Source organism: Actinoplanes flavus, from assembly GCF_017592555.1.
GTDB classification, from domain to species: domain Bacteria; phylum Actinomycetota; class Actinomycetes; order Mycobacteriales; family Micromonosporaceae; genus Actinoplanes; species Actinoplanes flavus.
On record NZ_JAGFNS010000002.1, the window covers coordinates 314,916 to 408,953 of the forward strand.

Here is a 94,038-nt window from a genome sequence, read left to right on the forward strand (position 1 = left end):
GGGGTGGGCCTGTTGGGGGGGCCCCGCCCCCCCCCCCCCCGGGGGGGGGGGGGGCCGGGGCCCCCCGCGGCCCCCCCCTGCCCGCCCACCGCCGCGCCACCCGTGGCGTCGGCGTCGTCTTCCAGGCCGCCCGCACCTTCCACGGCATGACCGCCCTCGAGAACGTCATGGTCGGCGCGCACGCCACCACCCGGTCCGGCTTCCTGTCCGCCGCGCTGCGCCTGCCCGGCCACCACCGGGAGGAACGCCAGATCCGGGACCGCGCGCTCGCCTGTCTCGACCGCACCGGCCTCACCGCCTGGGCGCACCGCCCCGCCGAGGACCTGCCACTCGGCCAGCAGCGCGCCCTCCAGCTCGCCCGCGCCCTCTGCGGCGAACCCCGCCTGCTGCTGCTCGACGAACCCGCCTCCGGACTGCGCGCCGCCGAACGCGAACACCTCGCCGGCCTCGTCACCGACCTGCGCGCCGAAGGCCTCACCATCCTCCTGGTCGAACACGACGTCGCCTTCGTGATGCGCCTCGCCGACCGGATCACCGTCCTCGACCTGGGCCGCGTCATCGCCGAAGGCACCCCCGCCGAGGTCCGCGCCGACCCCCGGGTGATCGCCGCCTACCTGGGCCCGGCAGCCGAAGACCCCGAGATCAAGACCGACCCCGCGACGGTACGGCGACCCGCGCCCCGATCCGGCGAAAGAGGTGTCCGCCCGTGACCGCCGTCGTCGAGACCCGTGACCTGACCGTCCGGTACGCCGGTGCCACCGCCCTCGACGGCGTCGACCTGACCGTCCACGACCACGAGATGGTCGCCCTCATCGGCGCCAACGGCGCCGGGAAGTCCACCCTGGTCAAGGCCCTCTCCGGGCTGCTGCGGCCGGATTCCGGCACGATCACCGTCGACGGCCGCCTCGCCCAGGTCCCCGAGGGCCGGGAGATGTTCGGCGACCTCACCGTCGACGACAACCTGCGCCTCGGCGGCTGGCGCAACGGCCGCGGCGGGCGCGACACCACCGCGATCTACGACCTGCTGCCCGACCTGGCCGGGATCCGCACCCGTAGGGCCGGCGCGCTCTCCGGCGGACAGCAGCAGATGGTCGCCATCGGCCGCGCCCTGATGGCCCGCCCCGACGTCCTGGTCGTCGACGAACTCAGCCTCGGCCTCGCCCCACTGATCGTCACCACCCTCGTCGGCCATCTGCGCGCCCTCAACACCGGCCGCGGACTGGCCGTGCTGCTCATCGAACAGAACGCCCGCCTCGCGCTCGACCTGTGCGACCGTGCGTACGTCCTGGAAGCCGGCCGGATCGCCCTGCACGGCCGGGCCGCCGACCTGGCCCGCGACCCCCGCGTCGCCGCCGCCTACCTGGGCGGCCACATCGAGGTGACCCGATGAGCGACCTGATCGGATACCTGGTCACCGGGCTCGGCATCGGCGCCGGGTTCGCGCTGGTCGCCAGCGGGCTGGTGGCGATCTACCGGGTCACCCGGGTGGTCAACTTCGCCCAGGGCGCGTTCGCCGTGCTCGCCGCCATGCTGACCGCCTCGCTGCTCGGCGCCGGGGTCCCGCACGGCCTCGCCGAACTCGGCGGCGTCACGCTCGGCGCCCTCACCGGCCTGCTCGTCGGCGCCGTCGCCGTCGGGCGCCCCGGCACCAGCCCCGGGACCTCGCTCATCGTCACCCTCGGACTGGGCGTGCTCGCGTACGCCGTCGAGATTGTGATCTGGGGAGACCAGCCACGCTCCTACCCGGGCGTGCCCGGCGTGGCCGAGCTGGCCGGCGCCCGGCTCCAGGCCCACTACCTGCTGATCATCGCGGTGACCGTGCCGGTCTTCGCTCTGATGGCGTGGTTCTTCACCCGCACCGACCCGGGCCGGGCGCTGTCCGCCTGCGCCTCCAACCGCTACGCCGCCCAGGTCGTCGGCATCGACGTGCGCCGGATGGGCCTGCTCGCCTTCACCCTCGGCGGCGCGCTCGGCGGCCTCGCCGGCGTCCTCACCACACCGGTGCAGCAGGTCACGTTCGACAGTGACGTCGCCCTGATCGTCAACGGTTTCGCCGCCGCCGTCCTCGGCGGCCTCACCCGGCCGGTCGTCGCCCTCGCCGGCGGGCTGCTGCTCGGCGTGGCACAGACCCTGGCCGCCGGCTACGGCGGCGGCGCCTACCAGGTGGAGGTGGCCCTCGTGCTGATGCTCACCGTCATGATCGTCCAGGCGGCCCGCACCGGGCCGGTCGCGGAGACCGCGCGATGAGGCGGTGGATCCCGGCCGGGCTGCTGATCGCGGTGCTCGCCCTGCTGCCGCCGCTCCTTCCGGAACGGCATCTCGCGACGTTCGTGCTGCTCGCGCTCGCCGCGACGGTCACCGTCGGCGTCTCCCTCCTGATGGGGTACGCGGGACAGGTCTCGCTGGGACAGGCCTCCTTCTACGCGATCGGGGCGTACGCGGCCGGCCTGCTCGCCGTCCACGGCGTCCCGCCGCTGCTCGGCCTGCTGGCGGCCCCGGTGATCGCGGCGGTCGCGGCCACCCTGCTCGGGGCGCCGCTGCTCCGGCTGCGCGGCCACCACCTGGCCTTCGCCACCCTGGCGGTGCAGCTCATCCTGCTGTCCCTGCTCGCCCAGGCCGACTGGGCGGGCGGCGCGATCGGCCTCCAGGGCATCCCACGGTTGTCGATCGGCGGCTTCGAACTGCGTGCGGACCTCGGTTACGCGTACGCCGCGGGGTCGGTCCTGCTGATCGCCGTGCTGATCGCGCGCAACGTGATCGAGTCCCGCGCGGGCCGCGGCATGCGCGCCGCCGCGACGAGCGAGACCGCCGCCGCGGCCAGCGGCGTGGCGATCGGCGGCTACCGGCTGGCCGTGTTCGCGCTGTCCGCCGCCTTCGCCGGCCTGGCCGGTGGGGTCTACGCCTTCTACCTGGGATATCTGGCGCCCGGCTCGTTCCCGGTGCTGCTGTCCATCGAGTTCGTGGTGATGGCGGTGGTCGGCGGCCTGGGCACCATCGCCGGCCCGCTGGTCGGCGCGGGAGTGATCGTCCTGCTGGTGCAGCTGCTCAACACCCTGGGCACCCAGCCGGGCATGCCCGGCTACGCCCCGGCCGTCCTCTCCTACGCCGTCTACGCCGTCATCCTGGTCGTCTGCGTCCTCTACCTCCCGAAGGGCCTGGTCCCGGCGGCTCGCAGCGCCGCCGGGAAGCTGCGGAGAGGATCCGCCTGATCAGGCCTTGTCGAGGGTGTCGCGGAGGGTGGCGGCGAACGGGCCCGGGTCGCCGTGCTGGCCGAACTCGCCGCCGAGGAAGCCGGCGTGGTTGCCCGGGAAGACGGTGGGTTCGAGGCCGAGACGGCTGGCGACCGCGAGGCCACCCCGGTGGGCCAGTTCCTCGGTGGACTCGGCGCCCACCCCGATCACGACGCGGGTCGAAGTGGCGCGCAGGGCGTCGAAGTCCGGCTCGTAGAGGCAGCAGGTCACCAGGTTCTGGCCGAGCAGCACGTCGTCGCGGGAGCCGTCGTCGTCGGCGGGCAGGCCGAAGGTGGCCGGGGCCGGACCGGGACGGGAGACGAAGTCGGCCGGGACCGGGCCCTTCAGCGAGACGATCTCGATGAACTTGACCATCGCCGGGCCCAGGCCGGACTTCTGGTACAGCTCGCGGATGCCGTCGACCGCGGCCACCGCGGTCTCGTGGTCGTCCAGCAGCCGCGCGGTCGGCGGCTCGTGGGCGACCAGCACCCGGACCAGGCCGGGATGCGCGGCCACCAGAGCCAGCGCGTTGACCGCGCCGCCGCTGCTGGCGAACAGGTCGACCGGGCCACCGCCGGCCGCCTCGATCACCCGGCGGACGTCGTCGGCGTGCTGTTCCGGCGTCGACTCCGGCGCCGGATCGGTGCGGACGCTGCGGCCGGTGCCACGCGGGTCGTAGGTGATGACGGTCCGGTCGGTGAAGTGGCCGGCCAGGGTGACGAAGCCGGAGGCGTCCATCGGCGAGCCGATCAGCAACAGCGGGACGGCGGTGGCCGGGCCGGCCGGCTCACGGACGTCGTAGCGCAGAACCGCGCCGGAAACCTCAAGAGTGTGCGTCACGGGTTCGGTCATGGACCGACACTATCCGTTGTCACCGGTGACCACGGTGCCATCGCGATCCACCCGGCGTGCCCTCGGCCGCCGTGACATCGAGGACCGTTTCCGCATCGATCCCAGTCACATCGTCCGGTGTCTGATCGAACCATGTAAGGACGGCGATGTAGGTTACGGTCGCCGAGCCGATCAGAGGGGGAGCGATCGTGACGACATCCGTGGAACGGGAAGCGCCGGTGGAAACGCCCACCGTGACATTCAGCGCACGTGAGCGGTGGATCCTGCTGGTCGCCAGCGCCTGGCTGGTCATCGGGCTGCAACTGGACGCGTACGCCCACGCCACCACCCCGGAGCTGGAGACCTTCTGGACGCCGTGGCACGGCGTGCTCTACTCCGGCATCGCCGCCTCCGGCTTCACCCTGCTGTGGATCATGCGCTCCCGGCTGCCCGGCATCCCCACGTACCAGAGTGTTCTGGCCCTGCCCAACGCGTTGCGCATCCCGCTCGCCGGCATGGCGTTCCTCCTGGTCGGCGGCGGTGTCGACACGCTGTGGCACAACATCTGGGGCATCGAGCAGGGCATGGAGATCTTCGTGAGCCCCAGCCACGAGTTCATCATCCTCGGCATGGTGCTGGTCGCCATGGGCCCGGCCCTGATGCTCGCCGCGAACCCGGGCGACCGGCTCGGCCTCTCCGGCGGCTTCCTCGTCGGCATCTCCACCCTGTTCGCGGCCCTGCCGGTGCACATCTACTCGCTGCACGCCACCGCCCTCGGCTTCCGTCACCTGGGCGCCGACCTCGACCCGGTGCCGGTCTACTCGCCGGACTCGCAGCTCGTGCACGGCTACCTGTTCAGCACGGTCCTGCTGCTCGTGCCGTTCCTCGCCATCGGCCGCCGCTGGCCGCTGCCGCTCGGCCTGCCGGCCGCTCTGGTCAGCCTGATCGCCGTCTTCATGCACCTGATGTTCGACTCGCAGCGCGCCTGGTGGCCGGCGTTGACCGTGGCCGCCGCCGCGATCGTCCTGGAGATCGTGCTGCGCGCCGTGAACCCGCTGATCCGGCTCGGCGCCAACGCCCGCTGGATCCTCTTCGGACTGGTCACGCCGCCGGCCGTGTGGGGCGCCGTGCTGCTGGTCGGCAAGATCCAGACCGGGACCACCGGGTTCAACATCCACATGGTGAGCGGACTGATGGTGCTGACCGCCTTCACCGGGGTGGGCACCGTGCTCGTCGCCCGCAGCATCCACCGTCTCGCCGAGTGAGGCGGATCGTCGTCGCCCTGGTCACCATCGCCTGCACGCTGGTGGTGACCGGCGGGCCGGCGGCCGCGCACGCCGGTGGCCTCACCGCCACCGACTCCCGCGGCCGCGTCGTCTCCCTCACGCCCGCCCTGCCGGGGCTGGAGGTGGTCGCCATCGAGGCCGGCGCCCGGCTCCGCCTGCGCAACGGCACCGGCGGACCGGTGACGATCCCGGGCGGGCCCACGGTCGCGCCCGGTGCCGAGCACACCTGGGCCGACGAACGCGCCACCCCCGACGGCCGCACCGTCGCGGCCGGCGAGACCGTCCCCTGGACGATCACCGTGGACGCCGCCGGCACCCCGGTCACGGTCGCCGGCGTGCTCGTCGGGGAGGAGCGCCCACCGGCGGCCCCGTGGTGGGCCGCCGCCGCGCTCACCGGCGCCGCGCTCGTGCTCCTCGCCCGCCGGCTGCGCCGCGCCGACCTGCTGCTGGCCGCCGCGGGCGGTGTCGCCGCACTGTCCTCCATCGTGCACGTGGCCGGATCCACCCTGGCCGTCGAATCCGCGCCACTCGCCGGAACCTTCCTGAGCGCCGCCGGGATCAACCTCCTCGCCTGGCCGCTGATCATCGGCGGTGCAGTGGCCGCCCTGCGCGGCCGGGCCGCCGGCATCCTCGCGGTCTGTGGGGGAGCGGCCCTGACCGCGGTGTTCGTCCTTCCCGACGTGACCTCGTTCCACCGTGCGGTCCTGCCGTTCGCCGGTCCCGCCGACCTCGAACGCGTCCTGGTCGTCCTGGCTCTCGGCCTCGGCGCGGGCGTCGCGGTGGCCGGCGCCGGCGTGCTGCGCGACCTGGCCCGCAAAGCCGAGGAGACGGTGTGACCTCCCTCGCGCACGGCGTGGGGGAGTCCGCGGACCTGCCGCTCGCGCACGGTGTGGGGGAGTCCGTGGACCTGACGCTCGCGCACGGTGTGGGGGAGTCCGCGGACCTGCCGCTTCCGCTCGACCTGGTGTTGCAGGCCGGAGCCGCGACCCTCGTGCTGTCCTTCCTGATCGCCGGCCTCTGGTGGCGCGAACCACGCCTCGAACCGTCCACGCCACGCTCCCTCGGCGTCGGCCACCACCTGCGCTATCCGGTCCTCCTGCTGGCCCTCTACGTCACCGGCTACGCCGTCGTCGGCCCGCGCGGCCCGGAGAACCCCGCCCCGCACGCCCTGTTCGTCCTGCTGTGGGTGGGCCTGGTGCCGGTCAGCATGATCGTCGGCCCGGTCTGGCGGACGGTCAACCCGCTGCGCACCCTCTTCACCCTGCTCGGCCTCCCGCGGCGCGGGCTGCGCCCGCTCCCGCCCGGCGCCCCCGCCTCCGCCTGGCCGGCGGCCGCCTTCCTGCTGGCGTTCGTCTGGTTCGAGCTGGTGGTGCCCCATCACGGCGATCCGGTCGCGGTCGGTCTCTTCCTTCTGGCGTACGCCGTGAGCCAACTCCTCCTGGCCACCCTCCGCGGTGAGGAGTGGTTCGCGCGCGGCGACAGCTTCGAGGTCTACTCCGACCTGGCCGGCCGCCTGAGCCCCGTCCGCTGGCGCCCGCTTCTCTCCGGCCTGGCCGGCCCCGCAGCCGGCGAGCCGACGCCGGCCGCGCCCGCGAGCCCGGTCCCGATGCCGGCCGCGCCCGCGAATCCGGTCCCGACGCCGGGCACGGCGGCCGGGGTCGCCGTCCCGGCGCGGGCCCGCCCATCACTGGCCACCGCCGGTCCGGCCGCCTTCATCGCCGTCTGGTGGGGCTCGACCGTCTTCGACAGCGCCTGGACCACAGTGGCCCTGCCGTTCCCTCTGCTGTCGGGGACCGCCGGCCTCGTACTCTTCTGCGCGGCGGTCTTCCTGGTGGTCCGCTGGACCGCGGGCCGCCTGGACGTGACCATGTCGCTGGTCCCGATCGCGGCCGGCTACACCCTCGCCCACTACCTGTCCCTGCTGGTCACCGAGGGCCCGCGCGGTGTGCTCCTGCTGGTCGGCATGGACCCGTCCGGGACGGTCGTCCTGAATTCTCAGGTGCTCGCCGCCGTACAGATCGCTCTGATCCTGATCGGACACGCCGTAGGTGTGATCGTGGCCCACGACCGTGCCCTGGCCGAGCACCCCGGCCGTCCGCTGCTCGCCGTCCTCGCCGACGAGTTCCCGATGGTCCTCTTCATGATCGGCTGCACCTGGGCCGGGCTCTTCCTGCTCTTCGTCCGCTGAGGAAGTCCCCTGCGGGCGAATTCTGACTTCGCACTGACAGTCCCTTGAGAAGAAACCTTTGCATAGATAGCTTCTCATTCGTGCGACGCGAACTCACTGACATCGATTCCCTCAAGGCCCTGGCCCACCCACTCCGGCAACGGATGTTCACCCACCTCAACCGTTTCGGGCCCGCCACCTCCGCCGACCTGGCCACCGCGTTCGACGCCGACCGCGGCGCCACCAGCTACCACCTGCGCCAACTGGAGCGCTACGGCTTCGTCGAGGAGGACACCGGGCGCTCCGCCGGTCGCCGCCGCTACTGGCGGGCCGTCCCGCTCGACCTGCGGCTCCCACGCGCCAGCGAGGACCCCGAGGTCACCGCCGCCGCCGAGGCGATCGGCCGCCAATGGTTCGAGCAGGCACAACGCGACCTGCTCGGCTACCTGGCCGACCGGGAGTCGCACGGCGCCTTCGCGGAGGCCGCCATGAACTCGTTCAGCAACACCCGGCTCACCGCCGACGAACTGGCCCGGTTCGGCGAGGAGTACATCGCCTTCGCCTCCCGCTGGATCCGCGACCCGGCCACCGCCCCGGCGGACGCCCGGCCCATCACCGTGCTCTTCAACGCGTTCCCCACGCCGTCATGACCCCGCTGCGCCGCAACCGCGACTTCACCATCCTCTGGACCGGCCAGGTCATCTCCACCCTCGGCGCCCGGATCAGCGCCACCGCCACCCCGCTGCTGGTGCTGGCCACCACCGGCTCCCCACTGGACGCCGGCCTGGTCGGCGCCGCCGGAACACTCCCGCACCTGCTCGCCAGCCTGCCCGCCGGCCCGCTGGTCGACCGCTGGAACCGCCACCGCATCCTCCTGGCCAGCGAACTCGTCGCCGCCGTGGCGCTGCTGACCGTACCCGTCGCCATCTGGTCCGGCGTGCTCACCGTCGCCCAGATGTGCGCGGTCGTCTTCGTACAGGGACTCTGTCTCGTCTTCTTCGAACTCGCCGAACACGCCGCCCTGCCGATGGTGGTGCCACCGAGCCGACTCGCCACCGCGTTCGCCGCCAACGAGGCCCGCAGCCGCGGCGTCACCCTGGCCGGCCCAGCGCTCGGCGGCTTCCTCTTCACACTCGACCGGGCACTGCCGTTCCTGTTCGACGGCATCTCCTACCTGCTGGCCGCCGTCAGCATCCTGTTCCTGCGCCGCGACCTGCGCCCCCAGACCCACGGCCCCGCCGAACCCCTGTGGACCTCCGCCCTCACCGGCCTCCGTTACGTCTGGCGCAACCCCCTCATCCGCGCGTCACTGCTGCTCATCGCGGTGAGCAACCTGGTCTTCCAGGCCCTGGTCCTGGTCCTGGTCGTACACGCCGGCGATCACGGCGCCACCCCCGCGCGGATCGGCCTGATGCTCGGCCTCTACAGCGCCGGCGGCCTGCTCGGCGCCCTGGTCGCCGCGCGTGTCCACAGTCGCCTGTCGTTCCGCGCCGTGCTCATCGGCACGCACTGGATCTGGGCCGCCCTCCTGCCCCTCTTCGCCCTGACGACCGACCCCTGGCAGATCGGCGCGATCGGCGCCCTGACCGCCTTCGTCGGCCCGATCTGGAACGTCATGATCCTCACCTACACCGGCGTCACGGTCCCCAACGAGCTGCTCGGCCGCGTGATGAGCGCCGCCACCACGGTGACCTGGGGCGTCATGCCGATCGCCTCCCTCGGCGCGGGCGTCCTGCTCACCACCGTCGGCCCGGCCGGCGCGATCGGCACACTCTCCGCGATCATGCTGACCACGGCGATCGCCGCGACGATCAGCCCGGCGATCCGCAGATCAAACCCCCTCTCCGGTACGCGCGACGCCGCCCCCGACCACACGCCGCCCGCCCCGCCGGCACCACGCGACCAGCCGCAACTCGATCCCGTGCCGCGCCCGCCGGGCTGAGCTGCCCACTCACCCTCACCCCTTCAGCCGCCCCCGGGCCCGTCTCGACCCTCCCGAAGCCGCTGGTCGTGGCTGCTGGCTCAGCGCCGTTGAGACGCCCTGAGAGCCGGCCGCTCCGTCCCGGCTGGTCGTGGCGCTGTCTCAAGGGCTCCGAGGCAGCCCGCAGAGCCGGTCAGTCAAGATCAACCACAACGCACAGCCCTCAAAAGCGGACAAATGCCCCTGCGGCCTCTGGCTGGCCATGGAGGCTGTTTCGTGGCGCTGGGACAGCATGACTTCGCTCGGTTGGTTGCGAGGGCGGTTTCGTGGCACGTGCGGCAGCGCTGGGAGGCAGCTGATCTTGCTCGGTTGGTTGCGGGGGCGGTTTCGTGGCACGTGCGGCAGCGCTGGGAGGCAGCTGATCTTGCGGTTGGTTGCGGGGGCGGTTTCGTGGAGCGTGGGGCAGCGCTGGGAGGCGGCTGATCTTGTTTGGCTGTTTCGGGAGGCTTGAGACAGCGCCGGTTGGGTGGGGTGGTGTTCGGGAGAGTGCGGTCAGACGATGGCGGGGCCGAAGGTGTCGGACATGGCGGCCACGCCGAGGCAGAGCAGGGGGAAAGTGCCGAGGCCGGGCGCGTCGTCGATGTCGGCCAGGTCGTGCCAGAGGCGTACCACCGGATCGGGGGAGTAGCGGTGCAGCGCCCGTGGACCCGGCTCGGGCACGTGGTGGCCGGTCGAGCGGAGCATGCCGGCGATGCTGTCGAGCTGCCGCCGAACCGCGGTGGCTGTTGCTCCCGGGCCGGCGTCCGGACCGGGCAGGACGTGGTCGGCGACCCAGGTGGCGAGTTCGAAACCGGTCACGACGTGGTTGGGAGTGCCGGCTGTCCGGGTGCGGCCGTAGACCACCAGCGCCGTCGTCTGCACGAGGACCTGGTGCACCGGCATGCGGTACGGCAGCGAGATCACCGGATGCGTCGGCGCGAGCAGGATGGCGGTCCGCCGGGTCGCGGCCTGCCAGGGGCCGGTGTCGCCCGCCGCGACCTGGTCCGCGTACTCCCAGATGGTCGGCATCGGAAAATCTTCACGGACGGTGACATGATCGGCATCGGTCATCGGGTCGGGGCGAGCGTCCCCCGAACGGGCGGAAACCGGTCACGTTTCGTACATCTGATCTAATCATGGGGTAAGGTGCGGCCATGAGCATCGAAAGCGGTGCAGATCAGCCCCCGATCAATCCCGGGCAGCCGCCACTGACCACCCGGCAGCTGCGCATCCTCGCGGTGATCCGCGATTCGGTTCGCGAGCGTGGCTATCCACCCACCGTCCGCGAGATCGGCGCGGCCGTCGGCCTGGTCTCACCGTCCTCGGTGTCCTACCAGCTCAGGGTTCTGGAGAAGCACGGCCTGATCCGTCGCCAGCCCAACAACTCCCGGGCGGTCGAGCTGCGCCCCGCCGCCGACGCCCCGCCCGCCGACCCGGTGGTGACCGTCCCGGTGCTGGGCGCCATCGCCGCCGGCGCCCCGATCCTCGCCGAGGAACACGTCGAGGACTATCTGACCGTCTCGTCCGGCATGGTCGGCAGCGGCACCCTGTTCGCTCTGAACGTCAAGGGCGACTCCATGGTCGACGCCGCGATCTGCGACGGCGACGTGGTCGTGGTCCGGAAGCAGCCGGTCGCCGAGAACGGGGAGATCGTCGCGGCCATGCTCGACGGCGAGGCCACCGTCAAAGTCTTCCACCACACCGGCGAGCACGCCGAACTCCTGCCCCGGAACCCGGCCTACGCCCCCATCCCCGCCGACGGCGTGGTGATCCTCGGCAAGGTCGTCTGCGTCCTCCGCCGTCTGTAGGCTGCGGCTCCGCCGACGCCCGGCACCGCCCTGGCTCCGCGGTCGGCCCGACCGATCGGCGAGGAGCGGCGTCGGGCCGGACGAACGATGCCCGATATCGTCCACCCCGCACCGCGGCCCGTCCGCCGATCGGCGATGACCGGGCGGGCGACGACGGCAGGGGGGCGCGGCGGCGGCACCCGGGTGGCGCGGTGATGGGTTAGGGTGGCGGCGTGCATCCGGTCGAGGCCATCGCTACCGCCTTTGCGCGGTGGATCACGCCTGACCTGCCGCTCTACGGCAACGATCACGACCGTTCCGACTTCGCTCCCTGATCGGCACCGTGCCGTTCCGGCGGTCCCTTCAGCGCCCATCACCCCTCGGATTTCGGGAGCGATCCGTCATGTCCTCTGCCGTTTCCGCGCCGTCCGGTCTGCGGACCGTGTTGCGTGCCCCGTTCGTACGCCGGCTTCTCGTCTTCAGTCAGACCGGCCGCCTGCCGATGGCCGCCGCGCCGCTGGCCCTGCTGCTTTTCGCCCGTGAGGAACACGGGCTCGCCCTCGCCGGGCTGGTCGTGGCCGCCTACACGGCCGGGATGGCGGTGAGCGCGCCGCTGCTGGCCCGGATCGTCGACCGCTGGCGGCAGCCGCCGGTGCTGTGGGGGTCGGCGGTGCTGTCCGGCGCCGGTTTCGTGGCGGTCGCCGTCAGTGGGCACAGCGTGCCGGTCATGCTGGCGGGCGCGGCGGCCGGCGGGTTCGGGACGCCACCGCTGGAAGCCTGCCTGCGGGCACTCTGGCCGAACCTGGTTCCGGCGGAGAACGTGGCGGCCGCCTACTCGCTGGATCTCGCGGTTCAGGAGGTCATCTACGTGACCGGGCCGCTGGTGACGCTCGCCGCGGTCGGGATCGCCGGGCCGCCCGCGGGGCTGCTGGCCGCCGCGGTGCTGCAAATCGCCGGGGTGGCCGGGTTCGCGTTGACCCCGGTGGTACGGACCTGGCGGGGTGAGGCGGGTGCGCGGCATTGGGCGGGGCCTCTGCGCGTACCCCGTTTCGTCGTGATCGTGGCCGGGGTGATCTGTGCGGGAGCGGCGGTCGGAAGCCTGCCCGTCGTCGTCACCGGCTATGCCGAGGCGGCCGGAAGCCGTGCGCTGAGCGGCTGGTTGCTGGCGGCGCAGGCGGCCGGCGCGCTGACCGGCGGCCTGCTCTACACGCGGGCCACGCCGGGCGGGCCGGGCCGGTTGCCGCTGACCGCGGCGGCGCTCGCCGCCGGTTTCGTACCGTTGCTGCTGGTTCCCGGCCCGGTGCCGATGGCGGTGCTGCTCGCGGTGTCCGGATTGTCGCTGCCGCCGCTGCTGACCGCGGTCTTCCTCGCGGCCGACCGGCTGACTCCGCCCGGGACCGCGGTCGAGGCCTTCGCGTGGATCATCACCGCGTTCACGGTGGGCAGCGCGGCGGGTGCCGCGATCACCGGCCCGTTGGTCTCCGACGGCATCCGGTACGGCTTCGCGTTCGCCCCGATCGCCGGCCTCCTGTCCGTGGCCGCCATGTCCGCGGCAACCTTGGGTGCCCGCAACCGCTGACGAGACGCCGTGTGTGCGGGCGCCCGGGGCCGCCGATGTGGCGGGGTGACTGCCCCGTGTGCGGCGACCTTGGGCGTCTGCGGCCGCTGACACGACATCGTGGCGGCCTCGGTGCTCGTGGTCGGCAGCGCGCCGGGCCGGCTTCTTTCGCTGGATGAGGGTTTGACCTGGAGCGCGCTCCAGGTCATAGCGTCGTCCCCATGAGCGCAACGAGAATCGCAACTGTCGAACTGGGACGGACCGGAGAGCAGGTCAGCAGCGTCGCCCTCGGGGCCATGCAGATGGGCAACGCCACCGACGAGGCGTCGTCGGTGCGGATTCTCGACCGGTACCGGGAACTGGGTGGATCGTTCGTCGACACCGCGGACTGCTACGAGTGGTGGTCGCGGCGGGGCAGCCGGGGCGGGGAGAGCGAGGAGTTGCTCGGGCGCTGGATGCGTGACCGCGGCAACCGGGACGAGATCTTCCTGGCGACGAAGGGCAGCGCGCTGCCGGCCTATTCGCCGGATCTCTGGCTGGCGGATGGCACGGCGAACTGGGACCTGGCTCGGCGGACCTTCGCGGGCGCCGGAGCGGACACGCTGCGGCACGCGGTGGACGGCAGTTTGCGGCGGCTGGGCACCGACCACATCGACCTCTACTACGTGCACGTCGACGACCGGGCCACCCCGCTGGAGGAGACCCTGGAGGCGCTGGCCGGGCTGGTCGCGGCCGGCAAGGTGCGCTATCTCGGCTGGTCGAACGTCCGGACGTGGCGGCTGGAGCGGATCCGGCAGCTGTGCGACCGGTACGGCTGGCCCGCCCCGGTGGCCGTGCAGCAGCAGCACACCTACCTGCGGCGGCGGGCCGGCCTGGAGCACGCGTCGATCGTCGACGACGAGCAGTGGGACTACCTGACCGAGCATCGCGATCTGGCCCTGGTCGCCTACTCGCCGATCCTCAAGGGTGTCTACGACGACGCCGCCCGCCGGGCCGCGCACTGGATGATGGAGTCCTACACCGGCCCGGACAGTGAGGCCCGGCTGGCGGCGCTGGCCGAGGTGTCCGCCGAGGTCGGGGCGACTCCGAACCAGACGGTGCTGGCGTGGCATCTGCATCAGACGGCGCCGGCGGTGGTGCCGTTGATCGGGCCGCGCACGCCGGAGCAGTTCGAGAACCTGGTGCCCGCGCTCGACATCAAGCTGGACGCCGGGCAGCTGACCCGTCTGGATGCGGCCGGCGCCTGATCTTCCGGAACCGCATCGCGGGCCGGCCGGTGAATCCGGCCGGCCCGCAGTGCTGACCACCGATCTCCGCCCGGCGGGCGCGGCACCGGCGGGACCCGGCTGGCAGATCGCGTGGTGCCACGGGACGGTGCCGGTGCGGTTGACGGAGGTGGAGCCCGTACCGGAAAGGGGTTTTCAGGTCAATGACTGCCAGGCCGTGATGAGCGACTGGCGGAAGTCGGCGGCCTGGGTGGGGGTGAGTTTCGCCTGCATGCGCGTTTCGAGCGCGCGCACGTCGGCGGCGACCGTGGCGAGCAGGGCGCGGCCTTCGCCGGTGAGGCGGATGAGCAGCTCGCGGCGGTTGCCGGTGTTGCGTTCGCGGCGGATCAGGCCGCGGGTCTCCAGGGTGCGGACCATGTCGGCCATCGACTGGGCGGTGACGAACGAGTCGCGGGCGAGCTGGGCGGCGGAGAGGCCGTCGTGGCGTTCCAGGACGGTGAGGGCGGTGTATTGCAGGGCGGTGACGCCGACCGGGCGGACCAGCTCGTCGAGGCTCGCGCGGACCGCGAGTTCGAGTTGTTTGACCAGGTAGAGCAGGGATGGGCCGGTCGTCATGGCGGGGTTCCTCTCGCGGGTGCCGCCAGATTACCCCATTGACAGGAAACCTGATCGTCATCAAGACTCGAGATCAACAGGAATCCTGTTGATTGTGCTCGCCCGGACGTTCGTGAGAGGTTGAAGAGCATGGATCTCAGCGGCAAGGTCGCCGTCGTGACCGGGAGCGGGCGAGGGCTCGGTCTCGCCTACGCCGGAGCGCTCGCCGCGGCCGGTGCCTCGGTCGTGGTCAACGACGTGGACCAGGCGGTGGTGGACGCGGCGGTCGCCGGGATCGGTGGCGACACGGTCGGCGTGGCGGCCGCGGTCGGTGACACCGCGAGCGCCGAGAAGCTGGTCGCCACCGCGGTCGAGACGTTCGGCCGGCTCGACGTGCTGGTCACCAACGCCGGCATCCTGCGCGACCGGGTCCTCTGGAAGATGACCGACGAGGACTTCGACGCGGTCGTCGACGTCCATCTGCGCGGCACCTTCACCTGCGCCCGCGCCGCCGCGATCCGGATGCGCGAGCAGACAGGAGGCGGCCGCCTCATCCTGATCGGCTCCCCGGCCGGGCAGCGCGGGAACTTCGGCCAGACCAACTACGCGGCCGCCAAGGCCGGGATCGCGGCGATGGCCCGCACCTGGGCCCTCGAACTGGCCCGCAGCGAGATCACCGTCAACGCCGTCATCCCGATCGCCGCCACCGCGATGACCAGGACGATCCCGGCGTTCGGCCCGGCCATCGAGGAGGCCGAGCGGAGCGGGCAGCCGTTTCCGGCCTGGATGCGCCACGACGAGGGCCTCGGCACCGTCGAGGACGTCACCGGCCTGATCACCTTCCTCGCCTCGGACGCCGCCAACGGCATCACCGGCCAGGCGATCGGCATCGGCGGCGACAAACTCGCCCTCTGGGCGCACCCCAGCGAGAAGATCATCCGGTACGCCGAAGGCGGCTGGACGGCCGACGCCATCGCCGCCGGGTGGGACTTCCCGCTGGAGACCTACGGCATCCCGGCGCCGACGAGATGAACGTCGACGAGCTGACCGCCATCGACGTGCACACGCACGCCGAGGTGGGCCGCGACGGGCGCACCTCGCTGAGCCCCGCCCTGCTCGGGGCGTCCGCCGACTACTTCAAGGCGCACGGCCACCGGCAGCCCACCATCGACGAGACGGCCGCCTACTACCGCGAGCGGCGGATGGCCGCGGTCGTCTTCACGGTCGACGCCGAACACGCCACCGGGCATCCGGCCATCCCGAACGAGGAGATCGCCGAGGACTGCGCGGCCCACCCGGACGTGCTCATCCCGTTCGCCGGCATCGACCCGCACAAGGGGAAGGCCGGTGCCCGCCAGGCCCGCCGCCTGGTCGAGCACTTCGGTGTCCGGGGTTTCAAGTTCCACCCCAGCATCCAGGGCTTCGCGCCGGACGACCCGATCGCCTACCCGCTCTACGAGACGATCCAGGAGCTCGGGGCGGTGGCCCTGTTCCACACCGGGCAGACCGGCATCGGCGCCCGGGTCCGCGGCGGCGGCGGGATCCGCCTCAAGTACTCCAACCCGATGCTGGTCGACGACGTGGCCGTGGACTTCCCGGACCTGCGGATCATCCTGGCCCACCCGTCGTTCCCGTGGCAGGACGAGGCCCTCGCCGTCGCCACCCACAAGGAGCACGTCCACATCGACCTGTCCGGCTGGTCTCCCAAGTACTTCCCGCCGCAACTGGTCCGGTACGCGAACAGCCTGCTCCAGGACAAGGTGCTGTTCGGCTCCGACTACCCGGTGATCACCCCGGACCGGTGGCTCGCCGACTTCGCGAAGCTCGACCTCAAGGACACGGTCCGCCCCAAGATCCTCAAGACCAACGCAGCCCGCCTACTCTTCCGGGAGAACCCATGACCACCACCGTGAACGGCCTCGACGGCCTCAAGTCCCTGGCCGGCAAGGACCTCGGCCGCAGCGCCTGGCTGGAGATCACCCAGGAGCGGGTGAACACGTTCGCCGACGCCACCGGCGACCACCAGTGGATCCACGTCGACGTGGAGAAGGCGAAGAAGGGCCCGTTCGGCGCGCCGATCGCCCACGGCTACCTCACCCTGTCGCTGGTCATCCCGCTCTTCGGCGACCTGCTCGTGGTCGACGGCATCACGATGGGCGTCAACTACGGGCTGGAGAAGGTGCGCTTCCCCAGCCCGGTCCAGGTCGGCTCCCGGATCCGGCTGGCCGCGACCGTGGTCAGCGTCGACGACGTGGCCGGCAACGGCGTGCAGAGCGTCTTCGACTTCACCGTCGAGGTCGAGGGCCAGGACAAGCCCGCCTGCGTCGCCCGGCCCGTCTACCGCCACTACGCCTAGAGGACCGGCCATGCGCAACGCGGGGCTGGGGTCCTGGCCGGTACGCCGGGCGGCCATGTCGCCCGGCCGCACCGCCCTGATCTTCGAGGAGCGGCGTACGACGTACGCCCAACTGGAGGAACGCACCTCCCGCCTGGCCGCGGCCCTGCGTGCCGCCGGGGTCCGGCCCGGGGACCGGGTCGCCTACCTCGGCCCGAACCATCCGTCCCTGGTCGAGACGATGTTCGCGACCTGGGCGCTCGGCGGGATCTTCGTGCCGATGAACGTCCGGCTGACCGAGCCGGAGATCGAGTACCAGCTCCGGCACAGCGGGGCGGTCGCGTTGATCCACGCCCTGCCGGTGTCCTTGGAAGTCCCGATCAAGGTCGGACTCCCCGGATACGAGGACTTCCTCTCGGATCTCGCGCGCTTCGACGAGCCGGTCACGCTCGACGACGTGGCCTGCATCCTCTACACGTCCGGCACCACCGGCCATCCCAAGGGCGCCGTGCTCACCCACGGCAACCTGGTGTGGAACTGCTACAACCTGCTCGTCTGCGTCGACGTCGCCGGCGACGAGGTCACCCTGGTCAGCGCCCCGCTCTTCCACGTGGCGGCGCTCAACCAGTGCCTGCTGCCCACGTTCCTCAAGGGCGGCACGTCGGTGATCATGCCGAGCTGGGACGTCGACGGCTGCTTCGACGCCATCGCCCGGTACGGCGTGACCTGGATGTTCGGCGTCTCCACCATGTTCGCCGGCCTCGCCGGCTCACCCCGCTGGCCGGCCGCCGACCTGTCCTCGGTGCGCTGCCTGATGACCGGCGGCGCCGCCGTGCCGGAGGCGCTGATCCGCACCTACCAGGATCGGGGGCTCGCGTTCTGCCAGGGCTACGGGATGACCGAGACCGCGCCCGGCGCCACCTTCCTGGAGGCGCGGGAGAGCCGCGACCACGTCGGATCGGCCGGCCTGCCGGTGTTCTTCACCGACGTCCGGTGCGTGCGGCCCGACCTCACCCCGGCCCCGCCCGGCGAACCCGGCGAGGTCCTGGTCCGCGGCCCGAACGTGACCCCCGGCTACTGGAACGACCCGGCCGCCACCGCCGCCGCCTTCACCGACGGCTGGTTCCGCTCCGGCGACCTGGCCGTCGTCGGGGAGGACGGCCACTTCCGCATCGTCGACCGCACCAAGGACATGTACATCTCCGGCGGCGAGAACGTCTACCCGGCCGAGGTGGAGGCCGCCGTCTTCGAACACCCCGCGGTCGCCGAGGTGGCCGTCGTCGGCGTCCCCGACGAGAAGTGGGGCGAGGTCGGCCGGGCCTTCGTGGTCCCGGTCCCCGGCGCCGTCCTCCACCCCGGCGACATCCCGGCCTTCCTGGCCGGGCGCCTGGCCAGATACAAGATCCCGGTGTACGTAGACATCGTCACCGACCTCCCGAGAACCGGCTCCAACAAGGTCCGCAAGGGCCCCCTCCGCGACCTCCCGCTGCCTCAGCCCACGCGGTAGAGGGTGGCCAGATCGATCAGGACGATGCCGGTGTCCGCGGAGGCGGCCGCCCGCAGCTCATCGGTGAACCCGGCGCCGCTGAAACACGCGAGCCGTGCGGTGCCGGCGCCGGGACGTCCCTGAGCCGTCAGCAGAGACCTGACGCGGCGCAGCCGGTCGAGGTGGCCCATGCCCATGACGTCGCCCCACTTCGCCTCACCGATCGCCAGCAGCGGCTGGCGGTTGTCGTCGTCGAGGCCGTACACGGCGACGTCGACCTCGTGGGAGGTCCGGTTCGCCGGGTCGTTGACCGTGCCGCCGCTCACCCGGTTCGGGTAGTCGCCGAACACCTCGGGCTCGGCCAGGTGCCGGGTCCAGTAGCGGCAGACGTGCTCGAAATGCGGCCCAGAACGTTGCTGACGAAGCGGCGCCGGCTGCGCTGCCACAGCCGTGCGGTGTCCCGCGTGTGCTCCAGGTCCGACCAGATCGGGCGCATCACCGCGTGGTAGAACGCGACCAGCGGCTCGGCGATCCGGAACGTGGTCCGGTTGTCCCGGAAGGCGTCGGCTTCCCGGGTGACCAGTCCACAGTCCTCCAGCACCGTCAACGGATGGGCCAAATCGCCGGCTTTGCGGCCGAGGTAGGAGGCGATACCGCCGCGATGAGCGTTTCCGGAGGCGATCGCCGCGAGGACCGAGTGATAGAGGCCCGCGTCGCGTAGGTCGGGTTCGTCGGCGAGCAGATACCGGGCCTCCCGGAAGAGAGGGCTGGTCGGGGAGAGAACGGCCCGGACCACCCAGGCGTCGAAGTCCTCCGGGCCGGCGGGAGTGTCGTCGCGAGCGAACTCTCGGCGGTAGGCGGGCGTGCCCCCGACGACGGCGTTGGCCATCAGCGCGGTCGCGTGGTCCTCGATGTCCCAGAACTGAGCGGCGAGCTGGTGATCGAGAGTGGGGACCACCAGTTCCAGACCGGCCCGGCCACGCAGCGGCGCGTTGCCACTGAGGAGCCGGCCCATGAACGACATCGCGGATCCGCAGAGCAGGATGCTGGATCGGCTCTGGTCGCGTTCGGCCCGAAGTGGCGCCAGAGCGTTCTGGATGATCGACGGAATCTGGGGATTCGCCCGCACCAGGTAGGGGAACTCGTCGATCACCACCGGGATCCGGCGCTCCCGCCCGAGGCTGAGGAGCGCGTCGACGGCCTGATGCCAACTGTCGAAAGCGAGGGGCGCCGGCGCATCCACATGCTCCGCCAGGCGTGCCCCGAGTTGATTGAGGGACTCCCGGTCGGCGGCTTCATCGGCCGGGAAATAGAAGCCGCCGGTCGCCTGGCACAACGAGCGAAGCAGGTAGGTCTTGCCCTGCCTGTGCCGGCCATAGACTATGCCGAGGAGAGCCCCAGGCCGATTGTCGGTGGCGAACTCGGCCAGAGCGGCCCATTCGCGTTCGCGTTTGAACATCTCCGCGGGCCGTTCCAGCATGTGCCCATCCTTATCCGAGCTTTTCCGGCCAAGCGGCGGTGACCAGGGCCGGGAGGACGGTGGCGGCGGGGCCGTGCAGGTTGATGCCGGCGACCGCGTCCAGGGGGGTGGGCTGCGGGTTCACCTGGATCACGGTGGCACCGAACATGGCCGCCACCTTCGGGATCTCGGCCGCCGGGTAGACCAGGCCGGACGTGCCGATCGTCAGGAGCACGTCGCAGTCGGTCGCCTCCTGGACGGCCGTCTCCAGGATCTGTTCCGGCAGGGCCTCGCCGAACCACACCACGCCCGGGCGCACCGGGCCGGAACAGTGCTCGCAGCGGGGCGGGGCCAGCCGGCGGCCCTCCGCGGGCTCCTCGCCGTCGGTCACCGGGGCGGACCGGGCGCACGACGCGCAGCGCGGCTCGAACAGGCTGCCGTGCAGGTGCAGCGGGTCCGTCGATCCGGCGCGTTCGTGCAGGTCGTCCACATTCTGGGTGATCACGACACTGCGCGGGGCGCGCGCCTCGATGGCGGCGACGGCCTCGTGCCCGGGGTTGGGGTGGACCCGGCGGATCACGGTGCGGCGCCATTCGTACCAGCCCCACACCAGGTCCGGGTCGTTCTGGAAGGCCTGCGGGGTGGCCAGCGCCTGAGCGTCGAACCGCTCCCAGAGGCCGGTCAGCGCGTCCCGGAAGGTGGGCACGCCGCTCTCCGCCGAGATGCCCGCGCCGGTGAACACCACCACCCGCCGCGCCCGAGAGAGGACCTTCGCGGCCTCGCGCACCTCAACCATTCGATCCCCCACCGCTGTCCGAACGTTTCACCAGCACGGACGAGTGTCGCATCACCGGGGGAGCGGATGGGTCGTTGACTCTCGGAGAGCGCGCGGAGGTGGTCGTCGAATGTCCGAAGTGGGATGCCGTTGAGTGACGAGCCCACCGAACCGCCGAACGGCCCCGACCGCACCCGCCGTCTGCGCGCGGCCGGCGACCGGCTGCTCACCGTCGTCGGCGAGTGGACCGCGCCGGGCCCGGAGCGTACGGAGTGGTCGGAGTCGAACATGAGCGTCCTGGTCGGCGCGGTGACCGCGGCCGCCGGGTTCCTCTTCCTGGCCGCCATGATGGTCATCTGGGTCGCCCGCTCCTGAAAGCGAGCGCCGCCACCGCGGCCATGGCCAGCAGACCTCCGCTGACCAGGGCGAACGTTGTCGACGTGACGGACGCGAGCAGGCCGCCGCGGAGGTTGCCGAGTTCTGGGCCGGAGTGGCCGACGATCAGCTCGGCGGCCGACACCCGGCCCAGCATCGCGTCCGGGGTGTGCGTCTGAACGACCGTGCCGCGCGTGACCACCGCGACGGTGTCGGCGGCCCCGGCCACGGTGAGCAGCAGCAACGCGACCCACACGAGCGGCGCGACGCCGAGCAGGGCGATCGCCGCGCCCCAGACGGCCGCCGCCGCGAACATGATCGGCGCGGGCCGGGAGCGCCGGGTGAAGACCCCGGAGAGCAGCGAGGCGGCGACGCCGCCCACGGCGAGGGCCGAGAAGAACAATCCGAGGGTACGGGGATCGCCGCCGAACCGTTCCGCGTTCAGCACCGGGAACAGGCTCACCGGCATGGTCAGCACGGTCATCGCGAGGTCGGTGAGCAGCGCGCCCCGGACCGCCCGGTGCCCGGCCAGGAACCGTAGCCCGGCCATCGCCGCCCGCACCCCGGGCCGGGACGCCTCCCCGGTCGGCGGCATCGGCGGCAGCATGGCGGCGGCGCCCAGTATCACCACGAAGGACAGCGCGTCGGCGAGGAAGCAGCCGCCCACCCCGGCCGAGGCGATGAGGAGCCCACCGAGCGCCGGGCCGAGCAGCATCGACGTCTGGAAGGCGATCCGGTTCAGGGCCAGCCCGGCCGCCAGTTCCCGCGCGGGCAGTAGCCGGGGCAGGATCGCCCGGGACGCCGGCCCGGCCCCGGCCGCGAAGGACCTCTGCACCGCGACCAGCCCGAGCAGCGCACCGACCGGCAACCCACCGGCGAACGCCTGCACCGCCAGCAGCCCCGCGCACACGGCCTGCCCAGAGACGCAGATCAGATAGAAGCGGCGCCGGTCCCCATGGTCGGCCAGTGTGCCCGCGAACAGCCCGAACACCAGCAACGGCAGACCCGACGCGAGCCCGGCCGCCCCGGTCCACGCCGGGCTCCGGGTGGTCTCCCACACCTGGTAGAGGACCGCGACCAGCGCCATCTGGCCACCCAGCCCGGAACACACGCGCCCGGTCCACCAGCGCCGGAAGTGACGCGAGGACCGCAGCGGGGACACGTCGATCAGGGCGGTGCGCAACGGCATGGCGGCTTCCACCGTACGAAAGGAATCGCCCGCCTGCCGGGAGTGGCAGGCGGGCGAGTCAGCCGATCAGAGTGAGACGGCCTTGCCGCCGAGGGTGATGGCCAGGCGGCCGTCCGAGGCGAACGACCAGGCCAGCGCGCCGGTGAAGTTCGCGCAGCGGCTGCCGTTCGTGCCGGACCAGAACTGGTTGGTGCTGTCCGCGGTGCCGATGATGCGGTCGTTCGTGCCGCTGGAGCTGCGGCACGAGGTGTTGGTGGTGAAGACCGACGTGCCGGCGTCGAAGTTGAAGTTGCGCTCGGCGTTGTCGATGCTCAGGTTGTTGGCGATCGTCATCGAGCCCGGGTTGCTGTTGTAGGTGAACCCGTGCTTGCCGTTCCTGTACGCCACGGTCCGCTTCACGATGTGGTTGACCTTGATGTCCTCGCCGCCGAGCTTGAAGCCGTTGCGGTCACCGTTGCCGGCCTGCGAGCCGTCGCTGAGTGTGCCGTTGTTGTAGGCCAGCGAGTCCTCGATGGTCACCACGCCGATCGGCCCGGTGTCGGTCTTGGTGTAGAGGTCCCAGCCGTCGTCGATGTTGTTGTGCGAGACCGCGTACCGGAAGACGTTGCCCGATCCGACGGTCAGTTTGGCGGCGAAGCCGTCCGCGTCCTCCCCGTCGGAGTCGGCGTTGTCGTGCGACTCGGCGCTGAGGATCAGGTTGTTCGCCGGCCACTGGGCGGCCGGGGTGTCCGACGCGATCCGGGACAGCTGGAGGCCGGTGTCCCGGTTGTACCGGGTGATCGTGCGCTCCAGGACGTTGTTGCTGCCGCCCACGAAGATGCCGTTGTCGCCGGCGCGCTCCACCACGATGCCGTAGATCCGCCAGTAGTTGCCGTTGACGGCGAGACCACGGGCCGCGGTGTCCTCGGCCTGCGCCGAGAAGTTCAAGACCGGAACTTCACCGGGGTACGCGGAAATCGTCTTCAGCGCACCGGACGAGCCGTTGTTGCCCGGCGCGATGGTGACCGTCGACGGGTGCGCGTAGGTGCCGCCACGCAGGTAGATCGTGCCGCCCGCGGCGATCCGGGTGATCGCCGAGGTGAGCGTGGTCGGCGCCGCCACCGTCCCGGCCGCGCTGTCGGTGCCGTTGGGCGCCACGTAGAGGGCGCTGCTCGACGGCGGCGGAGAGGAGGAACTGGCCGACGGCGACACCGACGGCGAGGAGGAGGAGGAGGTGGGGGAGGAGGTCGGCGTGGACACCCCGTCGTCGACCAGGACGTCGTCGAAACGGCCCGCCGCGTACTCGGTGAGCAGCCCGATCCGGCCCGCCGTGATGGTGCTGTCGGTGGCCGACCCGACGCTGGCGCCGTTGACCGAGCCGCTGATCGTGGTCCCGTCGACGGTCAGTTTCAGCGTGTAGAAGGTGCTCGCCGAGATGGTCTGGCTCAGGCTGCCCAGGACGGTGACGCTGCTGCCGTTCATGGTCTCCAGCTGCACCCGGTTGGCGCCGGTCAGCGACAGCCGGTACATCTTCGTCGCCCCGGCGGCGCGGGCGGTCAGCGCCACCACGCCGGAGGTCGAGCTGAACGCGGTCGCCTTCACTCTCGCCTGGACCGAGTAATTGGTCCAGGAGGTGGTTCCGGCGAATTGCCGGGCCCTGGTGTTGGTGCTGTCCGACTGCTGGAACACCTGGGTGCCGTCGCTCACCACCGACCAGGTGCCGCCCGATTTCGACCACCCGCTGGTGCTGCCGGACTCGAAGTCGGCGGTGAACAGGGTGGCCGCCTCGGCGGTGCCGATCGTGACGAAGACACCGGCCGCGACCAGGCCGGCGAGTCCGGCGGCGCCGAGCGAACGGCGCAGTCTACGGTCCCGTGGATGGGATGACATGGGGGGATTCTCCTTGTCGCAAAGGGATCCCGCCGGGCGCGATGCAGCCGTCCGCGATCGCCGGGAATGGCGGCGGACGTGCAGCGTGGGGGATGTTCCGGCGGGGCACCGTTGGGGACGGATTCCGAGTTGGAATCTGCCACCGGGCATTACCGCCCGTCAACGGAATCCCTTTGCAGGTTTGTTGCAGGAAAGCGTTCAGGCGTGTGCGGCGAGGAATTCGTCCAGGCAGCGTTCGGCGTTCGCGGTGACCGTCAGGGCCGGGTTGGCGAGGCACGCGGAGCCGGGCAGCAGGGCGCTGTCCACGCAGTACAGGTTCTGATATCCGGCCACCTTCCCGGTGAAGTCGGTGGCCCTGCCCATCACCAGACCGCCGAGCGGGTGGTAGGTGTTGCGCGACCCCAGGCCCATGCCGGTGTTGCGGTCGTAGGACGGCAGCCCGGTCAGCAGCGAACCCTTCGAGCCCTCGGTACGCCACCACAGCCGGGTGGCCAGATCCCGCCCGGCCTTGTCGCCGGCGGTCTCCATCTCGGCGTACGGCCAGTGGACCTTCCCGGCGCCGGTGGCCGCGTCGTACCGGATCTCGCCACGTTCCGGGATCAGGGTGGTGATCAGGTGCGCGGTGGTGGCCGGCAGCCAGGACGGGATCGGCGCCGCCTCCCAGGCCATGGCGGTCCGCGCGTACGGGTTCGCGTCGTCGAAGAACCGCACGTTGCCCGGCCCGCCCTGCGCGTGCCCGACCGCCTTGCGCAGGTTGAGCCGGGCGATCAGGAAGTCCCCGTTGTTGCCCCAGCCCTTGCCCACCTCGGTGCTGGTCAGCCGGGGGAGACGGCCGCGTGCCCGGGAGGTGAGCAGCAGTGACGTGCTGTTCAGCGAGCCGGCCGCCAGGAACACGAACTCGGCCGTGAACGTCTTGTTCGCGAGCACTCCACCGCGCTCGTCGATCTGCCGGGCGGCGACCTCGAACCGCTCCTGCCCGGACACCTCCCTGATCTCGGACACCTCGTGCAGCGGCAGGATGCTGACATGCCCGGTCTGGGTGGCCCAGGCGAGATAGTTGTGGTCGACGCTGTTCTTCGCGCCCGAGTTGCTGCCGAACGGCCCCTCACCGATCGTGTGACAGGCCCGCACCCGGCCGGCCAGCTCGTCCCGGATCACGTTCCAGTCGACCCCGAACGGCACCGGTACGGGTGTGCGCCCGAACTCGGCGATGTATTCCAGCCACGCGCGCGCCCCCGCGTACCCCGCATGGTTTTGAATGTCGGCGGGAATCGGTGCGGCGCCCAGATTCTGCCGGGCGCGCGGCCAGTAGACGTCCTCGAACGTGGTGTACGACAGTTCGGCCGGATAGACCCGCTCCCAGTCGGCGCGGCGCGGTTGTGGCAGGTACATGCCGATGACCAGCGACCCACCGCCCACCCCGGCCCCGCACATCACCTGGATGCCGTCGCCGACGTGTTTCTGGATGAGCCCGGCGCCCCGCTCGATGGTCTTGCTGACGTCCAGGCCGAGTGGCGGTTTGTCGGCGAACCACGCGCACCGCCAGTCCGGGTCGCTGATCGTGCAGAACGTGTCGCCGGAGCCGTCCAGATCCCAGCGCCGGCCCCGTTCCAGGACGGTCACCTCCACCCCGGCCTGGGCCAGCCGGTACGCGGCCACCGCACCGGCGAACCCGCTGCCGATCACCAGGGCGGTCCGGCCCTGGAGGTTGCGCCGGGCCAGGCCGGGCAGGAACAGCCCGGCGGCGCTCGCTTGCAGAAGAGTCCGGCGTTTCACGGCTGCCTCCCGACCACCCACATGGAGAAGAACTGCGACCCGCCCCCGTACGCGTGCCCGAGCGCCGTCGCCGCGCCCGGCACCTGGTGCTCCCCGGCCCGGCCCATCACCTGCATCGCGGCTTCGGCGAACCGCAGCAGGCCGGACGCGCCGATCGGGTTGGAGCAGAGGACCCCGCCGGACGGGTTGACCGGCAGCGCTCCGCCGATCCGGGTCTCACCCGATTCGACGAGTTTCCAGCCCTGTCCCTGGCCGACAAATCCGACGTTCTCCAGCCACATGGGCTCGAACCATGAAAAGGGCACGTAAAGTTCGGCTACGTCGATCTCCTCCAGCGGCCGTTTTATCCCCGCCGCCTCCCAGAGGGCGGACGCGGCCACCGAACCCGCCCGCGGATCGACGTGATCCTTACCGGAGTAGAAGGTCGGCTCGGTCCGCATGGCGGTCGCCCGGATCCAGGCCACCTGGTTCGACGATGCCTCGGCGGCCGCCTGATCCCCGATCACCAGCGCGCAGGCGCCGTCCGAGGAGGGGCACGTCTCGTCGTACCGGATCGGATCCCACAGCATGGGGGACCGCTGCACCGAGTCGAGGGTGATGTCCGGCTGCCGCAGATGCGCGTGGGGATTCAGGGCGCCGTTGCGCCGGTCCTTCACCGCCACCAGGGCGCCGATGTGCGCCGGAGCATCGAATCTCCGAATATACGAGCGGATATGGGGAGCGAAGTACCCGCCCGCCCCCGCCGTGATCGGCGCGCTGAACGGCGGCTGGATCGACAGCGCCCACATCGCGTTCGACTCCGACTGCTTCTCGAACGCCACCGCCAGCACCCGCCGGTGCACCCCGGCCCGGATCAGGCTGGTCGCCACGATCCCGGTCGCCCCGCCCACCGAGCCGGCCGTGTGCACCCGCAGCAGCGGCTTCCCGGCCGCCCCGATCGCGTCCGCCAGGAACAGCTCGGGCATCATCACGCCCTCGAACAGGTCCGGCGCCTTACCCAGCACCACCGCGTCGATCTGATCCCATCCGGTCGCCGCGTCGGCCAGCGCCCGGTCGATCGCCTCCCGGCACAGCCCGGCCATCGACACGTCGGTGCGCCGGGTACGGTGCTCCGTCTGCCCGGTTCCCAATACCGCGGCCCTGCGCATCACGCCTCCAGCACACAGACGAGGTTCTGCTGCAACGCGGGCCCGCTCGTGGCGTGCCCCACCGCGGTCCGCGCCCGCCCGGACATCACCTCGCCGGCCGCCGCCCCGATCCGCGACAGCCCGGCCGAGAACATCGCGTTCGCGCCGAACGGCAGGTAGGAGCCGGCCCGGACCACCGCACGCAGCAGCAGCTCCTGATGGGTGAACGGGGCGTGCAGCGCGGCCACGTCCACCGGGCCGTCCAGGCCGGCGTCCCGGGCCGCCGCGACCGCCGACGGCACCGTGGTCAGGTCCCGCTCGCCGAGGCCCTGCGGATCCACCCGATGCGCGAACCCGGCGATCCGGGCCGGCCGTTCCCGCAGATCGCGGGCACGATCAGTCGCGGCCAGCACGACCGCCGCGGCACCGTCGGCGACGCGCGCCACGTCGTGCTCCCGCAACGGACAGCAGAGGTACGCGCCCTCGGCGCGCCGCCCCACCACCCGCGCCATGTCGTCCTCGGTGAACAGTCCCGCGTCCAGGGCGAGCCGGGCCTGCAACGCCGCGACGCTCGTCGCGCCCGGCCACAGCGGCGCCACCGTGTACGGGTCCAGCTGCAACGACAGCACCCGGTCCAGATCGCCGGCCGTGCCCTTGCCGAACCCGTACACCAGGGCGGTCTCCGCCTCCCCGGCCAGAATCTTGAGGTACGCCTCGTACAGCGCCCACGCCGCGTCCATCTCCACGTGCGATTCGCTGATCGGCGGCACCGCCCCGATCGCGTCCACCGCGCTGACGAACGAGAACGCCCGCCCGGCCAGGTAGTCCGACGACCCGGAGCACCAGAAGTCGACCTCGCGGCGGCCCAGCCCGGCGTCCGCCAGCGCGGCCGTGATGACCGGTACCAGCGTCTCCACCCCACTCGTGGTGAGCGAGCGGTCCGCGCTCGCGTATCCCACCACCGCCACGGCGTTCACAGGTGTTCCGCGTACGACTCGTAGGGGGCGTCCGGCTCCCCGGACGGCTCGAAGTGGTCGATGTTCTCCGGCGTGGTGGACCATCGCGACCGGTCCCGCCAGACCGCGGCCACCCGCATCCCCATCCGCACGTCCGCGGCCTCGACGCCGAGGATCAGGTGCGAGATCGGGATGTCGGCGCCGTCCAGCAGCACCTGCGCCACCACGTACGGCGGGGTCAGCCGCTGCCCCGCGAACGGCACGTTGACCACGCAGAACGTGGTGACCATGCCGCGGTCGGCGACCTCCACCACCTCGTCCGGGGCCACCCCGTCGGCGGGGCAGACGCGCGGGGGGACGTACACCTTCCGGCAGGCCGGGCAGCGCTGGCCGATGATCCGCCCCTGTTCCAGGGCCCGCAGATAGCGGTCCTCCTCGGTGGACGTGGTGTGTGTGTAGTGCAACCGGATCGGCGTGGTCATGATCTCCACCGGCTCGCCGCCGGTTGAACCGGACATGTCGGATTCGCCAGGCTCGAAGCATTCGATGTCCCGGATGTGTCCCTGTCTCGCGGGCGTCCAGCGAATCCGCACCCGCATCCCGGTGTGCAACTCGGAGGCGTCCACCGCGTGCAGCATCGGCGTGTCCGCGCCGTCCAGCCGGATCAGCGCCCACCCGAACGGCCGGTCCAGTGGCTGTCCCTCGACCGGCCGCGCGTTCCACGTCCAGCTCACCACGGTCCCGGTGGGCGACACCTCGACCAGGTCGGTGACCGGCTCGTGGGTGACCGGGTCGTACTCCAGCGGCGGCACGTGCACCCGCCCGTCCGAGGTCCGCGCACCCAGCACCCGCCGCTCCCGCAACCCCGCCATGAACCGGCCCAGCACCGGCCCGAGTGAGCGGGTGTAGTCGAAGGCGATGGTCAGCGGTGCCGCGAGGGTATCCACGTCAATGAGTGAAACACGTTCCAATATTGGCGAGCAAGGACCGTGTGTAGACGCTTTCTCATCGATGGAACCAGTTATAGAGTCGGGCCATGACGGGCATCGGGATGTGGACCATCGCGGCCGAGCGGCCGCAGCTCGCGGCCATCGTGGACCCGGACGGCCGCACCCTCACCTACGGCGAACTCGCCACCGAGGCCGACCGGATCGGGCGCGGCCTGCGCGACGCCGGGCTGGAGGCGGGCGACACCATCGCCCTGCTGCTGCCCAACGGCGCCGACATCCTCACCGCCTACTTCGCGGCCGCCCAGATCGGGCTCCACGTCGTACCGCTGAACTGGCATCTCACCGCCGCCGAGATCGGCTACATCCTGCGCGACTGCGGCGCCCGCGCCTTCATCGCGCACGAACGCTTCGCCGACGCGGCCCGCGAGGCCGGGCCGTCCGTGCCATCCCGCTTCGCGGTCGGCGACATCCCGGGCTTCGCGCCCCTGTCCACCCTGGGCGCGGGCGGATCCGGCAGACCCTTCCCTCGTACGCTCGGCGCGCTCATGGTCTACACGTCCGGCACGTCGGGCCGGCCCAAAGGGGTACGCCGTCCGCTGCTCGGCCTCGACCCCGACCAGGTGCCACCGGTGTCGTTGTGGTTCTTCGGACTGTTCGGTCTGCGCCCGTTCGACGATCACGTCCATCTGTGCTGCTCACCGCTTTACCACACGGCCGTGATGAACTTCGCGGTGATCTCGCTCCAGTTCGGCCACACGGTCGTGGTGATGGACCACTGGGACGCCGAGGAGTTCCTCCGTCTGGTGAGCACACACCGGGCCACCCACAGCCACATGGTGCCCACCCAGTTCCGGCGGCTGCTCGCCCTGCCCGCACACGCCCGGCGGCGGTACGACGTGTCCTCGATGCGCGCCATGATCCACGGGGCCGCGCCCTGCCCGCAGCCGGTGAAACGGAACATGCTCGACTGGTTCGGGCCGGTCGTGATCGAGTACTACGCCGCCTCCGAGGGCGGCGGCACCCTGATCACCGCCGCCGAATGGCTCCAGCGGCCCGGCTCGGTCGGCCGTGCCTGGCCCGGCTCCCGGGTCCGGGTCCTCGACGACGACGGCAAGGACCGGCCGCCCGGCGAACCCGGCACCGTCTACCTCCAGATGGGCGACGCCACCTTCGAATACCACGGAGACGCCGAGAAGACCCGCGCCTCCTGGCGGGACCGGATGTTCACCGTCGGCGACATCGGCTACCTCGACGACGACGGCTACCTGTTCCTCTGCGACCGGGCCAGCGACGTGATCATCACCGGCGGCGTCAACGTCTACCCCGCCGAGATCGAGAACGAGCTGGCCGTCCACCCGGCGGTCGCCGACGCCGCGGTCTTCGGCATCCCGCACGACGAGTGGGGCGAGGAGATCAAAGCCGTGGTCCAGCCCCGGCCCGGCATCAACCCCGGCCCCGCCCTCACCACCGAACTGCTCGCCTTCCTGGCCGGCCGGGTGGCCCGCTTCAAACTGCCCCGCACCGTCGACTACGTCGCCGAACTGCCCCGCGACCCGAACGGCAAGCTCTACAAGCGCCACCTCCGCGACCCCTACTGGTCCGGCCGAGACCGCGCCATCTAGACAACCTTTGCGGTCGAGGTCCGCGTTTCGCTTCCGGCCCCTTTCCTGGTACGCCTGTCGTCGTCCCGTTTCTATTCGTCCCGTTCCGCCCGCCCGCCCGTCTCGCTGCCCACTCCCGCCTGTGCCGCCCCCGCCGGGCGGAGATCGGTCGGCCACTCACGCATGTGCTGCCGCCCCCGCCGGGCGGGTGGTTGCGGTTGGTGCTTGCCAGGCACCCGGGTGCGGCTCCCGGCGGTCACGCCGCTCGCGCCACGCGGAGGTGAACGCACACGAAAGCCGTCACGTGGGCTGCCGTCGCGGCGATAGGCCACGTAGGCGACCACGACACCGCCACCGTGCGCGCCCACCCTCGTGCAAGCACGACCAACCGTCCCGGGCGGCCGGCGCAACGGCCGCGTCGCCGGCCGGACCCGGCAATTGCTCGCGAGGCGCCGCGGGACGGGGTGGTTTGGCGGGAACGGGCACGTCCGTACGATCAAACGCCTTTGAAGTGGGGTTTTCGTTTTTCGATGAAGGCGCGCGGGCCCTCCTTGGCGTCCTCGGACATGAAGACGCGGATGCCGATGCGGGATTCGAGGGCGAACGCCTCGTTCTCCGGCAGGCCCTCGGTCTCGCGGATGGTGCGCAGGATGGCCTGCACGGCGAGGGGGCCGTTCGCGGCGATCGTCTCGGCGATTCTCAAGGCATGCGCCAGGGCTTCGCCATCGGGGACGACGTGGCCGATCAGTCCGGCGTCGCGGGCCTCGAAGGCGGTCAGGTGCCGGCCGGTGAGCAGGAGATCGGCGGCCACCGTGTAGGGCAGCTGGCGTGGCAGCCGGACCGCCGAGCCGCCGAGCGGGAACAGCCCCCACCGGGCCTCGGAGACGCCGAAGCGGGCGCTCTCGCCGGCCACCCGCACGTCGGTGGCCTGCAGGATCTCGGTGCCGCCGGCGACGGCCGGACCTTCCACGGCGGCGATCAGCGGCTTGGTCAGACGGCGGCCCTTGAGCAGCGCGTCGATGCGGGACAGGTCGGTGCCGTTGGACCGGAACCCGTCGCCGGGGTGCTCGGCGGTCATGGCGCGAAGGTCGGCGCCCGCACAGAACGCGCCACCCGCGCCGGTCAGGATCGCCACCCGGATCGACGGGTCGGTGTCGACCCGGTCCCAGGCGTCGCGCATCACCGCCATCATCGCGGGGGAGAGCGCGTTGCGGACCTCCGGCCGGTTCATCGTGACGATCAGGATCGGTCCGCGCTGTTCGACGAGAGCGTCCACCCGGTTTCCCTCCCAGTGCCAAACTCTTGCTCCGGAACGATAACAGGTTCTACTTTGCGTTGATGGCGGCCAATATTGCGGACCTGTTCGAGCACGCGGTCGACGCCTTCTCCGATCGCGTCGCGGTGGCCTGCGGCGAGCGTGAGACCACCTACGCGGAGCTGGAGGAGAGCGCCAACCGTTTGGCCCATTTCCTGCGAAGTCGAGGAGTGGGCAAGGGCGCCCACGTCGGGCTGTACGCGGGCAACTCGATCGAGGCCGTGGTGGCCATGATCGCCGTGTACAAGCTGCGCGCCGTGGTCGTCAACGTCAACTACCGGTATGTGGAGAACGAGTTACAGTACCTGTTCGAGGACGCCTCCCTGACCGCGCTGATCCACGACCGCGGATTCTCGGCGAAGGTCCGGGCCGTGGGCGGCGGCCTGGACACCACGATCGCCCTGCCGGACGGGACCGATGCCGACATCCCGGGCGTCTCCTACGCGGACGCCGTCGCCGCCGGCAAACCCGACCGGGACTTCGAGCCCCGTGAGGGCGACGACATCTACCTGCTCTACACCGGCGGCACCACCGGCTACCCGAAGGGCGTCATCTGGCGGCACGAGGACGTGTGGCGAGTTCTCGGTGGTGGCATCGATTTCATGTCCGGCATCCCCGTCGAGGACGAGTGGGCCCAGTCCCGGCGCGGCGCCGAGATGCCGCCGATGGTCCGGTTCTGCCTCGCCCCGCTCATCCACGGCAACGCCCAGTGGGCCGCCCTCGCGGCGCTGTTCGGCGGCGACACCGTGGTGTTCCTGCCCCACTTCGACCCGGACGACGTGTGGCGGGTGATCGAACGCCGCCAGGTCAACGTGGTGGTCCTGATCGGCGACGCGATGGCCCGGCCGATCATCGAGGCGTACCTGGCCGGCAACTACGACGGATCCTCGCTGGTGGCGATCTCGTCCAGTGCCGCCCTGTTCTCGCCATCGGTGAAGCGGCAGTACCTGGAGGCGCTGCCCAACGTCATGGTCACCGACGCGATCGGCTCCTCGGAGACCGGATTCGCCGGCATCGGCATCGTCGCCGACGTCCAGGGCGGCGCCGTCGACGGGCCGCGGGTCATGCCCGGCCCGGACACCATCGTCATCGACGAGTACGGCAACAAGGCCGCACCCGGCGTCGTCGGCCGGCTGGCCCGCGGCGGGCACGTGCCGCTCGGCTACCACAAGGATCCGGAGAAGACCGCCGCGCTGCTCACCGAGGTGGACGGGGTCCGCTACGCGATACCCGGCGACCTGGCCCGGATCGAGGAGGACGGCACCCTCACCCTGCTCGGCCGTGGCAACACGTGCGTCAACACCGGCGGCGAGAAGGTCTTCCCCGAAGAGGTCGAGGGCGCCCTGAAAGCCCATCCGGACGTGTTCGACGCCCTGGTCATCGGTGCGCCCGACGACCTGCTCGGCCAGAAGGTCGTCGCCCTCGTCCAGACCCGCCCCGGCGCGACCCTCGACCTGGACGACCTCGACACCCACGTGCGGCAGCGCATCGCCGGCTACAAGGTGCCGCGCCGGATCTGGGTGGTCGACGGGATCCAGCGCACCATCAGCGGCAAGGCCGACTACCGGTGGGCGCACACCTACGCGAGGGAGCACCATGCGGACTGACCTCTGCGACCTGCTCGGCGTCGACCATCCGATCGTCGGGTTCAGCCCGTCCGAGCACGTCGTCGCGGCCATCAGCCGGGCCGGCGGGTTCGGGGTGCTCGGCTGCGTCCGGTTCAACGACGCCGCCGAACTCGACACCGTCCTCACCTGGCTGGACCGGGAGACCGAGGGCCGCCCCTACGGCGTTGACGTGGTGATGCCCGGCAAAGTCCCCACCGAGGGACTGCCCGCCGACCTCGGTGAACTGATCCCTCCCGGACACCGCGACTTCGTCGAACGGACCCTGCAACGCCTCGGCGTCCCCCCGCTCGGGGCCGCCTCGGACCGGCCCGGCGTCCTCGGCTGGCTGCACTCGGTCGCTCGCAGTCACGTCGAAGTGGCTCTCCAGCACCCGGTCCGGCTGATCGCCAACGCGCTCGGCCCGCCGCCACCGGACGTCATCGCCCAGGCCCACGACCGTGGTCTGCTGGTCGCCGCGCTCGCCGGCCGGGCCGACCACGCCCGCGGTCATGTGGCGGCCGGAGTCGACATCGTGGTCGCTCAGGGCTATGAAGCCGGCGGGCACACCGGGGAGATCGCCAGCATGGTGCTGGTCCCGGAGATCGTCGACGCGGTCGGCGTACCGGTCCTGGCGGCCGGCGGCATCGGCAGCGGACGCCAGATCGCCGCCGCCCTCGCCCTCGGCGCGCGCGGCGTGTGGATGGGCTCGGTCTGGCTCGGCTCCAGCGAATACCGCAGCGCCCCGGCACTGCGCGACGCTCTCCTCCAAGCCGGCTCCGGCGACACCGTGCGTAGCCGCATCTACTCCGGCAAACCGGCCCGCCTGTTGCGCAACCGCTGGACCGAGGCATGGTCCGAATCAGACGCGCCCGCACCACTTCCGATGCCGTTGCAGAACCTGCTCGTCTCCGGGGCCCACGACCGCCTGATGGCCTCCGGGGACCCGACCGTCGTACCGATGCCGGTCGGCCAGATCGTTGGCCGGATGAACGAGGTCCGCCCCGTTTCCGCCATCCTCACCGACCTGGTCACCGAAGCCGACGAAACCCTCTCCCAAATCCACAAACTCCTCTGACCGTACGAGGAGGGCCGCCTCGCCGCATCGAGCCAGCCCCGAGACGCCCTGCGAGCCAGGCGTTCCCTCAGGGCCGTCCCGCCCCCACCGGGCGTGAGCCTGACCGGGCGGCTGGCGGCGCGCGGTCCGACCCTGGGTGGCAGGCGGCGCGCGGTCCGGCCCGGGGTGGCTGGCGGTGCGCGGTCCGGCCTGGGTGGCTGGTGGTGCATGGTCCGACCCGGGGTGGCTGGCGGTGCACGGGTCACGGGGTCTGGCTGGTTGTCAGGGCTGTTTCACGGGAGAGCGGCAGCACTGGTGGCCGGCCGGGTTCGCCGGTCAGGCCGGGTCGCGGCCGATGAAGCCGATCAGGCGGGTCACCGGGTCGGCGTCGGTGGGGACGGTGACCTTCGGGCCGTACTGGCCGGAGGCCCGCAGCATCTCGTCCATCGGTTCCATGCCGGACAGCAGGAGGGTGGCGTAGGCCGGGTCCAGGAACTCGTCCTGGCCGGTGGCCCGGGCCAGATCCCAGGTGTGCATGAAGACGTCAGTCGTGTAGAAGCGGTCGATCGCCTGATCCAGGGGGAGTTCGCCGAGGTGCGGGTTGGTCAGGGTGCGGTCGGCGGTCTTCGGGTCGTCCAGGACGGCCTGGACGGCGGTGTGGTGCGCCTGCCAGGCGGCGACCGGGTCGGCATCCACTGACGGAACCGGCGGCAGGGTGACCTCCGAGCCGGAGGCCAGGAAGCCGGGGAGCCACTCGACCAGGTGGCGGACCACGTCGCGGGCGGTCCAACCGGCGACCGGGGCCGGCGCGTCCCAGTCCTGGGCGCCGGTCACACGGGCGGTGAAGCCTGCGGCGATCTCGCGGTGCCGTTCGGCGGGTGACAGTTCGGCGAGTGTCATCCTTGGCGTCCTCTCTCGATCTGGCTGCGTGGGAGTTTCGATCCGGCCGGGTGGTGGCGATCGGGCTCGAGGTTCGCGATCTGGCCGTAGTTTCAACCTATCAGTTGAAACGGTCCCATGGGGGTGAGGCCGGCTCGGCAGTTCAGCTGGGTGGTCGTGGTGCCACGTGGTGTTCCGCTGGGCGTGTGGTGGTGAGGCTGGCCGGGCCGGTCAGCTGGGTGGTCGTGGTGTTTCGCTGGGCGTGTGGCGGTGAGACTGGCCGGGCAGGGGAGCTGGACGGTTGTGGCGCAACGTGGTGTGCCGCTGAGTTCGTGGGGGTGAGGTCGGCTCGGCAAGTCAGTTGGGTGGTTGTGGTGCCGCGTGGCGGTCCGTTGGGCTTGTGGGGGTGGGGTCGCCCCGGCGGTCGCGGCACGACCGCGCGTTTCGCTCGGCTCGCGGGGTGAGGTCGGCCCGGCGGTCGCGGCACGGCCGCGCGGTGTTCCGTTGGGCTTGTGGGGGTGGGGTCGGCTCGGCGGTCGCGGCACGACCGCGCGTTTCGCTCGGCTCGCGGGGGTGGGGTCGGCTCGGCGGTCGCGGCACGATCGCGCGTTTCGTTCGGCTCGCGGGGGTGGGGTCGGCTCGGCGGTCGCGGCACGATCGCGCGTTTCGTTCGGCTCGCGGGGGTGGGGTCGGCCCGGCGGTCGCGGCACGACTGCGCGTTTCGCTCGGCTCGCGGGGTGCTTCGGGACGGTCGGTGTTCGGCGGGGCGGGGAACGCCGTACCGGAAATGGTGTTGATCGGCCGGACTCCGCCGGTGGGGTGAGTTTTCGGCCGGGGCGGGCGGAAAGGCGGCTGACGCCGAAGGGCCGGCGGATGATGAGAAGCGGTAACCGTCGTCGCTCGTTGGAGCTGACATGCAGACCATTCGGAGATCGCTTGCCCTGTTCGTGGCCGTTCTGTGTGTGACCACTGTGCCGGCTGTGCCGGCCTCGGCCCGGCCCGCCGGATTCGGGGAAGGCGTTCCGGTCGAAGCCCCACCGGGCCTGGTCGCCGTGCAGCGGCCGGAGGGTGATGGGCCCGCCGACATTCCCGACTGGATGACCCGCGAGGCGCGATGGCGGCAGGCCGCTCGGATCCGCGCCCAGTCCGGCTCGGCGGCCGGGCACGGCGGCGCGACCGGCCCCGTGTCCGGCGGTGCCAACACCCACGGATCTGTGCCCGGCGGCGGTCACGGATCTGTGCCTCGCGGCGGTCACGGATCTTTGCCTGGGGGCGGGATCGGATCTGTGCCCGGCGGTGGCCACGGGTCTGTGCCCGGTCCCGATGGTGGGCACGGGTCTGTGCCTGATCCTGACGGGGGTCGCGGGTCTGTGGGCGGGCCCGCCACTTCACCAGCGGGCCCGATTCCGGACGGGGCCATGCTCGGGCCCGACGACCTGGGCGGTGTCGCCCCGCTCGCGGTGGACCGTGACAGCTGGGTGCGGCTGCGCCCACCTCAGCCGTGCGAGGGTGACTACCCGGAGGCCAAAGCCGAGCGTGCCGTCACCGCGGTGATCGACGTCGACCGGGCGCCGATCGCGGTGATGGAGTACGTCGGCGTCTACCGCCGCGGTGAGGCGCGCCGCTACCTGCGCGAACTCCGTGACGTCCTGAAGGTCTGCGAGGGTACCGCCTGGCGGATCGAGGCCACCGGTGTCGCCGGCCCGGACTCGCTGCTGCTGCGGTACAGCGACACCTTCGAGCACGTCGACAAGTGGATCACCCATCACACCTACCTCGTGGTCGCTCGTAAGGGCCGGGCCGTGGTGCTGGTCGCCGATGCCGGCTGGGAGACCGACAGCGGCGACCCGGCAGTGGCCCGCAGGCTGATCACCCCCGCGCTACGGCGGGCGGCTGGCCTTCACTGAACTGCGTCCGGTACAGCTGCTCGTAACGCCCACCGGCGGCGAGCAGCTCCGGATGGGTGCCCCGCTCGACGACCCGCCCCTCCTCGACGACCAGGATCTGGTCGGCCGCCCGGACCGTGGACAACCGGTGGGCGATCACCACCGCGGTACGCCCGGACAGCGCCTCGCCGAGCGCCGCCTGCACCGCCGCCTCGGACGTCGAGTCCAGGTGGGCGGTCGCCTCGTCGAGCACCACCACCCGGGGCCGGGCCAGCAGCAGCCGGGCGATGGTGAGCCGCTGCCGCTCCCCGCCGGAGAGCCGGTAGCCGCGCTCGCCGATGACCGTGTCCAGCCCGTCCGGCAGCGACTCGATCAGGTCGGCGATGTGGGCGCGGCGTAACACGTCCCACAGGTCCTCCTCGGTGGCCGACGGACGGGCCAGCATCAGGTTGGCGCGCACCGACTCGTGGAACAGGTGACCGTCCTGCGTGACCATGCCGAGCGCCTGCCGCAGCGAGGTGGCGCTCAGGTCCCGCACGTCGACCCCGCCGAGCCGGACCGCGCCGGAACCGGCGTCGTACAGCCGTGGCAGCAGGCTCGCCATCGTGGACTTGCCGGCCCCGGACGACCCGACCAGCGCCACCATCTGCCCCGGCTCGGCCCGGAACGAGATGCCGTGCAGCACCTCCTCGCCGCCGCGGGTGTCCAGCGTCGCCACCTCCTCCAGGGAGGCCAGCGACACCTTGTCGGCCGACGGGTACGCGAATCGCACGTCGTCGAACTCGACCGCGACCGGCCCGTCCGGCACCGGGCGGGCGTCCGGCTTCTCCTCGATCAGCGGTTTCAGGTCGAGCACCTCGAAGACCCGCTCGAAGCTGACCAGGGCGCTCATCACCTCGACCCGGGCGCTGGCCAGCGAGGTGAGAGGTGAATACAGCCGCGTGAGCAGGATGGCCAGCGCCACCACGGCGCCCGGGTCGAGGGAGCCGCGCAGCGCGTAGAAGCCGCCCAGTCCGTAGACCAGCGCGATCGCCACCGCCGACACCGACGTGAGCGCGGTCAGGAACGTCCATTGGGCCATCGCCGTGCGCACGCCGATGTCCCGCACCCGGCGGGCCCGTGCCGCGAACTCGGCCGACTCGGCCGACGGGTTGCCGTAGAGCTTGACCAGTGTCGCCCCGGGCGCCGAGAACCGCTCGGTCATCTGCGTGTTCATCGCCGCGTTGTGCTCGGCGGCCTCCCGCTCCAGTCCGGCCAGCCGCCCGCCGACCCGCCGGGCCGGCAGCACGAACACCGGCAGCAGCAGCAACGACAGCAGGGTGATCTGCCAGGACAGCCCGACCATGACGACCAGCGTGAGCGCCAGCCCCACCAGGTTGCCGACCACACCGGACAGCGTCTCGCTGAACGCGTGCTGTGCCCCGATCACGTCGTTGTTGAGCCGGCTGACCAGCGCCCCCGTCCGGGTGCGGGTGAAGAACGCCACCGGCATCCGCTGCACGTGGTCGAACACCATGGTCCGCAGATCCAGGATCAGGCCCTCGCCGATCCGCGCCGAGAACCACCGCTGCACCAGGCCGAGACCCGCCTCCAGCAGCGCGATCACCGCGATCGCCACGGCCAGGGAGAGGACCAGGCGATACTCCCGGCCCTCCACGATGGCGTCGACCACCTGACCGGCGATCACCGGGACGGCCACCGCGAGGATCGCCGTGACCACGCTGAGCAGCAGGAAGCCGGCGAGTTTGCGCCGGTGTGGCCGGGCCAGGGCCAGGATGCGCCGTAACGTGGCGCGGGAGAACGGGCGCTTGTCCTCGCGCTGGTTCATCTGGTGATACATCGCGTTCCAGGCCGCGAATTCCATGCTCATGACTCGAACCTCCCACCTGACCTGAGGTTGAGGTCAACCCGGTTTCCGTCGATGATGCGCCGGGGGTACGACAAGATTTCGGAGTGATCTTCATGCGACGGGCCGACCCGGTGGCGCGGCAGAGCGAACTGCGGCTGCGGGTCGGCGAGCATCTGGACGCGGGCGAGACGCTCCGCGCCGCGCTGTGGGTGGCCCGGGAGTCCGGTCTGTCGACGATCGCCCGGATCACCCGGTGGGAGGGCGCGCCGGAGGGGCTGCTCGGCTTCGGCGGCGCCGGCCCGACGGCGAGCCCACCCCGCGCGCTGACGGGAACCGCCGCCGAGATGGACCGGCGCCTGCCGGAACCCGCCGCCGCGGCGGCGCTCGCCCTGACCGGGGGCCGCCTGCTGCTGTTCGGTGCGGTCGACGAGCCGCCGGACGCCGGTCCTCCGGAGCGGGGCGCCCGCCTGCGGCTGGCCGGCCGCCGATTGCTGGGCCGGGCCGAGCCCGCGCCGCTGCCCCGGCTGGAGCTGCACTGGCAGTGCCCGCGCGCCCTCCTGGCCGCGGTCGATGCCGGCGACCCGGAGGGCACGCTCACGCTGGGCTTCGGGGACGGGTCGACCCTCTCCCTGGTCGCGCCCGCGATGGTGGCGGTGCCGTTCGCGGAGGCGGCCCGTCGCTCACCCGACAGCGGAGAGGGCCGTCAGTAGTTCCAGGGCCAGGCGCCGCGGACGCCGGCCTCCACCAGCGGCACCATGCGGAACGCCGCGTCGGTGAGGCCACCGAAGACGTGCCGGTTCGGCCCGGACCTCCCGTGACCGGCCCGGTAGCCGACCAGGTTCCAGGTGTAGAGCGGCACGTCGTGCGGGACTGCCGAGCCCGGATTCGTCTGGTACGGATGCGCCTGCTCGTCGGTGACGATCAGGACCCGGTCGTGGCCGCTGTACCACCGCCGCACCGCCTGGAGCGTGTTGGTGCCGCCCAGATTCCCGAACCGGTCGACGACCCGCAGGAGCGACTCGCCCTTGCGTACCGTGACCGGCTTGGAGTCGCTGCCGAACTCGACGAGGTCGACCCGGCCGGGGTTGCGCATGGCCACCGCGGTGCCGAAGACCGCCGCCGCGTCCGCGTGGGTGAGCCGGGTCCGCTTCGACGTCCCGTGGAACATCGACCCGGACCGGTCCACCAGCACCAGCGTACGGCCGGGCAGCGCCGGGACGTTGGCCAGCGACGCGGTCAGCGCCCGGTCGAGCGCGTGGCCCCACCGCAGCGACGGCGCGGCACGGTACGCCGCGAGGAACCGGAACGGGAACTGCCGGCTTCGCGCCACCTGCCCCTGGTCGGCCAGCCGTGCCGCCACTCGCGCCGCGACCTCGTCGTCCACCCCCGCGTCGTCGAAATTCCGCAGGTTCCGCAGCAGCGCCATATAACCCATGGTCGGGATGAGGGCAGTCCACAGCTCGGCCTTGCTAACCCGCGAGCCGGCCAGCGACAGCGCGTCCTCCCAGGTCATCCCGGCGTCCCGTAGGGCCGCGGTGTCGAGCAGCACGGACGGGTCGGCGGCGGCCCGGGCGCGCAGCGCCGCGTTCCGGACGATCATCTCGAGGCTCGCCGCGGGGGCGAACGGGCGGTCGTGACGGCGGTCGAGGGCGTGCCGGTACAGCTCGCCCTGCGCGGGCGAGGACGCGGACGGGTGCGCCAGGTCGATGACGTCGGCGAACCGGAATCCCTTGCTCGCCGTGTCGTACTTCAGCAGCGAGAATTCGGTGTAGAGACGCTCGGCGGCGTCGGCGATGCCACGCTTCACCGGCTTCGGGACGGCCCGGCCGTACCGCGAGGTCCAGTACGCGAGCAGCTCGCCGGGCTCATCGGCCCGCTGGAGCACCGCGTCGATCATCCGGCGCCCGCCGGGGAGGCCCGCGTCGAGCAGGGCGCGGGATGCCTCGGCCGCGCCGGCGAGGGAGGCGGATCGCATGTTGGCGGCGCCGCGCAGCCAGCCCAGGAACGCGAGGGTCCACACCGGATCCTGGACGGCGAGCGTACGGACCAGCGCGGCGAACCGGAGGTCCCGATCGCCGGCGGCCTCGTAGAACGTGTTCTCGCCGGCCATGTTCGCCACCGCCAGCAGGAACAGCTCGTTCTTCGGGCTCCGCGTGACGCCTGGAGCGCCCTCGTGGGTGAGCACCCGCCGGCGGGCTTCGACGGCGTTGAACGTGGCCACGGAGAACTCCCCTCGAAATACAGGTCCGGAAACGGGCGCCCGAGATCAGAATCGGCGGCGGAAACGTTAGTGCTCTACCGCTGAGCTATCCCCCGAGGAGAGTCGGGGGAGCGGGATTCGAACCCGCGACCACTCGATTAAGATTCGAAGTACCCGACACCTTCGCACCGGGCGCCCGCATCCGGACCTGCCATTCCTCCCTGGCCGGACCGGCACCGGGAGGCGCGTGCGAAGAAATTAGCAAAGATCCCCGGCGGCGTTCATCCGAATTATTCGAGGACGATGACGGCACGGCCGGTGAGGTCTCCGGCGGCCAATTTCGTGTAGGCCTCGTCGATGTCGGTGAAGCCGAATTCCTCCACCTGGTTGCGGATCAGGCCGGCCCCGGCGAGGGCGATCACCTCCTGGGCGTCGGCGATGGTCGAGCCCTGGAAGGTGAACACCTCGCCGTCGCGGGGCAGCGACGAGAACCACGGGCCGGTGAGCCGGCCGCCGGCCGAGCCGATCAGGCCGAAGGCGCCGCCGGTCCGCACCGCGGCGATGCCGGCGGTGATCGTCTCGTCGGTGCCGACGAAATCCAGCACGACGTCTATATCTGATAAATCGGACAAGCTGGCGAGGGTGGCGTGGGCACCGATCTCCTGGGCGAACGACAGGCGGGCCGGGGACGAGTCCACCGCCACCACCGAAGCCGCCGTGAGCACCCGCAGGAACTGCACCGCGAAAGCCCCCAGCCCACCCGCGCCCACCACCACCGCCGTGCCGCCCGGCCCGATCCGGGGCAGCGCCCGCCGCACCGCGTGATAGGCGGTGGCCCCGGCGTCGGTGAGCGGCCCGGCGTGCCGCGGGTCCAGCGACCCCAGCGGCAGCAGCGCCCGTGGATCGTCGACCAGCACGTGATCGGCCAGCCCGCCGTCCCGGCCGTAGCCGCGCCCGGCCAGCCCGTACGGGCACCCGCTCTCCTGCCCGCGCACGCAGTAGCGGCACGTCCCGCACGACGACGGCGACACGAGCGCCACCGGCTCCCCGGTGTCCACCCGCCATCCGGCGGTCTCGTGCCCGAGCGTGAACGGCATCCGCCAGCCGAGCGCGTCCCCGGCGGCCGCGGGGATCCGCCGCATGGTCAGGTCGGACCGGCACAGCCCGCACCCGGCGACCTTGACCAGCACCTCGCCGGGCCCGGGTGAGGGGTCCGGCACGGTGGTGGCCCGTGGCGGAGCGCCCCACTCGGTCATCCGATACGCGCGCATGCCGTCCAGGGTGGAACCGGTTGCCGCGCCGAGTCAACGTGCATTGACCAAAAACTAGAACGAGTTCTATCGTCGAAGGCGTGCTGACTACACCGTTCGCGGAAGCGATCCAGGAGGCCGAGAGGGTCATCACCACGGCCCCGCACGTCCGTGACGAGCAGGATCTCGTCGAGGGCTACGACTACCTGGCCGGCAGCATCCGCGCCTCGGTGCAGATGGCCTGGGCCTATGAGCGCGACTTCCCCTACTTCGTCCGCTCCACCGGGCCGTACACGAAGATGGGCCTGGACAACCCGGACACCCTCTACTTCCACGCCTGGCTGCGCGACGACGCCGAGTACGTGGTCACCGGGCAGCGCGGCAGCACCGTCGACCTGAGCTTCCAGATCCTCGACGGCGACTACTCACCGATCACCGTGCCGGGCAGCACCGCCGCCTTCGACGACCGGGAGATCCGCACCGAGCCGGACGGCTCCTTCCGGCTGTTCCTCGGCCCCGGCCTGCCCGGCGCCGGGATGCTGGTGGTCCGCGAGGTCTTCAGCGACTGGGCGAGCGAGCGGCCCGGGATGCTGCGCATCCAGCGCGCCGACCGGATCGGTGCGGCCCCACCACCGCCCACCCTGGACGGCCTCACCAAGCGGTACGGCGTGGCCGGCAAGATCCTGATCAGCCGCCTGCGCACCTTCCTCGCGTTCGCCGAGCGGTTCTACCTGAACCTGCCGGTCAACACGCTCACCCCGCCCCGCTCCACGCCCGGCGGCCTGACCACCCAGTTCTCCTCGGCCGGCCACTACGAGCTGGACGACGACCAGGCCATGGTGATCACCGTCCCGGCCAGCGACGCCCCCTACCAGGGCATCCAGCTCGGCAGCATGTGGTACGTCTCGCTGGACTACATCAACCACCAGACCAGCCTCACCCGCGACCAGGCGAGAATCGACCCGGACGGCATGATCCGGTACGTGGTGAGCGAACGGAACCCGGGCGTCGCCAACTGGCTGGAACGTCTCGGCCACCGCCGCGGCTACGTGCAACTGCGCTGGCAGCGGCTGTCCCGCGAGCTCACCGGCGAGGACGGGCCCCGGGTCGACATCATGGCCGTCGACGACCTGCCCAAACAGCTGCCGCATCACCGGCCGGTCGGCCCGCAGGCGTGGCGGGAACGGATCGCCGCCCGGCAGGCCGCGGTCGCGGCCCGGATGCTGGGCTGAGCCGATGCTCCTCGACGGCCGGGTGGTGCTGGTCGCCGGCGTCGGCCCCGGCCTCGGCCAGGCGATCGCCCTCCGCGCCGCGCACCAGGGCGCCGACGTCGTGCTCGCCGCCCGCACCGCGTCGACGCTGAACGAGGTGGCCGCCAAGATCGGCGGCCGTGCGCTGGCGGTGCCCACCGACCTCACCGACGACGCGGCCGTCCAGAGGCTGATCGAGCGGTCCCTGGCAGAGTTCGGCCGGATCGACACCCTGGTGCACAACGCGTTCGTGATGCCGCCGATGCGCAGCCTCCGCAAGGTCGGCCTGGACGAGACGGGGGAGTGCTTCGAGATCAACGTCCTGGCCGCGATCCGTACGATCCGCCTGGTCGCGCCGGCGTTGATCGAGACGCGGGGTTCCATCGTGGTCGTCAACTCGGCGGTGCTGCGGCATTCGCGGCGCCCGTTCGGGCCCTACCGGCTCACCAAGGCGGCCCTGCTCGCGGCGGCGCAGAATCTGGCCAGCGAACTCGGCCCCCACGGCGTCCGGGTCAACTCGGTCGCCCCCGGCTGGATCTGGGCGGACACGCTGCGCGCCTGGTTCGAGTTCCAGGCCGCCCAGCGCGGCGTCCCGGCCCGGCAGATCTACGAGGAGGTCGCGGCCGGCACCGACCTGCGCCGCCTTCCGGAACCCGACGAGGTCGCTGACGCGATCCTGTTCCTCGCCTCCGATCTGGCCCGCGGCGTCACCGGAGCGTGCCTCGACGTCAACTGCGGGGAGTTCCACTGGTGAACACCAGCGCACGCACCGACGTCGGCACGGTCGACGACCTGCACGCCTCGGCGGCCAGACTGACCGGGCTCGACGACTTCGGCGCCGGCGACGATCATCGGTCCGCGCTGTCGGTGCTGCTCACCGCGTACGCCGAAGAGGCAGGCCTGACCCCGGACGGCAGCAAGCGGACCCGCGGCCTGTTGCGCGCCTCGCTGATCTCCCGCCTCCTGGCGGAAGCCGCGTGGCGGCGATTTCCCGAGCATGCCGGCGTGAAACTGCCGAACCCGGTGTTCGTCACCGGCCTGCCGCGCACCGGCACCACCGCGCTGCACCGGATGCTCGCCGCCGACCCCGCCCACCAGGGCCCCGAGCTGTGGCTCACCGAGGTCCCGCAGCCGCGCCCGCCCCGCGAGACGTGGCCGGACGACCCGATCTTCGTCGCTCTGCGTGAGGCCTACCGGAGCGCCGGGCTGGACGGCGTGCACCACATGAGACCCGATCAGGTGGAGGAGTGCTGGCGGCTGCTCTGCCAGTCGATGACCTCGGTGTCGTTCGAATGCACCGCCTACATTCCGTCCTACTCCCGCTGGCTGTCCGACCATGATTGGACGCCCGCCTACCGCAGACACCGCCGCAACCTCCAGCTGATCGGCCTCAACGACCCCGATCGGCGCTGGGTGCTGAAGAACCCCAGCCACCTGTTCGCGCTGGACGCCCTGCTCAGCGTCTATCCGGACGCCACAATCATCCAGACACACCGGGATCCGCGGACCGCGATCGCCTCGGTGTGCAGCCTCAACACCCGCGCCTCGGCCGGCTGGTCCACGGTCTTCGACGGCGCGGTGGCCGGAAAAGCACAGCTGGAACTCTGGTCGCGCGGGCTACGGCGATTCCGCGCCGACCGGGCCCGGCACGATCCCGGGCGCTTCATCGACGTGCGCTACGAGGACTTCGTCGCGTCCCCGCAGCGCACCGTCGAGACGATCTACGATCGCCTGGGGGTCCGGCTCACCGGTCCGGCGCGCGCCGCGATGGCCTCCTTCCAGGAGCAGACCATGCGGGGTACGGGCAAGCCCGCGCACACCTACCAGTTGTCCGATTTCGGCCTGACCCCCGGCGACGTCGACCGTGCGTTCGCCTAGGCTTTCGTCAGGCGGGTTCCACCGGCATCCAGAGTTCGCAGGTGGCGGTGCTGAAATCGTCCGCCCGCTCCAAGATGGAGACGATCGACGGGCCCGGCCGCAGCCGCCACGGGTTCGACGGGAACCACTCGGTCGCGGTCGCCGCCCACGCCGTCTGCAACGCCTCCGGGTAGGGCCCCGACGTGCGGAACACCGCCCAGCGGCCGGCCGGCACCGCGATGGCGTCCAGGTCGTCCGGCGGCGTGGTGCCCGCGGCGATCGCGGCGCCGTGCAGGTAGGTCAACTCGGTGCCCTCCGCGGCGTCCGGGCTCACGTCGTCGGTGACCTGCAACAACCCGGCCGGCTCGGTGTCGCTGAGATCCTTGAGCCGCTGGTGCTCGGTCAGTGGCAGCCCGGCGATGTGCTGCTGGATGTGCGGGTTGACACCGGAGTGGATCAGCGGGACGCGGGCGGCGTGGCCGACCAGACGGAACGCGGGGCGGTCGACGATACGGGTTTCCATGGGGGTGCTCCCTTCGACGGTCAGGCGGAACCTGAGCTGCGGTTGTGTGCGGAGAGGACCACCGTCACGGCGTACGTCACCGGGGCCGGCGCCGTGCACCGCCCGGAACGCCCGGCCGAACGCCTCGGTCGAGCCGTAGCCGTACCGGACCGCGATGCCCAGCAGATCCTTCTCGCCACGGATCACCTCGGCGGCCGCCACGGTCATCCGGCGCCGGCGCACGTACTCCGACAGCGGCATCCCGGCCAGCGACGAGAACATCCGGCGTAGGTGGTACTCGGTGGTGCCGAGCGTCTTCGCCACGGTGGCGACGTCCAGGTCACCGGGCTCCTCCACCAGTTCGGTGAGACGGTTCAGCGCTGCGATCACGAGGTCCTCCTTCCGCCCTCAAGACTGGCCGCTCCCGGGCCCCGCGCGCCCGATCGTTCGCGCCCGATCCGATCATCCGCCGGGAGGGCTAGGGTCGGGACCGTGGATCGAAAGTCGCCGCTGCTTCTGCTCGACCTCGACGGGGTGCTGAACCCGTTCGCCGCGCCGGTCTGCCCGGACGGCCACCGGGAGCGGGTGCTGTTCGAGGGCGAGGAGCCGGTGCGCTACTGCCCGGAGCACGGCGACTGGATCCGCGAACTGGCCGCCGCCGGGGAGCTGTGGTGGGCCACCGGCTGGGGAGACTACGCCAACGAGCTCTACCTGCCGTGCCTCGGCCTCGGCCCGCTGCCCTACGTCGAGTTCCCGCCGGTCCCGTTCGAGCCGGAGCTCAAGGTCCCGGCGGTCGACCTGGTCGCCGGGGACCGGCCGGTCGCCTGGATCGACGACAACCACACGGCGGCCGGGCTGCGCTGGGCCGCCGCCCGCCCGGCGCCCACCCTGCTCGTCTCCATCGACCCGGCGATCGGCTGGACCCGTACCGACGTCGACCGCGTCCTCACCTGGGCCCACGACCCCTACGGCGACGCCTGACCGATCCACCCGCGACCGAAAAGCACCAGCCAGCCGGGGGCTTCTGGGGGTCGGCTGGATCCGACGGTCACGCCCGGTGGGCGTGGCATGGTCCGGGCCACCCACCCGCCTCGCGGGTCTGGTACGGCGGGTTCGGGCAGCCCGTACCGGAAATGGGGTCATTCGGCGCGGAGCGCTGTGGACGCGCGAGAGCGAGCCGCCCAACCAGCCGGGAGCAGCGCGCCGATCGCGGCCAGCAGGATGCCCGCGGCCCCCAGGGCGACCAGCTCGGCCGGGCGATAGACGGCCAGGACCGCAGGCGGCAGGGTGAGCCCGGCCGCCTCGCCCATGATCGGCAGACTCCAGGCGTGCAGGAGGCGCCCGAGCGGTACGGCCAGCGCGCCCCCGACCGCACCGATCAGCAGCATCGAGCTGATCACCATGAGCCGCACCTGGCCCGGCGTCATGCCGAGGGTCTTGAGGACGCCGATCTCGTGGACGCGTTCCCGGGTCTCCAGGACGACCGTGTTCAGGACGCCGAGCCCGGCGACCGCGGTGAGCAGCAGGGTGAGGGTGGCGATCAGCGCGAGCATCGCGGTGACGACCTCGTTCTCCTGGCTGTCCGCGCTGACCTGGGCGTGTCCGGCCTCGCCCAGGGCCGTGTTCAGCGTTTCGGCGTAGGCGTGCGGATCCGTGCCGGGCGTGACGCTCACCTCGAAGCCGTGCCATACGAGCGAGCCGCCGAGACCGGCCGCATCCATGATCATGACGGCGGTGGATCCGTTGCTGAACGCCTCGCCGACGATGCGTACCGTCGTGCGGCCACCCGGGGTGTCGACCGTGAGTTCGTCACCGACCCGTACGCCGAAGCTGCTCAGCAGGCGCGCGCCGGCTACCGCCTCGCCGGGTTCCGCATACCAGCGCCCGCTGAGCAGCGGATACCCGGTCCATGACGCGTCGCCGTCGTAGGCGCGGATGCGCAGCGGCAGGCCGGAACCCGGCACCCGCGCCTCGGTCTCGCGGGCCGCGGTGACCGCGGCGGTTTTCGGCTGAGCCTCGATCAGGGCCCGGACCGCCTCCTCCCGCGGAGGCCGCCCGACGACGGCGACCAGCACCGGCGCCTGTTCGACCCGGTTGCCGGCCGCGGCCAGTTCGGTCAGCGACGTCGATAGCCCGGCCGCGAACACCACGGTGGTGACGCCGAGCAGGATCGCCACCATCGTCACGGCGGTTCGGGCAGGGCGGGTGAACGGGCTCGCCAGTCCGAAAGTGATCGGCCGAGGGAGGGGCAGGGCGGCCAGTGCCCGGCGGATCCGGAAGCCGTGGCCGCCGCGCGGTGCCCGGCCCACCGTGATCGCCCGGGTCGCGGAGAGCCGTCCGGCGCGCAGCGCGGGCCCGGCCGCGGCCAGCCCGGTCAGCAGCGTCAGCCCGGCCAGCACGAGCACGTCGGCCCACCACGGCACGGTCGGTGCGGCGATCACCGTGTACGCCGTGTTCGCCCCGGCCAGCAGCGGAATCGACAACAGCCGGCCCCCGGCGACGCCGAGCACGCAGGCGGGGACCGCGATCAGCAGGATCTGCCCGGCGTACGCGGCGACCACCTGCCCCGGCGTGAAACCGAGCGCCTTGCGGACGCCGATCACCCGGTACCCGGCGACCACCGCGCCGGCCACCACGTTGACCACGATCAGCGTGGACATCACCAGCCCGAGCACGGCGAACGCCACCACGAACGGCACCATCGGCTTGAGCCGGCCCTCGACCTGCAACTTGACCAGCTGGTAGCGGGTCGAGCCGGTCAGGCCGGGCAGATCCGGGGTCACCGACGGGTCGGCGAGCCGGTACAACAGCTGCTGCTCGGCGCCACCGAGCACGTCGGTCTGCCCGGGCCACACCCAGGCGGCCGCGGTCGCGGTGACCGAGGAGGCGATGCCGACCACCTCGACGTCGACGTCGCGGACCGTCACCCGGTCGCCGACCTTCCAGGTGGTGCCGGCGGTGATCGGGGAGAGGACGATCTGGCCGGGCCCGGTGAGCCACCGCCCGGCGGTCAGTTCCAGCCGGTCCACGGCCGGGCTCTGCTCGGAGCGGCCGGCGACCACACCGGGCGGCCGCTGCTGACGGCCCTTCGACAGGGTGGCCTCGACGACCGGGTACGGCCCGGCCTTCGCGGTCACGGCGGGATCGTCGAACACGGTCGCCGACGGTGCGAAGACGGCGTTGAGATGGGCGCCGTTCTGCCGGGTGAACGCCCGGTCGAACGGCGCGTCCGAGGCGATCAGCAGGGCGGCGGCCAGCAGCGTGGTCGCCGCGGACAGCAGGACGACGACAAACACCACGAGACTCTGCGAACGGCGCCGGCGGGCGCCGGCCAGCGCCGCCTGCCACACCGCGGTCATGCTCCGCTCACCCGGCCGTCGCGGACCTCGATCGTACGGGTGGCGCAGCGTTTCGCCAGGTCGGCGTCATGGGTCACCAGCAGCACCGTCTGACCGTTCCGGTTCAGTTCCCGCAGCAGTTCGGCCACCTGCTCGCCGGTGGCCGCGTCGACCGCCCCGGTGGGCTCGTCGGCCAGCAGCAGCGGCGGCCGGTTGATCAGCGCCCGGGCGATCGCCACCCGCTGCCGCTCCCCACCGGACAGCTGCGCCGGGTAGGCGCCGGCTCGCCCGGCCAACCCGAGTGACTCCAGCAGTTCGGTGGCCCGGGCCCGCGCCGCCCGCCGTCCGGTGCCGGCCAGATCGGCGGGCACCAGCACGTTGTCCCGGGCGGTCAGATCGTCGATCAGGTGGAAGAACTGGAACACGATCCCGATTCCGGACCGGCGGAACCGGGCCAGCGCCTTCTCGGACAGCCGGGTCAGGGCCGTACCGGCCACCTCGACGTCGCCGGAGGTCGGCCGGTCCAGCCCGGCGACCAGGTTGAGCAGCGTGGACTTACCGCTGCCGGACGGTCCCATCACGGCCACCGCCTCACCCGCGGCGACGGTCAGATCGACGCCGTCGAGCGCCGGCGGGCCGGTCTGCTCGTACCGTTTGGACACCGCGCTCAGGCGGATCAGATCGGTCATGGGTGTCGACGCTAGGAGCCGCGGCGACCCGGTACATCGGGCACGCGATCGACGGGTCATCCGAGCGATGTAGGCGGCGTGATCGATGTGGCCCGGTGACCGGCGGCGGCAGAATGGCTCCGTGCGGGAGAAATGGCTCGACGGCATCCTGGTCGCGGTGCTCACCGTCGCCGCGATCATGCTCACCGGCGACGTGCCGGACGGGCCCGCGCCGCTGCGGTTCGACGTCCCCGGCGGCGGGACCTTCCCGACCCCCGAGCCGGAGACGCCGGCCATCCTCAACCTGCTGGTCACGGCTCCGCTGCTGGTCCGGCGGCGCTGGCCGGTCGCCTGCTTCGCGATCCAGTTCGCGGCCATGCTCGCCATCGACATCGAGGGCAACCTGGCCAACCTGTCGGCCTTGCTGATCGGGGCGTACGCGGTGGCCCTGCACGGCCGCTCGGTCGCGCTGTCGATGGGCGTGCTGCTGATCGCCGGTGTGGCTACCGCCGCCACCCGGGACGAGACCTGGCCCCGGGTGCCCGGCTGGGCCGGCGTCTTCGTCATCCTGGTGCCGATCGGCCTGCTCGGCCTGGCCATCCGCGCCGCCCGCAGCCGCGCCCTGGCCTCCGAACAGCGCGCCGAGGCCCTGGAACGCGAACAGCGCACCGCCACCCGGCTGGCCGTCGCCGAGGAACGCGCCCGCATCGCCCGCGAACTGCACGACGTGGTGAGCCATCACGTCAGCGTCATGACCATCCAGGCCGGCGCGGCCGGGAAGGTCCTCGACCAGGATCCGGAACTGGCCCGGGGCGCGCTCACCGCCATCGAGAACGGCGGCCGGGAGACCATGGCCGAGTTGCGGCACCTGCTTGGCGTACTCAACCCGGACGATGGCCTCCTGGAACCACAGCCGGGCCTGGAGTCGCTGGCGGGCCTGGTCGACGGGGTGCGCAACGCCGGGCAGCCGGTCACCCTGACCTGTACGGTCGGCGCCCTTCCGCACGGACTCGGCCTGACCGTCTACCGGGTCGTGCAGGAGGCGCTGACCAACGCGATGCGCCACGCCCCCGGCGCGGACACCACCGTCACCGTGTCCGGCGCGGACGGCACCCTGCTCGTCGAAATCGTCAACGAGCCGGCCGCACACCCCGGTGAGCCCGGCGCCGGCACCGGGCTGCTCGGCCTGGCCGAACGGCTCCGCGTCTACGACGGCGTCCTGGAGACCGGACGGCGCCCGGACGGCGGCTTCCGGGTGGCGGCCCGGGTCCCGTTCGTGCAGGGTGCGACCTCATGACCCGGGTGGTGATCGCCGACGATCAGGCGCTGGTGCGGACCGGTTTCACGATGATCCTGGCGTCGGCCGGAATCGAGGTCGCCGGGCACGCCGCCAACGGTGTGGAGGCGATCGCCGCCACCCGCAGCCACCGGCCCGACGTGGTGCTGATGGACATCCGCATGCCGGAGATGGACGGCCTGGAGGCGACCCGCCGGATCCTGGCCGGCGCGCCGGTCACCACCGAGGGCGAGCCGATCCGGGTCGTCATCCTCACCACCTTCGACCTCGACCGGTACGTCTATGCGGCGCTCACCGCCGGCGCCAGCGGATTCCTGCTCAAGGACGTCACGCCGGACCACCTCATCCATGCGGTCCGGCTGGTCCGCTCCGGTGACGCCCTGCTCGCGCCGGCGATCACCCGGCGCCTGGTCGAGCGGTTCGCGCGGGTCGAGCCCGGCCACTCCGCCCTGCACCGCGACATGGCCACCCTCACCCCACGCGAGCGGGAGGTCCTGGTGTTGCTGGCCGGTGGCCTGAGCAACCCGGAACTGGCCACCGCGCTGCACCTGAGCGAGGCCACGGTGAAGACCCACATCACCCGGATCCTGACCAAACTCCAGCTGCGGGACCGGGTGCAGGCGGTGGTCGCGGCCTACGAGACCGGGCTGGTCACCCCGGGCGGCGGCTCCTCGGGCCGCGGCTCCTCGGGCCGGGTGTAGAGGATGTCGCGGACCTGCTCGGCGGCCCGCAGCATGCTCTCGCTGATGAATTCGCTGAACCGGGCGATGTTCTCCAACCGGACGGCGGCCGGGGTGCCCGCGCCGAGGACGGCGACGCCCTGCCGCGCGGTCTCCGCCACCCGGGCCACACCGTGGGCGCTGGCGACGGTCGACTGGTACCACACCCCACCGTCGACGAAGTAGCGCTCCCGGCGGCGCTCGTCGCGGGTGCGGCGGATCAGGCCCTGCTCCTCCAGGAACCCGACGGCCTTGGACACCGAGGCCGGGCTCACCTGGAGCTGCTGGACCAGCTCGGACGCCGTGAGACTGCCCTCGTCGGTGATGAACAGGCAGGTCAGCACCCGGGCCACCATCGTGGGCAGGCCCTGGTGCATGAACAGGGTGGTCATGGTCTCACCGAACTCCCGGACCGCCTCGGCGTCACGCCCGTGCGGGGCCGCGGGTGTGCCCTGCGCGCGCGGCGCCGCCGGGCCGCGGCGGTGGGCGCGGCGCTCGGTGGCCCGGTGCGCCAGGTCGGCGCGGTAGCCGGTGGGCCCGCCGTTGCGCATCACCTCACGCGTGATCGTCGAGGTGGGCCGGTCGAGACGCCGGGCGATCTCCGCATACGCCAGGCTGTCGGCCAGCCCGAGCGCGATCTGCTGACGTTCCTGCTGGGTGAGTCTGCCGCCCGGCACCGCGATCTCCCTCCGAAGCTCTACTGACGTCCGCCAGCGTAGCGTTCAGCCCACCCTATTGCAACGCATGGCAAGATATTCATTGCATTAACTGCACGCCCGTTGCAACGAAATAGGGGCAGTGACCAGCTTCTTCGCGACTCCAGTGCAACAAGCTTGTTGCCAGATCCATGAACGCAACGTAGCGTTTCCTGCATCGGAAACAACGAGCTCACCAGGAGAACACGATGCAGAAGTACGCCACCACCACCGCCGTCACCGCCGTGGTGAACATCCCCGCCGGCCGCATCCAGGTCATCGCCGCCGACCGCACCGACGCCACCGTCGAGGTCCGGCCGATCGACCCGGGCAAGACCCGCGACGTCGAAGCCGCCCAGAACACCACCGTCGCGTTCACCGACGGCGTCCTACGCGTCACCGGCCCGGCCGACAAGAACCAGCTGTTCGGCCCGTCCGGCACCGTCGAGGTCACCCTCCAGGTGCCGGCCGGCTCGCGGGTCGAGGCGACCACGGGCGCCGCCGAGTTCCGCGGGGTCGGCCGGCTCGGCGACGTCGCCGCCACCGGCCTGCACGGCACCGTCAAGATCGACGAGGCGGGCAGCCTGACCGTCGACGCCCTCGGCGCCGACGTCACCATCGGCCGGCTCACCGGCTCGGCCGAGATCAACACCCAGAAGGGCGACATCACCGTCGTCGAGGCCACCGGCGGCACGGTCGTGCTGCGCGCCCAGATGGGTGACGTGACCATCGGCGCCGCCCCCGGTGTCTCCGCCACCCTCGACGCCGGCACCGGCTACGGCCGCGTCCACAACACCCTGCTCAACAGCGAGGGCGCCGCGGCCGCCCTCACCATCCACGCCACCACCTCCCACGGCGACATCACCGCCCGCAGCCTCTGACCACGAAAGCGAGAACCAGATGACCACCGGAATGATCGACATCGACGACACCGCACTCGCCTTCACCGACACCGGCGGCCCCGGGATCCCGGTGGTCTACCTCAACGGACAGTTCGCCACCCAGGGATACTGGCGCCGGGTCATCGCCGACCTGGGCCCCGGCTTCCGGCACATCACCTACGACGAGCGCGGACGCGGCCGAAAATCGGGCACCTCCGCGGACTACTCCTTCGAGACCGTGGTCCGCGACATCGACGTCGTCCTCACCGACCGGGGCGTGGACCGGGCACTGCTGGTCGGCTGGTCCTACGGCGCGTACGCCGCCGCCTACTGGGCCAGCCGCAACCCGGAGCGCACCATCGGCGCGGTCCTGGTCGACGGCGCCATGCCCTACGACTGGCTGGACGAGGTCACCGAGGAGCGGATCCGCACCCTGTTCCGCCGGCTCCGCTGGATCAGCCCGGTGCTGCGCCCGTTCGGGCTGATGCCCCGCCTGACCGCCGCCCAGCAGGCCGAGAGCAACATCGAACTCGGCCGGATCGGTGAGGAGAAGACGCTGGGCCCGGTGCTCGACGCCATCACGGTCCCGACCCGCTACGTGATCGCCTCCGGTGCCTCGTTCGGCAGCCGCGGCGACGAGCAGGAACGGATCCGCGCCAACCTCGACACCGTCACCACCCGCAACCCGAACATCACCATCCACGCCAAGGTCACCAGCAACCACGGCGCCATCCTGCGCAAGGACCACGCCGCGATCGCCGCCGCGGTCCGCGAGATCGCCCGATGAACCTCTGGGAGCCGGCCGTGCAGAATCGGCCGGCTCCCGGAGCTGTTTCGGGCCACCGATCTCAGCCCGGCGGGCGCGGCACAGGCCGGAGTGGGCAGTCGGCTCGCGCGGCAGGGCGGAACGGTCCGGAAGGAACGGGACCGCGTAACGCGTACCGGAAAGGGGTTTTCAGACGCGCCAGACGTGGAAGGTCTGCTGCAAGCGCCAGCCATCGGGGGTCCGGGCCTCGTTGCGCCAGCGGAACGTGGCCGGCTCCAGGCCGGAGAAGGTCCAGCGGAGGTCGCCGCCGTCGAGGACGATGCCGTCGGGGGTGGGTGTGGCGATGAAGCTGTGCACGCGGCGGCGGCCCGGGCCGATCCAGGTGGAGCGCCAGGCGCCCGGGCCGGCCGACGGGTCGGGGAAGCGGACGCTGACGCCGTGTTCGACGCCGGGCAGGATCCACACGTCGGTGGTGGCGTGGCCGCCGAGGGCGTAGCCGAAATGCCACTCGCCGCGGCGGACCGTGGTGGAGCCGTCCGGCTCCCACTCCGTGCAGTCGAGCGCCCACGAGCCGGTGAAGCGGCCGAACAGGCTCAGGTCGGCGCCGGGCGCGGGCCCGTCGGCGAGGAACGGCACATCGGTCACCCGGCCGACGCTAGCGGGCCGGATCAGCCGGCGACAGTGGATTTCAGCGGCTCGATGAACTTCTCGGCGAAGCGGCGCAGGGCGTCGCGTTTCTCCTGGACGGGCGCGTCGAGGCGGCGCCACGGCATGACGATCGCGTCGGTCACGCCGATCTCCGCCTGCTGCCGGAAGCCGTCCAGACCGTGCCGGTCGATGCAGACGGCCTGGATCTCGAACGGGGTGCCCGCCCGGCCGAACGACTCCCGCAGCCGGTGCAGGCGGCCGATCGTGTCGCGCAGGTCGTCGAAACGCATCATCGCCGACGACCAGCCGTCGCCGGTCCGGGCGGCGCGGCGCAGCGCCGGCTCGGAGTGCCCGCCGATGTAGATCGGGACCGGCTCGCGGGGCGCCGGGCTCATCTGGAGCTTGCCGAACGAGAAGTGCTTCCCCTCGTACGCGACCATGCCGCCGCCCAGGATCAGCCGCAGCACCTCGATCGCCTCGTCGGCGCGGGCGCCCCGGTCCCGGAACGGCGCCCCGCACCACAGCGACTCCTCCGGCGACCAGCCGAGCCCCACCCCGAGGCCGAAACGGTCGCCGGTGAGCGCCGCGACCGTACCGATCTGCCGGGCCAGCAGCAGCGGATTGCGCGGGTCGAGTTTGAGCACCTGCGTGTAGAAGCGGATGCGGCTGGTCACCGCGCCCATCGCCCCGGCCGCGACCATCGGATCCGGCCACGGGGTGTGCGAATCCCAGAAGCGGCTGCCGTCCGGGGTGTACGGGTACGCCGCCGACACCTGCTCGGAGAAGAACAGCGAGTCCGGCAGCGCGATCGAGTCGAACCCGCATTCCTCGGCGGCCCGGGCCAGCTCGGTCAGCTGGTCCAGCGGGCTCAGTGCGATTCCCAGCGTGAACTTCACGGCAGCATCTCCTCGGCGAGCGTCACGAGCTGTGCGGTGGCGCCGCCGAGCGAGAACTCGTTCGCCTCGGCGGCCAGGAAGTACCGGTGCAGCGGATAGTCCATGTCGAGGCCGACGCCGCCGTGCACGTGGACCGCGGTGTGCAGCACCCGGTGCCCGGCCTCGGCGGCCCAGAATCCGGCGGTCGCCACCTCGGCGGGTTCCGGCCGGCACACCGCCTGCCACAGCGCCAGCCGTAGCGCCTCCACGTCGATCCACGCGTCGGCGAGCCGCTGCGACACCGCCTGGAACGCGCCGATCGGGCGGCCGAACTGGACGCGGGTGCGGGCGTACTCGGCGGTCATCTCCAGGGCCCGTTCGACGACGCCGAGCTGGTGGGCGGCGGTCCCGATGATCCGGGCGGCCCCCACGATCTCCTCCAGGTGGGGAACGTCGGCCGCGTGCCGCCCCAGCTCGATGAGGACGGCGCACTGCTCGGGCAGCCCGTAACCCTCACCGCCGGCCTCTTTCGGCAGTACCGCCGCCAGCACCCCGGCCTCCTCCAGGGCCGGCCACAGTGGACGGCCGGACTCGCACAGGGCCCGGGTCAGCCCGGCCAGCTCCCGCGCCTCGTCGCTCAACTCGAAGTCCACGACCCGTCCTCTCAACGCCGGACCGGCAGGCCCAGCGCGCCCGCCGCGATGATGTCGCGCTGCACCTCGTTGGTCCCGCCGCCGAAGGTGAGGATCAGCGACGCCCGGTACATGGCCTCGATCCGCCCGGCCAGCACCGCGCCGGGTTCACCGGCGCGGATCACGGCTTCCGGCCCGATCACCTCCATGAGCAGCCGGTACGCCTCGATCGCCAGTTCCGTGCCGTACACCTTCCCGGCCGACGCCCGGGTCGCCGCCGGGGTGCCCTCGGAGACGCAGACCCGCCAGTTCAAGAGCTTCAAGGCTTCGGTACGCGCATGCACGCGCGCCAGATGCAGCCGCACCCACTCCCGTTCGATCGCCCCGGTCTGCCGCGCCCATTCGCCGACCTCCCGTAGCGCGCGTTGCAGGGGAGCGGCCGAGGTGAGCGCCACCCGTTCCCGGTTGAGCTGGTCGGTGATCAGCCGCCAGCCCTGGTTCTCCCGGCCGACCAGGGCGGAGGCCGGTACGCGTACGTCGTCGTAGTAGGTGGCGCTGGTGGAGGGCCCGGCCACGGTCCGCACCGGCGTCCAGGAGAAGCCGGGCGAGTCGGTCGGCACGATGAGGATCGACAGTCCCTGGTGGCGGGGCGCCTCCGGGTCGGTCCGGCAGGCCAGCCACACGTAGTCGGCGTCCTCGATGAGGCTGGTCCACATCTTCTGCCCGTTGATCACGTAGTGGTCGCCGTCGCGGACGGCCCGGGTTCGCAGGGCGGCGAGGTCGGTGCCGGCCTCGGGTTCCGAATACCCGATCGAGAAGTGGATCTCGCCCGCCTCGATCCCGGGCAGCAACTCGGCTTTCTGCCGGTCGGTGCCGTGCCGGGCGATGGTCGGCCCGACCGTGTAGAGCGTCAGGAACGGCACCTGCACCCCGGCCAGCGCCGCCTCGTCGGCGAAGATCAGCTGGTCGATCCGGGAGCGGCCCTCGACGGCGAGCCAGCCGTCGCGTCCCAGCCGCCGGACCACCTCCCGGTAGGAGGCCTCCTTCGGGAACGCCGCGAAGTACTCCCGTAACGAGGCGCGCAGCTTCTCCTGCTCCGGCGTGTATCCGACGTGCATGGCGACCTCGGCTCTACTAGTAGAACAGGTTCTACTAGTAGAGCGTCATCGGTCGAGTCCGGCAAGCACCTTCTCCGCGAGGGCGCAGAACGTCGCGAGCTCCTCCGCGGTCAGCGTCGCGAACCAGCCGGCCACCGCGGCCTCGTCGCCCGCGTCGCGGCCCCGCCAATACCGCTCGCTCGCCTCGGTGGCGGTCAGCCGGCGTCGCCGCCGGTCGGCCGGATCCGGCTCGGCCCGCAGCATGCCCTTGCGCTCCAGGGCGGCGACGAGCTGAGCCACGTTCTGATGGGTGGTGCCGAGGGCGGCGGCCGCCTCGGTCAGCCCCGGCCGGTCCAGCGCCCGGACCGCGGTGAGCAGCGCGGCCTGCTGGGTGGTCAGGCCGTCGGCGCGCAGCCGGTCGTCCATCAGGTAGCGCAGGCGCTGGGCGAGCACGAGGCTGACCCGGAACGCGCGCACCGGCGGGGTGAGGCTCGACCGTGGCCCCAGATCGAAGAGGGTCTGTTCCGGCTCCGTCATACGCAATATATTACCTAACATGATCTGCCTGGTGCCACACTGCGCGTACCTGTCCCAGACATCGCGCATGATCGAGATCTACCGGGCGCTGCGCGAGCGCGGCGTCACCCCGAGAGTCGCCACCCACGGCGGCACCTACGAGTCCGCGCTGCGCGCCGCCGGCATCGACTACGACATCGTCGGCCCGCGGATGGACGACGAACGCTGCGCCCGCTTCCTGCGCGAACAGCCCAGCAGCGGGCCGGTCGGGCAGAGCGCCTACAGCGACGAGGAGCTGCGGGCGTACGTGACGGCCGAGGCGGAGTACTTCACCCGGCACGGGATCCGGACCGCGGTCACCGGCTTCACCCTGACCACCACCCTGTCCACCCGGCTCGCCGGGGTCCGCCTGGTCACCGAGCACTCGGCCAGCTGGGCGCCGCCGATGTTCGAGCGCGGCCTGCTGCCCGCGCCCAGCGGCCGCACCCTGCCGCTGCCCCGCCCGGCCCGGCGGTGGATCGCGAACGCGCTGCCCAGCCGGACCCGGTTCTACTGCGGCGGGTTCAACCGGATCGCCGCCGAACTCGGCGTGCCCGGCCTGCCCAGCGTCGCGGCCCTGCTGCTCGGCGACCTCACCCTGGTCACCGAGGCGCCCGAGGTGCTCGGCGTCCCGGCCGCCGCGATCGCGGCGTGGCGGCCCGGTCGCGGCTACCGGCCGGAGACCCGGCTGCGCTGCACCGGGCCGCTCTACGCGAAACTGCCGGTGCCGTTGCCCGCGGCGACCGGACGGTTCCTCGGCGAGCCTGGCCCGCTCGTCTACGTGGCGATCACCTCCAGCGAGCCCGCGCTGGTCCGGGACGTGGTCGCGGCCCTGCGCCCGCTCGGCGCCCGGATCCTGGTCGCCGCCACCGTGCACGAGCTGGGCGACCTGAACGACGACCAGACGCACGTCGGCGGGGTCCTGCCGAGCCACCTCGTCATGCCCCGCGCCGATCTGGCCGTCACCGCCGGCGGCCAGGGCAGCGTGCAGACCGCGATGGCCGCCGGGACCCCGCTGCTCGGCATCCCGCTCCAGATGGAGCAGGACCTCAACCTGGCGCTGGTGGAACGCCGTGGCGCCGGCCGCTGGATCGCCCGGCGGGACGCCCACGGGGCCCGGCTCACCGCGCTCGCCGGGGCGATGCTGGGCGACGGCCGCTACCGGCGCGCGGCCGGGGAGATCCGCGAGATCTACGACGGCATCGACGGCCCCGGCAACGCGGCCGACGCCATTCTCTGTAACACGTTCTAGTATCGCGGTATGGAAGCGTATCTGGTCGGAGCCGTGCGCACCCCGGTCGGCCGCCGGGGCGGGATGCACGCCGCCACCCACCCGGCCGACCTGGCCGGTGGTGTCATCGCCACCCTGCTGGACCGCGCCGGGGCCGACCCGGCCGCCGTCGACGACGTGATCCTCGGCTGTGTCGACACGGTCGGGCCGCAGTCCGGGGACATCGCGCGGACCGCGTGGCTGGCCGCCGGGCTGCCCGAGCACGTGCCCGGCGTGACCGTGGACCGGCAGTGCGGGTCGTCGCAGCAGGCCGTCCACTTCGCGGCACAGGCGGTGATGAGCGGGACCGCCGATCTCGTGGTGGCCGGGGGAGTGCAGAACATGAGCCGGGTGCCGATCTCCAGCGCCATGGCGCCGGACGGCCCGTATCGCCACAGTCCCGGGTGGACCGCGCGCTACGGCAACGCTGACATGTCCCAGTTCGCCAGCGCCGACCAGATCGCCGCGAAGTGGTCTCTCACCCGCGCTGAGCTGGAGGAATATGCGCTGGCCAGCCACCGTCGAGCGCTGGGGGCTCGCTTCGGGAGCGAGATGTCGACCGATGAAAGGGACGAATGCCCCCGGCGGGACACCGATGCCGCCAGGATGGCCGCCCTGAAACCCCTGCGCGACGGCGGCGTCACCACCGCCGCCACCTCCAGCCAGATCGCCGACGGCGCCGCCGCGCTCCTGATCGCCGGTGACCGTGCGATCCGCGACCACGGCCTGCGCCCCCGCGCCCGCATCCACCACCTCTCGGCCCGCGGCGACGACCCGGTCCTCATGCTCACCGCGCCCATCCCGGCCACCGCGCACGCGTTGCGGCGTACCGGCCTCACCGTCGGCGACATCGACCGCTTCGAGATCAACGAGGCGTTCGCCAGCGTCGTCCTGGCCTGGCTGCGCGAGACCGGCGCCGACCCGGACCGCGTCAACGTCAACGGCGGCGCCATCGCGCTCGGCCACCCGCTCGGCGCGACCGGCGCCCGGCTCATGGTCAGCCTGCTGCACGAGCTGGAACGATGCGGCGGACGCTACGGCCTCCAGACCATGTGCGAGGGCGGCGGCCAGGCCAACGTCACCATCATCGAACGGCTCTGAGCCGGTCCAGGCCCTCCTCCGCCTCCTTCATGATCCGCTCGATCAGCTCGGCGCACGACGGCAGATCGTCGATCACACCGGCCACCTGACCGGCCGACATCACCCCGAACTCCGGCCGCCCCTCGACCATCGCCTCCCGCAACAGCACCGGCGTGCCCGCCGCCATCAGCGTCTGCGCCCACGTCAGCGCACGGCCGTGCCGTGCCGCGCGCCCGGCCCGCACCAGCTCCGGCCAGGAGAGCCCGGCCAGGCGGCGGAACGCGATCGCGTGCCGGGTCGCCCTCAGCAGCGCGGTCACCCTTCCCGAGCGTTCCAGACCATCGATGTACGGGGTACGCAGCACCCGATGCGGCACCCCGTCCACCCGGGTCGTCACCACCGTCCCGGTCAGGGGCGCGTCCAGGTAGAGCCGCTTCACGCGCTCGCCCACCGGACTGTCCGACGTGAGCAGGAACCGGGTCCCCATGGCGATCCCGGCCGCCCCGAAGGCGAGAGCGGCCAGCAGCCCCCGCCCGTCGAAGAACCCGCCGGCCGCCACCACCGGAACACCGACCGCGTCCACCACCCGGGGCAGCAGCAGCGACGTCGGCACCGGGCCGGTGTGCCCGCCGCCCTCGCCGCCCTGCACCAGAACCGCGTCCACACCCCAGCCGGCCACCTTCTCGGCGTGCCGGACCGCGCCGACCGACGGCATGGTCAGCACCCCGCCGTCCGCGCACCGCCGGATCAGATCCCGGTCGGGGGCCAGCGCGAACGACGCCAGCCGCACGTTCTCCCGGATCAGCAGCTCGACCCTGGCGTGCGCGTCCGGCGCGTCCGCGCGTACGTTGACCCCGAAGTTCTGATCGGTCTTGTCCTTGATCGTGTGGATCGTGTCGCGCAGCTGCTCCAGGCTCATGGTCGCGGACGCCACGATCCCGAAACCGCCCGCCGCGGCGACCGCCGAGACCAGCCGCGCACCGGCCACGTACCCCATCCCGGTCTGCACGATCGGATGCCGGCAGCCGAGCAGCTCGGTGAGCGCGGTCCGCATCACGTCTCCCGCAGGCCGTGCGGATCCAGGTGCTCGCGGATCAGCTTCAGCTCCTCGTCGGACGGCTCCCGGGTCGGCGGCACCTCGTCCGGGATCGTCAGTGCGAAACCGGTCGCCGCGATCACCTCGCCGACGGTCACGCCGGGATGCACCGACCGCAGCCGCATCGACCGGTCCGGCGTCTCGAAGTCCAGCACGGCGAGATTGGTGATCACCCGGCGGATCTCGTGCGCGCCCCGGTCATGACCGATTCCGGACACCATGTCGACGCGCTCCACGAACACCCGCGGCGAGTGCCGGGGCACCCAGTAGCTGGTGGTGTGGTTGATCGTGTTGCCGGGCGCGCCGCGTACCCCGAGCAGTTGCGACGTCGGCCGCTCCCACGGGCCCACGCAGGAGATGTTCTGATTGCCGAAGCGGTCCAGCTGGCTGGCGCCCATCATCACGTGCCGGGTCCCGGCCGCCACCATCGCGAACACCGCCCGGTACGGCAGCCAGCCCTCCACCTCACCGTCCCGCAGCAGCGTCGCCTCCCCGTCGGTGACCAGCAGCTCCGGCGCGAACGTGAGCTGCGCCAACCGGGCCCCCAGCTGCGGGATCAGTCCCGCCGTGCCGGCCAGCACCGCGCCGTCGCCGCGCCACGCCTCAGCGCACGCCACCACGCAGGTCTCCGCCCGGGTCATCCGGCGACCGCCTTCTGGTAGTCGTCCATGGTCCCGCGCCATCGGGCGACCGCCTTCTGGTAATCGTCCTCGTCGCCGTCCAGGTAGCGGGCGCGGAATGTGTTCCAGTCGGCCGTCGCGTACTCCCGCTGGAACTCCTCGTCCCGGCCGTAGTCGGGGACGCAGCTGGTGAAATGCGCGCCGTGCGGGGTCTCCACGACGCCGTCGACCATCGAGCGGTTGGTCAGCAGCGTCTGCGGTGGACCGCTTCCGATCAGCTCCTCGGTGCTCAGTAGCCGCTCGCAGGAGACGAACCGCCGCTTCGCGGCAAGACAGAAAAGATCATCGAAGTACGGGTCCGGGCCCAGGTAACGGCCGTTTCCCCCGGCGTCGACACGATTCAGATGTACGAGTGACACGTCAATGTTGACGGCCGGCATCGCGACGAGTTCCGTGCCGTCGAGATATGGCGAGTGGACGGTCCGCAGATCCGGGTTGACCCGCATCACGTCCGAGCCGAGACCGGCCCGGATCGGCAGGAACGGCAGCCGGTTCGCGGCCGCCAGCAGTCCCCAGTAGAGCATCCCCTCGTCGTACTCGGTCAACAGGAGCGTCCCCGCGCTGCGGGCCCGCCGGAAGTGCGGCTCCAGGGGAATGCTGTCCAGTGAGACGAACCCGGTCACCACCCGTTCGACGCATCCTTCGGCGACCAGCAGCCCGACATCCGGCCCGCCGTAGGTGACCAGCGTCAGATTCCGTCTCCGGGCGCGGGCGATCGCCCTCACCAAGGCCATCGGCTTGCGGCGCGATCCCCACCCACCGATCCCGACCGTCATCCCGTCCCGGATCTCGTCGACCACCTCCGCGATGGTCATCCGCTTGTCCACGGCCATCCCCCTCGCCCCGTCCTCGCGTGCCTGTGCCCTCGCCCCGTCGTCGTGTGGCTTTCGTCGCGCCGTGCTCGCGTGCCCGTCTCCGCGGGTCGCCTAGTCATGGGCGTCGTCTCCCTTGACGAAGGCGTCGCGGGCGCGGTCGCCGGCGCCGTCGAGGTTGAGCTCGAAGGTGAAACCCTGCTCGAAGCGGTAGGAGCGCTTCACGTCGATCGGGTCGATGCCGTTCAGTGACTCCTTGGCCCGGCGGATGACCAGCGGATCCTTGGCCGCGATCTCCTCCGCCACCCGCCGCGCGGCCCGCCGCAGCCCGGCCGGCGGCACCACCTCCAGCACCGTCCCGAACCGGTGCAGCTCCCACGCGCCGACCCGGCGGCAGGTGTAGACCATCGTGCGCATCAGCTGCTGCGGCACGAGCCGGGCCAGGTGGGTGGCCGCGCCCAGCGCTCCACGGTCCACCTCCGGCAGGCCGAACGTGGCGTCGTCGGCGGCCACCACCAGATCGGCGTTGCCGGCCAAGCCGACCCCGCCGCCGAGACAGAACCCGTGCACGGCCGCGATCACCGGAACCGGGCAGTCGTAGACCGCGGCGAACGCGGCCGCGCACCCCCGGTTCGCGGCGAGCAGCGCCTCGTGCCCGGCGGTCCGCTGCATCTCCTTGATGTCGACGCCCGCGCAGAACCCGCGCCCCTCCGCCGCCAGGATCACCACCCGGGTCCCCGGGTCCGCGCCCACCTCGGCGACCGCCGCGGCGAGATCGTGCCACCCGGCCGCCGGCACCGCGTTGACCGGCGGAAAGTCCAGGACGACCTCGGCGACCGTGCCGCGGTGCAGTGCGATGCCCACGGCGTCGAGGCTAACCTAGCGCTTGCTTGGGTGGATAGCATCGACCCTCATGGACCCCCTCGACTTCACCGGCCGGGCCGTGGTCGTCACCGGCGGCACCCGCGGCATCGGCGCGGCCATCGCCCGCGCCTTCCAGGCGGCCGGCGCCGACGTCCTGGTCTGCGCCCGCACCGCCCCCTCCTCCGCGTCACCCCCGCCTTCCGCGCCGCCGTCCGCCGCGTCACCCCCGCCTTCCGCGCCGCCGTCCGCCGCGTCGCCGTCCGCCGCGTCGCCGTCCGCCGCGTCGCCGTCCGCCGCGTCGCCGTCCGCCGCGCCGCCGGTGGCTTCGCGCTCCGCGTCGGAGTCGCCGCCTGCGGCGGGGGTGGCGCCTGTGGATGGGGCGGTGCTTGCGGCGGGGGTGGCGCCTGTGGATGGGGCGGTGCTTGCGGCGGGGGTGGCGCCTGTGGATGCGGCGGTGCCTGCGGACGGGATGGCGCCGGGGGGAGGGGCGAGGCTTGCGGAAGGGGCGGCCTCGGCGTTCTTTCAGGCCGATGTGCGGGATCCGGCGCAGGCGGCGGAGCTTATCGCGGAGGCCGTGCGACGGTTCGGCCGGCTCGATGTGGTGATCAACAACGCTGGTGGAGCGCCGACCGCGAGCGCCGACACGGCGTCGCCGCGCCTGCACGCGAAGATCATCGAGCTGAATCTGATCGCGCCGTTGCACGTTGCGCAGGCCGCCAACGCGGTCATGCGTGAGCAGCCCACCGGCGGCGTGATCCTCATGATCGGCAGCGTCAGCGGGACCCGGCCGTCGCCCGGAACGGCAGCCTACGGCGCCGCCAAGGCGGGCCTCCATCATCTCGCCACCAGCCTGGCCGCGGAGTGGGCGCCAAGAGTGCGAGTGAACAGCCTCGTCGTCGGTCCTGTCGACAACGTGTCTCGAGACGCCACACGGCAAGACGTCCCACGAGAGGGTGGCGACGGGACGGGCGTCCCGCAGCCGGGCGGCGACCGGGTGGGTGCTGATCGGGACAGGCGGGAAGGCGCTGGGAGGCCTGTTTCGGGGCGGATGGGGCCGGACCGGGAGGCGGTGGAGCCGGGGGCGGTGTCGTCGGTGGCGCGGACCGTGCCGATGGGGCGGGCGGCCACCCCCGGGGAGGTGGCGAGCGCCTGCCTGCTGTTGGCGTCGCCGCTGGCCGGATACATCACCGGGGCGTCGCTGGCGATTCACGGGGGCGGGGAGTGGCCGGCGTATCTGGCGGACGTGCGGGACTCGGCGTACCGTGCCGAGAAGTAGAACGCGTTTCAGTTCCGCCGATGGAGGTGCGGCATGGTGCTCTCGATCAAGGCCAAACGCGACGAGGTCGGCCTGGCCGGCGGTGAGCTGTTGATCGACGGGCGCTGGCGCCCGGCCGCCGACGGGCGGACCTGGACCCACCTGCATCCGGCCACCGCCGAGGAGGTGGGCGGGTTCGCCGTGGCCACCCCGGTCGACGTGGACGCCGCCGTCCGGGCCGCCCGTAAGGCGTTCGACGAGGGGCCCTGGCCGCGGACCCGGGCGAAGGAGCGGATCCGGGTGCTGCGCCGGATCGCCGACGCGGTCCGTGAGCACGCCGTCGAGTTGCAGGCCCTGGTGGCGCTGGACAACGGGGTTCCGGTCACGTTCGGCGAGACCTACGCCATGTCGGTCGAGTGCGTGGCCGACGTCTTCGAGCACCACGCCGGCTGGGTGGACAAGCTGGCCGGCGAGACGCTGCCCGGCTACCAGGGCGGCGAGCACCTGGTGCTCACCCTGCGCGAGCCGGTCGGCGTGGTCGCCGCGATCATCCCGTGGAACGGCCCGCTGCTGCTGGCCGCGCAGAAGCTCGCCCCGGCGCTGGCGGCCGGCTGCACCGTGGTGCTGAAGCCGTCCGAGTACGCCACCTTCTCCGCGCTGCGCCTCGCCCGGATCGTCGAGGAGGCGGGCCTGCCGCCGGGCGTGTTCAACGTGGTCACCGGGCCGGGCGAGAGCACCGGCGACGCGCTGATCAACCACCCGCTGATCGACAAGATCACCTTCACCGGCAGCCGGGGTGTCGGCCGCCGGGTGCTGGCCGCCGCGGCGAACGGCATGAAGCGGGTCAGCCTGGAGCTCGGTGGCAAGAGCCCGTCGCTGGTCTTCGCGGACGCCGACGTCTACGCGGCCGCCGCCACCACGATGGGCACGGTGACTCTGGGGCTCTCCGGTCAGGCCTGTGTGGCGCACACCCGGGCGCTGGTGCACCGGGACGTCTACGACGACTTCCTGGCCGTCACCGAGGGGATGGCCGCCCTGGTCAACTACGGTGACCCGTTCCATCCGGAGACCACCGCCTCGCCGCTGATCAACGAACGCCAGCTGGCCCGGGTGCTCGGCTACATCGAGAGCGGCCGGGCCGAGGGCGCCCGGCTGGTCTGCGGCGGCGGCCGGCCGGACGGCGAGCTGGCGGCCGGCAACTTCGTGCAGCCGACGGTCTTCGCCGACGTCACCAACGACGCCACCATCGCCCGGGAGGAGATCTTCGGCCCGGTGCTGGCGGTGGTGCCGTTCACCGACGAGGAGGAGGCGGTGCGGATGGCCAACGACACCACGTACGGCCTGGCCGCCACGGTCTGGACCGGTGACGTGAAGCGGGCGATGCGGCTGACCCGGGCGGTCCGGGCCGGCACCGTGGGCGTCAACGGCTACCAACTGGAACCGCACGTGGCGTTCGGCGGGTTCGGCCAGTCCGGCCTGGGGCGCGAGGGCGGCCGTACCTCGATCGAGGCGTACACCGAGCTCAAGACCGTGCTCATCCCGACGACAGAGGAGATGATGTAGGGTCCCTTTCCTAGACGGGATCCGTCTAGGAAAGGGGCTCGGGGATGAACGCACAACAGGCCGCCTGGCGCGCGCGGACGCTGCCGCCGGTGGAGCGGCTCCCCGGCGGCCTGGTGTCCGTTCCGGTGCCGATCCCGAACAACCCGCTGCGCTACACGCTGTCCTACCTGATCCCGGGCGACGACGGCCTGGTCGTGGTCGACCCGGGCTGGGACAGCGAGACCGGCTGGCAGGCGCTCACCGACGGGCTGGCCACGGCCGGGGCGACCGCCGCCGACGTCACCGGCGTGGTGCTCACCCACGTGCACCCGGACCACCACGGGCTCACCGCCCGGCTGCGCGACGCCTCCGGCGCCTGGGTGGCCATGCACCCGGCCGAGCGCGCGCAGCTGCGCCGGGACCGGGACACCGAGCCGAGCCGGGCGCTCGGCGACTGGATGCGCACCCTGCACGTGCCGGACGCCGAGATCGACCGGCTGCTCGGCGCCTTCGGCAAGGCCGTGGACCTGCACTTCGCCCCGCTCGCCGACGCCGACGTGATGCTCGGCGACGGCGACCTGGTGCCGTTGGCCGGCCGCCGTCTGCGGGCCGTCTGGACGCCCGGCCACACCCCGGGCCACCTGTGCCTGCTGGAGCCGGACGCCCAGGTGCTGCTCACCGGCGACCACGTGCTGCCCCGGATCAGCCCGAACATCGGCCTCCAGCTCAGCGGCGAGGACCCGCTCGGCCGCTACCTGGAGTCGCTGGAGAAGGTCTCCGCGTACGACGGATGCGAGGCGCTGCCCGGCCACGAGTACCGCTTCCACGGCATCGCGGCCCGCGCCGCCGAACTGGACCGGCACCACCGGGAGCGCTGCCGGGAGATCGTGTCCGTGGTCGACCGCCTGGGCGCCGCCACCATCTGGGAGGTGGCCTCCGAGCTGACCTGGTCCCGGCCGTGGGCGGAGATCGGCCCGATGCTGGTCGGCGCGGTCGCCGAGACCGCCGCCCACATCGAGCTGCTGGTCCGCGCCGGCGAGCTGGAGTGGAAGGGCGGTGGCCCGCAGCTGGCCCTCGGCGTCCTTTGCCGGAGTTGAGCCGCGGGGAGCGTCCGTCAGCGCATGGTGGCCCGGGTCGACGGTCGGTCGACGGCCGCCTCGTCGACGGGCGCGGTCGACGGGGACGGGGCGAAGACGATCGTGTCGCGGCCGGCTGCCTTCGCCGCGTACAGTGCCGCGTCGGCCCGGCCGGCCAGCTCCGAAACGGTCTCCGTGCCGTCCCAGATGGCCACCCCGACCGAGACCGTCTGGCCGAGCGGGGTGACCTGCCGCAGATACTCCACCAGCAGCGCCGCGTCGTCGCGTTCGAGGCCGTCCAGAACCAGGCCGAACTCCTCGCCGCCGTACCGGGCCAGCAGGTCGCCCGGGCGCAGCGCGGCCTGCCAGGCCGACGCCGCCGCGTGCAGCAGCGCGTCGCCCGCCGGATGCCCATGGGTGTCGTTGTACCGCTTGAAGTGGTCGAGGTCGAGCAGGGCGACCGTCACCGGGCGGCCGGTGCGCTGTGCTTCCCTCAGACGCTCGGGCAGGCTGTCGTCCCAGCATCGCCGGTTCGCGATCCCGGTCAGGGCGTCGCGGTTGGCCAGCACCGCCAACTGGTCGGCCTGCGTCAGGGTCTGCCGGATCAGCAGACCCATCCTCGTGATCACCAGAAGGAACAGCACGATCGCGCCGAGCGTGATGGGTGCCCAGTCGATGCTGGTGGACTCGTTGACGCCCTGCTCCGCCAGCACGGCCGGGGCCAGTAGCGAGGCGGCGCCGAGCACGGCCAGGCGGCGCCAGGTCAGCGTGACGGCGCGCGCCGGCTGCCGATCCGCGAGGCGAGCCATGCCCGGATGCAGGGCGGCCGCCGACCAGAGCAGGTAGGTCAGCATCCAGAAGACGTCCGCGACCACGCTGGATTCCTGCCCGCCGACGCTGATCAGGGTGGTGAAGACGGTGTCGGCGACCAGGACGCTGACGAGCGCGCCGGTGATCAGCCAATAGCTGCCGGTACGTGCGCCGGGCAGGGTCAGCAGCCGGATCGCGATACAGAGCAGCAGCAGGTCGCAGGCCGGATAGGTGACCGAGATCGCCAACTCGGCCAGACTCAGCGTGGGGTCGTCGGCGAGCGGCCCGATGACGTAGACCCAGCCGAGCAGCGTGACACCGGTGGACACGATGCTCGCGTCGATCAGGCTGCTCCGGTCGCTGCCGCGGGCCCGGCCACGGACCAGAAGCAGGGACGCCGTGATCAACAGCGGAACGCCCGCACAGTAGGCGATGTCGGCGGGCGAAGGATAGAGCTCCTGCCCGGCGTAGAAGTAGAAGGTGAACATCAGCTCACCGACGTTCCACAGGCCCAGCCCGGCGGCGAACAACAACCAGGGCAATCGATGGGCCGGCCGATGACGGCGTATCCCGAGGAGGATCACCACCACGCTGGCGACGCAGAAGAGGTCGTAGATCACCCAGCTGAGCCAGTGGTCCACCGGGACGAACAGGTATCCGACGGTGACCAGGGTTCCGGCGAGCAGCCATGCCACCCACGCCCGAAGTCCGCTTAGCCGATGCACGGCCGGTCCCATCGGTCGCGCGAGCGCCGGATTGAGCCCTTCCGGTCCGCGTCCCGGGGCGGCACCCGCTCGCGGCGGGTTTCGTGAGGGACTCGGCTCTGCCCGGTCAGGCGGGCGTCACCGAGGAGAGCACGAAGTCGACCAGCTCCTCGGCGTACCGGTCGGCTCCCGCCGCCACCTGCGCGCGCAGATCGGCCGGGGTGGCCACCGCGTGGTTGAGCGCCCCGCCGCTGATGCAGTCGAGCAGCAGCGTGACGCTGGTGTCGCGGGACAGCTGACCGCGGTCGATGCCGCGCAGCACGATGGCGCGGGCGGCCGCCACCTGCGAGCGCAGGAACCGGTCCAGGTGCTCGCGCCCGGCCGGGATGCCGCCCGCCTCCACGGTGAGCCGCAGCACCGCCCCGCCGTCCTCGCCCAGGAAGGTGGCCAGCACCTGCCGGGCCAGCGCCACCAGGTCGTCGCGAACCGAGCCGGTGTCGATGTCCTTCACCCCGCCGAGCCGGCTGGCCAGGGTCGCCACGAACAGCGCCTCCTTGTTGGGCCAGCGCAGGTAGATCGAGGCCTTGCCGACGCCGGCCTTCCGGGCGACCGCGTCCACCGAGAACCCGGCCCAGCCGTCGGCGCCGTACACCAGCGCGGCGGCACGGGTGATCCGCTGGTCCACCCCGGGATCGCGGGGACGGCCCGCCGGCACCCCAGCCGTCATCGGCCCTCCCGCCACGTTCGAGATCGGCGGCCAGTCTACGGTCAGGACAGCAGTTTGCGGTGGTCCCAGCTGGCGGTTCGGGCCGGCTGGACCAGGTAGGCGACACGCTTGCGGGCCGCGTGCGTCACGTAGGCGTCCAGCGCGTCGCGGGGCACGTCCGGCATTCGCGCCGCGATCAGCCGGCCCACCGCGGTCACCCCGGGCAGGTCCCCGATCCGGGTCACCCGCCCGGTGATCTGCACGCCGCGCAGCTCGAAGTAGTCCTCGCCGTCCTCGACCAGGCAGGTCAGCCGGGGATCGCGGGCCAGATTCAGCGCCTTCTGCGAGGCCCGGTAGGTCCAGAACGCGATCCGGCCTTCGGCCAGACCGAAGAACATGGTGACCAGGTGCGGGGTTCCGTCCGGGTTGATCGTCGCTATCTGGACCTTCCGGGCGTACGCGAGAAGCGCACCCACCTCGTCATCGGTCATCGTGACCGCGACCCGCTGTTTCACGACGGCTCGCCGAAGGTGGTCGCGGCCAGCGGCAGCGTCTCCTCGCAGACGAACCCGGGCCTGGGCTGCTCGGCGGTGAACACCGTGCCGAGCGCGGCGTCCAGTTCGGTGGCCGTCCAGGTGCCGGTCGCCGCCCGGAAGACGGCCCGCACGGTGGGCGGTCCGAGCAGCGCCACGACGTCGCCGTGCACCACGAACACCTCGCCGGTGATCCGCGCGCCGGACGGCCCGGCCAGATGCACCACGAGCGGCGCCACCCGGTCCGGCGCCATCGGGTCCGGTCCGCCGGGCGGCGGTCCCATCAGGTCGCCGGTCATCGCGGTACGGGCCCGTGGGCAGATCGCGTTCACCCGTACCCCGTGCCTGGCACAACCGCGAGCGGTCGCGAGGGTGAGAGAGACGATCCCGCCCTTGGCCGCCGCGTAGTTGGCCTGGCCCGCCGAACCGAGCAGGAACGCCTCGGAGGCGGTGTTGACGATCCGGGCGTAGACCGGGCCGCCCTCGTCCTTGCTCCGGTCCCGCCACCAGGCGGTCGCGAACCGCGTGGTCACGAAGTGGCCGCGCAGGTGCACCCGGACGACCGTGTCCCACTCCTGCTCGGACATCGAGAAGATCATCCGGTCGCGCAGCACGCCCGCGTTGTTGACCAGCACGTCGAGACCGCCGAACCCGTCCACCGCGGCCTTGACCAGCGCCTCCCCGGTGGCCATGTCGGCCACGTCGCCGGGGACCGCGACCGCCGTGCCGCCGGCCGTCCGGATCCGTTCGACCACCGCGTCGAGCGCGGGCCCGGGCAGATCGTTGAGCACCATCCGGGCGCCCGCGGCGGCCAGCGCCTCCGCCTCGGCGGCGCCCAGCCCCTGCCCGGCCCCGGTCACGATCGCGACCCGCCCGTCCAGCGTGGCCATCTCAGTACCCCGGGCCGCTGAGCAGGCCGCCGTCGGCGAGGAACTCGGCGCCGGTGGTGTAGGACGCCTCGTCGGAGGCGAGGAACGCGACCAGCCGGGAGATCTCCACCGGCTCGGCGAACCGGGCGATCGGCAGCGATTTGAGGAAGCCGCCCCCGTCGACGCCGGTCATGGTCTGCGCGGCGGCCAGCGCCATCGACGTCATCACGCCGCCCGGATGCACCGAGTTGACCCGGATGCCGGCCGGTCCCAGCTCCTGCGCCGCCGACCGGGTGAGGCCGCGGACGCCGAACTTGCTGGCGCTGTACGCGGACAGCCCGGCCGCCCCGGCGAAGCCCTCGATCGACGAGATGTTCACGATCGAGCCGCCGCCGCCCGCGGTCATCGGCGCCACCACCTGGCGGATGCCCAGCCACGTGCCGACCAGGTTGACCTCGACGACCTGCCGGAACTCGGCCGGGTCCATCGCGGCGACCGGCGCGTGCCGCAGGATGCCGGCGTTGTTGACCAGGACGTCGATCCGCCCGTACGCGTCGATCGTCTCGTCGACCGCCACCGCCCAGTCGTCCTCGCTGGTGACGTCGTGGTGCACGAACCGGCACCGGTCCGCCCCGATCCCGTCGGCGACGGCCCGGCCCTTGTCGTCGAGCACGTCGCCGATCACCACCCGGGCGCCCTCGGCCGCGAAGTGCCGGGCGTGTGCCTTGCCCATGCCGCGCGCCCCGCCGGTGATCAGAGCCACCTTGCCGTCCAGTCGCCCCATCGCGCCTCCCGGTGTCGAAGAAGCGCTTACCAAGCGCTTGCTTGGGAGGCTACGCCGACTTGATGCCGTCGAAAAGGAGCCGCAGCAGGCCGTCGACGATCTGGTCGGTGGTCCAGCTCTTCGACGACGCCCACGACGTCGGCAGCCAGAGGATGTCGCGGAGCAGCCGGTACGTCAGCCGCGCGTCCAGGTCGGCCCGGAACACCCCGGTCTCCCGGCCGCGTTCCAGCAGGTCGATCCAGGTCTGCTCGATCTCCTTCATGGCGGTCCGCAGGTACGCGAACCGGGGCTGCCCGGAGAAGTAGTTCCAGTCGCGCTGGAGCATGGTGAGCGCGGCCCGGTGCCGGTCCAGCGTGGCCGTGCTGGACCGGACGATCCGCTCGATCGCCGCCCGCGGGTCGTCGCTCTCGGCCACCGCGGCCCGGTACCCGGCCAGCACGTCCTCCAGGAACGCGCTGAGGATCTCGTCGCCGATCGACTCCTTGGAGTCGAAGTGGTGGTAGAGGCTGCCGGACAGGATGCCCGCGGCGTCCGCGATCTGCCGCACGGTGGTGGCCCGGAACCCCTGCTCGGCGAAGAGGTCGCCGGCCAGCCGGACCAGGTGCGTGCGCCGTTCGGACGGCGTCTTCGAGGTGGTCACCGGGCCATTATGGGCGCCGACCGAACGCTTGCTTGGTACACCCCTCCCGGTTAGCGTAGAACGCGTTCTAATTTTCGAGGAGGTGCCGGGATGCGCGCGGCCGTGCTGCACACGATCGGGGACGAGAAACTCGACATCCGCGACGACGTGGCCGTCCTCGGCCCCGGACCGGGCGAGGTGCGCCTGCGGGTGCGCGCGTCCGGCGTCTGCCACTCCGACCTGTCCGCCCTGCGCGGCGGCCTGCCCCAGCCGGTGCCCGCCGTGCTCGGCCACGAGGCGGCCGGTGACGTGCTCGAGGTCGGCGACAACGTGGACGACCTGGCGCCGGGCGACCGGGTCGCGGTCAACTGGCTGCCCGCCTGCGGTGTCTGCACGCACTGCCGGCGCGCCGAGCCGTACCTCTGCATGACACACGTGATGGCCGGCTACGTGATGCCCCGGTTCACCGCCGGGGACCTGCCGGTCTTCGGGATGGCCGGATGCGGGGCGTTCGCCGAGGAGATGGTGGTCCCGCGGGCCGGGGCGGTGAAGATCGACGACGACGTTCCGTACGAGGTGGCCGCCCTGGTCGGCTGCGGCGTCACCACCGGCGTGGGCGCGGTGATCAACACGGCGCGGGTGCGGCCCGGCGACAGCGTCGTGGTGATCGGCTGCGGCGGCGTCGGCATCGCGGCCGTCCAGGGCGCCCGGATCGCCGGCGCGGCCCTGATCATGGCGGTGGACACGGTGCCGGCCCGGCACGAGGCGGCCCGCCGGTTCGGCGCCACCCACACCGCCACCCCGGACGAGCTGAGCGACCTCCAGATGACGGTGGCGCCGGAGGGCTTCGACCACGCCTTCGACGTCGTCGCCGTACCCGAGACGCTCCGGACCGCGTGGACCGCGTGCCGGCGCGGCGGCAGCGTGATCGTGGTGGGCGCCGGCCGCGCCGAGCACCAGGTCGAGTTCAGCCCGTTCGAGCTGCTCTTCGAGGGCAAACGCATCCTGCCCTCGCTGTACGGCTCCGCCGAACCGCACCGCGACTTCCCCCGCCTGCTGGCCCTCTGGCGGGCCGGCCGCCTGGACATCGAGGGCATGATCAGCCGGCGGCTGCGGCTGGACCAGGTCGGCGACGCGCTGGCCGCACTGGGCAGCGGCGACGTGATCCGCCAAGTGATCGTCCACGACTGATGACCATGCGCCTCGGGATCCAGCTCGGCTACAGCGGCGAGGGCTTCGCGGCGGACGTCGACGAGGTCGTGGAGTACGAGGAGGCCGGCGCCGAACTGGTCGTGGTGCCGGAGGCGTACAGCTTCGACGCGGTGAGCCGGCTCGGCTTCCTGGCCGCCCGCACCCGCCGCATGGGGCTGGCGTCCGGGGTGATGCAGCTCTACACCCGCACACCCACCCTGACCGCGATGACCGCGGCCGGTATCGACTACGTGTCGGGCGGCCGGTTCAGCCTCGGGCTGGGCGCCTCCGGACCGCAGGTGATCGAGGGCTTCCACGGCGTCCGGTACGACGCCCCGGTGGCCCGCACCCGGGAGATCGTCGAGATCTGCCGCCGGGTGTGGCGCCGCGAGACCCTCGTCTTCGAGGGCGACCACTACCGGATCCCGCGGCCGGGGGAGTACGCCAAACCCCTCAAGCTGATCAACCACCCGGTCCGGCCGCGGATCCCGGTCCTGCTGGCCGCCATGGGCCCGCGCAACGTGGCCCTGGCCGCCGAGATCGCCGAGGGCTGGCAGGCGCTGTGGCTCGACCCGCGCGCCGCCGGCCGGGTGTTCGGCGACGCGCTGGCCGACGGCCGGTCCCGCCGCGACCCGGCGCTCGGCCCGCTCGACATCAGCGTCCCGGTGCCGTTCGCGCTGCGCGAGCAGGGCCTGGACCGGCACCGCGCCCAGCTCGCCCTCTACCTGGGCGGGATGGGCGCGCGCGGCCGCAACTTCTCCAACGACCTGGTCCGCCGGTACGGGTACGCCGACGCCGCCACCCGCATCCAGGAGCTCTACCTGTCCGGCCGCCGGGCCGAGGCGGTCGCCGCCGTACCCGAGGACCTGGTCGCCGCCACCTCGCTGACCGGCCCGCCGGACGAGATCCGCCGCCGCCTCGACGCCCTGGCCGGCGCCGGCGTCACCACACTGCTGGTGTCCCCCCTGGCCGCCGAACGTGCCGAACGGGTCAAGGACGTGCAGACCCTGGCCACCCTGCTGGCCACCCGGTGATCACGCCGGGAAGGTGACGACCACTTTCGCCCGGGCGTGCTCGACCATCAGATAGCGCAGCGCCTCCGTGGTCTGCTCGAACGGGTACGCCCGGTCGATCACCGGCACGATCGTCTTCTCCTCGGCCAGCTCCCGCAGCGTGGCCAGCATCGCCGGGTCCGACCTCGCGTTCAGCTGCACCACCCGGGTCCGGCCCAGCCGGCCCACCGTCTGCCCGGCAACGGTCAGCCCCACCGGCCCGATCAGCGACGGACGGCCGGGGCGCGCGTTGCCGCCACCGCCCAGCACCAGCGTCCCGCCCGGGGCCACCGCCCGGCGCAGCGCCCGCAGGGGACGGCTCGCCGCCAGGTCCAGCACGATGTCGTACCGGTGGCCGGAGCGGGTGAAGTCCTCCCGCGTGTAGTCGACCACCTCGGCGCCCAGCGCGGACACCAGGTCGGCGTTGCGGGTGCTGCACACGCCGGTCACCTCCGCCCCGTACGCGCGGGCCAGCTGCACCGCGAACGTACCCACCCCACCGGACGCACCGTTGACCAGCACCCGATGGCCGGGCCGTACCGGCGCCACGTCCCGCACCGCCAGCAGCGCCGTCTGGCCGGCCAGCGGCAGGGTCGCGGCCTCCTCGAAACTCAGGTTCGCCGGGCGGCGCTGCGCCAGCGACTCCGGCACGCACACCAGCTCGGCGAAACCTCCATCGTGGGCGCTCACGTCGCCGAACACCTCGTCACCCGGCGCGAACCGGGTCACCGACCGGCCCACCGCGGTCACCACCCCGGCCACGTCACTGCCCCGGATCGGGGCGGCCGGCCCGCGCCGGCCGAAGATCGGGGACATCAACCGGGCCACGTACGGGTCGCCGCGCATGACGTGCCAGTCCCGTGCGTTCAGGGACGCGGCCCGCACCCGTACCAGAATCTCGTCGTCACCCGGAACCGGCGCCGCCACCTCGGCCATCCGCAGCGTCTCGCCGTACCGGTCCTGCACCATCGCCCTCATGTCTCGATGGTCGGCGCTGGACGGTCCCCTTTCATCGGTCCCCGGTACGCCCCGCAAGCCGTACTAAAGTTCGATCCGCCGCGTCTCGTACGCCCAGATCGCCACCTCCACCCGGTTCCGCGCGCCCAGCTTGTTCATCAGGCTCGTGACGTGCGTCTTCACCGTGCTCAGGGTGATGAACAGCTCGGCCGCCACCTCCGCGTTCGTCCGGCCCCGGGCCACCAGCGCCAGCACCTGCTCCTCCCGCTCGGTCAGCGGATCCACCGGCTGCCGCGGCGCCGGCGCCGGAGCCGTCCCGGCGAACGCCTTCAGCAGCCGGGTCGTGACGGCCGGGGCGATCAGCGCGTCCCCGGACGCGGCCGCCCGCACCGCCTGACCCAGCAGCGCCGTCCCGGCGTCCTTGAGCAGAAAACCGCGGGCGCCCGCGCGCAGTGCCGCGTACACGTACTCGTCCAGGTCGAACGTCGTGATCACCACGACCGGAAGCGGATCCGCGACCGCCGGACCGGCCAGCAGCCGGGTCGCCTCGATCCCGTCGATGCCGGGCATCCGGATGTCCAGCAGGCACACGTCCGGCCGCAGCCGCCGGGCCAGCTCCACCGCCTGCCGCCCGTCCCCGGCCTCACCGACCACCTCGATGTCCGGCTGCGCGTTCAGCATGATCGCCAGCCCGGTCCGGACGATCTCCTGATCGTCCGCGACCACCACCCGAACGCTCACGCCGCCACTCTCGGCAGGGTCGCGCTGACCGACCAGCCACGATCCGGGTTCGGCCCGGCCTGGCACGTCCCACCGAGCAGCCCGGCGCGCTCGATCATGCCGCTCACCCCGTACCCCGGAGAAAGCCCACCGTGCTCGCCGTCGTCGCTCACCTCGAGCCGCACGGACGTCTCGTCCGCCGTCACCCGGACCTCGATCCGGGTGGCGTTGCGGGCATGCCGGCGCGCGTTCGTCACCGACTCCTGCGTGAGCCGGAACAGCGTGGCCGCCACCGCCGGGGACAGATCGTCGACGTCACCGTCCAGCCGCAGCTCCACCGGCGGGCCCACCGTCGACGGCCCGGCCAGCGCCCGCACGTCACCGATGCCCGGCTCGCGCAGCACCCGCACCATCGACCGCATCGACGCCAGCGCCTTCGACGCCTCCGACTCGATCAGCCGCAACGCCTCCACCGCCGACGCCGGATCGGTCTCCGCCGTCGCCTGCCCGGCCTGCGCCCGGATCGCCATGGCCGACACGTGATGCGCCACCGTGTCGTGCAGATCCCGGGCCAGCCGCTCCCGCTCCAGCATTCGCAGGTGCTGCCGCTCCCGCAGCCGCGCCCGGGCCGCGAACCGCATCGCCAGCCCCAGCGCCCCGATGCCGAACAGGATGATCAGCCCGGCCACCACGTCGGCCGCGGTCATCTGCCGGAAGCCCCAGCCGATCGCCAGCCGCCCGGCCAGGATCACCGAACCGGCCACGACCTCCCGGCCGGAACCCCAGCGGAACAGCGCATACGGCAGCAGCAACAGGACCACGGCCATGCTCAGCAGACTCGGCGACCCGGTCAGGAACGGCTCGACCGTGCACGCCCCGAAACCGAGCGCCAGCATCAGCAGCGGGCGCTGCCGCCGCCACCACACCAGAGGCACCACCGCCACCGCGAACAGGACTCCCGCCGGCGCCGACCGGACCACACCCTCGACGACCACGGCCGGCAGCAGCAACCCGGCCAGTGCCCAGTCCCGCCACACCCGAACCGGGGGCGGGGGCGTCGCCCGGGGCTCGTTCCACGCTGCCCACATCCCTCGATGGTATGGCCACCGTCCATATAGTGGGGCGGTGCCGCAGTCGCTGACCTATCTCGACGCCGTCAAACTGCTCGGCGGGTCCGGGCCGCTCATGAAGGTCGCCGACAACGTGCTGGGCGGCGTGCTCAGCGTGGCGACGGCCGGCGGCAGCGAAGCCGCCATCAGCCTCTTCGACGCCAAGACCGAGGCGGTCCGGCTCGGCCACCTGGTCACCGACAAGATCACCGATATCGTACGGGGACAGGCGCGCTACACCCGCAGCGAGCGCCTGCACGCGGCCCACGCCGTCCTGGTCGTCACGTCGTTCTTCACCGCCCTCGACGACTGCCTCGACGCCACCGGCCTGGAGAATCCCGGCTTCACCCGCGACGACCAGATCCTCCTCGCCTCCGCGGTCCGGTTCGACGGGTCCTGGCAGTCGCGACTCCTCGCCGCCCGGATCCCCGCCCCGAGCGCCGACCTCACCCACGACCGCCTCATGGCCGAGCTGGTCAGCTGGTTCGCGTCGCTGTCCTGGCGTCTCGCCGAGCACCTGCGCGGCTTGGCGGTCTGGGAGTCGGCCGGCCTCCGCACCCGGGGCGCCGCCGAGAAGGCCCTCAGGGAGGCGGTGCCCGCGATGTCCGCCGCCCGCTACGAGGAGGCCGCCCGGCAGTTGTCCCTGGACGTGCCCGAGTTCGCCGTCTGGCTGTCCCGGCTCGACTCGCGGGCCGTCTCCCGCGGCCTGGAGGCGCTGGAGTCCACTCTCCTCCGGGCCACGTCGGGCCGCGCGCCGGCCCGGCACCGCGCCGACCTCGCGCTCACCTACCGGGCCGTGCTCGACGACCCGGTCCTCGGCGGCGACACCGGCGAGGTCACCAAGCTCAGCCTCGGGATCTCCTACCTCGACCCGCGTTTCCGGGTGAAGGCCGCCGGCCCGGGCGCCCGCGCCGCCGACGAGGACTGGTGGGCGGACGCCCCGGTCCGCGACGACTTCGGCACCTTCCTGGCCACCTACCTGACCACCCCACAGGCCGCCGAGGCCCCGATGCTGCTGCTCGGCCAGCCCGGCGCCGGCAAGTCCACGCTGACCAGGGTGCTGGCCGCCCGGCTGCCGGCCGCCGACTACCTGGCCGTCCGGGTCACGCTGCGCGAGGTCCGCGCCGAAGCCGAGATCCAGGACCAGATCGAACAGGCGCTGCGCGGCGCCATCGGCGAGACCGTCGCCTGGGCGGACCTGGCCCGCGACGCCGACGCCGCCATGCCGGTCATCCTGCTCGACGGTTTCGACGAGCTGTTGCAGGCCACCGGCCTGCACCAGTCCGACTATCTGACCCGGGTGGCCGCGTTCCAGCAGCGGGAGGCCCGGCTCGGCCGTCCCGCCGCGGTCGTGGTGACCAGCCGGGTCGCGGTCGCCGACCGGGCCCGCCTGCCCGCCGGGAGCCTCGCCGCCCGCCTGGAGCCCTTCGACGAGTCCCAGGTGGACCGCTGGCTCGCCATCTGGAACGACGCCAACGCCGCCTACTGGGCGCGGACCGGTCTGCGGCCGCTCGCCCGCGATGTGGTGCTGCGCTTCCCCGACCTGGCCACCCAGCCGTTGCTGCTGCTCATGCTGGCCCTCTACGACGCCACCGGGAACGCCCTCCAGGACGCCACCGACTTCGACACCGGCCTGCTCTACGAACAGTTGCTGCACGACTTCGCGGCCCGCGAGGTGCGCCGGGTCCACGACGGCCGCCCGGACGCCGAACTGCCCGGGCTCGTCGAGGAGGAACTGCTGCGGCTGTCGGTGGTCGCGTTCGCGATGTTCCACCGGCTCCGCCTCTGGGTCACCACCGAGGAACTCGACGCCGACCTGGCCGGGCTCGGCCTCCGGCCGTCGCGGTCCGGGACGGCCGCGGACTTCCGCAGCCCGCTCTCCGCGGGACAGGAGATGGTCGGCCGGTTCTTCTTCATCCAGCGAGCGCAGGCCTGGCAGGACGATCAAACCCGTCAGACGTACGAGTTCCTGCACGCGACGTTCGGCGAGTACCTGGTGGCCCGGCTCGTGGTGCACGCGGTCCAGGAGGCGGCCGCCCTGTCGAAGGTCCGCTCGATCCGGCTCGGTCAGCAGTCCCAGGACGACGAACTGCTCCAGAACCTGCTCGGGTACACGCCGCTCAGCGCCCGCAACACGATCCTGCCGTTCGTCACCGCCCTGCTGGCCCGCTCAGGTCCGGAGGATCCGCGCGACTGGCTGATCGACCGGTTGCGGACCGCGGTGATCCGTCCGGCGTGGACGCCGCGCGCCTACCAGCCGGTGGACAAGCGGGCCGACCACTGGATGTCGACCTACTCGTTCAATCTGCTGCTGCTCACCCTCGCCTGTGGGCAGCCGGTCCGGGCCACCGAGCTGTACCAGCACGCCAGGGATCCGGCCGGCTGGCTGCGCGACATGGCCCTCCAGTGGCGGGCGGCCGTCCCCGGCGGCATGTTCCTCGACGCGCTGGAACATCTACAGGTGGAGCGGGAGTGGGCCGCCGACGGCCGCCGGGACATGGTGCTGCGCCGCGAGCCGACACCCATGTGGATGGATGTGGATCCGCGTTGGGCGTTCAGCTTCGGGCGCAGCTGGAACTTCCCCGAGGCCGCGTCGAACACCGACTACTTCCCGATGCACACGGCGTTCCGGTCGATGGACCTGAGCAGCTCGTTCTCCGACGACGCGGTCCGGCACGCGGTGGAGGCGGCGTTCGGGCATCTTCCTCCGCAGACGCTGGTGCTTCTCGTCGAGCAGGAGCCCGGCCACGCCGAGTCGGTGGCGCACACCCTGATGAGCCTCTCGATGAACTCCGGTGGGCTGGCCCCCGCACCGAACCTGCTGGCGTTGTACGACCGTGCCTTGAAAGCGATCGACCGGGTACGCCCGCTGTTCCCCCATCTCGGGGACGATCCGGTCCTACTGTTCCTCCGGTCACTCGCCGTCGATGCGGGCCGGCTGCCGTCCGGCGATGTCTTGCGGCTGATCGAGCACCTCGTCACCGCTGACGGGCAACCCGTCGGCGAGACCGGTGTCTTGGCGTTGAGCTGTCTCTCCGCCGGTCGTGGGCAGCCGTCGGAGCGGTACGACCGGTTCGCCGCCGACCTGGCGGCGCGGCTGGGCCCCGCGGACCTTTCCGTCGACGCCTGCCTGCGCCTGCTCACCGCGCTGCCGGTGACCCGCGCCTGGCGCCTCGGTCCCCTACTGGCCGCCATCGACGTCCGGCTGGACGCCGGGGACGTGCTCGAGCGCATCGACGCCGACGCCGACTTCGCGGCCCGCCTCGTGAGCGCCCGGGCCCGCTTCGACGGCTATCGAGACCGGACCGAGTGACGACATCTCCGCGGATGTATGACCGAACCGTGACTGTAAAACTGCACCGACTGGTCGGTACAGTTTCGGGATGCTCCTCTCCCCGAACACGGTGGGCACGCCGCTGCCCACGCGGCGGCGGTGGGCGGCCCTGGCCGTCCTGGCGGCGGCCGTCCTGCTGCTGGCCATCGACAACACGGTCCTGGCCCTCGCGGTGCCGGCCCTCAGCGCGGACCTCTCGCCCACCGCCGAGCAGATCCTCTGGATCGGTGACGTCTACTCGCTGGCGCTGGCCGGACTGCTCGTGCTGATGGGCAACCTGGCCGACCGGTTCGGCCGCAAACGGATCCTGCTGCTCGGCTCGGCCGGGTTCGGGCTGGTCTCGCTGCTGGCGGGGTTCGCCACCAGCGCGGAACAGCTGATCGCGGCCCGGCTGCTGCTCGGTGTGGCCGGTGCGACGCTGATGCCGGCGACGCTGTCGCTGATCCGCAACATCTTCCCGGACGACACCGAACGGGCCCGGGCCATCGCGATCTGGTCCACCGCGTTCGGCGCGGGCTCGGCGATCGGCCCGCTGGTCGGCGGAGTGCTGCTGGAGCACCTCTGGTGGGGTTCGGTCTTTCTGATCAACGTACCGGTGATGATCCTGGTCCTGGTCTCCGGATGGCTGCTGCTCCCGGAGTCCCGCGACCCGCGGCCCGGCCGTTTCGACGTGCCCTCGGCGGCGCTGTCGATGGCCGCGATCGTCCCGGTCGTCTACGCGATCAAGCACGTCACCGGACACGGCCCGGACCCGGTGACCGTGGCGTGCGTGCTGGCCGGTGTCACCGCGGGCGTCCTGTTCGTCCGGCGGCAGCGGCGCCTCGACCAGCCGATGCTCGACGTCGAACTGTTCCGCAGCCCGACCTTCTCCGGTGCGGTCGCCGCCAACATGATCGCGATCTTCGCACTGACCGGGCTGCTGTTCTTCTTCTCCCAATACCTCCAGCTCGCCCGGGAGCACAGCCCACTGGAGGCCGGGCTCGCCGAACTGCCCGCCACCGTCGCGTCGATCGCCGTCGTCGGGGTCGTCGGCGTCGCCGCGGCACGGCTCGGCCGGGGCCGGGCCATCGCGCTCGGCCTGGCGATGGCCGCGGCCGGGCTCGCCCTGGTCGCGGCGGCCGCGCGGGGACCGTACCTCTGGTTGGGTCTTGCCCTTGTCCCGATCGGCCTGGGCATCGGCCTGGCGATGACGCTGACCGGCGACGCGATCGTCTCGGCCGCGCCGCCGCGCAAGGCCGGATCGGTGTCGGCGATCACCGAGGCCGCCATCGAACTCGGCGTCGTCCTCGGCATCGCGGTCCTCGGATCGCTCGCCACCGTGGTCTACCGTGCCGGCGTGAAGATCCCCGCCGGCCTGCCCGCCGGCGACGCCGCGGCGGTCCGCGATTCGCTGGCCTCGGCCCTGCACGTGCTCGACCCGTCGTCCCCGGCGGCCGACGGCGCCCGGGACGCCTTCATCGCCGGCATGCGGATCACCTCCCTGGTGGCCGCCCTGTTCACCCTGGCCGCCGCGTTCCTGGCCGGGCGCCTGATCCCCTCCGTCCGCACCCCGCGCGCTTGACGCCGCCGGTCGCGTCCCGGCGCCGCTGAGACAGCGCTGACGGCCGGCCGGGCACCCCCGTCGGGGCTCGCTGACCCACCCGCCTTCCTCGCCCCGCGCGCGGTGGTTGCCCGGCGGATGTGTCGGCGTGGGGCAGACGCCGCGGCACGATGACGGATGGGTACGGTGGCGAGCGTGGGACGTACGGCGGGCCGGTCACCGGAGGAGACACGACGGGCGCTGCTGAAAGCGGCGGCCGCGGCGATCGGGGCGCGCGGCATCCACGCCTCCCTCGACGAGATCGCCCGTTACGCCGGGGTCTCGAAAGGCGGCCTGATCTACCACTTCGCCAGCAAGGACGAGCTGATCATGGAGCTGGTCCGCACCGAGCTGGCCACCTTCCAGGCCGCTATGGACGCCGAGCTGGACCCGGCCGACACCGCCCCCGGACGGCTCACCCGCGCCTACATCCGGGCCGTCCTGATTCCGGTGGCCGACGACGAGGTCCGCGCCTCGCTCGCCCTGATCACCCAGTTGATGAGCCTGCCCGCGGTCGCCGAGGTGGCCCGCGCCGACGCCGAACGCATCGACGCCGCCCTGGCCGCGGACGGTCTCCCGGAGAGCGTCCTCACCCTGGTGGTGGCCGCCGCGGACGGCCTGAGCTGCACCCCGCTGTGGGGCGGCGCGGTGAACACTCCCGCGGACCGCCGCCTCGCCGAGCGCCTGCTGCACCTCACCCGCCACCCGGAGCTGTGGGAGAACCTCCCCTGGCCCCCCGCAACCCCCGAGCCCTAGCCGGCTGCCCACTCTCGCGATCCTCCACGCGCTTCCGGGCGCTGCCCGCTCGCGGCCGAGCGGCCCTCGCGCCAGCCGTCGCCCGGCCACAGTGCATGGCCGCCGGAAAGCGGGCACACCCGCGGTCGCGGCGCACCCGGTGAGGGCGCTGCCGCCTGACCGGCTGGACCACCCACTCAAGCCCGGCGGGCGCGGCACGGCCCGGAGCGGCAGCGAGCCCGCGTGGAGCGGGCGGGACGGTCCGAAGGGGCGGGGCGGCGTCACGCGTACCGGAGAAGGAGGTTCGTAAGGGAACGGGCCGTGCCGCCGCGCGGGGGCGGCGGCACGGGTCTCGCGTGTGGAGGGTCAGACGCTGATGCGGCCGGCGCCCGCGTTGGCGGTGACGATGGACTTCACGTTGGCGGGGGCGTCGGGTGTGTAGGAGTAGGGGATCGACGCCACCGAACCGCCGGTCTGGCCGCTGCCCGAGTTGACCAGCAGGTTGTTGCGGGCCACCAGGGTTCCGGCGTCGGAGGAGCCCTCACCCAGGTGGAACGGGTCGTCGACGTTCTCGAACGAGTTGGCCTCGACCAGGACGCCGGCGCCCTCGGTGGACGCGACGCCGTACCCGGAATTGTTGTAGTAGTAGTTGTTGTAGACGTGCACCGGGTTGCCGAAACGCACCCGCGGATGCCGCTGGGTCGACGCGTCGAACCAGTTGTGGTGGTAGGTCACCCGCAGATGGCCGACGTCCTGGCTCGCGTTGCTGTCGCTGTGCCCGAGCAGCATGGATTTGTCGTGGGAGAACACCCGGTTCCACGAGACGGTGATGAAATCGGAACCGCGTTTGATGTCCACGGCACCGTCGTACCCATTGCTGAAAGTATTGTGATCCACCCAGATGTTGGTGGCCGATTCCTGTACGTTGATCGCGTCGTCGTTCCAGTTCCGGAACGTCAGATTGCGAATGATCACGTTCCGGTCGCCGTTGATGTTGAGTCCGCAACCGACGATCGCGGCCCCGGCGTTTCCGATGATCGTCTTGTTGGACCGGACCCGTAGCATGCCGGAGCAGGAGATGGTCCCGGAGACCCGGATGACCGCGGCGGACGTCGACCCGACCGCCGTGGTGAGGGCGGAAGCGCTGGTCACGGTGGTGGTGGCGGCGCTGCCGCCGCCGGTGGTGCCGCCGTTCTGGGTGGCCCACCCGACCAGGTCGGTGATCGCGGCCGAGGCCGGCTGCGGTGCGGCCAGCACCGCGCTGACGAGGGCGAGGGGGATGGCGCCCGTCATGAACCGATGAATGCGGCGATGCATTGTGGTGCTCCTTCTCAGATTTCACTGATCCGTCGACCGGTGCCCGATCGGCGGATCTCGGGGGATGAGGGGAGCGCTCCCGGCCCTAGAAAAACATAGGCCCGGATGGATGTGAAGAGATATCCGTTTGCAGGATTTCTGCAACAACTATGCGAATCGCCCCGGCCCGGCCCGTATGGGCAGGTCCGAGGCGAAACGGAAAGGGGTGTCTCAGTTCGGGTCGATCGTCACGGTGACCAGCCCGGTGCCGGGCACCCGGTCCGCCTTCGGCACCGCCTTGCGGACCATCGACGTGGTCGCCTTCAGCGTGTCCATGATGGCGGTGTAGGAGCGGGCGCCCACCGGTTGGTACCGGTCGTAGATCTCCCGCAGGCACTCGCCGGTGACCAGCGTGACCGCCGGCCCGGCCGTCTTCAGGGCGGCGAGCACGTCCTGGTCCGACCCGGCGATGGTGCGGCCACGCTCCAGCACACAGGCGCTGAACCGGAACAGGTCGGCGACGCTGCGCCCGGCGCCGGACAACCCGGTCGCCTGGAGCAGCGAGCGGACCGCCGGGTCGCCCTCCTGCCCCGCGGCCAGCGGGTTCCGGGCCGCCGCGCCGAACTCCCGGTGCGCCTGGAGCAGCGCCTCGGCGGTGCTGTCGCGCAGCGCCCGGCTGTTGGGCAGCAGCAGGTCCAGGTGGCGCAGGCCGGAGTCAAGGGCGATCACCGACCAGTCCAGCCGCCCGGACAGGGTCACCGGGTCCTTGCGGCCCGGCGTCAGCTCCAGGGTGACGACCTGGCCGCCGCCCACCGCGACCGAACCGTCCAGGTACGTCAGCATCGTGTCCCGCACCCCGTCGAGGGAGCCCGCCTCGGACGTCGGCACCGGGCGGACCGAACCGTCGGCGGGCAGGTCCAGCACCATCGGGAAGGGGAACCGGTTGCGGACCTTGACCTGCTGCGATCCGGTGCCGGAGACCACGCAGGCGTCGACCCGCCCGGCCGGGACCGACACGTTCCGGACCGTGACGTTCGCCGCCTTGGGTTCACAGGTGAACGGCTGCGGGGGGCCGGTCAGGTGCTTCAGGGTCTGCTCCAGCGACGCGGTGGCGCCGGCCCGTGCATACCCCCAGAAGGTGGCGACGGTGCCGGGCTTGACCGGCAGCGCCGCGCCCGAGCCGGTCCGGATGGTGTCGCCGGTGACGTCCGGGGTGACCTGCCAGGTGCCCAGCACGAAACCGTCGAACAGCACCGTGTCGCCGCTGACCGCGCGCTCGACCGCGTCGGTGGCGGTGGCGGTCAGCGGGAGCCAGCCGCCCAGCTCCGTCGACCAGGCGAAGACGTTGAGCATCTCCGGCCGCACCCCGGCGGGCAGGTCGCCGTAGTCGATGGTGATCCGCGCCTTGCTCAGATCGCCGCTGTCGAAGGTGACGTCGATCATGTCGCCGACCGGGACGATGCCGGGTGGAAGGGGGCGGTCGTCCGGCAGCGGCTCACGGCTGAACCGGACCCGGGTCTCGCCCTGGGCGACGCCGGGCTGGGTGGTCAACTGGACGTGTCCGTTCAAACCGGACAGTCCGCCGCCCTCGGGTTCGACCAGTTGTGTCCCCGGGACACCGATCGGGCCGCAGGCTGCCAGGCCCACACCCAAGGCGGCCAGCAGACCGCCGGCCAGGATCCCCCGTACGAGTTTCATGTTGCCCTCCCCGGCGGAGGAGGATAACCGGCGTTGGCAAATTCCGGTTACCGACCGCAACGTGTCAACCGTCGCACTCCCGGCCGCCGGGCCCCCGTGCCGGACCGGAAGTCGCCCCCGCATCGTACCGTCGCGGCACCATCCGGGCTGCCCCGATGGAGTGAGACCAGTCGATCGCAAGAGGCCCGGCAGCCCTCGCCGGGCGCGGGTGGGCGCCGGGTGATATGAACCATTGGTGCGTTCACCCTGGCGGCATCCGGCCCGTGTCGTGCCGTTCGCGTTCCTCGTCCTGATCGTCGCCGGCACCGGCCTGATGATGCTGCCGGCCGCCCGCGCCGAACCCGGGCACGCACCGTTCGTCACCGCGCTGTTCACCGCGGCCTCCGCGGTCTGCGTCACCGGCCTGTCCGTCGTCGACACCCCGACCTACTGGTCCCCTTTCGGTCACGTGCTGCTGACCGTGCTGTCGCAGATCGGCGGCTTCGGGATCATGACCCTGGCCACCCTGCTCAGCCTGCTCGTGTCACGCCGGCTCGGCCTGCGCGGCCGCCTGCTCGCGCAGGCCGAGAGCGCCGGCCTCACCGGCGAGAACCTGGCCGGCCTGCTGCGCCGGGTGGCGATGGTCATGCTCATCGCGGAGAGCGCCATCACCGTCGTGCTCACCCTGCGTTTCTGGCTCGCGTACGACTACCCGTTCGGCCGTGCGCTGTGGGAGGCCGTGTTCCACGCCGTGCAGGCGTTCAACAACGCCGGATTCGCCCTCTACTCCGACAGTCTCGTCGGGTTCGTGACCGACCCGTGGATCTGCGTCACCCTGGCGCTCGGTGTCCTGGCCGGCTCGATCGGCTTTCCGGTCCTGTTCGAACTCGCGCGCGAGTGGCGTACCCCCGGATGCTGGTCGACCCACACCTGGCTGACGGTGGCCGGAAGCCTGCTCTTCACGCTCGTCGGGTTCGTGGTCTTCCTGGCCTTCGAATGGCGCAATCCGGGCACGCTCGGCCCGTTGAGCACCCCGGGCAAGGTGCTGGCCGCGTTCACCCAGGACGTGATGACCCGCTCCGGCGGCTTCAACAGCATCGACCTGGGCCGGCTGAACAGCGAGACGATCGCGGTCACCAACGGCCTGATGTTCATCGGCGGCGGCAGCGCGAGCACCGCCGGCGGCATCAAGATCACGACGTTCCTGCTGCTGGCGTACGTGATCTGGGCGGAGATCCGCGGCGAGCCGGACGTGGTGATCCGCAAACGGCGGATCGCCGAGGAGACCCAGCGGCAGGCCGTCACCGTGGCCCTGCTGGGCGTCGCCCTGGTCGCCACCGGTACGGTCGTGCTGGACGCGCTCACCGACGACATCCCGTTCGACCGCGTGCTGTTCGAGGTCACGTCGGCGTTCGCGACGGTCGGGCTGAGCACCGGCATCACCGGCAGCCTTCCGCCCTCCGCCCAGATCGTCCTGGTCGTCCTGATGTTCTGCGGCCGGGTCGGCACCATCGCGGTCGGCACCGCGATCGCCCTCAACACCCGCCGCCGGCTCTACCGCTACCCGGAGGAGAGACCCCTCGTTGGCTGACGAGAAACTGCCCAAAGGCGGCCACGTCGCGGTGATCGGCCTCGGCCGGTTCGGCGGCGCGGTCGCGGAATCGCTGCTGGAACTCGGCTACGAGGTGCTCGGCGTCGACAGCGACCCGCGCCTCGTCCAGGACTGGTCGGACCGGCTCACCCAGGTCGCCGAGGCCGACGCCACCGACGAGGAGGCGCTGCGCCAGCTCGGCGTACACGAGTTCGAGCGGGCCGTCGTCGGCATCGGCACCAACCTGGAGACCAGCGTCCTCACCGTGCTGACCCTCACCGAGATCGGCGTGCCGGAGATCTGGGCCAAGGCGACGAGCGTGAAACACGGCAAGATCCTGTCGTCGGTCGGCGCCGACCACGTGATCTTCCCCGAGACGGAGATGGGCGAACGGGTCGCCCACCTGATCAGCGGCCGCATGCTCGACTACATCGAGTTCGACGACGGCTTCGCCATCGCCAAGGTCCGCGCCCCGCGCGGCGCCGCCGGGCGCACCCTCGCCGACCTCGGCCTCCGCACCACATGGGGGGTCACGGTAGTCGGCACCAAACGCCCCGGCGAGGATTTCGTGTACGCCCGCCCCGAAACCGTCGTCCCGGAGAACGCCGTCCTGATCGTCGCCGGCGACACCGCCAAGGTCGAGTCCTACGCCGACGAGAACTGACGGGCCGGGGCCATCGACAGGAGCGCATATAGTGCGCTCCCATGGGAGATCGCCCCGGATCGTCGTTGTCGGTCACTCCGGACGAGTTGCTCCGGCACTCCGCACATCTGCGTGACATAGCCGGCGAACTCGGCGAGATCGGGCGGGCGGCCGTGACCACGCAGCCGGGCCCGGAAGCCTACGGGCGGATCTGCGCCGTCGTCCCGCGGCTGCTGGACCAGTTCCGGGAGCCCCTCGTCGAGGCGATCGGTGTGGCGGCCACGTCGGTGCGGGACACCGCCGACGCCGTACGCGGCGTGGCCGAGTCCTACGAGCTGAGCGATGAGGCCGCCTCGACCGCGGTCCGCGACACCGGCGGGCGCTGATGGGGAACGCCTACGTGGCGCCACCGGTCGACGCGCCGAAGGACCCCTGGGCCGGGGTCTGGATCGCCGAGGACATCCGGTTGATTCGTCAGGGCGTCGAACGCGGCGACTGGATCGACGGTTCCCTCGGCGTGGCCGGGGCGTCCCTGGACGCGCTGGCCCTTGTCAGCGACCCCCTCGGGGTGCTGGCGCAGTACGGCGTCGCCTGGTTGATCGAGCACGTGGAGCCACTCTGCGAGACGCTGGACCAGCTCGCCGGAGACGATGACTGTGGTGACCGAAGCGGCCGGGCTTCTCGTCGCGGCGGTCCGGGAACTCGTTCGCGACGCGATCGCGACGCTCGTCTCGCGGCTCGTGGTCTACGCCGCCGAGGAAGCCGTCACGTTCGGGGCCGCCACGCCTCTGGTCGCCGAGCAGGTCGGCACGCTCGTGGCCTCCTGGTCGGCGAAGATCGCGCGCTGGGTGCGGAGTCTGCTGCGCAGCCTGGACGATCTCGGCTCCGCGGTCCGCCGCATCGAACGGCACATCGAGGATCTCAAGGATCTTCTGGCGCGGATCCGGGGTGCCGGGAAGGAGGCCGCCGCCCTGCACCGGGTCAAGCGGAAGGGCGCGGGGCCGGTGCAGCTCTACCGGATGGCCACGGTCCGATCGATCGCGGAGAAGTACGGCATCGACCTCTCCGGTCTGCGGATCTCGCTTGCCGATCCGAAGTACCGGGGCACCTGCGGTGAGACCCGTCCGGACGGCTCCATCGTGCTGTTCGTCTCCGGATTCCGCAGTGAGGAGGACCTGGCTCGCACGCTGGCGCACGAGAAGTTCCACCATGACGAGCTCGCGACCGGCAGGCCGTACCCGCGGGACCGGGCGGAGTTCGACGCCTTCGAGGACCGGGCGTACGCCCACGAGGATCTCTGGTGGGACAATCAGCCGATTCGGCCGGAACCGCGGAAGCGATGACGATGACGACGTACGACCGATGGCTCGACGCCTACAGTGCCGCCTACGACACCGTTCCGGAGCCGTTCGAGATCGCCTGCCCGCAGTGCGGTAGCAAGCGTCTGCGACTGGTGTTCACCGGGGATCCGGGGTCCGACGTCGGCTATGCGCATCTCTGGTGCGACAACTGCCTGTACGGGATCGGCGTCTCCCGCACGATCATCCCGGACGGCGCTGTCGTCCAGGACATCCGGCAGGCGCCCGCCGATCGACTGCCGCCGATCCCGAACTATCGGCTGGTCCACTGAATTTGGGGTGGTGGCGTGGCCGGGGGAGGATCGGGGCGTGAGTGGGGACGGGGACCGGCTTCGGGTCGGGTTGCTCGGGGAGCTTCGGGTGTGCCGGGGGGACGTCGATGTGACGGTGCCCGGCGCCCGGCTGCGTGGGCTGCTCGTGCGGCTCGCGGTGGCCGGTGGGCGCCCGGTTCCGGCCGGGGCGCTGGCCGGCGCGGTGTGGCCCGAGGAGCAGCCCGGGGATCCGGCCAACGCCCTGCAATCGCTGATCTCCCGGCTGCGGCGGCTGCTCGGTGGCGGGGACACCGTCACCCAGGCCGAGGGCGGCTACCGGCTGGCGGTCGAGGTCGAGGACGTGGATGTCGGCCGGTTCGAGCGGCTGGTGGCGGCCGGGCGGGAGCGGCTGCGCGGTGACCAGCCGGGCGCCGCCGCCGGTCTGCTGCGGGAGGCGGTCGCGCTGGTGCGCGGGCCGGTCGCGGCGGAACTGGGCGAGGTGGCGCCGGCCCACGCGGTCCGGCTCGGGCGGGTGATCGTCGAGGCGGGCGCCGACCTGGCCGAGGCCGAGGTGGCGCTGGGCGAGCTGGACCGGGCCGCGGACCGGCTGACCGGGCTGCTGGCCGAGCATCCGCTCAACGAACGGCTGGCCGGGCTGCTCATCGACGCGCTCGCCGGGCAGGGGCGGCAGGGCGAGGCGCTCGCCGTCTACGAGGGGATCCGGGAACGGCTCGCCGACCGGCTCGGGGCCGATCCGGGGGCGGCGCTGCGGGAGCGGCATCTGCGGTTGTTGCGCGGTGCTCCGGTCGTACCCCCGCGAAGTGAAGCCGGGCCACCGCGAAGGGCGAGCGAGCCGCGGGGTGAGGCTGAGCCATCGCGATGGGGGAGCGAGTCGCGGGGTGAGGCCGGGTCCCCGCGGAGGGGGAGCGAGCCGCGGGGTGAGGCCGGGTCGTCGCAGCGGGTGAGCGAGCCGCGGGATGACAACGCGCTGCTACGCAGGGTGAGCGATGTCAGTGGCAATCTGCCCGCGCCGCTGACCAGTTTCATCGGGCGGGAGGACGACCTGGCCCGGATCGCGTCGCTGCTGGAGCGCGGGCGGCTGATCACCGTGCTCGGGCCGGGTGGCGCGGGTAAGACGCGGCTGGCGCTGGAGGCGGCCCGACGGTACGGCGCCGGGTACCGGGACGGGACCTGGCTCGTGGATCTGGCGTCGGTGACCGAGCCGGCGAAGGTCGGCGCGGCCGTGGTGACCGCGGCGGGGCTGCGGGGTTCGGCGCTGTTCGAGAACGCCAACCGGGTCCGCCCGGACGGCCGCGACGATCTGGACGTGCTCGCCGAACGGCTGGCCGGGCGGGAGATCCTGCTGCTCGTCGACAACTGTGAGCATCTCGTCGACGCGGTCGCGCACCTGCTGTCGGCGCTGTTGACGCGCTGCCCGGACCTGCGGGTGCTGGCCACCAGCCGGGAGCCGCTGGCCGTCGACGGTGAGTCGCTCGTGCCGTTGGCGCCGCTCGGGTTGCCGCAGCCGGACGCCGGAGCGGCCGGCGCGGTGCGGGCGGCGGCCGTCCGGCTGTTCGCGGAACGGGCGGCCGCGGTGCGCCCGGACTTCACGGTCGGTGACGAGACCGTTCGTGACGTGATCCGGATCGTGCGCGGGCTGGACGGGCTGCCGCTGGCCCTGGAACTGGCCGCGGCCCGGCTGCGGACGCTGGGGCTGGCCGAGCTGGCGGACGGGCTGTCGGACCGGTTCCGGCTGCTCACCACGGGTAGCCGTACCGCCCAGCCCCGGCACCGGACGCTGCGGGCGGTGATCGCCTGGAGCTGGGATCTGCTGGACGGCGCCGAGCGGACCATGGCCGAGCACGTGGCCGTGCTGCCGGGCGGGGTGACCGCGTCGTCGGCCGCCGCGGTGACCGGCCGGGCCGCCGGCGCCGCGGATCTGCTGGCCGCCCTGGTCGACCGGTCGCTGCTACAACTGGCGCCGGGCGGCCGCTACCGGATGCTGGAGACGATCCGCGAGTACGGCCTGGAGCGTCTCGCCGAGCAGGGTGTCCTCGGCGAGGTCCGGGACCGGGCGGCCGCGCACCTGGCGGCGCTGGTCGCCGAGCACGATCCGCGGCTGCGGACCGCCGGGCAGATGGCCGCGCTGCGGGTGCTGTCCGCCGAGTACGACAACGCGCTCGCCGCCCTACGCCACCTCTGTGACTCCGGGGACGCCCCGGCCGCGCTGGCCCTGGCGCTGAACCTCTGCTGGTACTGGCAGATGTTCGGGCGCAGCGCCGACGCCGCGTACTGGCTGGGCGAGGCGCTGGCGGTGCCCGGCGAGGTGGACCCGGCGGCGGCCGCGTGCGCCGAGGCGGTTCTGGTGATCAACCGGACCGGCGCCGAGCCGGCCCTGATCACCGAGTCGATCGAGCAGCGCCAGGGGCGGCTGCGGGACATCGCGCTGCGGATCGCCGGCGAGGAGGACCTGCCCTGGCCCGCCGGTGGCCTCGCCGTCGTCACCCTCTACCACGCCGGGGAGATCGAGCTCGCGGATCGCCGTCTCGCGCGGCTGATCGACGGGCCGGACCGGTGGGCGGCGGCGCTGGCGCACATGTTCCGGGCCCAGATCGCCGAGAACAACGGCGACCTGGAGCTGCTGGCGTCGGACGTCACGGCGGCGCTCGCCGGGTTCCGGGAGATCGGCGACCGGTGGGGGCAGGCCACCGTGCTGCCGCTGCGCGCCCTGCTGCGCCAGTACGACGGCGACCTGGACGGCGCCCTCGCCGATCTGCGGGCGGCCCGCGCGTTCGCGGCCGAGTTCGGTTCGCTGGACCTCTCCGACGAGATCTTCATCGACCTGCGCTGGGCCGACCTGCACATGCGCCGCGGTGAGCTGGGCGAGGCCAACACGGCGCTGCTGTCGGCCCGCGCCCGCGCCGAACGATCCGGCTCCCGCGAGATGGCGCTGCTGGTCGACGCGCTCGAAGCCGGGATGCTGCTCTTCCAGGACCAGGTGGAGCGGGCCGGGGAGTTGATCGCCCGCGCCGGGGAGGGGCTCGGCGCCGGTGAGTTGCCGCTGATGGGCGGCGATCACGGCTGCGCCATCGTCGGCGCGATCCGGGCCGCGGTGGCGCTGCGCCGCGACGACCCGGAGGCGGCGGAGAAGTCGCTGATGGTGGCGTACCCGGCCGCGGTACAGACGCAGGACATGCCGATACTAGCGATGGTCACCGTCGTGGCGTCCGGGCTGGCGCTGGCCCGCGGCCGGGCGGGCGACGCGGCGGTGCTGCTCGGGGTGGCGGCCCGGCTGCGGGGCGCGCACGACCACACCGATCTTCAGGTGGCCTCGATCGCGGCGCGGGCGCGGGCGGCGCTGGGGGACGGCGGGTTCGGGGAGGCGTACGCGTCCGGATGGACCGCCGACCTGGAGGCCGGGGGGGGGGGGGCGGGCCCCCCCCCCCGGGGGGGGGGGGCCCCCGGGGGGGGGGGGGCCCCCCCCCGCG

87 protein-coding genes and 1 pseudogene are annotated in these 94,038 nt (G+C 72.3%); 47 read left to right on the forward strand and 41 right to left on the reverse strand.

The window, feature by feature from the left end:
- Positions 1 to 77: 77 nt before the first annotated feature.
- Genes J5X75_RS04455 through J5X75_RS04470 form a run of 4 tightly spaced genes read left to right on the forward strand, consistent with a single transcriptional unit; the run spans position 78 to position 3,209 of the window.
- Positions 78 to 710: an ABC transporter ATP-binding protein gene (locus J5X75_RS04455; protein ID WP_372450836.1), complete on the forward strand. Its 633-nt coding sequence runs from the start codon at positions 78 to 80 to the stop codon at positions 708 to 710.
- Positions 707 to 1,390 (forward strand): ABC transporter ATP-binding protein, encoded by a 684-nt coding sequence (locus J5X75_RS04460; protein ID WP_208465982.1) that lies wholly within the window; start codon positions 707 to 709, stop codon positions 1,388 to 1,390. Before J5X75_RS04455 ends, J5X75_RS04460 begins: the two co-directional genes overlap by 4 nt.
- Positions 1,387 to 2,247: a branched-chain amino acid ABC transporter permease gene (locus tag J5X75_RS04465; RefSeq protein ID WP_208465983.1), complete on the forward strand. Its 861-nt coding sequence runs from the start codon at positions 1,387 to 1,389 to the stop codon at positions 2,245 to 2,247. The genes J5X75_RS04460 and J5X75_RS04465 overlap by 4 nt, the downstream gene beginning before the upstream one ends.
- Complete coding sequence (locus tag J5X75_RS04470) at positions 2,244 to 3,209, forward strand: branched-chain amino acid ABC transporter permease (protein WP_208465984.1); 966 nt, start codon at positions 2,244 to 2,246, stop codon at positions 3,207 to 3,209. Before J5X75_RS04465 ends, J5X75_RS04470 begins: the two co-directional genes overlap by 4 nt.
- On the opposite strand, the gene J5X75_RS04475 is transcribed toward J5X75_RS04470, so the two are convergent.
- On the reverse strand, positions 3,210 to 4,082 hold the full coding sequence (locus tag J5X75_RS04475) for an alpha/beta fold hydrolase (protein ID WP_208465985.1): 873 nt from the start codon (positions 4,080 to 4,082) through the stop codon (positions 3,210 to 3,212). It abuts the gene before it with no gap.
- A 188-nt stretch (positions 4,083 to 4,270) separates the two neighbouring features.
- Here J5X75_RS04475 and J5X75_RS04480 point away from each other — a divergent pair, with 188 nt between their 5' ends.
- The 5 genes from J5X75_RS04480 to J5X75_RS04500 all read left to right on the forward strand — a co-directional run bounded on the left by J5X75_RS04480 (position 4,271) and on the right by J5X75_RS04500 (position 9,456).
- A complete protein-coding gene (locus J5X75_RS04480; RefSeq protein ID WP_208465986.1) occupies positions 4,271 to 5,326 on the forward strand; it encodes a hypothetical protein in 1,056 nt (351 codons plus the stop codon).
- On the forward strand, positions 5,323 to 6,183 hold the full coding sequence (locus J5X75_RS04485; protein WP_208465987.1) for a hypothetical protein: 861 nt from the start codon (positions 5,323 to 5,325) through the stop codon (positions 6,181 to 6,183). The genes J5X75_RS04480 and J5X75_RS04485 overlap by 4 nt, the downstream gene beginning before the upstream one ends.
- Complete coding sequence (locus tag J5X75_RS04490; protein ID WP_208465988.1) at positions 6,180 to 7,535, forward strand: hypothetical protein; 1,356 nt, start codon at positions 6,180 to 6,182, stop codon at positions 7,533 to 7,535. Before J5X75_RS04485 ends, J5X75_RS04490 begins: the two co-directional genes overlap by 4 nt.
- An 80-nt stretch (positions 7,536 to 7,615) precedes the next feature.
- Positions 7,616 to 8,164 carry an ArsR/SmtB family transcription factor gene (locus J5X75_RS04495; protein WP_208465989.1) on the forward strand — a complete coding sequence of 183 codons (549 nt, stop codon included), beginning with the start codon at positions 7,616 to 7,618 and terminating at the stop codon, positions 8,162 to 8,164.
- Entirely contained in the window at positions 8,161 to 9,456 is a 1,296-nt protein-coding gene (locus J5X75_RS04500) for an MFS transporter (protein ID WP_208465990.1), read from the forward strand. The genes J5X75_RS04495 and J5X75_RS04500 overlap by 4 nt, the downstream gene beginning before the upstream one ends.
- 531 nt (positions 9,457 to 9,987) lie before the next feature.
- On the opposite strand, the gene J5X75_RS04505 is transcribed toward J5X75_RS04500, so the two are convergent.
- Positions 9,988 to 10,503: a hypothetical protein gene (locus J5X75_RS04505; protein ID WP_208465991.1), complete on the reverse strand. Its 516-nt coding sequence runs from the start codon at positions 10,501 to 10,503 to the stop codon at positions 9,988 to 9,990.
- A gap of 125 nt (positions 10,504 to 10,628) precedes the next feature.
- Here J5X75_RS04505 and lexA point away from each other — a divergent pair, with 125 nt between their 5' ends.
- The 3 genes from lexA to J5X75_RS04520 all read left to right on the forward strand — a co-directional run bounded on the left by lexA (position 10,629) and on the right by J5X75_RS04520 (position 14,066).
- Entirely contained in the window at positions 10,629 to 11,282 is a 654-nt protein-coding gene (gene lexA / locus J5X75_RS04510) for a transcriptional repressor LexA (RefSeq protein WP_208465992.1), read from the forward strand.
- A gap of 382 nt (positions 11,283 to 11,664) precedes the next feature.
- Complete coding sequence (locus tag J5X75_RS04515) at positions 11,665 to 12,840, forward strand: MFS transporter (protein ID WP_208465993.1); 1,176 nt, start codon at positions 11,665 to 11,667, stop codon at positions 12,838 to 12,840.
- 200 nt (positions 12,841 to 13,040) lie between these two features.
- Positions 13,041 to 14,066, forward strand: coding sequence for an aldo/keto reductase (locus J5X75_RS04520; RefSeq protein ID WP_238487296.1), 1,026 nt, complete (start codon positions 13,041 to 13,043; stop codon positions 14,064 to 14,066).
- A gap of 174 nt (positions 14,067 to 14,240) precedes the next feature.
- On the opposite strand, the gene J5X75_RS04525 is transcribed toward J5X75_RS04520, so the two are convergent.
- Entirely contained in the window at positions 14,241 to 14,660 is a 420-nt protein-coding gene (locus J5X75_RS04525; protein ID WP_208465994.1) for a MarR family winged helix-turn-helix transcriptional regulator, read from the reverse strand.
- A gap of 129 nt (positions 14,661 to 14,789) precedes the next feature.
- Here J5X75_RS04525 and J5X75_RS04530 point away from each other — a divergent pair, with 129 nt between their 5' ends.
- Genes J5X75_RS04530 through J5X75_RS04545 form a run of 4 tightly spaced genes read left to right on the forward strand, consistent with a single transcriptional unit; the run spans position 14,790 to position 18,481 of the window.
- The gene (locus J5X75_RS04530) at positions 14,790 to 15,671 is read left to right on the forward strand and encodes an SDR family oxidoreductase (protein WP_208465995.1); all 882 of its coding nucleotides are present in this window, start codon (positions 14,790 to 14,792) and stop codon (positions 15,669 to 15,671) included.
- A complete protein-coding gene (locus J5X75_RS04535) occupies positions 15,623 to 16,540 on the forward strand; it encodes an amidohydrolase family protein (RefSeq protein WP_443607009.1) in 918 nt (305 codons plus the stop codon). The genes J5X75_RS04530 and J5X75_RS04535 overlap by 49 nt, the downstream gene beginning before the upstream one ends.
- The gene (locus J5X75_RS04540; protein ID WP_208465996.1) at positions 16,537 to 16,995 is read left to right on the forward strand and encodes a MaoC family dehydratase; all 459 of its coding nucleotides are present in this window, start codon (positions 16,537 to 16,539) and stop codon (positions 16,993 to 16,995) included. The genes J5X75_RS04535 and J5X75_RS04540 overlap by 4 nt, the downstream gene beginning before the upstream one ends.
- Positions 16,996 to 17,005: 10 nt before the next feature.
- On the forward strand, positions 17,006 to 18,481 hold the full coding sequence (locus J5X75_RS04545; protein ID WP_208465997.1) for an acyl-CoA synthetase: 1,476 nt from the start codon (positions 17,006 to 17,008) through the stop codon (positions 18,479 to 18,481).
- Here the strand turns inward: J5X75_RS04545 and J5X75_RS43925 are convergent.
- Genes J5X75_RS43925 through J5X75_RS04555 form a run of 3 tightly spaced genes read right to left on the reverse strand, consistent with a single transcriptional unit; the run spans position 18,466 to position 20,715 of the window.
- Positions 18,466 to 18,810: a hypothetical protein gene (locus tag J5X75_RS43925; RefSeq protein WP_238487297.1), complete on the reverse strand. Its 345-nt coding sequence runs from the start codon at positions 18,808 to 18,810 to the stop codon at positions 18,466 to 18,468. The genes J5X75_RS04545 and J5X75_RS43925 overlap by 16 nt on opposite strands.
- Positions 18,783 to 19,940, reverse strand: a complete 1,158-nt coding sequence (locus J5X75_RS04550) for an AAA family ATPase (RefSeq protein ID WP_238487298.1) — start codon at positions 19,938 to 19,940, stop codon at positions 18,783 to 18,785. Before J5X75_RS04550 ends, J5X75_RS43925 begins: the two co-directional genes overlap by 28 nt.
- A gap of 10 nt (positions 19,941 to 19,950) precedes the next feature.
- Complete coding sequence (locus tag J5X75_RS04555) at positions 19,951 to 20,715, reverse strand: SIR2 family NAD-dependent protein deacylase (RefSeq protein WP_208465998.1); 765 nt, start codon at positions 20,713 to 20,715, stop codon at positions 19,951 to 19,953.
- Between the two features lie 129 nt (positions 20,716 to 20,844).
- Here J5X75_RS04555 and J5X75_RS04560 point away from each other — a divergent pair, with 129 nt between their 5' ends.
- Positions 20,845 to 21,069, forward strand: coding sequence for a hypothetical protein (locus J5X75_RS04560; protein ID WP_208465999.1), 225 nt, complete (start codon positions 20,845 to 20,847; stop codon positions 21,067 to 21,069).
- Here the strand turns inward: J5X75_RS04560 and J5X75_RS04565 are convergent.
- From J5X75_RS04565 to J5X75_RS04590, 6 genes are all read right to left on the reverse strand, one after another.
- The gene (locus J5X75_RS04565; protein ID WP_208466000.1) at positions 21,047 to 22,258 is read right to left on the reverse strand and encodes an MFS transporter; all 1,212 of its coding nucleotides are present in this window, start codon (positions 22,256 to 22,258) and stop codon (positions 21,047 to 21,049) included. The genes J5X75_RS04560 and J5X75_RS04565 overlap by 23 nt on opposite strands.
- Before the next feature lie 66 nt (positions 22,259 to 22,324).
- On the reverse strand, positions 22,325 to 24,127 hold the full coding sequence (locus tag J5X75_RS04570) for a right-handed parallel beta-helix repeat-containing protein (protein ID WP_208466001.1): 1,803 nt from the start codon (positions 24,125 to 24,127) through the stop codon (positions 22,325 to 22,327).
- 198 nt (positions 24,128 to 24,325) lie between these two features.
- Complete coding sequence (locus J5X75_RS04575; protein WP_208466002.1) at positions 24,326 to 25,924, reverse strand: FAD-dependent oxidoreductase; 1,599 nt, start codon at positions 25,922 to 25,924, stop codon at positions 24,326 to 24,328.
- Entirely contained in the window at positions 25,900 to 27,051 is a 1,152-nt protein-coding gene (locus J5X75_RS04580; RefSeq protein ID WP_208466003.1) for a thiolase family protein, read from the reverse strand. The genes J5X75_RS04575 and J5X75_RS04580 overlap by 25 nt, the downstream gene beginning before the upstream one ends.
- The gene (locus J5X75_RS04585; RefSeq protein WP_208466004.1) at positions 27,051 to 28,007 is read right to left on the reverse strand and encodes a thiolase family protein; all 957 of its coding nucleotides are present in this window, start codon (positions 28,005 to 28,007) and stop codon (positions 27,051 to 27,053) included. Before J5X75_RS04585 ends, J5X75_RS04580 begins: the two co-directional genes overlap by 1 nt.
- Entirely contained in the window at positions 28,004 to 28,960 is a 957-nt protein-coding gene (locus tag J5X75_RS04590) for a Zn-ribbon domain-containing OB-fold protein (protein ID WP_208466158.1), read from the reverse strand. The genes J5X75_RS04585 and J5X75_RS04590 overlap by 4 nt, the downstream gene beginning before the upstream one ends.
- Positions 28,961 to 29,022: 62 nt before the next feature.
- Between J5X75_RS04590 and J5X75_RS04595 the strand changes: the two genes are divergently transcribed.
- Positions 29,023 to 30,558, forward strand: coding sequence for an acyl-CoA synthetase (locus J5X75_RS04595; RefSeq protein WP_208466005.1), 1,536 nt, complete (start codon positions 29,023 to 29,025; stop codon positions 30,556 to 30,558).
- 475 nt (positions 30,559 to 31,033) lie between these two features.
- Here J5X75_RS04595 and J5X75_RS04600 read toward each other — a convergent pair whose 3' ends face one another.
- The gene (locus tag J5X75_RS04600; RefSeq protein ID WP_208466006.1) at positions 31,034 to 31,813 is read right to left on the reverse strand and encodes a crotonase/enoyl-CoA hydratase family protein; all 780 of its coding nucleotides are present in this window, start codon (positions 31,811 to 31,813) and stop codon (positions 31,034 to 31,036) included.
- 62 nt (positions 31,814 to 31,875) lie between these two features.
- Between J5X75_RS04600 and J5X75_RS04605 the strand changes: the two genes are divergently transcribed.
- Both J5X75_RS04605 and J5X75_RS04610 read left to right on the forward strand, forming a co-directional pair.
- Complete coding sequence (locus J5X75_RS04605) at positions 31,876 to 33,459, forward strand: acyl-CoA synthetase (RefSeq protein WP_208466007.1); 1,584 nt, start codon at positions 31,876 to 31,878, stop codon at positions 33,457 to 33,459.
- Entirely contained in the window at positions 33,449 to 34,534 is a 1,086-nt protein-coding gene (locus tag J5X75_RS04610; protein WP_208466008.1) for an NAD(P)H-dependent flavin oxidoreductase, read from the forward strand. The genes J5X75_RS04605 and J5X75_RS04610 overlap by 11 nt, the downstream gene beginning before the upstream one ends.
- 315 nt (positions 34,535 to 34,849) lie before the next feature.
- Here J5X75_RS04610 and J5X75_RS04615 read toward each other — a convergent pair whose 3' ends face one another.
- Positions 34,850 to 35,413, reverse strand: coding sequence for a TIGR03086 family metal-binding protein (locus J5X75_RS04615; protein WP_208466009.1), 564 nt, complete (start codon positions 35,411 to 35,413; stop codon positions 34,850 to 34,852).
- A gap of 1,397 nt (positions 35,414 to 36,810) precedes the next feature.
- On the opposite strand from J5X75_RS04615, the gene J5X75_RS04620 reads away from it, so the two are divergent.
- Complete coding sequence (locus J5X75_RS04620; protein ID WP_208466010.1) at positions 36,811 to 37,299, forward strand: hypothetical protein; 489 nt, start codon at positions 36,811 to 36,813, stop codon at positions 37,297 to 37,299.
- On the opposite strand, the gene J5X75_RS04625 is transcribed toward J5X75_RS04620, so the two are convergent.
- Positions 37,262 to 39,148, reverse strand: coding sequence for an ABC transporter ATP-binding protein (locus tag J5X75_RS04625; protein ID WP_208466011.1), 1,887 nt, complete (start codon positions 39,146 to 39,148; stop codon positions 37,262 to 37,264). The genes J5X75_RS04620 and J5X75_RS04625 overlap by 38 nt on opposite strands.
- 83 nt (positions 39,149 to 39,231) lie before the next feature.
- On the opposite strand from J5X75_RS04625, the gene J5X75_RS04630 reads away from it, so the two are divergent.
- Positions 39,232 to 39,837 (forward strand): hypothetical protein, encoded by a 606-nt coding sequence (locus J5X75_RS04630; protein WP_208466012.1) that lies wholly within the window; start codon positions 39,232 to 39,234, stop codon positions 39,835 to 39,837.
- Here J5X75_RS04630 and J5X75_RS45860 read toward each other — a convergent pair.
- Entirely contained in the window at positions 39,831 to 41,348 is a 1,518-nt protein-coding gene (locus J5X75_RS45860) for a TROVE domain-containing protein (RefSeq protein WP_307797921.1), read from the reverse strand. The two genes, J5X75_RS04630 and J5X75_RS45860, sit on opposite strands and share 7 nt — an antisense overlap.
- 269 nt (positions 41,349 to 41,617) lie before the next feature.
- Positions 41,618 to 42,598 (reverse strand): alcohol dehydrogenase catalytic domain-containing protein, encoded by a 981-nt coding sequence (locus tag J5X75_RS04640; RefSeq protein ID WP_238487299.1) that lies wholly within the window; start codon positions 42,596 to 42,598, stop codon positions 41,618 to 41,620.
- A gap of 80 nt (positions 42,599 to 42,678) precedes the next feature.
- Here J5X75_RS04640 and J5X75_RS04645 point away from each other — a divergent pair, with 80 nt between their 5' ends.
- Genes J5X75_RS04645 through J5X75_RS04655 form a run of 3 tightly spaced genes read left to right on the forward strand, consistent with a single transcriptional unit; the run spans position 42,679 to position 45,705 of the window.
- Complete coding sequence (locus J5X75_RS04645) at positions 42,679 to 43,809, forward strand: hypothetical protein (protein ID WP_208466013.1); 1,131 nt, start codon at positions 42,679 to 42,681, stop codon at positions 43,807 to 43,809.
- A 4-nt stretch (positions 43,810 to 43,813) separates the two neighbouring features.
- Positions 43,814 to 44,581, forward strand: a complete 768-nt coding sequence (locus tag J5X75_RS04650) for an SDR family oxidoreductase (protein ID WP_208466014.1) — start codon at positions 43,814 to 43,816, stop codon at positions 44,579 to 44,581.
- Positions 44,578 to 45,705: a sulfotransferase family protein gene (locus J5X75_RS04655; RefSeq protein WP_208466015.1), complete on the forward strand. Its 1,128-nt coding sequence runs from the start codon at positions 44,578 to 44,580 to the stop codon at positions 45,703 to 45,705. The genes J5X75_RS04650 and J5X75_RS04655 overlap by 4 nt, the downstream gene beginning before the upstream one ends.
- A gap of 7 nt (positions 45,706 to 45,712) precedes the next feature.
- Here J5X75_RS04655 and J5X75_RS04660 read toward each other — a convergent pair whose 3' ends face one another.
- Positions 45,713 to 46,576 (reverse strand): AraC family transcriptional regulator, encoded by an 864-nt coding sequence (locus J5X75_RS04660; RefSeq protein ID WP_208466016.1) that lies wholly within the window; start codon positions 46,574 to 46,576, stop codon positions 45,713 to 45,715.
- A gap of 102 nt (positions 46,577 to 46,678) precedes the next feature.
- Between J5X75_RS04660 and J5X75_RS04665 the strand changes: the two genes are divergently transcribed.
- On the forward strand, positions 46,679 to 47,167 hold the full coding sequence (locus J5X75_RS04665; RefSeq protein ID WP_208466017.1) for a hypothetical protein: 489 nt from the start codon (positions 46,679 to 46,681) through the stop codon (positions 47,165 to 47,167).
- 158 nt (positions 47,168 to 47,325) lie between these two features.
- Here the strand turns inward: J5X75_RS04665 and J5X75_RS04670 are convergent, their stop codons facing one another.
- A complete protein-coding gene (locus J5X75_RS04670) occupies positions 47,326 to 49,545 on the reverse strand; it encodes an ABC transporter permease (protein WP_208466018.1) in 2,220 nt (739 codons plus the stop codon).
- A complete protein-coding gene (locus J5X75_RS04675; RefSeq protein WP_208466019.1) occupies positions 49,542 to 50,213 on the reverse strand; it encodes an ABC transporter ATP-binding protein in 672 nt (223 codons plus the stop codon). The genes J5X75_RS04670 and J5X75_RS04675 overlap by 4 nt, the downstream gene beginning before the upstream one ends.
- Before the next feature lie 121 nt (positions 50,214 to 50,334).
- Between J5X75_RS04675 and J5X75_RS04680 the strand changes: the two genes are divergently transcribed.
- Positions 50,335 to 51,489 carry a sensor histidine kinase gene (locus tag J5X75_RS04680; protein ID WP_307797922.1) on the forward strand — a complete coding sequence of 385 codons (1,155 nt, stop codon included), beginning with the start codon at positions 50,335 to 50,337 and terminating at the stop codon, positions 51,487 to 51,489.
- Positions 51,486 to 52,190: a response regulator gene (locus J5X75_RS04685; protein ID WP_208466020.1), complete on the forward strand. Its 705-nt coding sequence runs from the start codon at positions 51,486 to 51,488 to the stop codon at positions 52,188 to 52,190. The genes J5X75_RS04680 and J5X75_RS04685 overlap by 4 nt, the downstream gene beginning before the upstream one ends.
- Here J5X75_RS04685 and J5X75_RS46365 read toward each other — a convergent pair.
- Entirely contained in the window at positions 52,124 to 52,885 is a 762-nt protein-coding gene (locus tag J5X75_RS46365; RefSeq protein WP_208466021.1) for a GbsR/MarR family transcriptional regulator, read from the reverse strand. The genes J5X75_RS04685 and J5X75_RS46365 overlap by 67 nt on opposite strands.
- Positions 52,886 to 53,112: 227 nt before the next feature.
- Between J5X75_RS46365 and J5X75_RS04695 the strand changes: the two genes are divergently transcribed.
- Entirely contained in the window at positions 53,113 to 53,784 is a 672-nt protein-coding gene (locus J5X75_RS04695) for a DUF4097 family beta strand repeat-containing protein (RefSeq protein WP_208466022.1), read from the forward strand.
- Positions 53,785 to 53,803: 19 nt separating this feature from the next.
- Complete coding sequence (locus J5X75_RS04700) at positions 53,804 to 54,571, forward strand: alpha/beta fold hydrolase (RefSeq protein ID WP_208466023.1); 768 nt, start codon at positions 53,804 to 53,806, stop codon at positions 54,569 to 54,571.
- 168 nt (positions 54,572 to 54,739) lie between these two features.
- On the opposite strand, the gene J5X75_RS04705 is transcribed toward J5X75_RS04700, so the two are convergent.
- From J5X75_RS04705 to J5X75_RS04725, 5 genes are read right to left on the reverse strand one after another with little or no spacing between them, the layout of a single operon-like run.
- A complete protein-coding gene (locus J5X75_RS04705; RefSeq protein ID WP_208466024.1) occupies positions 54,740 to 55,195 on the reverse strand; it encodes a hypothetical protein in 456 nt (151 codons plus the stop codon).
- A gap of 23 nt (positions 55,196 to 55,218) precedes the next feature.
- A complete protein-coding gene (locus J5X75_RS04710; RefSeq protein WP_208466025.1) occupies positions 55,219 to 56,094 on the reverse strand; it encodes a TIGR03619 family F420-dependent LLM class oxidoreductase in 876 nt (291 codons plus the stop codon).
- Positions 56,091 to 56,726 carry an acyl-CoA dehydrogenase family protein gene (locus J5X75_RS04715; protein WP_208466026.1) on the reverse strand — a complete coding sequence of 212 codons (636 nt, stop codon included), beginning with the start codon at positions 56,724 to 56,726 and terminating at the stop codon, positions 56,091 to 56,093. Before J5X75_RS04715 ends, J5X75_RS04710 begins: the two co-directional genes overlap by 4 nt.
- Positions 56,727 to 56,737: 11 nt before the next feature.
- Positions 56,738 to 57,823, reverse strand: coding sequence for an acyl-CoA dehydrogenase family protein (locus J5X75_RS04720; protein ID WP_208466027.1), 1,086 nt, complete (start codon positions 57,821 to 57,823; stop codon positions 56,738 to 56,740).
- Positions 57,824 to 57,868: 45 nt separating this feature from the next.
- Positions 57,869 to 58,339, reverse strand: a complete 471-nt coding sequence (locus J5X75_RS04725) for a MarR family winged helix-turn-helix transcriptional regulator (protein ID WP_208466028.1) — start codon at positions 58,337 to 58,339, stop codon at positions 57,869 to 57,871.
- 19 nt (positions 58,340 to 58,358) lie between these two features.
- Here J5X75_RS04725 and J5X75_RS04730 point away from each other — a divergent pair, with 19 nt between their 5' ends.
- Together J5X75_RS04730 and J5X75_RS04735 are read left to right on the forward strand one after the other, a co-directional pair.
- A complete protein-coding gene (locus J5X75_RS04730) occupies positions 58,359 to 59,609 on the forward strand; it encodes a glycosyltransferase (RefSeq protein WP_208466029.1) in 1,251 nt (416 codons plus the stop codon).
- Positions 59,610 to 59,618: 9 nt separating this feature from the next.
- Positions 59,619 to 60,728 carry an acetyl-CoA C-acetyltransferase gene (locus J5X75_RS04735; RefSeq protein WP_208466030.1) on the forward strand — a complete coding sequence of 370 codons (1,110 nt, stop codon included), beginning with the start codon at positions 59,619 to 59,621 and terminating at the stop codon, positions 60,726 to 60,728.
- Here the strand turns inward: J5X75_RS04735 and J5X75_RS04740 are convergent.
- From J5X75_RS04740 to J5X75_RS04755, 4 genes are all read right to left on the reverse strand, one after another.
- Positions 60,712 to 61,761: an NAD(P)H-dependent flavin oxidoreductase gene (locus J5X75_RS04740; RefSeq protein WP_208466031.1), complete on the reverse strand. Its 1,050-nt coding sequence runs from the start codon at positions 61,759 to 61,761 to the stop codon at positions 60,712 to 60,714. The two genes, J5X75_RS04735 and J5X75_RS04740, sit on opposite strands and share 17 nt — an antisense overlap.
- Entirely contained in the window at positions 61,761 to 62,444 is a 684-nt protein-coding gene (locus tag J5X75_RS04745; protein WP_208466032.1) for a CoA-transferase subunit beta, read from the reverse strand. The genes J5X75_RS04740 and J5X75_RS04745 overlap by 1 nt, the downstream gene beginning before the upstream one ends.
- Positions 62,441 to 63,316, reverse strand: a complete 876-nt coding sequence (locus J5X75_RS04750; protein WP_208466033.1) for a CoA transferase subunit A — start codon at positions 63,314 to 63,316, stop codon at positions 62,441 to 62,443. Before J5X75_RS04750 ends, J5X75_RS04745 begins: the two co-directional genes overlap by 4 nt.
- A 93-nt stretch (positions 63,317 to 63,409) precedes the next feature.
- Complete coding sequence (locus J5X75_RS04755; protein ID WP_208466034.1) at positions 63,410 to 64,159, reverse strand: enoyl-CoA hydratase family protein; 750 nt, start codon at positions 64,157 to 64,159, stop codon at positions 63,410 to 63,412.
- Between the two features lie 49 nt (positions 64,160 to 64,208).
- Between J5X75_RS04755 and J5X75_RS43945 the strand changes: the two are divergent.
- From J5X75_RS43945 to J5X75_RS04780, 4 genes and pseudogenes are all read left to right on the forward strand, one after another.
- Positions 64,209 to 64,322 (forward strand): annotated as a pseudogene (locus tag J5X75_RS43945) (SDR family NAD(P)-dependent oxidoreductase); the annotation flags it as partial.
- A gap of 306 nt (positions 64,323 to 64,628) precedes the next feature.
- Positions 64,629 to 65,435 carry an SDR family oxidoreductase gene (locus tag J5X75_RS46370; protein ID WP_372450837.1) on the forward strand — a complete coding sequence of 269 codons (807 nt, stop codon included), beginning with the start codon at positions 64,629 to 64,631 and terminating at the stop codon, positions 65,433 to 65,435.
- 33 nt (positions 65,436 to 65,468) lie between these two features.
- Positions 65,469 to 66,977, forward strand: coding sequence for an aldehyde dehydrogenase family protein (locus J5X75_RS04775; protein WP_208466035.1), 1,509 nt, complete (start codon positions 65,469 to 65,471; stop codon positions 66,975 to 66,977).
- Positions 66,978 to 67,021: 44 nt separating this feature from the next.
- Positions 67,022 to 68,053, forward strand: a complete 1,032-nt coding sequence (locus J5X75_RS04780) for an MBL fold metallo-hydrolase (RefSeq protein WP_238487300.1) — start codon at positions 67,022 to 67,024, stop codon at positions 68,051 to 68,053.
- 17 nt (positions 68,054 to 68,070) lie between these two features.
- On the opposite strand, the gene J5X75_RS45865 is transcribed toward J5X75_RS04780, so the two are convergent.
- From J5X75_RS45865 to J5X75_RS04810, 6 genes are all read right to left on the reverse strand, one after another.
- Positions 68,071 to 69,567 carry a GGDEF domain-containing protein gene (locus tag J5X75_RS45865; RefSeq protein ID WP_208466036.1) on the reverse strand — a complete coding sequence of 499 codons (1,497 nt, stop codon included), beginning with the start codon at positions 69,565 to 69,567 and terminating at the stop codon, positions 68,071 to 68,073.
- A 106-nt stretch (positions 69,568 to 69,673) separates the two neighbouring features.
- Entirely contained in the window at positions 69,674 to 70,273 is a 600-nt protein-coding gene (locus tag J5X75_RS04790; protein WP_208466037.1) for a TetR/AcrR family transcriptional regulator, read from the reverse strand.
- Positions 70,274 to 70,314: 41 nt separating this feature from the next.
- Positions 70,315 to 70,767: a pyridoxamine 5'-phosphate oxidase family protein gene (locus tag J5X75_RS04795; RefSeq protein ID WP_372450833.1), complete on the reverse strand. Its 453-nt coding sequence runs from the start codon at positions 70,765 to 70,767 to the stop codon at positions 70,315 to 70,317.
- The gene (locus J5X75_RS04800) at positions 70,764 to 71,675 is read right to left on the reverse strand and encodes an SDR family NAD(P)-dependent oxidoreductase (RefSeq protein WP_208466038.1); all 912 of its coding nucleotides are present in this window, start codon (positions 71,673 to 71,675) and stop codon (positions 70,764 to 70,766) included. Before J5X75_RS04800 ends, J5X75_RS04795 begins: the two co-directional genes overlap by 4 nt.
- A gap of 1 nt (position 71,676) precedes the next feature.
- Positions 71,677 to 72,438 carry a glucose 1-dehydrogenase gene (locus tag J5X75_RS04805; RefSeq protein ID WP_208466039.1) on the reverse strand — a complete coding sequence of 254 codons (762 nt, stop codon included), beginning with the start codon at positions 72,436 to 72,438 and terminating at the stop codon, positions 71,677 to 71,679.
- Positions 72,439 to 72,487: 49 nt separating this feature from the next.
- Positions 72,488 to 73,078 (reverse strand): TetR/AcrR family transcriptional regulator, encoded by a 591-nt coding sequence (locus J5X75_RS04810; protein ID WP_208466040.1) that lies wholly within the window; start codon positions 73,076 to 73,078, stop codon positions 72,488 to 72,490.
- A gap of 90 nt (positions 73,079 to 73,168) precedes the next feature.
- Here J5X75_RS04810 and J5X75_RS04815 point away from each other — a divergent pair, with 90 nt between their 5' ends.
- Both J5X75_RS04815 and J5X75_RS04820 read left to right on the forward strand, forming a co-directional pair.
- On the forward strand, positions 73,169 to 74,248 hold the full coding sequence (locus J5X75_RS04815; protein WP_208466041.1) for a Zn-dependent alcohol dehydrogenase: 1,080 nt from the start codon (positions 73,169 to 73,171) through the stop codon (positions 74,246 to 74,248).
- Entirely contained in the window at positions 74,248 to 75,282 is a 1,035-nt protein-coding gene (locus J5X75_RS04820) for an LLM class F420-dependent oxidoreductase (RefSeq protein WP_443607020.1), read from the forward strand. The genes J5X75_RS04815 and J5X75_RS04820 overlap by 1 nt, the downstream gene beginning before the upstream one ends.
- Here J5X75_RS04820 and J5X75_RS04825 read toward each other — a convergent pair whose 3' ends face one another.
- The 3 genes from J5X75_RS04825 to J5X75_RS04835 form a co-directional block, all read right to left on the reverse strand.
- Positions 75,283 to 76,278: an NAD(P)-dependent alcohol dehydrogenase gene (locus tag J5X75_RS04825; protein ID WP_208466042.1), complete on the reverse strand. Its 996-nt coding sequence runs from the start codon at positions 76,276 to 76,278 to the stop codon at positions 75,283 to 75,285.
- 63 nt (positions 76,279 to 76,341) lie between these two features.
- A complete protein-coding gene (locus tag J5X75_RS04830; RefSeq protein WP_208466043.1) occupies positions 76,342 to 76,998 on the reverse strand; it encodes a response regulator in 657 nt (218 codons plus the stop codon).
- Positions 76,995 to 78,065 (reverse strand): sensor histidine kinase, encoded by a 1,071-nt coding sequence (locus J5X75_RS04835; protein WP_208466044.1) that lies wholly within the window; start codon positions 78,063 to 78,065, stop codon positions 76,995 to 76,997. The genes J5X75_RS04830 and J5X75_RS04835 overlap by 4 nt, the downstream gene beginning before the upstream one ends.
- A 37-nt stretch (positions 78,066 to 78,102) precedes the next feature.
- Between J5X75_RS04835 and J5X75_RS04840 the strand changes: the two genes are divergently transcribed.
- The 3 genes from J5X75_RS04840 to J5X75_RS04850 all read left to right on the forward strand — a co-directional run bounded on the left by J5X75_RS04840 (position 78,103) and on the right by J5X75_RS04850 (position 83,755).
- Positions 78,103 to 81,399 carry an NACHT domain-containing protein gene (locus tag J5X75_RS04840; RefSeq protein WP_208466045.1) on the forward strand — a complete coding sequence of 1,099 codons (3,297 nt, stop codon included), beginning with the start codon at positions 78,103 to 78,105 and terminating at the stop codon, positions 81,397 to 81,399.
- A gap of 70 nt (positions 81,400 to 81,469) precedes the next feature.
- Positions 81,470 to 82,981 carry an MFS transporter gene (locus J5X75_RS04845; RefSeq protein ID WP_208466046.1) on the forward strand — a complete coding sequence of 504 codons (1,512 nt, stop codon included), beginning with the start codon at positions 81,470 to 81,472 and terminating at the stop codon, positions 82,979 to 82,981.
- 174 nt (positions 82,982 to 83,155) lie between these two features.
- Positions 83,156 to 83,755 carry a TetR/AcrR family transcriptional regulator gene (locus tag J5X75_RS04850; RefSeq protein ID WP_208466047.1) on the forward strand — a complete coding sequence of 200 codons (600 nt, stop codon included), beginning with the start codon at positions 83,156 to 83,158 and terminating at the stop codon, positions 83,753 to 83,755.
- A gap of 345 nt (positions 83,756 to 84,100) precedes the next feature.
- Here J5X75_RS04850 and J5X75_RS04855 read toward each other — a convergent pair whose 3' ends face one another.
- Both J5X75_RS04855 and J5X75_RS04860 read right to left on the reverse strand, forming a co-directional pair.
- Positions 84,101 to 85,051, reverse strand: coding sequence for a pectate lyase family protein (locus J5X75_RS04855; protein ID WP_208466048.1), 951 nt, complete (start codon positions 85,049 to 85,051; stop codon positions 84,101 to 84,103).
- A gap of 210 nt (positions 85,052 to 85,261) precedes the next feature.
- Positions 85,262 to 86,728: a hypothetical protein gene (locus J5X75_RS04860; RefSeq protein ID WP_208466049.1), complete on the reverse strand. Its 1,467-nt coding sequence runs from the start codon at positions 86,726 to 86,728 to the stop codon at positions 85,262 to 85,264.
- A gap of 235 nt (positions 86,729 to 86,963) precedes the next feature.
- On the opposite strand from J5X75_RS04860, the gene J5X75_RS04865 reads away from it, so the two are divergent.
- From J5X75_RS04865 to J5X75_RS45300, 6 genes are all read left to right on the forward strand, one after another.
- A complete protein-coding gene (locus J5X75_RS04865; RefSeq protein ID WP_208466050.1) occupies positions 86,964 to 88,298 on the forward strand; it encodes a TrkH family potassium uptake protein in 1,335 nt (444 codons plus the stop codon).
- Entirely contained in the window at positions 88,291 to 88,962 is a 672-nt protein-coding gene (locus J5X75_RS04870; RefSeq protein ID WP_238487302.1) for a potassium channel family protein, read from the forward strand. The genes J5X75_RS04865 and J5X75_RS04870 overlap by 8 nt, the downstream gene beginning before the upstream one ends.
- A 41-nt stretch (positions 88,963 to 89,003) precedes the next feature.
- Positions 89,004 to 89,327 carry a type VII secretion target gene (locus tag J5X75_RS04875; protein ID WP_208466051.1) on the forward strand — a complete coding sequence of 108 codons (324 nt, stop codon included), beginning with the start codon at positions 89,004 to 89,006 and terminating at the stop codon, positions 89,325 to 89,327.
- A gap of 273 nt (positions 89,328 to 89,600) precedes the next feature.
- On the forward strand, positions 89,601 to 90,284 hold the full coding sequence (locus tag J5X75_RS04880; RefSeq protein ID WP_208466052.1) for a hypothetical protein: 684 nt from the start codon (positions 89,601 to 89,603) through the stop codon (positions 90,282 to 90,284).
- Positions 90,285 to 90,286: 2 nt separating this feature from the next.
- The gene (locus J5X75_RS04885) at positions 90,287 to 90,571 is read left to right on the forward strand and encodes a hypothetical protein (RefSeq protein ID WP_208466053.1); all 285 of its coding nucleotides are present in this window, start codon (positions 90,287 to 90,289) and stop codon (positions 90,569 to 90,571) included.
- A 37-nt stretch (positions 90,572 to 90,608) separates the two neighbouring features.
- Positions 90,609 to 94,038, forward strand: a 3,430-nt coding sequence (locus J5X75_RS45300; RefSeq protein ID WP_208466054.1) for an AfsR/SARP family transcriptional regulator, incomplete at its 3' end; no start/stop codon positions are given.

What these genes read in the sequence shown, in the direction of transcription:
- J5X75_RS04555 (WP_208465998.1), bottom strand. Translation starts at nt 20,715, where the DNA reads ATGGTTGAGGTGCGCGAGGCCGCGAAGGTCCTCTCTCGGGCGCGGCGG.
- J5X75_RS04730 (WP_208466029.1), top strand. Translation starts at nt 58,359, where the DNA reads ATGATCTGCCTGGTGCCACACTGCGCGTACCTGTCCCAGACATCGCGC.
- J5X75_RS04595 (WP_208466005.1), top strand. Translation starts at nt 29,023, where the DNA reads ATGACGGGCATCGGGATGTGGACCATCGCGGCCGAGCGGCCGCAGCTC.
- J5X75_RS04725 (WP_208466028.1), bottom strand. Translation starts at nt 58,339, where the DNA reads ATGACGGAGCCGGAACAGACCCTCTTCGATCTGGGGCCACGGTCGAGC.
- J5X75_RS04750 (WP_208466033.1), bottom strand. Translation starts at nt 63,316, where the DNA reads ATGGCCGTGGACAAGCGGATGACCATCGCGGAGGTGGTCGACGAGATC.
- J5X75_RS04470 (WP_208465984.1), top strand. Translation starts at nt 2,244, where the DNA reads ATGAGGCGGTGGATCCCGGCCGGGCTGCTGATCGCGGTGCTCGCCCTG.
- J5X75_RS46370 (WP_372450837.1), top strand. Translation starts at nt 64,629, where the DNA reads ATGGCGCCGGGGGGAGGGGCGAGGCTTGCGGAAGGGGCGGCCTCGGCG.
- J5X75_RS04650 (WP_208466014.1), top strand. Translation starts at nt 43,814, where the DNA reads ATGCTCCTCGACGGCCGGGTGGTGCTGGTCGCCGGCGTCGGCCCCGGC.
- J5X75_RS04520 (WP_238487296.1), top strand. Translation starts at nt 13,041, where the DNA reads ATGAGCGCAACGAGAATCGCAACTGTCGAACTGGGACGGACCGGAGAG.
- J5X75_RS04620 (WP_208466010.1), top strand. Translation starts at nt 36,811, where the DNA reads ATGCTCGGGCCCGACGACCTGGGCGGTGTCGCCCCGCTCGCGGTGGAC.
- J5X75_RS04685 (WP_208466020.1), top strand. Translation starts at nt 51,486, where the DNA reads ATGACCCGGGTGGTGATCGCCGACGATCAGGCGCTGGTGCGGACCGGT.
- J5X75_RS04625 (WP_208466011.1), bottom strand. Translation starts at nt 39,148, where the DNA reads ATGAGCATGGAATTCGCGGCCTGGAACGCGATGTATCACCAGATGAAC.
- J5X75_RS04745 (WP_208466032.1), bottom strand. Translation starts at nt 62,444, where the DNA reads ATGACCCGGGCGGAGACCTGCGTGGTGGCGTGCGCTGAGGCGTGGCGC.
- J5X75_RS04540 (WP_208465996.1), top strand. Translation starts at nt 16,537, where the DNA reads ATGACCACCACCGTGAACGGCCTCGACGGCCTCAAGTCCCTGGCCGGC.
- J5X75_RS04580 (WP_208466003.1), bottom strand. Translation starts at nt 27,051, where the DNA reads ATGCGCAGGGCCGCGGTATTGGGAACCGGGCAGACGGAGCACCGTACC.
- J5X75_RS04550 (WP_238487298.1), bottom strand. Translation starts at nt 19,940, where the DNA reads ATGCTGGAACGGCCCGCGGAGATGTTCAAACGCGAACGCGAATGGGCC.
- J5X75_RS04860 (WP_208466049.1), bottom strand. Translation starts at nt 86,728, where the DNA reads ATGAAACTCGTACGGGGGATCCTGGCCGGCGGTCTGCTGGCCGCCTTG.
- J5X75_RS04695 (WP_208466022.1), top strand. Translation starts at nt 53,113, where the DNA reads ATGCAGAAGTACGCCACCACCACCGCCGTCACCGCCGTGGTGAACATC.
- J5X75_RS04835 (WP_208466044.1), bottom strand. Translation starts at nt 78,065, where the DNA reads ATGTGGGCAGCGTGGAACGAGCCCCGGGCGACGCCCCCGCCCCCGGTT.
- J5X75_RS04790 (WP_208466037.1), bottom strand. Translation starts at nt 70,273, where the DNA reads ATGACGGCTGGGGTGCCGGCGGGCCGTCCCCGCGATCCCGGGGTGGAC.
- J5X75_RS04800 (WP_208466038.1), bottom strand. Translation starts at nt 71,675, where the DNA reads ATGGCCACGCTGGACGGGCGGGTCGCGATCGTGACCGGGGCCGGGCAG.
- J5X75_RS04640 (WP_238487299.1), bottom strand. Translation starts at nt 42,598, where the DNA reads ATGCGCGCGTATCGGATGACCGAGTGGGGCGCTCCGCCACGGGCCACC.
- J5X75_RS04525 (WP_208465994.1), bottom strand. Translation starts at nt 14,660, where the DNA reads ATGACGACCGGCCCATCCCTGCTCTACCTGGTCAAACAACTCGAACTC.
- lexA (WP_208465992.1), top strand. Translation starts at nt 10,629, where the DNA reads ATGAGCATCGAAAGCGGTGCAGATCAGCCCCCGATCAATCCCGGGCAG.
- J5X75_RS04605 (WP_208466007.1), top strand. Translation starts at nt 31,876, where the DNA reads ATGGCGGCCAATATTGCGGACCTGTTCGAGCACGCGGTCGACGCCTTC.
- J5X75_RS04735 (WP_208466030.1), top strand. Translation starts at nt 59,619, where the DNA reads ATGGAAGCGTATCTGGTCGGAGCCGTGCGCACCCCGGTCGGCCGCCGG.
- J5X75_RS04565 (WP_208466000.1), bottom strand. Translation starts at nt 22,258, where the DNA reads ATGCCGTTGCGCACCGCCCTGATCGACGTGTCCCCGCTGCGGTCCTCG.
- J5X75_RS04700 (WP_208466023.1), top strand. Translation starts at nt 53,804, where the DNA reads ATGACCACCGGAATGATCGACATCGACGACACCGCACTCGCCTTCACC.
- J5X75_RS04465 (WP_208465983.1), top strand. Translation starts at nt 1,387, where the DNA reads ATGAGCGACCTGATCGGATACCTGGTCACCGGGCTCGGCATCGGCGCC.
- J5X75_RS04845 (WP_208466046.1), top strand. Translation starts at nt 81,470, where the DNA reads ATGCTCCTCTCCCCGAACACGGTGGGCACGCCGCTGCCCACGCGGCGG.
- J5X75_RS04500 (WP_208465990.1), top strand. Translation starts at nt 8,161, where the DNA reads ATGACCCCGCTGCGCCGCAACCGCGACTTCACCATCCTCTGGACCGGC.
- J5X75_RS04505 (WP_208465991.1), bottom strand. Translation starts at nt 10,503, where the DNA reads ATGCCGACCATCTGGGAGTACGCGGACCAGGTCGCGGCGGGCGACACC.
- J5X75_RS04780 (WP_238487300.1), top strand. Translation starts at nt 67,022, where the DNA reads ATGAACGCACAACAGGCCGCCTGGCGCGCGCGGACGCTGCCGCCGGTG.
- J5X75_RS04740 (WP_208466031.1), bottom strand. Translation starts at nt 61,761, where the DNA reads ATGCGGACCGCGCTCACCGAGCTGCTCGGCTGCCGGCATCCGATCGTG.
- J5X75_RS04855 (WP_208466048.1), bottom strand. Translation starts at nt 85,051, where the DNA reads ATGCATCGCCGCATTCATCGGTTCATGACGGGCGCCATCCCCCTCGCC.
- J5X75_RS04515 (WP_208465993.1), top strand. Translation starts at nt 11,665, where the DNA reads ATGTCCTCTGCCGTTTCCGCGCCGTCCGGTCTGCGGACCGTGTTGCGT.
- J5X75_RS04815 (WP_208466041.1), top strand. Translation starts at nt 73,169, where the DNA reads ATGCGCGCGGCCGTGCTGCACACGATCGGGGACGAGAAACTCGACATC.
- J5X75_RS04670 (WP_208466018.1), bottom strand. Translation starts at nt 49,545, where the DNA reads ATGACCGCGGTGTGGCAGGCGGCGCTGGCCGGCGCCCGCCGGCGCCGT.
- J5X75_RS04775 (WP_208466035.1), top strand. Translation starts at nt 65,469, where the DNA reads ATGGTGCTCTCGATCAAGGCCAAACGCGACGAGGTCGGCCTGGCCGGC.
- J5X75_RS04720 (WP_208466027.1), bottom strand. Translation starts at nt 57,823, where the DNA reads ATGCACGTCGGATACACGCCGGAGCAGGAGAAGCTGCGCGCCTCGTTA.
- J5X75_RS04875 (WP_208466051.1), top strand. Translation starts at nt 89,004, where the DNA reads ATGGGAGATCGCCCCGGATCGTCGTTGTCGGTCACTCCGGACGAGTTG.
- J5X75_RS04825 (WP_208466042.1), bottom strand. Translation starts at nt 76,278, where the DNA reads ATGAGGGCGATGGTGCAGGACCGGTACGGCGAGACGCTGCGGATGGCC.
- J5X75_RS04820 (WP_443607020.1), top strand. Translation starts at nt 74,248, where the DNA reads ATGACCATGCGCCTCGGGATCCAGCTCGGCTACAGCGGCGAGGGCTTC.
- J5X75_RS04570 (WP_208466001.1), bottom strand. Translation starts at nt 24,127, where the DNA reads ATGTCATCCCATCCACGGGACCGTAGACTGCGCCGTTCGCTCGGCGCC.
- J5X75_RS04530 (WP_208465995.1), top strand. Translation starts at nt 14,790, where the DNA reads ATGGATCTCAGCGGCAAGGTCGCCGTCGTGACCGGGAGCGGGCGAGGG.
- J5X75_RS04610 (WP_208466008.1), top strand. Translation starts at nt 33,449, where the DNA reads ATGCGGACTGACCTCTGCGACCTGCTCGGCGTCGACCATCCGATCGTC.
- J5X75_RS04545 (WP_208465997.1), top strand. Translation starts at nt 17,006, where the DNA reads ATGCGCAACGCGGGGCTGGGGTCCTGGCCGGTACGCCGGGCGGCCATG.
- J5X75_RS04615 (WP_208466009.1), bottom strand. Translation starts at nt 35,413, where the DNA reads ATGACACTCGCCGAACTGTCACCCGCCGAACGGCACCGCGAGATCGCC.
- J5X75_RS04675 (WP_208466019.1), bottom strand. Translation starts at nt 50,213, where the DNA reads ATGACCGATCTGATCCGCCTGAGCGCGGTGTCCAAACGGTACGAGCAG.
- J5X75_RS04475 (WP_208465985.1), bottom strand. Translation starts at nt 4,082, where the DNA reads ATGACCGAACCCGTGACGCACACTCTTGAGGTTTCCGGCGCGGTTCTG.
- J5X75_RS04805 (WP_208466039.1), bottom strand. Translation starts at nt 72,438, where the DNA reads ATGGGGCGACTGGACGGCAAGGTGGCTCTGATCACCGGCGGGGCGCGC.
- J5X75_RS04885 (WP_208466053.1), top strand. Translation starts at nt 90,287, where the DNA reads ATGACGACGTACGACCGATGGCTCGACGCCTACAGTGCCGCCTACGAC.